At 48.7% G+C, this 89,961-nt stretch carries 97 protein-coding genes and 3 pseudogenes (1 of these 100 cut by a window edge); 85 read left to right on the top strand and 15 right to left on the bottom strand.

The annotated features are described in order from the left end of the window. The first annotated feature begins 118 nt into the window (after positions 1-118). From SD71_RS20750 to SD71_RS20605, 33 genes and pseudogenes are all read left to right on the top strand, one after another. Positions 119-436: an aldehyde dehydrogenase family protein gene (locus SD71_RS20750; protein ID WP_041067563.1), complete on the top strand. Its 318-nt coding sequence runs from the start codon at positions 119-121 to the stop codon at positions 434-436. 26 nt (positions 437-462) lie between these two features. Further along, entirely contained in the window at positions 463-1,317 is an 855-nt protein-coding gene (locus SD71_RS20745; RefSeq protein WP_041067560.1) for a 3-hydroxyacyl-CoA dehydrogenase, read from the top strand. A 14-nt stretch (positions 1,318-1,331) separates the two neighbouring features. Further along, complete coding sequence (locus SD71_RS20740; protein ID WP_041067557.1) at positions 1,332-2,054, top strand: CoA transferase subunit A; 723 nt, start codon at positions 1,332-1,334, stop codon at positions 2,052-2,054. After that, on the top strand, positions 2,029-2,733 hold the full coding sequence (locus SD71_RS20735) for a 3-oxoacid CoA-transferase subunit B (protein ID WP_235427275.1): 705 nt from the start codon (positions 2,029-2,031) through the stop codon (positions 2,731-2,733). Before SD71_RS20740 ends, SD71_RS20735 begins: the two co-directional genes overlap by 26 nt. Continuing rightward, on the top strand, positions 2,730-3,506 hold the full coding sequence (locus tag SD71_RS20730; RefSeq protein WP_041067553.1) for an enoyl-CoA hydratase/isomerase family protein: 777 nt from the start codon (positions 2,730-2,732) through the stop codon (positions 3,504-3,506). The genes SD71_RS20735 and SD71_RS20730 overlap by 4 nt, the downstream gene beginning before the upstream one ends. Before the next feature lie 17 nt (positions 3,507-3,523). Beyond that, positions 3,524-4,675 (top strand): acyl-CoA dehydrogenase family protein, encoded by a 1,152-nt coding sequence (locus SD71_RS20725; RefSeq protein WP_041067550.1) that lies wholly within the window; start codon positions 3,524-3,526, stop codon positions 4,673-4,675. A gap of 29 nt (positions 4,676-4,704) precedes the next feature. Further along, on the top strand, positions 4,705-5,898 hold the full coding sequence (locus SD71_RS20720) for a thiolase family protein (RefSeq protein ID WP_152619531.1): 1,194 nt from the start codon (positions 4,705-4,707) through the stop codon (positions 5,896-5,898). Between the two features lie 88 nt (positions 5,899-5,986). Continuing rightward, the gene (locus SD71_RS20715; protein ID WP_082034387.1) at positions 5,987-6,676 is read left to right on the top strand and encodes a GntR family transcriptional regulator; all 690 of its coding nucleotides are present in this window, start codon (positions 5,987-5,989) and stop codon (positions 6,674-6,676) included. A 143-nt stretch (positions 6,677-6,819) separates the two neighbouring features. Continuing rightward, positions 6,820-8,013, top strand: a complete 1,194-nt coding sequence (locus SD71_RS25235; protein WP_235427273.1) for an oxidoreductase — start codon at positions 6,820-6,822, stop codon at positions 8,011-8,013. Next, the gene (locus tag SD71_RS25230; RefSeq protein ID WP_235427271.1) at positions 8,010-8,771 is read left to right on the top strand and encodes an FAD-dependent oxidoreductase; all 762 of its coding nucleotides are present in this window, start codon (positions 8,010-8,012) and stop codon (positions 8,769-8,771) included. Before SD71_RS25235 ends, SD71_RS25230 begins: the two co-directional genes overlap by 4 nt. A gap of 35 nt (positions 8,772-8,806) precedes the next feature. Further along, positions 8,807-9,820, top strand: coding sequence for an electron transfer flavoprotein subunit alpha/FixB family protein (locus SD71_RS20705; protein ID WP_041067544.1), 1,014 nt, complete (start codon positions 8,807-8,809; stop codon positions 9,818-9,820). Further along, positions 9,817-10,449, top strand: coding sequence for a hypothetical protein (locus SD71_RS20700; protein ID WP_041067541.1), 633 nt, complete (start codon positions 9,817-9,819; stop codon positions 10,447-10,449). The genes SD71_RS20705 and SD71_RS20700 overlap by 4 nt, the downstream gene beginning before the upstream one ends. Continuing rightward, a complete protein-coding gene (locus tag SD71_RS20695; protein ID WP_041067538.1) occupies positions 10,433-10,669 on the top strand; it encodes a hypothetical protein in 237 nt (78 codons plus the stop codon). Before SD71_RS20700 ends, SD71_RS20695 begins: the two co-directional genes overlap by 17 nt. Before the next feature lie 3 nt (positions 10,670-10,672). After that, a complete protein-coding gene (locus SD71_RS20690) occupies positions 10,673-11,923 on the top strand; it encodes a 4Fe-4S dicluster domain-containing protein (protein ID WP_041067535.1) in 1,251 nt (416 codons plus the stop codon). A 4-nt stretch (positions 11,924-11,927) separates the two neighbouring features. Further along, positions 11,928-12,659 (top strand): (Fe-S)-binding protein, encoded by a 732-nt coding sequence (locus tag SD71_RS20685; RefSeq protein WP_041067532.1) that lies wholly within the window; start codon positions 11,928-11,930, stop codon positions 12,657-12,659. A gap of 22 nt (positions 12,660-12,681) precedes the next feature. After that, positions 12,682-13,836 (top strand): M20 metallopeptidase family protein, encoded by a 1,155-nt coding sequence (locus SD71_RS20680; protein WP_041067529.1) that lies wholly within the window; start codon positions 12,682-12,684, stop codon positions 13,834-13,836. Between the two features lie 153 nt (positions 13,837-13,989). Next, positions 13,990-14,730: pseudogene (locus SD71_RS20675) on the top strand (ABC transporter ATP-binding protein); the annotation flags it as partial. Between the two features lie 26 nt (positions 14,731-14,756). After that, entirely contained in the window at positions 14,757-15,431 is a 675-nt protein-coding gene (locus SD71_RS20670; RefSeq protein WP_052476473.1) for an ABC transporter permease, read from the top strand. Next, positions 15,428-16,318: a glycine betaine ABC transporter substrate-binding protein gene (locus tag SD71_RS20665; protein WP_041067526.1), complete on the top strand. Its 891-nt coding sequence runs from the start codon at positions 15,428-15,430 to the stop codon at positions 16,316-16,318. The genes SD71_RS20670 and SD71_RS20665 overlap by 4 nt, the downstream gene beginning before the upstream one ends. 28 nt (positions 16,319-16,346) lie before the next feature. Then, the gene (locus tag SD71_RS20660; RefSeq protein WP_082034386.1) at positions 16,347-16,997 is read left to right on the top strand and encodes an ABC transporter permease; all 651 of its coding nucleotides are present in this window, start codon (positions 16,347-16,349) and stop codon (positions 16,995-16,997) included. Next, a complete protein-coding gene (locus SD71_RS20655; protein WP_235427270.1) occupies positions 16,994-18,076 on the top strand; it encodes an aromatic ring-hydroxylating oxygenase subunit alpha in 1,083 nt (360 codons plus the stop codon). The genes SD71_RS20660 and SD71_RS20655 overlap by 4 nt, the downstream gene beginning before the upstream one ends. Before the next feature lie 30 nt (positions 18,077-18,106). After that, entirely contained in the window at positions 18,107-19,060 is a 954-nt protein-coding gene (locus SD71_RS20650) for an NAD(P)-dependent oxidoreductase (protein WP_052476472.1), read from the top strand. 21 nt (positions 19,061-19,081) lie between these two features. Beyond that, complete coding sequence (locus SD71_RS20645; protein ID WP_041067523.1) at positions 19,082-20,326, top strand: MFS transporter; 1,245 nt, start codon at positions 19,082-19,084, stop codon at positions 20,324-20,326. A 23-nt stretch (positions 20,327-20,349) separates the two neighbouring features. Then, on the top strand, positions 20,350-21,495 hold the full coding sequence (locus SD71_RS20640; protein WP_041067520.1) for a Glu/Leu/Phe/Val family dehydrogenase: 1,146 nt from the start codon (positions 20,350-20,352) through the stop codon (positions 21,493-21,495). Positions 21,496-21,618: 123 nt separating this feature from the next. Beyond that, positions 21,619-23,013, top strand: a complete 1,395-nt coding sequence (locus SD71_RS20635) for an amino acid permease (protein ID WP_052476477.1) — start codon at positions 21,619-21,621, stop codon at positions 23,011-23,013. 146 nt (positions 23,014-23,159) lie between these two features. After that, positions 23,160-23,378, top strand: a complete 219-nt coding sequence (locus tag SD71_RS23355) for a potassium channel family protein (protein ID WP_082034385.1) — start codon at positions 23,160-23,162, stop codon at positions 23,376-23,378. Positions 23,379-23,549: 171 nt separating this feature from the next. Beyond that, positions 23,550-23,915, top strand: a complete 366-nt coding sequence (locus SD71_RS26340) for a GNAT family N-acetyltransferase (protein WP_041067514.1) — start codon at positions 23,550-23,552, stop codon at positions 23,913-23,915. After that, positions 23,893-23,991: pseudogene (locus SD71_RS25225) on the top strand (glyoxalase); the annotation flags it as partial. The gene SD71_RS26340 and the pseudogene SD71_RS25225, both read left to right, overlap by 23 nt. A gap of 142 nt (positions 23,992-24,133) precedes the next feature. Next, positions 24,134-24,409, top strand: coding sequence for a hypothetical protein (locus tag SD71_RS20625; RefSeq protein WP_041067511.1), 276 nt, complete (start codon positions 24,134-24,136; stop codon positions 24,407-24,409). Between the two features lie 60 nt (positions 24,410-24,469). Further along, complete coding sequence (locus SD71_RS20620; protein WP_152619530.1) at positions 24,470-24,874, top strand: hypothetical protein; 405 nt, start codon at positions 24,470-24,472, stop codon at positions 24,872-24,874. Between the two features lie 42 nt (positions 24,875-24,916). Continuing rightward, on the top strand, positions 24,917-25,396 hold the full coding sequence (locus SD71_RS20615) for an SRPBCC family protein (RefSeq protein WP_041067505.1): 480 nt from the start codon (positions 24,917-24,919) through the stop codon (positions 25,394-25,396). A 55-nt stretch (positions 25,397-25,451) separates the two neighbouring features. Further along, positions 25,452-26,069 (top strand): alpha/beta hydrolase, encoded by a 618-nt coding sequence (locus tag SD71_RS20610; protein ID WP_041067503.1) that lies wholly within the window; start codon positions 25,452-25,454, stop codon positions 26,067-26,069. A gap of 210 nt (positions 26,070-26,279) precedes the next feature. Then, positions 26,280-27,920, top strand: coding sequence for a 5'-nucleotidase C-terminal domain-containing protein (locus SD71_RS20605; protein WP_082034384.1), 1,641 nt, complete (start codon positions 26,280-26,282; stop codon positions 27,918-27,920). A 124-nt stretch (positions 27,921-28,044) separates the two neighbouring features. On the opposite strand, the gene SD71_RS20600 is transcribed toward SD71_RS20605, so the two are convergent. After that, entirely contained in the window at positions 28,045-28,650 is a 606-nt protein-coding gene (locus SD71_RS20600; protein ID WP_041067501.1) for an SGNH/GDSL hydrolase family protein, read from the bottom strand. After that, positions 28,650-29,594 carry a metal-dependent hydrolase gene (locus tag SD71_RS20595; RefSeq protein ID WP_041067499.1) on the bottom strand — a complete coding sequence of 315 codons (945 nt, stop codon included), beginning with the start codon at positions 29,592-29,594 and terminating at the stop codon, positions 28,650-28,652. Before SD71_RS20595 ends, SD71_RS20600 begins: the two co-directional genes overlap by 1 nt. 165 nt (positions 29,595-29,759) lie before the next feature. Here SD71_RS20595 and shc point away from each other — a divergent pair, with 165 nt between their 5' ends. The 3 genes from shc to SD71_RS20580 all read left to right on the top strand — a co-directional run bounded on the left by shc (position 29,760) and on the right by SD71_RS20580 (position 33,423). Further along, complete coding sequence (shc, locus tag SD71_RS20590; protein WP_052476471.1) at positions 29,760-31,616, top strand: squalene--hopene cyclase; 1,857 nt, start codon at positions 29,760-29,762, stop codon at positions 31,614-31,616. Between the two features lie 441 nt (positions 31,617-32,057). Further along, complete coding sequence (locus SD71_RS20585; RefSeq protein ID WP_041067496.1) at positions 32,058-32,879, top strand: GNAT family N-acetyltransferase; 822 nt, start codon at positions 32,058-32,060, stop codon at positions 32,877-32,879. Between the two features lie 16 nt (positions 32,880-32,895). Next, positions 32,896-33,423, top strand: coding sequence for a GNAT family N-acetyltransferase (locus tag SD71_RS20580; RefSeq protein ID WP_041067493.1), 528 nt, complete (start codon positions 32,896-32,898; stop codon positions 33,421-33,423). Between the two features lie 141 nt (positions 33,424-33,564). On the opposite strand, the gene SD71_RS20575 is transcribed toward SD71_RS20580, so the two are convergent. From SD71_RS20575 to SD71_RS20565, 3 genes are read right to left on the bottom strand one after another with little or no spacing between them, the layout of a single operon-like run. Continuing rightward, positions 33,565-34,293 carry a fumarate reductase iron-sulfur subunit gene (locus tag SD71_RS20575; protein WP_041067490.1) on the bottom strand — a complete coding sequence of 243 codons (729 nt, stop codon included), beginning with the start codon at positions 34,291-34,293 and terminating at the stop codon, positions 33,565-33,567. Positions 34,294-34,315: 22 nt separating this feature from the next. Beyond that, positions 34,316-36,139 (bottom strand): fumarate reductase flavoprotein subunit, encoded by a 1,824-nt coding sequence (locus SD71_RS20570; protein WP_041067487.1) that lies wholly within the window; start codon positions 36,137-36,139, stop codon positions 34,316-34,318. Next, positions 36,136-36,771, bottom strand: a complete 636-nt coding sequence (locus tag SD71_RS20565) for a hypothetical protein (protein ID WP_041067485.1) — start codon at positions 36,769-36,771, stop codon at positions 36,136-36,138. Before SD71_RS20565 ends, SD71_RS20570 begins: the two co-directional genes overlap by 4 nt. Before the next feature lie 372 nt (positions 36,772-37,143). On the opposite strand from SD71_RS20565, the pseudogene SD71_RS20560 reads away from it, so the two are divergent. The 9 genes and pseudogenes from SD71_RS20560 (at position 37,144) to SD71_RS22675 (ending at position 45,053) form a co-directional block, all read left to right on the top strand. Next, a pseudogene (locus SD71_RS20560) lies at positions 37,144-40,340 on the top strand (DEAD/DEAH box helicase). 82 nt (positions 40,341-40,422) lie between these two features. Next, complete coding sequence (locus SD71_RS20555) at positions 40,423-40,860, top strand: GntR family transcriptional regulator (protein ID WP_041067482.1); 438 nt, start codon at positions 40,423-40,425, stop codon at positions 40,858-40,860. Beyond that, positions 40,853-41,542, top strand: a complete 690-nt coding sequence (locus SD71_RS20550) for an ATP-binding cassette domain-containing protein (protein ID WP_041067479.1) — start codon at positions 40,853-40,855, stop codon at positions 41,540-41,542. The genes SD71_RS20555 and SD71_RS20550 overlap by 8 nt, the downstream gene beginning before the upstream one ends. Further along, on the top strand, positions 41,539-42,387 hold the full coding sequence (locus tag SD71_RS20545) for a hypothetical protein (protein WP_041067476.1): 849 nt from the start codon (positions 41,539-41,541) through the stop codon (positions 42,385-42,387). Before SD71_RS20550 ends, SD71_RS20545 begins: the two co-directional genes overlap by 4 nt. Positions 42,388-42,399: 12 nt before the next feature. Further along, positions 42,400-43,650: a hypothetical protein gene (locus SD71_RS20540; RefSeq protein WP_041067474.1), complete on the top strand. Its 1,251-nt coding sequence runs from the start codon at positions 42,400-42,402 to the stop codon at positions 43,648-43,650. A 44-nt stretch (positions 43,651-43,694) separates the two neighbouring features. After that, positions 43,695-43,871, top strand: a complete 177-nt coding sequence (locus SD71_RS24100; RefSeq protein WP_161793427.1) for a hypothetical protein — start codon at positions 43,695-43,697, stop codon at positions 43,869-43,871. Between the two features lie 166 nt (positions 43,872-44,037). Then, positions 44,038-44,190 carry a PAS domain-containing protein gene (locus SD71_RS26335; protein ID WP_082034381.1) on the top strand — a complete coding sequence of 51 codons (153 nt, stop codon included), beginning with the start codon at positions 44,038-44,040 and terminating at the stop codon, positions 44,188-44,190. Next, positions 44,153-44,713 (top strand): ATP-binding protein, encoded by a 561-nt coding sequence (locus SD71_RS22680; protein WP_052476470.1) that lies wholly within the window; start codon positions 44,153-44,155, stop codon positions 44,711-44,713. The genes SD71_RS26335 and SD71_RS22680 overlap by 38 nt, the downstream gene beginning before the upstream one ends. Next, positions 44,673-45,053 (top strand): response regulator, encoded by a 381-nt coding sequence (locus SD71_RS22675; RefSeq protein WP_052476469.1) that lies wholly within the window; start codon positions 44,673-44,675, stop codon positions 45,051-45,053. The genes SD71_RS22680 and SD71_RS22675 overlap by 41 nt, the downstream gene beginning before the upstream one ends. Before the next feature lie 44 nt (positions 45,054-45,097). Here the strand turns inward: SD71_RS22675 and SD71_RS22670 are convergent, their stop codons facing one another. Both SD71_RS22670 and SD71_RS20520 read right to left on the bottom strand, forming a co-directional pair. After that, positions 45,098-45,505 carry a hypothetical protein gene (locus tag SD71_RS22670; protein ID WP_052476468.1) on the bottom strand — a complete coding sequence of 136 codons (408 nt, stop codon included), beginning with the start codon at positions 45,503-45,505 and terminating at the stop codon, positions 45,098-45,100. A gap of 82 nt (positions 45,506-45,587) precedes the next feature. After that, positions 45,588-46,316, bottom strand: coding sequence for an endonuclease/exonuclease/phosphatase family protein (locus tag SD71_RS20520; protein ID WP_041067468.1), 729 nt, complete (start codon positions 46,314-46,316; stop codon positions 45,588-45,590). 166 nt (positions 46,317-46,482) lie between these two features. On the opposite strand from SD71_RS20520, the gene SD71_RS20515 reads away from it, so the two are divergent. From SD71_RS20515 to SD71_RS20490, 6 genes are all read left to right on the top strand, one after another. Continuing rightward, the gene (locus SD71_RS20515; RefSeq protein ID WP_326998799.1) at positions 46,483-47,490 is read left to right on the top strand and encodes a potassium channel protein; all 1,008 of its coding nucleotides are present in this window, start codon (positions 46,483-46,485) and stop codon (positions 47,488-47,490) included. 125 nt (positions 47,491-47,615) lie between these two features. Next, positions 47,616-49,496, top strand: coding sequence for a molecular chaperone HtpG (htpG, locus tag SD71_RS20510; protein ID WP_041067462.1), 1,881 nt, complete (start codon positions 47,616-47,618; stop codon positions 49,494-49,496). A gap of 2 nt (positions 49,497-49,498) precedes the next feature. After that, positions 49,499-50,074: a GNAT family N-acetyltransferase gene (locus SD71_RS20505; RefSeq protein WP_041067460.1), complete on the top strand. Its 576-nt coding sequence runs from the start codon at positions 49,499-49,501 to the stop codon at positions 50,072-50,074. A gap of 111 nt (positions 50,075-50,185) precedes the next feature. Then, positions 50,186-51,115, top strand: coding sequence for a M23 family metallopeptidase (locus tag SD71_RS20500; protein ID WP_052476467.1), 930 nt, complete (start codon positions 50,186-50,188; stop codon positions 51,113-51,115). A 7-nt stretch (positions 51,116-51,122) separates the two neighbouring features. Continuing rightward, on the top strand, positions 51,123-51,368 hold the full coding sequence (locus SD71_RS20495; protein ID WP_052476466.1) for a GNAT family N-acetyltransferase: 246 nt from the start codon (positions 51,123-51,125) through the stop codon (positions 51,366-51,368). Positions 51,369-51,502: 134 nt separating this feature from the next. Continuing rightward, positions 51,503-51,829, top strand: a complete 327-nt coding sequence (locus tag SD71_RS20490; RefSeq protein ID WP_041067458.1) for an SCP2 sterol-binding domain-containing protein — start codon at positions 51,503-51,505, stop codon at positions 51,827-51,829. Positions 51,830-51,850: 21 nt separating this feature from the next. Here SD71_RS20490 and SD71_RS20485 read toward each other — a convergent pair whose 3' ends face one another. Further along, a complete protein-coding gene (locus SD71_RS20485; protein WP_052476465.1) occupies positions 51,851-52,360 on the bottom strand; it encodes a PIG-L family deacetylase in 510 nt (169 codons plus the stop codon). Between the two features lie 117 nt (positions 52,361-52,477). On the opposite strand from SD71_RS20485, the gene SD71_RS20480 reads away from it, so the two are divergent. From SD71_RS20480 to SD71_RS20465, 4 genes are all read left to right on the top strand, one after another. Beyond that, positions 52,478-53,497, top strand: a complete 1,020-nt coding sequence (locus SD71_RS20480) for a phosphotransferase enzyme family protein (protein WP_041067456.1) — start codon at positions 52,478-52,480, stop codon at positions 53,495-53,497. 8 nt (positions 53,498-53,505) lie between these two features. Next, positions 53,506-55,200, top strand: a complete 1,695-nt coding sequence (locus SD71_RS20475) for a M3 family oligoendopeptidase (protein ID WP_041067454.1) — start codon at positions 53,506-53,508, stop codon at positions 55,198-55,200. 20 nt (positions 55,201-55,220) lie between these two features. Beyond that, complete coding sequence (locus SD71_RS20470; protein ID WP_235427266.1) at positions 55,221-55,691, top strand: DinB family protein; 471 nt, start codon at positions 55,221-55,223, stop codon at positions 55,689-55,691. A 108-nt stretch (positions 55,692-55,799) separates the two neighbouring features. Then, positions 55,800-56,693 (top strand): proline iminopeptidase-family hydrolase, encoded by an 894-nt coding sequence (locus SD71_RS20465; RefSeq protein ID WP_041067448.1) that lies wholly within the window; start codon positions 55,800-55,802, stop codon positions 56,691-56,693. Here the strand turns inward: SD71_RS20465 and SD71_RS20460 are convergent. After that, a complete protein-coding gene (locus tag SD71_RS20460) occupies positions 56,688-57,545 on the bottom strand; it encodes a DUF2334 domain-containing protein (RefSeq protein ID WP_041067445.1) in 858 nt (285 codons plus the stop codon). The genes SD71_RS20465 and SD71_RS20460 overlap by 6 nt on opposite strands. 118 nt (positions 57,546-57,663) lie before the next feature. Between SD71_RS20460 and SD71_RS20455 the strand changes: the two genes are divergently transcribed. After that, positions 57,664-58,248 carry a M15 family metallopeptidase gene (locus tag SD71_RS20455; protein WP_052476464.1) on the top strand — a complete coding sequence of 195 codons (585 nt, stop codon included), beginning with the start codon at positions 57,664-57,666 and terminating at the stop codon, positions 58,246-58,248. Positions 58,249-58,295: 47 nt separating this feature from the next. On the opposite strand, the gene SD71_RS20450 is transcribed toward SD71_RS20455, so the two are convergent. Continuing rightward, complete coding sequence (locus tag SD71_RS20450) at positions 58,296-59,042, bottom strand: hypothetical protein (RefSeq protein WP_041067441.1); 747 nt, start codon at positions 59,040-59,042, stop codon at positions 58,296-58,298. A 172-nt stretch (positions 59,043-59,214) separates the two neighbouring features. On the opposite strand from SD71_RS20450, the gene rlmN reads away from it, so the two are divergent. The 7 genes from rlmN (at position 59,215) to SD71_RS23340 (ending at position 64,162) form a co-directional block, all read left to right on the top strand. Then, entirely contained in the window at positions 59,215-60,276 is a 1,062-nt protein-coding gene (gene rlmN / locus SD71_RS20445; RefSeq protein WP_041067438.1) for a 23S rRNA (adenine(2503)-C(2))-methyltransferase RlmN, read from the top strand. 85 nt (positions 60,277-60,361) lie between these two features. Then, positions 60,362-61,078 carry a class I SAM-dependent methyltransferase gene (locus SD71_RS20440; RefSeq protein WP_041067436.1) on the top strand — a complete coding sequence of 239 codons (717 nt, stop codon included), beginning with the start codon at positions 60,362-60,364 and terminating at the stop codon, positions 61,076-61,078. Beyond that, positions 61,075-61,497: an NUDIX domain-containing protein gene (locus SD71_RS20435; RefSeq protein WP_041067433.1), complete on the top strand. Its 423-nt coding sequence runs from the start codon at positions 61,075-61,077 to the stop codon at positions 61,495-61,497. Before SD71_RS20440 ends, SD71_RS20435 begins: the two co-directional genes overlap by 4 nt. Positions 61,498-61,802: 305 nt before the next feature. Further along, positions 61,803-62,471, top strand: coding sequence for a hypothetical protein (locus SD71_RS20430; RefSeq protein WP_041067431.1), 669 nt, complete (start codon positions 61,803-61,805; stop codon positions 62,469-62,471). Positions 62,472-62,483: 12 nt separating this feature from the next. Beyond that, positions 62,484-63,398 carry an alpha/beta hydrolase gene (locus SD71_RS20425; RefSeq protein ID WP_052476463.1) on the top strand — a complete coding sequence of 305 codons (915 nt, stop codon included), beginning with the start codon at positions 62,484-62,486 and terminating at the stop codon, positions 63,396-63,398. Between the two features lie 6 nt (positions 63,399-63,404). Then, positions 63,405-63,899, top strand: coding sequence for a YcxB family protein (locus SD71_RS20420; protein WP_041067428.1), 495 nt, complete (start codon positions 63,405-63,407; stop codon positions 63,897-63,899). A gap of 95 nt (positions 63,900-63,994) precedes the next feature. After that, the gene (locus tag SD71_RS23340) at positions 63,995-64,162 is read left to right on the top strand and encodes a DUF1427 family protein (RefSeq protein ID WP_082034380.1); all 168 of its coding nucleotides are present in this window, start codon (positions 63,995-63,997) and stop codon (positions 64,160-64,162) included. Positions 64,163-64,220: 58 nt separating this feature from the next. On the opposite strand, the gene SD71_RS20415 is transcribed toward SD71_RS23340, so the two are convergent. After that, a complete protein-coding gene (locus tag SD71_RS20415; RefSeq protein WP_041067425.1) occupies positions 64,221-64,544 on the bottom strand; it encodes a hypothetical protein in 324 nt (107 codons plus the stop codon). Between the two features lie 100 nt (positions 64,545-64,644). On the opposite strand from SD71_RS20415, the gene SD71_RS20410 reads away from it, so the two are divergent. The 5 genes from SD71_RS20410 to SD71_RS25220 are packed head-to-tail and all read left to right on the top strand — an operon-like array spanning position 64,645 to position 71,420. Beyond that, positions 64,645-65,004 carry a MerR family transcriptional regulator gene (locus SD71_RS20410; RefSeq protein ID WP_041067422.1) on the top strand — a complete coding sequence of 120 codons (360 nt, stop codon included), beginning with the start codon at positions 64,645-64,647 and terminating at the stop codon, positions 65,002-65,004. A gap of 28 nt (positions 65,005-65,032) precedes the next feature. Beyond that, positions 65,033-66,184: a copper amine oxidase N-terminal domain-containing protein gene (locus SD71_RS22665; protein ID WP_052476462.1), complete on the top strand. Its 1,152-nt coding sequence runs from the start codon at positions 65,033-65,035 to the stop codon at positions 66,182-66,184. A 13-nt stretch (positions 66,185-66,197) separates the two neighbouring features. After that, the gene (locus SD71_RS20400; protein WP_041067419.1) at positions 66,198-67,013 is read left to right on the top strand and encodes a GNAT family N-acetyltransferase; all 816 of its coding nucleotides are present in this window, start codon (positions 66,198-66,200) and stop codon (positions 67,011-67,013) included. Between the two features lie 13 nt (positions 67,014-67,026). Then, positions 67,027-70,350 carry a DEAD/DEAH box helicase gene (locus SD71_RS20395; RefSeq protein WP_235427265.1) on the top strand — a complete coding sequence of 1,108 codons (3,324 nt, stop codon included), beginning with the start codon at positions 67,027-67,029 and terminating at the stop codon, positions 70,348-70,350. Then, on the top strand, positions 70,347-71,420 hold the full coding sequence (locus SD71_RS25220) for an Lhr family helicase (protein ID WP_235427264.1): 1,074 nt from the start codon (positions 70,347-70,349) through the stop codon (positions 71,418-71,420). The genes SD71_RS20395 and SD71_RS25220 overlap by 4 nt, the downstream gene beginning before the upstream one ends. A 2-nt stretch (positions 71,421-71,422) precedes the next feature. On the opposite strand, the gene SD71_RS20390 is transcribed toward SD71_RS25220, so the two are convergent. Continuing rightward, positions 71,423-72,061: a LysE family translocator gene (locus SD71_RS20390; RefSeq protein ID WP_041067416.1), complete on the bottom strand. Its 639-nt coding sequence runs from the start codon at positions 72,059-72,061 to the stop codon at positions 71,423-71,425. 92 nt (positions 72,062-72,153) lie between these two features. Here SD71_RS20390 and SD71_RS20385 point away from each other — a divergent pair, with 92 nt between their 5' ends. Continuing rightward, the gene (locus tag SD71_RS20385) at positions 72,154-73,116 is read left to right on the top strand and encodes a phosphotransferase enzyme family protein (RefSeq protein ID WP_052476460.1); all 963 of its coding nucleotides are present in this window, start codon (positions 72,154-72,156) and stop codon (positions 73,114-73,116) included. Between the two features lie 8 nt (positions 73,117-73,124). After that, positions 73,125-73,715: a nucleotidyltransferase family protein gene (locus tag SD71_RS20380; protein WP_200889632.1), complete on the top strand. Its 591-nt coding sequence runs from the start codon at positions 73,125-73,127 to the stop codon at positions 73,713-73,715. A gap of 14 nt (positions 73,716-73,729) precedes the next feature. On the opposite strand, the gene SD71_RS20375 is transcribed toward SD71_RS20380, so the two are convergent. From SD71_RS20375 to SD71_RS20365, 3 genes are all read right to left on the bottom strand, one after another. Then, complete coding sequence (locus SD71_RS20375) at positions 73,730-75,025, bottom strand: serine hydrolase domain-containing protein (protein WP_052476458.1); 1,296 nt, start codon at positions 75,023-75,025, stop codon at positions 73,730-73,732. Between the two features lie 85 nt (positions 75,026-75,110). Beyond that, a complete protein-coding gene (locus SD71_RS20370; RefSeq protein ID WP_041067413.1) occupies positions 75,111-75,656 on the bottom strand; it encodes a hypothetical protein in 546 nt (181 codons plus the stop codon). Beyond that, positions 75,653-76,468: a hypothetical protein gene (locus SD71_RS20365; protein WP_041067410.1), complete on the bottom strand. Its 816-nt coding sequence runs from the start codon at positions 76,466-76,468 to the stop codon at positions 75,653-75,655. Before SD71_RS20365 ends, SD71_RS20370 begins: the two co-directional genes overlap by 4 nt. Before the next feature lie 189 nt (positions 76,469-76,657). Between SD71_RS20365 and SD71_RS20360 the strand changes: the two genes are divergently transcribed. From SD71_RS20360 to SD71_RS20295, 15 genes are all read left to right on the top strand, one after another. After that, positions 76,658-77,488, top strand: coding sequence for an MBL fold metallo-hydrolase (locus tag SD71_RS20360; protein WP_041067407.1), 831 nt, complete (start codon positions 76,658-76,660; stop codon positions 77,486-77,488). Beyond that, a complete protein-coding gene (locus SD71_RS20355) occupies positions 77,488-78,492 on the top strand; it encodes an AAA family ATPase (protein ID WP_052476457.1) in 1,005 nt (334 codons plus the stop codon). Before SD71_RS20360 ends, SD71_RS20355 begins: the two co-directional genes overlap by 1 nt. Next, positions 78,465-79,601, top strand: a complete 1,137-nt coding sequence (locus tag SD71_RS20350) for a DUF58 domain-containing protein (RefSeq protein ID WP_041067404.1) — start codon at positions 78,465-78,467, stop codon at positions 79,599-79,601. Before SD71_RS20355 ends, SD71_RS20350 begins: the two co-directional genes overlap by 28 nt. Next, the gene (locus tag SD71_RS20345; RefSeq protein WP_041067401.1) at positions 79,598-80,833 is read left to right on the top strand and encodes a DUF4129 domain-containing protein; all 1,236 of its coding nucleotides are present in this window, start codon (positions 79,598-79,600) and stop codon (positions 80,831-80,833) included. Before SD71_RS20350 ends, SD71_RS20345 begins: the two co-directional genes overlap by 4 nt. 20 nt (positions 80,834-80,853) lie before the next feature. Continuing rightward, entirely contained in the window at positions 80,854-81,795 is a 942-nt protein-coding gene (locus tag SD71_RS20340; RefSeq protein ID WP_041067398.1) for a hypothetical protein, read from the top strand. 117 nt (positions 81,796-81,912) lie between these two features. After that, positions 81,913-82,695, top strand: coding sequence for an SDR family NAD(P)-dependent oxidoreductase (locus SD71_RS20335; protein WP_041067395.1), 783 nt, complete (start codon positions 81,913-81,915; stop codon positions 82,693-82,695). 299 nt (positions 82,696-82,994) lie between these two features. Continuing rightward, a complete protein-coding gene (gene hexR, locus SD71_RS20330; protein ID WP_041067391.1) occupies positions 82,995-83,861 on the top strand; it encodes a transcriptional regulator HexR in 867 nt (288 codons plus the stop codon). Continuing rightward, positions 83,862-84,383, top strand: coding sequence for a TRAP transporter small permease (locus SD71_RS20325; protein ID WP_041067388.1), 522 nt, complete (start codon positions 83,862-83,864; stop codon positions 84,381-84,383). Further along, positions 84,376-85,665, top strand: a complete 1,290-nt coding sequence (locus SD71_RS20320) for a TRAP transporter large permease (protein WP_052476456.1) — start codon at positions 84,376-84,378, stop codon at positions 85,663-85,665. Before SD71_RS20325 ends, SD71_RS20320 begins: the two co-directional genes overlap by 8 nt. A gap of 101 nt (positions 85,666-85,766) precedes the next feature. Further along, complete coding sequence (locus SD71_RS20315; RefSeq protein WP_052476455.1) at positions 85,767-86,849, top strand: DctP family TRAP transporter solute-binding subunit; 1,083 nt, start codon at positions 85,767-85,769, stop codon at positions 86,847-86,849. 39 nt (positions 86,850-86,888) lie between these two features. Beyond that, entirely contained in the window at positions 86,889-87,863 is a 975-nt protein-coding gene (locus SD71_RS20310) for a C-terminal binding protein (protein WP_041067382.1), read from the top strand. Positions 87,864-87,865: 2 nt separating this feature from the next. Then, positions 87,866-88,504 (top strand): bifunctional 4-hydroxy-2-oxoglutarate aldolase/2-dehydro-3-deoxy-phosphogluconate aldolase, encoded by a 639-nt coding sequence (locus tag SD71_RS20305; RefSeq protein WP_161793426.1) that lies wholly within the window; start codon positions 87,866-87,868, stop codon positions 88,502-88,504. A 16-nt stretch (positions 88,505-88,520) separates the two neighbouring features. Then, complete coding sequence (locus SD71_RS24490) at positions 88,521-88,697, top strand: hypothetical protein (RefSeq protein WP_200889631.1); 177 nt, start codon at positions 88,521-88,523, stop codon at positions 88,695-88,697. Then, a complete protein-coding gene (locus tag SD71_RS20300) occupies positions 88,678-89,178 on the top strand; it encodes an RraA family protein (RefSeq protein ID WP_200889630.1) in 501 nt (166 codons plus the stop codon). The genes SD71_RS24490 and SD71_RS20300 overlap by 20 nt, the downstream gene beginning before the upstream one ends. Before the next feature lie 10 nt (positions 89,179-89,188). Further along, a protein-coding gene (locus SD71_RS20295; protein ID WP_041067379.1) for a sugar kinase crosses the window boundary here: on the top strand, positions 89,189-89,961 show its 5' portion. 151 nt of this gene lie beyond the right edge of the window; only the first 773 of its 924 coding nucleotides appear in the window; the start codon lies at positions 89,189-89,191; its stop codon lies beyond the right edge, outside the window.

Here is an 89,961-nt window from a genome sequence, read left to right as displayed (position 1 = left end):
TCGATGATGCGGTAAGCAAGGGTGCATCGGTACTTTATGGTGGAAGCCGGTTGGCCGGTGGGGAATACGATCTGGCTGCTTTTATGCGCCGACCTTGCTGACCGATGTCTTGGAGGGCATGAAAATCGCCCACGAGGAAACGTTCGGCCCGGTGGCCCCGTTAATCCGGTTCACCTCTGAAGATGAAGTGATCCGCAGGGCGAACGATATCGAATACGGCTTAGCCTCGTACTTTTATACCAACGATCTGTCACGGATGTATCGGGTTTCTGAGCAGTTGGAATACGGTATGATCGGGATCAACGATCCGGCTCCTTTTGCCGTCCAAGCGCCTTTCGGCGGAATCAAAGAGAGCGGAGTCGGGCGTGAAGGCGGCACCGAAGGAATCGAAGATTATTTGGTCGTGAAGATGACCTCCGTGCAAATTAGGCAATGAACTCGTCGCGGAAAGGGGAACAAAGGATGAGTAATCTATGCGTAACCGGTGCGGGCACCATGGGAAGAGGCATTGCGTATGTCGCAGCTTTGGGCGGGTATAACGTCAGGCTACATGACGTATCCACCGACAACTTGCAGAACGCGGAGAAATTGATTCGCTCGACGATGAATCAAAGCGCCGACAAAGGATTCATCGACCGGCACAAAGCCGATCGCGCGCTGGAACGAGTCACATACACGACCAACCTCGAAGATGCTGTAAATAATACGAAAATCGTAATAGAAGCCGTCTTCGAGCTGATGGAATTGAAAATCGACGTGTTTAAACAGCTTGACCGGTTGTGCGATCCGTCGACGATATTGGCGACGAATACCTCAACGATGAGCCCTACGGAAATCGCCGCCTCCACATCGCGGCCGGACAAATGCATCGCGATGCATTTTTTCAATCCGGTACATAAAATGAAGCTGATTGAAATCGTCCGGGGGCTGGAAACATCGGACGATACGGTACAAAAAGTGAAAGCGGTTGCAGAAAAATTGGGGAAAGAGACAGTCGAAGTGAATGAATTTCCAGGCTTCGTAACGAGCCGTATGAACTGCCTCATCGGCAACGAAGCAATGACGATGCTTATGGAGGGCGTGGCATCCGCTCGCGACATCGACAAGGCCATGAAGCTGGGGTTGAACCATCCGATGGGCCCGCTTGAGTTGGCGGATTTGGTCGGATTGGATACACGCTTGCGAAATATGGAATATCTCAACAAAACGTTGGGAGAAAAATATCGCCCTTGTCCGCTTCTGATCAAATATGTGAAAGCCGGACGGCTGGGCCGCAAATCGGGGGCCGGGTTTTATGATTATAACGACGACAAGTGAACGGAGGTGGGGAAATGATAGAAGTCGTCCATAGCCAGAAACTTAAGACGGCGCAAGAAGCGGTCGAACGTATCCAGGACGGGGACAGCCTGCTCGTCGGCGGATTCGGCCTCACCGGAACGCCTTTCACTTTGATCGATACGATTACAGAACAAGACAGGGCCCGCAATTTGACCATCATAAGCAACAACTTAGGGGAGGCCGGCAAAGGGCTCGGCAAACTGCTCAATTCCGGACATATCCGGAAGGCGGTCGGCTCCTATTTCACGTCCAATCGGGATGCCGTGCAAGCATGGTCCAGAGGCGAGTTGGAAATCGAACTGATTCCTCAAGGCACGCTGGCGGAAGCAATTCGCGCCGGCGGTGCGGGCATCGCCGCGTTTTATACGAAAACGGGGGTCGGAACTTCCTTGGGCGCGGGCAAAGAGGAACGGGTTTTCTGCGGTGAACGTCACTTGCTCGTCGAAGGTATTCGGGCGAAAGTGGCGATAATCCGGGCGTACAAAGCGGACACATTGGGCAACTTGGTATATTTCAAAACCGCCCGCAACTTTAATCCGGTTATGGCCACCGCCGCAGACCTGGTGATCGCGGAAGTGGACGAAATCGTGGAGGCCGGGCAGCTTGAACCGGAACAAATCGTGACTCCTCATTCTTATGTAGACATCCTCGTCATCAATGATCGATATGAAAAAGTGGGAGGTACCTACGTTGAGCGCTCAGTTGAACCCGGATGAAATCCGCAAGCGAATCGCCAGACGAATTGCCTTGGAATTGGAGAGCGGCATGGTCGTCAATCTCGGCGTCGGCATTCCGACGCTGATCCAGGACTTTCTGCAGCCCAATCACGGGGTATTCCTGCAATCGGAGAACGGACTGCTGGGCATGGGGCCGACCCCTCCCGATGATGAGTTCGACATGGATTTGATCAGCGCGAGCAAGCATCCGATCACATTGGAACCGGGCGCCTCCATTTTCTCAAGCTCCGATTCCTTTGCCATGATACGAGGCGGTCATATCGACGTGGCCGTTATGGGCGCTTTGCAAGTGAGCGAGAGAGGCGAAATCGCCAATTGGTCGATACCCGGCCAGGACATTCTGGGCGTCGGAGGGGCGATGGATTTGGTGGCCAGCGCGAAAACGATGATGATCGCCATCAATCACCTCACTAAAGACAGCAAACCGAAGCTCGTCCGGAACCTGTCATATCCGACAAGCGGTATCCGTTTTGCGCAGAAGGTTATTGACGGAGGAGAGCGTATTTTTATCGAAAACAGCCGGATGATTTTGCGGGAAATCGCGCCGGACTGCACGCTCGAAGAGATTTCCGCCACGACGGAGGCTCATTTTGAGGTGGCGGAAGATTTAAAAACGATGCCGGTGACGCCGCACGCGATGGGAAGTGGAATCGCATGAATTTTTCCAACATTCTTGTGCAGATCGAAGACGGGGTGGGCGTAATTACGATCAACCGGCCTGAACTTCGGAATGCGCTGGATTTGCATACTCTTCAGGAAATCGAAACGGCGCTGGAAGGTTGGTCCCTTGCTCCGGAAGTGCGGGTGGTCATTTTCACCGGTGCGGGTGACAAATCGTTTGCGGCAGGAGCGGATATCGCCCAACTAAATAAAAGGGCGATGCTCGAAGCGCTGTTGCCGAATATGACGGCGACTTACCGGAAAATCGAGCTGTACGAGAAACCGACTATCGCCGCCATTAACGGGTACGCGCTTGGCGGAGGCTTAGAGCTGGCCTTGGCATGCGATATTCGGATCGCGGCGGCGCATGCGAAATTGGGCTTGCCGGAATTGAATCTGGGCATCATGCCCGGAGCGGGCGGCACGCAGAGGCTTTCGCGGATCGTGGGCAAGGGAAGGGCGCTGGAGATCATTTTGACCGGGGATATGGTGACCGCTGATAAAGCCGAGCGGATCGGCCTTGTCAGCATCGTGGTGCCGGAGGAAGAATTGATGCAGACCGCCAAGCAATATGCCCTCAAAATCGCCGCCAAAGGACCGCTTGCCGCTCGTCTGGCCAAGTCGGTCCTCCACCATGGGACGGAACTGGATATGGATACGGCGCTGTATCTCGAGAAGCTCGCACAAACCATCTTGATGGGCTCGGAGGATAAAGCGGAAGGGACGCAGGCGTTTCTCGATAAACGAACGCCGACATTCAGAGGCAAATAATCAGGGGGAATTCAACGATGGATTTCAGGCTTTCCGAGGATACAAAACTGCTGGTCAAAGCGGTCAGGGACTTTGTGCAAAACGAAGTGGAAAAAGTGGCTATGCAAATCGAGGAAGAAGATGAAATCCCGGAACAAATTGTCGAGATGTCCAAGGACATGGGCTTGTTCGGATTAAGCATACCGGAAGAGTATGGCGGTTTGGGTCTTGATATGGTCGGCAAATGCGCTATTTACGAAGAATTGGGGAAAACGCACAACGGATATACGACGCTGATCGGTGCGCATACGGGGATCGGTTCGGTTGGCATCGTGGAGCTCGGAACGGAGCAGCAAAAAACGAAGTATTTGCCCAAAATGGCCAGTGGAGAATGGATCGGTGCCTTCGCCTTGACCGAACCGAGTGCAGGATCTAATGCAGCCAACCTGAAAACGACGGCTGTCCGAAAAGGTAGCAAATACGTCATTAACGGGTCTAAACACTACATCACCAACGCTGTTTGCGGCCATGTGTTTACCGTCATGGCGGTGACCGATCCAGCCAAAGGCGCGAAGGGTATAACCTCCTTCATCGTCGAGAAAGATTTTCCAGGTTTTAAGCTGGGCTCCGTGGAGAAGAAAATGGGCTTGCGCGGCTCCCACTCAGCGGAGTTGTTTTTCGAGGACCTGGAAGTGCCGTCCGAGAATGTTCTCGGCGAAGAAGGCAGAGGGTACGTGAACGCGCTGAAAATTTTGGCCAACGGCCGTGCCGGCCTGGCTGCCAGAAACTTGGGCTCCTGCGAAAAGCTTTTGGAGATGAGCATGGAGTACTCGATGCAGCGGGAGCAGTTCGGCAAACCGATTTTCGAGCAGCAGGCGGTTCAACATATGCTTGCCGACATGTCCATGGAAATTGAAGTTCTGCGCTCGATGACGTACCGCGTCGCCTGGATGAGCGATCAAGGGATGCGCGTCGTCAAGGAAGCGGCGATCGCCAAGCTGTACGGCTCCGAGGTTTACAATCGAATTGCGGATTTGGCGGTGCAAATTCACGGCGGTATCGGCTACATGAGAGATTATCCGATTGAACGATTCTATCGAGATGCGCGCATCACCAAAATTTACGAAGGCACCTCGCAAATTCAGAAAAACATCATCGCTGCGGAATTGAAGCGGGAGTTTCTGAAATAGACCGAAAAGCGGGAGGGAGAGAGAAACTCATGCGCAACGTTGTCATTGTGGAAGGCGTCAGAACGGCTATCGGCCGGATGGGCGGCGCCCTGAAAGACGTGGATCCCGATTTCCTGTCGGAAAAAGTGATGCGTGAAGTGTTGTTCAGAACCGGAGTGCCGGGCGGCGATATCGATCAAGTCATCTGGGGCCATGCCAAACAAAGTTCGGATCAACCGAACATCGCACGGGTGGCGGCACTGCGTGCCGGCTTGCCCATCGAAGTGCCGGGATATACGGTTCATCGGCAATGCGCCTCCGGTTTGCAGGCGATCAATAACGCAGCTCAGGAAATCATGTGCGGGTTATCCGACATCGTGCTGGCCGGAGGCGCGGAAAGTATGAGCAACGCTCCCTATTACTTGCGGAAAGCGCGATATGGTTACGAGGCAGGAAACGCGGAGCTGGTCGATTCGAATACGGAAAGCCAGCCGAGAGCGCAGCCGATTGAAGTGTTCGGCAATTTGACCATGGGTATGACAGCTGAAAATTTGGCCGTGAAATACAATATTAGCCGGGAAGCCCAGGACGAGTTTTCGCTTCAAAGCCAGGAGCGGGCAACGGCCGCGATCCGCGTCGGGAAGTTCAAGAGAGAGATTGTTCCGTACGAGCTGAGAAAGAAAAAAGAAACAATCGTGTTCGACATTGACGAACATCCCCGGGAGACTTCCATGGAGAAGCTGGCGGAATTGAAGCCGGTATTCAAGCAAGGAGGAACCGTCACGGCGGGAAACTCCAGCGGACGGAACGACGGAGCTTCCGCCCTGCTGTTGATGTCGGACGAGAAAGCGGCCGAGCGAGGCTTGAAGCCCCGACTGCGCATAATCGCCCAGGCGTCTGCCGGTGTATCTCCGGAGATCATGGGTATCGGGCCTGTGCCGTCCACATATAAAGCGTTGAAGCAGGCAGGGCTGAGCATGACAGACATCGACCTGATCGAGCTGAACGAGGCTTTCGCCGCGCAGGCTCTGGCCGTCGTCCAGGAGCTCGGCATCGATCGCAGCAAGCTCAACGTCAACGGCGGGGCAATCGCGCTCGGCCATCCGCTAGGCGGAACCGGGGCGATTCTGATGACCAAATTGATGCACGAAATGGAACGGCGTGGAAGCCGCTACGGCTTAGTAACGCTGTGCATCGGCGGTGGACAAGGGACGACGACGATCGTCGAGAATTTGCGGGTTTAATACGCTGCAATAAACAATATGGCATTGTGGGCGACCTGTTCGAAGTCATTCCTTTGCTCACGGAGGAGCTCCGGAAAGTCATCTGACCATGCTGTTCAATCTTGATATCTTATACGGAATCATATACTATGATCATATGAAAACGAAAAAAGATAATAGCAAACAACAAATCGCTTATGACTTCATTCGCCAAGGGATCATGGAAGGCACCTTGTTTCCCGGGCAGCGTCTGGTCATCGACCAATTGGCCAAGGAGCTGTCCTCCAGCCCGATTCCGGTTCGGGAAGCCATCCACCGGCTGGAAGCTGAAGGTTTGGTGAAGATCAAGCCTTACAGCGGGGCTGTTGTCTCTTCCATGAACGAGAATGAATACGTGGATATTTTATCCACGCTCGCTGTATTGGACGGATACGCGGCCTCATTAAGTCTGCCTCGTTTTCCGCGCGACCAAATTGCCAAGCTGCATGAATACAACGAGCAAATGAAGCAGAAGCTCGGGGATTTCGATTTCTACAGCTTCATTAATCTCAACCGCGAATTCCACATTTTTTACAACAGTTTCTGCGGGAACCAATACCTGATCAGCCAACTCGAGCTGCTGTGGGAGAAGTTGGACGCAATCCGCCGTATGAGCATGAAATATTTTTCGACCCGGGCGCATGAAGTCATCAAAGAGCATGAAATGATGATCGCTTATCTGGAAAGCAGTGATACGGCCGAGGACATCGAATTGTTCGTTCGGAGCCATCACATCAACGCGATGCCGCGTGATTTATAACGCCAAATCACTGGCCGGTTCCGCCGACACGGAACGCGGCCATTTTTATGTCAATATTAGAATAATATATTGAATCATATATGAACTGATGATATTCTATAATTTGTAACCGCTAACAATTAGCGATGAACGGAGTGGCCGTGATGTCCCAGTTTCAACATCTGTTTGCACCCAAGCAGATCGGCAACGTGTGGATCAAAAACCGGATTTTAAGCACTGGTCACATGACCACCTTCGTTGAGGATAACTTGCCGACCGAACAATTCATTCTATACCACAAGGAACGGGCGAAGGGCGGAGCTGGATTAATCATCATCGAAGCCAATGCGGTTCATGCGAGTGCGCTGATGACACCGAAGACGATCGCCGCCACCACCGACAAGATCATCCCTTACTATCAAAGATTGGCGGCAGCCGTACACCCGTTCGGAACCCGGATGTTTGCGCAATTGTTTCATCCCGGCCGGGAGGTATCCCCCTCGAGCACGGCGATTCCCGTAGCTCCTTCGGCGGTGCCATCCGACCGTTTTCGGATCATGCCCAGGGAATTAGATGTTAAAGAAATCCGGGAAATCGTGCAGGGATACGGCGAAACCGCCAGACGTGTCCGGCAGGGCGGATTGGACGGCGTGGAGATCGTTTCGTCCCACGGGTACTTGATCAGCCAATTTTGGTCTCCCCGCACCAATTTGCGAAACGATGAATACGGAGGTCCGTTCGAGAATCGGATGCGGTTTTTCCGTGAAATCGTTTTATCGGTCCGTTCACAGGTCGGCAGCGACTTTCCCGTAGGGCTCCGGTTAAGCGTCGACGATTTCGTCAAGGAAGGCTTGACGTTCGACGAAGTGCTGGAGATTTTGATTCATATCGACCGGCAGATCGGCGGCATCAGTTATTTCAACCTCATCGGCGGAGGTTCCGCGACCTACGCGAGCGCGGTGTTTATCGTCCCGCCCGCTCCGATTCCCCCGGCGCATTTTGCCTCCCATGCGGGAATCATCCGGGAGGCCGTTTCCGTTCCGATTTTTGTTGCATCGCGCATTAACGATCCGGCCATCGCGGAAAAGGTGCTGGCGAACGGTCAAGCGGATATGGTCGGCATGACGAGGGCGATGATTTGCGATCCTCACATGCCCAACAAAGCGTTACGGGGTGAGTTGAACCGGATCCGGCTCTGTATCGCTTGCAACCAAGCTTGCATCGGCCATATGCAGAATGACGAACCGATCAGCTGTATTCAAAATCCGGTGACAGGCAGGGAATCGTCATACGCGGAAATGCTGCGGGCGAAGTTGCGCAAACGAATCGTAATCGTCGGGGGCGGACCTCGGGTATGAAAGCGGCGGTAATTGCCGCGGAACGCGGACACGACGTCACGCTGCTGGAAAGATCGGATGAATTGGGAGGACAAGTCAAATTAGCGAGAAAAATTCCGGGCCGTGAGGAGTTCGGGGAGCTCATCCCCAATTTGAAACGGGAGCTGGAATTTTACCGGGTCAATGTCCAGTTGAGTACGGAAGCGACCAAAGAGTCGGTTCTATCCATGCAACCGGATGAAATCATTCTAGCCACCGGATCCACCCCTTATATTCCGAATGTGACAGGAACCGATCTTCCGCATGTTGCGACCACTTGGGACATCCTGGAGCAGCGCAAAACCGCCGGCAAACGTGTTGTCATCGCCGACTGGAAAGGCGATATGCCGGGCGTAGGCACGGCGCTGTATCTGCAGAATCAAGGCTGCCAGGTGGAACTGGTGACAAGCTGCCTATTCATCGGCTTCGGCCTGCAGTCGTATGTGCGATCCATGATGTTTTCGCAGCTTTATTCCAAAGAGGTCGGTATGATTTGTAACTACAAATTGGCCAAAATTGAGCCGAATTCAGTGACGTTCGAAAACATCTACACAGGCGATCCGTTGGTCCGGGAAAACGTCGATACGGTCATTTTGGCGTGCGGAAATATTCAGCAAATCGATCTTTTTCGCCAATTGAAAGATACCGTGCCGAACGTACATTTGATCGGAGACGGGATGATGCCGAGGACGGTGGAAGAGGCAATCCTGGAAGGATTCGAACTGGCCGCGAGCCTCTGAGACGGCGATTTCCATAGAAACGTGGTGGAGCTTGCATGCGAAAAGTGTTTTGTTACGTGCCGGTCGTTGACGGCACTGTTTTGAACGAACATGCGTGGGGTTTAATGAAGATCGCAAACAAGATTAATACGGAGCGCCTTCCGTTGGCCGGCATTGTCGTTCACAGCGGTTTGGAGAAGGAGCAATGGGGCGAATTGCCGTTTGATGAGGTCTACCATGTACGGTTGGAAGCTGAGCAATGGAAAGTTGCCGACGCACACGTTCAAGCTTTTGAACATGTGCATCATGAGATCGGCGCCGCACAAGGTATATATTTGTTTGCTTCCAACCCTTTATATCACGAAACCGCCGTCCGATTATCGGTTCGTTATGGAGGTGCCGTCATCACCCATGCGGTGGACATCCACACGCCGAATTCAGATGCCGCAGCGTCTTCATTCACGGTGAAACGGGAAATTTATCGCGGCAAAGCTCATGAATATGTGACGTTTCGATCCTCGAATCCGACTTCGCATCAATTTGTCACGATGAGTCCCGCCGTCCTATACGGCGAGCGCATGCAAGGACAACCATCCGTCGTGCGTGAGATCCATTACGACAATCCCACGGCAGGCAAAGTCCGGTTCGTCTCCGAATCGGTCATCGGTTGGGAAGAGCTCAAAATCACGGAAGCCCGCTGCGTCATTGGAGTCGGCAGAGGATTGAGCGGCGCCGGGTCGATGGCGGACATTGTCCGGCTAGCGGAATTGCTGAATGCGCCAATCGGCGGAAGCAAGGTGGCCGATGAGCTCGGATTGATCCCCCGTGATCGACGAATAGGGTCTAGCGGAAGCGCCATTGACGCCGACATCTATATCGCCATCGGCATTTCCGGATCGTCCCAGCACTTGGAGGGAATCAAAGGGGTCAAACGCGTCATAGCCGTTAATTCGGACCCGTCGGCGCCTATTTTTCAACGGTGCGATATCGGCATTGTAGGCAAGTTTCAAGACGTCATTCCCGCACTTGTGGCGGCAGTTCAATCCGAAAGCAGCGTGAGCGCGACTTGAATATCTGCGTCTTGATCAAGCCGGTTGCGGATCCGGCTTCGATCCGATGGGACTACCGGGAACAACGTTTGGACTTTATGACGCCGGGGTTTAATCGGCCCGATTTGCATGCGCTGCAATGGGCGTGCGATTACAAGCAAACACATGCCGCCCGCATCACGATTGTGACGGTTGTCGATCCGGATCAGGAAATCGATGTCAAGCCTTTGCTCAAATATCCGGTCGATGATTGTATCATAATCAAGTGCGCCAACTTGTCCAGATACCGACATCAAACGGCCCTGCCGCTCGTTCAAGCCCTGAAAGATCAGGCGTTCGATTTAATCCTTAGCGGATCGCAAAGCGAAGATACACATTCAGGCGTCACACCGGCGGTGCTGGCGGAATTTCTGGGTATCCCTTATTTTTCCGAGGTCTATCAGATCGATCCGGCTTCGGATCACATTTGGCAAGTCAAACGGAAGTCTGGCCGGGACCGGGTTCAAACATTTCGAATCGATCTGCCCGCTGTCATCGGCGGTGACTGGGTCGATCGCACGGAGACGGTATGTTCCCCGGTATTCCGCGGGCTCCCACCTGGAAAAGGTATCGGTCAGATTTATGGAAGGATGTTTGGAGAAGGAACCTGAACCTGAAATTGAGGTGCTTCGCGTTACCGAACCGCGGCCGAACATTCGTTATTTCACGGTTCCTTCATCCGGCATGATAGCAGAAAAGCGGTTGCAGGAAATCATGGGATTCAGCCGGGGAACGCGCTCGGAGACAGCGGGGAAGATTGCACCGGAAGTATCGGAACCCGCTGTCCAATACATCAAGGAGAAGCTGCTTCTTTGGCTGAAGGGGGACTGAAGGATGATTGAAAGAAACACATTCTGGATGATCCCTCCGATGAGCCGGATTTATTTTTATGTATTGGCTGTTATCGCAACCTTGATTTTTGTCTACGGCTTCTATCGGCGCTTCCGTTTATGGCGGAGGGGAAGAAAGGAACGAGTCCGCTGGAGCGATGTCAGAACCAACTTCCGATATTTCTGGCATATGGCCGTCGAACAAAGGAAAATCCGGCGGGACAAGCTTTATGGCCTCATGCATCGCTTCACAAGCTACGGCTTCGTGGTGTTGTTCATTGGCACGGTACTGGTCGTAGTGGATTACGACTTAAAAGTGCCTCTTCTGCGAGGCGGTTTTTATTTGATTTACAAAGCCGTGCTGGATGTTTTTGGCGTCCTGTTTTTAATCGGTTTGCTCATCGCGATTCGAATCCGAGTGCAAAAGAAGCGAAGCCGCTTGTGGTATAGCCTCAAAGACAATCTGCTGCTGTGGCTTTTATTTGTGATCGGCTTAGGGGGCTACGTTCTGGAAGGAATCCGTCTGGCGGTTACGCAAGTGAGCTACGCCGTCTGGTCGCCGATCGGCTACGGCCTCTCTTTGCTGTTTAATGGCGTTCCCCTATTCAGTGCAGACGCGTATCCGTTGTGGTGGTTCAGTCACGCAGTGTTCGTGTTTATTCTGATTGCAGTCATTCCTTATACGAAATTGTTTCATTTGTTCACCGCGCCTCTGAATATGCTGTTCCAGCCGGTAAAGCGGACGGGAAAGGTGTCGTTGCCTTATCGCTTGGACGAAGTTGTTCAGGAGACCCCGGTGCAAGGCGTAAACAAGATCACGGATTTCACCGGCTGGCAATTGCTCAGCACCGACGCTTGCACCGAATGTGGCCGATGCGACAGTCAATGTCCGGCACATCTGAGCGCCAAACCATTGTCGCCCCGTTCCATCGTCACCAAAATTCGCGACAATATGGCCAAGGATCGGGAGATCTCTTTCTTTATATCGCCGGAAGAATTGCAATCCTGCACGACTTGCGGCGCTTGCGTGGAAGCATGCCCGGTGTCGATCAATCATATCGATCTCATTCTATCCATGAGACGGGGACTGATTCACCGCGGCGTGATGCATACGGAAGAGGAGAACACTCTGCTGCGGGTGGAAGAACAGCATAACGTGTGGGGCAAACCATGGTCGGAGCGCGCGGATTGGAGCAGAGGATTGAATATCCCCAATTTGCAACGGGGCCAGGAGAAGAAAAAACAGGGGGTTTAACGCAATGGAAGTGTTATTTTGGGTAGGCTGCGCCGCCTCCTTCGATCCGAGGCTGCAGAGCATTGCCAGGGCGTTCGCGGAAATCATGCAAAAGGCGGAAGTGGATTTCGCCATACTCGGCACCGAGGAACGCTGCACTGGAGACATTGCCCGGCGGATGGGCGATGAAGCCCTGTTCCAACAATTGGCGAGCCACAACATCCAGGTACTAGATCACCACCAGGTGCGGTCGATTGTCACGACGTGTCCCCATTGCTTTAACATGTTTAAAAACGAATACCCAGCTTTGGGCGGCAATTATGAAGTGATGCATTATACCACCTATATTTACAAGCTGATTGAAGACGGACGTCTCAAGATCCCGGAGAGACAACAACGGGAAATCGTCACTTATCATGATCCGTGTTATTTGGGACGCCAAAATGGCGTTTACGCCGCTCCGCGCGATATTTTGGAAATGCTCGGTTACACCATCGAGGAAATGGAACGAAACAAAAGCCAATCGTTCTGCTGTGGAGCCGGCGGAGGTACGATGTTTGAAACCGTGCAGCGGGGCGACAAAATCAACACCATTCGAGCGGAAGAGGCGAGAAGCACCGGCGCCTCGATGACGATGACAGCTTGTCCGTTCTGCCTGCTTATGATGGAGGAAGCCATCGGTTCCCTCAATCAAATCAAAGGCGGCAATATGGCGGCGAAAGATATCGCGGAAGTGGTCAACGACATCACGAAGTAAAGTTGAACGGAGGGTGTTATTTATGGCAGCTGTTTCTTCTTCTCTCACGCAGTGGGCGATTCAAGTCCGCCGTCATTTACACGAAAATCCTGAATTATCTGGGCAGGAGTACGAAACCGCGGCACTGGTGAAGACACATCTTTTGCAAATGGGGATAGAACTGATCGATTGCACAGCCCCTAGCGTGGTCGGGCTCCTGAAGGGAGGCGACGGCTCCCTTACTCGAACGGTTGCCCTGCGTGCCGATATGGATGCTTTGCCGATCATGGAGGAGGGGGACAAACCCTATATTTCCAAAAAACCGGGCATTACCCATGCCTGCGGCCACGACGGACATACCGCCGTCCTTCTCACTGCAGCCAAGCAGCTGTCGACAATCAAGCAAGAGCTGCCGGTTAACGTGCTGTTACTGTTTCAATCCTCGGAGGAGGCCTTTCCAAGTGGCGCGGAGCAGTTGATCCGCGATGGTGTCGTCGATCGAGCGGATGCCATATTTGGCATTCATTTGTGGCAAGGCCTGCCGAAGGGGAAAATCGGCTTGCATCATGGAGCCATGATGGCTTCGGCCGACGAGTTCGTCATCACGATCGAAGGCAAAGGCGGGCATGGATCCATGCCGCACCAGACGATTGATCCTATCTATATTGCCAGTCATTTGATTCAAGCGCTGCAATCCATCGTCAGCCGCCAAGTGAATCCGTTGCAGCCAGCGGTCATCTCGGTCGGCAAAGTCGAAGCCGGAACAACTTATAATATATTGCCTTCCCGGGCGATATTGAACGGAACGGTGCGAACCATGAACCAAGAAGTGCGCGACTCCATTTACGGTAAGATGCAGCGGGTATCGGAAGGAATATGTGCCGGCTTCGGAGCCAGGTGCACGTTGGAGTACAGTTGGGGAAATCCTCCATTGGTTAACGACAAGGAGATGAGCGCATATGCGCAGGCGGTGGTTTCGGAGACGTTCGGAGCGGAGACGTATACCGATGTCGAGCCGGTGATGGGCGGGGAAGATTTTGCTTCCTACCTTGTCATAAAGCCCGGTGCTTTCCTGTTTGTCGGCATGGCCGGGGATAAGAGTGCTTGGCCTCATCACCATCCACGATTCGATATCAACGAGGACGTACTGCCCGACGCAATTGCCCTGATGACGAATCTGATTCGGATGTTCCCTTAGTTCCCGACCCGCTTATTAATAATAAGATAATATATTTACAAATATATGATTTTAAAATATACTTTCCGTAGAGCCACTAAACGAAAACGAAATGTTCCATTGAAAGCGGTTACAAATGTTATACATTCTGCTCATTCTGAAGGTGGGGGTTGCATGATTGTTTTCGACAAAGTTTCGAAGTCTTATGGCGACTCCGTAGTCATCAAAGAGTTGAGCTTCATGATAGGCAAGGGCGAGCTCTTTGTCCTGATCGGCGCCAGCGGATGCGGCAAAACCACAACGATGAAAATGATTAACCGGCTGATCGAACCCTCGTCGGGCAAAATTTCCATCGATAGTCAGGATATATCCTTCACGGATCCTGTTATGCTTCGCCGGGATATCGGATATGTCATTCAACAAATAGGCCTCTTCCCCCACATGACCATCGAACAGAATGTAGCGCTTGTGCCCAAACTCAAAAACATGAATCCGGCTGCCTACATGAAACGAGTGGACGAACTGCTAAACATGGTGGGCTTGGACCCCACGCTCTTTAAGCGAAGATATCCGAGCGAATTGAGCGGCGGACAGCAGCAAAGGGTTGGGGTCATTCGCGCATTGGCCGCTGATCCGCCGATCATTTTGATGGATGAACCGTTCAGCGCGCTGGATCCGATCAGCCGGGAGCAGCTGCAGGACGAACTCACGGGATTACAGAAACAAATCCATAAAACGATCGTTTTCGTCACTCACGATATGGATGAAGCGCTGAAAATCGCCGATCGCATCTGCATGCTCAAAGATGGCAAAATCATTCAAATAGGCACCCCACATGAATTGGTCAATCAACCGCAAAACGAATCCGTGATCGATTTTATCGGACGCAAACGGCTCCAAAGAAACCATTCGGCTTATTCGGGTCATACGGGAGGTTGAACATGAACGAGCTGATTTCCTTCTTGCAGGAAAGATATCCGCAGCTGCTGGTTCTGGTTATCGACCACTTGTACATTTCCGGAGTCGCCGTTCTCGCAGGATTTCTTGTGGCTTGCCCTCTAGGGGTCCTGTTGACCAAAATGGAGTCGCTCAGCAAATACGTCATGACTGCCGTGAACGCGATCCAGACGATTCCCAGCCTGGCGCTGCTGGGGTTAATGATCCCCTTGTTTGGAATCGGGAAATTGCCGGCCATCGCCGCTTTGTTTTTATATTCCTTGCTGCCGATCGTACGCAATACCTACACGGGACTCAAACAAGTGGACGTATCCTTACTCGAAGCCGCCAGAGGCATGGGCATGAATCAGTATCAGATCTTGTTTAAAGTGCAGGCTCCTCTTGCGACGCCAGTCATCATTGCAGGCTTGCGGACAGCGGCCATCTACACCATCAGTTGGGCTACCTTGGCGGCATTTATCGGCGGGGGAGGTATTGGCTATTATGTCGTGATGGGCCTGACGACCTCCAATAATACAATGCTGCTCGTCGGCGCGATTGCGACTGCGCTGCTCGCCACTGTCGCGAACATTCTGACCAATGTCCTACAAATGTTAGCAACGCCCAAAGGTCTTCGAAATTACATGCAAAACAACAAATCGGGGGGTAGACAAAAATGAAAATGATGAAATGGCTGGCTGTATTGGCCTGTTCGGTGATAATCCTTGCAGGCTGTTCAAAGAAAGAGACGGTGAAAATAGGAGCACAAACTTTTTCGGAGCAACTGATCCTGGCCCATATGGTTGGTTTGCTGGTTAAAGAGAAGGCTGGCCTGGATGTGAAAGTTGTTTCGGACCTCAGCTCCACTTCGTTTAATCATCAGTCCATGTTGAATAACGACGTGCAAATTTCGTTCCGGTATGTCGGAACCGACTACACAGGCACGCTGAAAATCGAAGAGCAGCCGAAGGATATGGAATCCGCGCTTAAAACGCTGCAGGAGCGGTTCAAATCCGATTTTCAACAGACATGGTTTCCGCCCCTCGGATTCGAAAATACATACGGATTTACCGTCCGTCAGGAATTGGCGGATGAGCTGAAGTTGGAAACTGTATCGGATCTGAAAGACGCCGCGAAAGATTTGTCTTTGGGCACTGATCAAGTGTGGTTGGAGCGGCCGTTCGACGGATACCCGGCTTTTATAGAGAAGTACGGCTTTGAATTCGCCAAGACATTTCCGATGGAAGTCGGTCTCGTGTACAAAGCGGTTCAAAGCAAGGACGTCGATGTTGTCATCGCCTACACGACGGATGCCCGTTTGAAAGAATATAATTTAAAGGTTTTGGCGGACGACAAAAAATTGTTTCCTCCTTACCAAGCCTCGGTTGTGGCACGCGACGACTTGCTGAAAAAACATCCGGCAGTGAAAGAAGTGATTGATTCGCTGGAAGGCAAAATCGACACCGAGACGATGACGGCTTTGAATTATCAAGTGGACGTCAAGCTGGAAGAGCCGGAGCAAGTTGCCAAACAGTTCCTGATCGAAAAAGGGCTTCTCAATGGCTAATGTTTTTTCCAAAGGAGAGTGAAGCACGTTGGATACGATCTTGGGCATGTTCGAGATTTTCGTAGATGATTGGAACAACGTGCTCATGCTGCTCTTAGAGCATATTTACATGAGTTTCACGGGGGTTTTGTTTGCCATCCTGATCGGTGTTCCTCTTGCCGTTGCGATGACGAAAAGCAAAGTTCTCGCTCAATCGATCCAGGTATTGATCAACCTCGTCCAGACCATACCCTCATTGGCGTTGCTGCTGATTGTCCTCATTTTTTTAGGATTAGGTTATCAGACGGTGATCGTCGCTCTGTTCTGTTACTCGCTGATGCCGATCATCCAAAATTCGTTCGTCGGATTGTCTAATGTAGACCGTAATTTAATCGAGGCCGGCATCGGAATGGGCATGACTTCCAGACAATTGCTATTCCAGGTCAAAATCCCGTTAAGCATGCCTGTTATTTTGGCGGGGATTCGGGTTGCGCTCGTTATTGCGGTCGGAATCGCCACCATTGGAACATTGGTCGGCGCAGGCGGATTAGGCAAACTGATTTACCGTGGAATTGCCACCAGCAATGACGCCAAATTGCTGGCCGGCGCGATTCCGGCCGCGCTGCTGGCGATCTTGCTGGATTCCGTCGTCGGAAGACTGGAGAAAAAATTGAACCGATCAAGGAGGCATGCCGCTTGATTAAAGAGATGCTTCAAACGTTCAAGGAAAGTGATCAATTTACACTTCCCTATGCGTTTTATCGAAACGCCGATGTGCTCGTGGAAGAGAACCGTAAAGTCTTTGCCCGCGCGTGGCAGTTTGTCGGCCATGTCAGCCAACTGCAGCAAGCTGGGCAATTCATCACCTGCGAAGTGGCTGGTGAACCTATTATTGTGGTCAGAGGAGACGACGGAGAGCTCCGCGCCTTTTACAATGTATGTCCTCATCGGGCCACGCAGTTGGAGTCGCAGGAGGACGGGAAAAAGAAAATCCTGCAATGTACGTATCACGGATGGACGTTTAAACTGAACGGCCAACTACATCAAGCCCCGAATTTCAAGCAATCTCCGGAAAGCTTCTGCGAAGGCGACACCTGTTTGCGCGGTATTCGGGTCGAGACGGAAGCTTCCCTCGTGTTCGTCAATCTGGACGAAAACGCCCAGTCGCTCAAAGAGGCCAACGGCGAGTTTTTTGACGACCTGTCACAGTTCGCGTTTTTGAGCAGATTGCAAAAATACAGCTCGGAAAAACGCACGATCAAGGCAAACTGGAAGGCTTATATCGACAATTATTTGGAATGCGATCATTGTGCGATCGCGCATCCGGTATTCGCTAGTACGTTCGATTTGAAAAATTACCTGTTCATTGACAAGCAAAACTGCATCATTCAGACCGCCTCCGTCAAACCGTCGGCTAAACTGGGCGACGTCCCATTGGATGAGGTCGAAGTACAGAAAGGCCGTTATTATTGGCTGTGGCCGAACATGATTTTCAGCGTGTCGCCGGGTCCCGGGAATATCGCTCTCACCGTACTCACTCCGCTCGATGAAAATACGACCATAGCGAACTACTTCTATTATTTTGTGAACCAGGAGCCGACTCCCGAACAGCAGGAGAATATCAATTTTGTGGAGCAGCTTCGGAGAGAAGACATTAAATTGGTGGAAAAAGCGCAGATTGGATTTCGTTCGCAAGCATTCGAGCGCGGCCGCTATTCTCCGACCGAGCATGCGCTTCGCCGGTTCCACCGCATGATTCAGGGGGCTTTGGAGGCTTAGCCCTGAAATGACGACTGTCGGAGGTTTCTTATGCTAATCGTATTGCCAAATGCGGATGATCAATGCGAACAACTGCTCTTGGACCGGCATTTAAGCGAACTCAAGCAGCTGGCGGACTTCCGGCTGTATAAAGGAAATCCCGGAAGCGATCGCGAGTATCTCGACAGGATCCTGGACGCCGACGCCCTTCTGCTGTGGGGAGATATTTCAAACCAAGTTTTGATGAACTGTTCGAAACTGAAATTCATCTCTTTCGCAGGAACCGGATACAAAAATTACGTTGACGTGGATTATGCCGCCAAGCAAGGTATTAAGGTCGCCAACGCGCCGAGTTACGGTGCGAATGCGGTCGCCGAACACGCGCTTGCCTTGCTTGTATCGGTCGCCAAAAACATTCCGCAAAATCATGCGAATATGCAAAAAGGGCGATGGGCGCCGTTGAACCTGAACATGGAGCTGGATGGGAAAACGGTCGGCTTGATCGGGCTCGGCACCATCGGAACCAAAATGTCTCAATTATGCCGGGCGCTTGGTATGAAAGTCGTCTGCTGGACGCGAACTCCGAGTCACGAACGTGCGGAGGAACTGGGCATTACATTCGTTTCTCTGGATGAGCTGCTCTCCCGCTCGGATATCATCTCGCTGCATCTGCCTTACACGGACCAAACGCGGAAATTTCTCGGAGCACCGCAGTTTGCTGCGATGAAGAACGGGGCGGTGTTCATCAACACGGCCCGGGCGGAAATCGTAGATTCGTCAGCGTTGCAGAACGCACTATCTTCCGGAAAGCTCGCCGCCGCAGGAATCGACGTCTTTGATGAGGAACCCCTTTCACATGACGATCCATTAATCCGAATGAATAACGTTGTGTTATCGCCGCACGTCGGATACTACACCCGCGAGTCGATTGAAAGCATCTTGCACGTATCGATCCGGAATCTTGTTGCATTCGCGAGAGGAAGTCCTGTGAATCTCGTCAACTAGCAGAGACAAGAAGGTAGCGCCTTGGGAACCTATAAAAAGTATCTGATTTTGTTTTCGCTCGCATTCGGTTCCGCTTCGGCCTACGCGGTGCCCTACATCAAGTTCATCTTTTATGACGCACTCAAAACGGGGTTGCATGCGACTAACGAGCAGATCGGCTTGCTGCTGACTTTTTATGCGCTGGTCCATATGGTTTTGTTTATTCCCGGGGGTTGGATGGCCGACCGTTTCAGCACTAGATGGATTTTGATCGTCTCTTTTATCGCAACGGGTGTGCTGAATATTTGGTTTGCATTCACCATGGTTTATTCCACCTCCATTATCATTTGGCTGCTGCTCGGGGTATCCACAGGCTTCGCCTATTGGGCAGCGACTGTGAAAGCGATCCGGTTAACCGGCAGCAAGGATGAACAAGGAAAAATGTACGGATTTTTCGAGTCATTCATCGGGCTCGTAGGTACATTGCTTTCATTTGCTGCTCTAGCACTGTTTGCACATTTTGATTCGACGACGACAGGGTTGAAAACGATTGTTATCCTTTACGCGATTTCCAGTTTTGTTGCCGCTGCCCTTGTATACGCATTATTCCGTGAAAATCAGGCGGGAGAGGAACAGGCGCAATTGGCGAAGGTTACTGGAAATCAGTTAGCCGCCATGTTCAGAATGCCGCGTATTTGGCTGATCTCCGCCATAATCTTCGCTGGATATGGCCTGTATATCGGGCAAACGTATTTGACTCCTTATTTATCTGACGTGCTGGGTCTGACGGCCACTGCCTCGGGACTCATCGCCGTACTGAGAACGAATTTTATGCGTTTGGTGAGCGCTCCGATAGGTGGCATGATATCCGATAAAATCGGTTCCGCATCCAAAGTATTGAATTTTTGCTTCTTGTTCACCGCCGTACTTCTACTTGCTTTCTTCTTGTCAGGTTCCATGAATCTGTTCTTGGTCACCGCGATCTTCCTGTTGACCGCAGCGGCCGCCTACACCACCATCGGCATCATGTGGGCGACCGTAGAAGAGGCGGGCATCCCCAGACATGTGGCTGGTACGGCGGTCGGAATCGCGTCGGTGTTCGGTTACTTGCCGGATACGTTTGTTCACGCGCTGTTCGGGATTTGGTTGGATCGCTTCGGTAGCGCGGGATATGACCGGATCTTCCTTTTTCTGATTGGGCTATGCATGCTGGGCTCGATCTCGAGTTATTACTTGCAATCTTTGAAAGTAAGCAAGGAGAAAGAAGTGGCGGTTGCCCAATCCTAAAGTGCCAAAGGAGTACAAAACAGATGAAGAGGCCTTATCTGGTCGTCGAGTGGAATGATACGGAAACCGAAGCAAAAGGATGGCTCGTAATACATAACCTTGTAAGCGGTTACGCCGGCGGGGGCATTCGGATGCATCCATCAGTTACCCGAGAAGAGGTGGAACGGCTGGCGAAGGCGATGGCCTACAAGTACACGGCCGGCGAATCCAGTACCACTGGCGGTTGCAAAGGAGGAATTTCGTACAATTACAAAGCTGCGGACGCCTTTGACGTGTTAAGGAGATTTTTAATTGCCATGATGCCTTATATCGATGCAGGCGTATCGTTGGGCAGCGATTTGGGCACACGTTATGACGATGTGTTGAAGGTGCTCAATGAATTTGGGGTGGGCATCCCGCTCACGAAATCGATGAAAAAAAATCCGAAAGTGCTCAAAGGGATTCAAGAATTCGACAGGCTGCTCGGTACCCAAATCGATGACTTCTTTCTCAATGATGCCGTCACAGGTTACGGCTGTGCGTTCGCTGCCGATGAAGCGTGGAAATTCAAAAGCGGACGCCACGGGGCCACGGTGGTCATTCAGGGGTTTGGCTGCGTCGGCGCGAGCTGTGCGTTCAAAATGCACCAGATGGGTTACAAAATCGTCGGTATTTCAGACGCGAACCTGCTCGTCACTTGTGAAGACGGATTGGACATCGCCAAGTTGATCGCGCACAAAAACGGGCACGGGGAGATGAATCCGGCGTTCTTCGAATCCAGCTATACGATGCGGCCAAACACGGACTGGCTGGATGTGGATTGCAATATTTTGATTCCCGCTGCGTTGGAAGACGTGATCAACGGAACGAATGCGCACAAAGTACGAGCGGAATTGGTCGTCGAAGCCGCGAATATCCCTATTTCGACGGAAGGGGATGACATCCTGAAGCAGCGGGGTATCGACATTGTCAACGATTTTGTCGCCAACTTGGGAGCTATCCGCTTTTATGACGCTGTGATTTTCGGGTTGATCGAGCCGACTCCGCAAGCCGTTATCGACGATATCGAGAAGCTGTGCAGAAAAAATACATACAACCTTTTAGACCACGCCAGAAAACAAAACCGGTACCAAAGAGAAACGGGATTCGAGATGTTCGCGCCAACGGTCAGCGATTTGCTTGAAGTGTAAGGTTGTTGCCGTCCTTTTCGGGCGTGAAACAATAAATGATTGCGTAGCAAACAAGCAAACAATCCTAAGAAGAGGTGAAGTCGTTTGAGCACGCAAGAGAATGGAGAGCAATTGAAACGTTCAATGAAAAGCCGGCACTTGTTTATGCTTTCGCTAGGCGGTGTCATTGGAACCGGGCTTTTCATGGGAGCGGGTTATACGATTAATGAGGCAGGGCCAGGAGGCGCTGTTGTCGCTTACCTGATTTCCGGTTTGCTAATGTACATGGTAATGGCCTGTTTGGGCGAACTGTCGGTCGTGATGCCGGTTTCCGGCTCCTTTCAGTCCCATGCGAGAAAATTCGTAGGACCGGGCACCGGCTTTATGGTGGGATGGCTGTATTGGATGAGCTGGGTAACCACCGTAGGGCTGGAGTTCACGGCGGCAGGCATCTTGATGCAGCGATGGTTCCCTGACGTATCGGTATGGGTTTGGTCTGCTGTGTTTGTGGTGCTGCTTTTCTTATTAAATGCCTTGACGACCCGAGGTTTCGCAGAATCCGAATACTGGTTTGCCGGCATCAAAGTATTCGCCGTCATCCTGTTTATTATTATCGGCGGCGCCGCGATGTTCGGGATCACAAGCTTACAAGACCGGGCAACGCCATTCTTCAGCAACTTCACTGATTTCGGCCTGTTTCCGACCGGATTTTCCAGCGTGCTTGTAGTCATGATGACGGTGGTGTATGCGTTCCAGGGGTCGGAAATTATGGGCGTGGCCGCTGGGGAAACGGAGAATCCGGGCCGCAATATCCCGAGAGCGATCCGGAATATCGTATTTCGTGTTTTGATCTTTTATGTGCTGGCCATCATCGTCGTTTCAGCCATCATTCCTTACTCAGACGCAGGACTGCTTGAAAGTCCCTTCGTAACCGTCTTCGATATGGTGGGCATTCCGTATGCCGCCGACATTATGAACTTTGTCATCTTGACGGCGATTCTATCTGTCGGCAATACCGGACTGTACGCGAGCACACGGCTCTTGTGGGCGCTTTCCAAAGACAAAATGGCACCTGCCGTGTTCGGAAAATTATCGTCCCGCGGCGTTCCTATGTATGCGTTACTTGTTACGCTCGCCTTTTCGTTGATCTCTCTGCTTACGAGCGTGGTGGCGGCGGAGACTGTCTTCGTCGTGCTGCTGTCAGTCAGCGGACTGGGAGGTACGATGACCTGGTTGGTCATCGCTCTGACACAGTATAAGTTCCGCAAGCAATATCTCCGTGAAGGCAATGAACTGAAAGATCTGAAGTTTAAGGTTCCGTTCTTCCCATACCTGCCGATTTTATGCATTCTCCTCTGCATCGCCATCTTCGTGTTTACAGCCATTGATCCGACCCAGCGCACTTCCTTGTATTACGGCTTCGGTTTTATCGCCTTGTGTTATTTGTTCTACTATTTCAAATTTGGCAAGAAGAAGGCCGACTCTCCGGTGCTGGCTGCGCCACTGCCGATAGAAACTGCAGAAAAGCTGGTTCCCTAAATCGAGTTACCTACGAATCCGCCTTTAGTGGTGTACTCCAAGGTAACTGGAGCAGATAAATTGAATAAACGACTTAACAAGCCGGCTTAGAGCAAGCCGGCTCTTTTCTGTTTTTTACTTGCTTTAAAAGCGAAAATACGGCATGAATGTCGATAGACCTACCATTAAAGGAAAAGGATTTTCAGGTTGTTTTTACGTTAGTGCTGCTTTTGTTAATATCTGATACTTTTTATCATGCAACGGAAAGTCTCGCTTTACTCGATGCATTGTATTTTTGCGTTACAACTCTAACAACGGTCGGTAACTCTGGATTTGTTCCAAAAACGAATATAGTGGGAATTTATGCCTCCAAACAAAAGCAATAAATATAACTAACGGCTTGTATCGATGTCTTTACATATGTGTTATGTTTCAATCAAGACTGTTTTGGGGGGCGATTCAATGGTAACCATGAATCAACGGACAGATTTTAGAAGGATAGCGGCTACTCGTCCATAAACTGCGTATTTCCTTCATTTTGAGGGGAACAAATCAATATGCACAACTATCCAATTGTTAAAATGAATGACTTTTCTGCATCTCAGATTACAGCGATCCGAGAGTTGGAACAACTGTGCAAGCATTATGACAGATCAAGTTTGAGAGAGGGAATAGAAAGTCTCAAAGAAGAACATGGTGATCACGCATTCCTATGTCATTCCGATAAACAACTGATTGGTTTTATCAGTTGGTATACTTCAGATGGCATAGAAGCTAATCTTAACGGAATGGTGCACCCGGACTACCGTCGCCAAGGAGTTTTCAGACACTTATTGGAAAAGGCTGCAGCAGAGATGCATGTAAAGGGGATACAAACTTGCCGGTTTAGGATCCCTTCAAATAGAGTATGGCCCTGTAAATGAGCCTTGGGGCGTTCGGCGATTCTATGTCCGAGATCCATTTGGCAAGCTTATCAACATTCTTGCTCACGAACATTGATACACTAACGATTTGCACGACGGATCACTTCGCAGCTGCGGTGTGATCTTTTTTTACGCAACCAACATTTACTGAAAGTCGTCTAACCTATGTGGAAGAGGTATTGCCCTGTGATCGTGAAAAGGTAATGGGAGATGATCTAATGTCGAGGAAAAAGCAATTCTGGAGAATCGTCATTGTATTCGTTCTCGTAATCTACGTATTTTTCTTTCCATCAGCTACACCGGAACTTGCGATCCGTAAGCACATGCTCCTTAGTTTCCATCCGATCATAGCCTTTACAGCAGAGGTACATAACAACACAAGCACATCAACTTATGGACATCTCTACACAGTTGAGAGCTTATCCAAGTCATTCATTTACGTTAAAAGTAATTGGTTAGGCTGGAAGGTTACAAGCACAGGTACGGGACCATAAGATAAGCAAACAGGTACAATAAGTATCGGGGGTGCTATATTGAGGATTTGGATAATCTCAATGTTTACTGTGCTGTTGATTTCAACGCAAACAATTGCATGCGAGAAACAGCAAATAGTTACTGAACAGATTCAAGAGAACATCACACAGTCACTTACCGCTCCTCAACAAATCGTTATTCATTTCGGTGATGGTAATACAATACAGCTGGATGATAAGCTGATTATAGAAAAGATAATAAACGACTTAAAAGCAATGCCCTATAAAAAGGTCAGCGGTCCTGATGAAGTTGGGCAGAGTTTCACATTCGAGTTCTCGAGTGATAAGCAATATTCCAGTACAGGTTATTTTGTAATTAACAAGAAATATTACAAAGTGACTGACCAAGAACTTGTGTCAGAGTTAAATAAGTACGTCGTTGATTACGGAAGAACCTTCGTGCCACAGTTGTTACCCGGAGTCTAAGCATTCTAGAAAGCGTTGAAGTTAAAAAGGAGGTTTGAAGTCATGACCAATGCATCGAGCAAAAAGAGAACCGACTCTGCTTCGAGAGTCATCAAGGCATCACCGGAAACGATCTATAAGGCATTCGTGGACCCGGGGTCTCTGATTTCGTGGCTTCCACCGAAGGGTATGAAGGGCCATATCAACGAGTTCGACGCTCGCGCCGGTGGAGCCTATCAAATGTCCTTAACTTATGTCGGAACGGACCATTCAACGCAAGGCAAGACCTCGGAACATGCTGATGTCGTCAAAGGGAGATTCTTGGAGTTCGCCCCCAACGAACGAATTGTGCAGTTAGTAGAATTCGAGTCCGAGGACCCCGTTTTCCTGGGGGAGATGATCATGACATGGACCTTAGCAGCGGTTCCGGAAGGCACCATGGTCACCATCGTTTGTGAGAATGTACCCGAAGGAATTCGGAAGGAAGATCACGACGTTGGTTTGAGGTCCACTCTGGAGAATCTCGCCGCCTACACCGAATGATCTGTATAGAAATGCATGCGAAGATTAAAAAATGTATCGTAAAGAGGTGTGGTTGATGCAAGTTAACAAGATCATATTGCCTTCGGCTTGGGGCAGAGATATTACTCATAAACACGTCACTAATAGTAACACCTCTGTTGCTGTCTTTTTCCCTGGACAGAATTACTCGTGCGAGCTGCCGCTTCTGTACTATACCAGCAGATCAGCCTTTGCGACAGGATACGATCTCTTGATGCTTGAATACGGTTATCAAAGTGCAAGAACAACATTGGACCAGTCACAGGTGGATAATGTCATACAAGAATGCTACAACTCGATACAACAGATCATAAACAAATACGACAATGTTGTTTTTGTCAGCAAGAGTCTTGGAACTTATATAGCGGGGAAAACTGCTGAATTATTCTCGGACAGATCGATAAGACATGTGTTTTTGACACCACTCCAATCATCAATTCCTTTGATCGAAAAGTTCGGTGGATTGGTTGTTTGCGGAACAAAGGATCAACTTTTTGCGGAGAAGGAGATTCAACAAGTGGCAGGATTTCCAAATACACAATTGTTAAAAGTAGAAGATGCCGACCATGGATTAGAGGTTGAGGATTTACATCATTCGTTAGATATCTTGAAATCAATAGTGGAAGCGTCTAACCGTTTCTTAAGTACCAAATAGCTGGCAGTTGTGTCAAAAGGAGACTAGATTCATCGAAGCCCGCTCTCTCATATGTTGATGCCACTCTGGGGAGTGGCTTTTTTGTTTTGCAAGAATTAACAAACTTTTTACACTACTCAAACACTTATTCAAATCTATATCTGTATAATACGGTGGGAGTCTTAATGGATTGCTTATTGAGTCTGCTAAACTAATTAGAAGGGTGATACTATGAACAAAGGAATTGTCTCCTCTACAAAAAAGACATTAACCGCTATTCTTGCTGCAAGTCTTCTTTCTATCCCCATGTTTTCTAGTCCTATCCATGCAACAAAGCCTAAGGAAAATATAAAAGTGCAATTACTAGGATTAAACGATTTACACGGTCAGCTTGATACAGTCACAAAGTTGAAGCTTAATGGTCAAGACGTACTGGCTGGGAGCATGGAATATACGGCAGCTGCTATGAGACAACGTGAATCACAGAATCCGAATACGCTTCTTGTACATGCCGGTGATATGATAGGCGGCAGTCCCTTGATCTCCGCACTATTTCAGGACGAGCCTACGGTAGAGGTTATGGAATCTATGGGCTTCGATGTAGGCGGTCTAGGAAATCACGAGTTTGATGAAGGCATTGCTGAACTTCGCCGTATGATCAAAGGCGGGGAGCATCCAAAAGGTACACCGGATTATGATGGAATGAATTTCCCGATCGTTGCGGCTAATGCGTTCGACACGGCAACAGGTAAATTAATTACGAAACCATATGTTATTAAAGAAGTTGGAGATGCAGAGATTGGATTCATCGGTGTTGTGACACAGGAAACGCCGAATATGATTGTCAGAAAAGGAAACGAAACGCTTAAAATTACGGATGAAGTGGAAGCAATTAATAAATACGCGAAAAAGTTAAAGGATGACGGTGTCGAAGCGATCGTTGTGCTTGCTCACAACCCGGCTATTCAGTATGGCAAAACAGATCTATACGATGCAACGGATATTGCGGAGAGGGTAGATGACGAAGTGGATGTCATCTTCTCGGCCCATAACCATGTGAAAGTAAATAAAGTGGTGGACAACAAGCTCATCGTTCAAGCCTACTCCTATGGCTCGGCTTTCTCTGATGTAGATCTTGAACTGGATCCTAAAACAGGTGAAATTGTAAGTAAACAAGCTGAAATCGTAACTGTGTATCAAAAAGATTACACGCCTGACCCTGCAGTTTCATCCATCATGAAAAAGTATATAGACTTAATAGCGCCGATCAAAGCGGAAGTTGTCGGTGAGTCCGCTTCTGAACTGGTTAAAGGATATCCTTCTGCAGCAGCACAGCTCGGTGATGTGGCGCTCGGTAATTTGATTGCAGACGGCATGAAGAAGGCGATGGATGCTGACTTTGCCCTTATGAACGGCGGCGGAGTACGGGCAGATCTTCCGGCGGGGACGGTTACATTCGGCGATTTGTTTGCGATTCAGCCGTTCGGCAACGTGCTAAATAAAGTAACGTTAACCGGTGCTGATTTAGAAACTGTGCTGAACAACCAGATTACAGACAGAGGCCTTGATTTTCACATCTCCGGCTTTAAATACACATTCACCTATGACGGCACTGCCAAAACAGGCCAAGTCGTAGACGTCTTTTTACCGGATGGAAGCAAGATTGATAAAACGAAAGATTATAACGTTGTTGTGAATAATTATATGTATGGTAATTTAAAGTATGGTATCGGCACGCTGGGTAAAAATCTAGAAGTAGGTCCGGAAGATTTAACGGCAACTGTTGATTATGTAAGAACGCTGCCGAAACCATTTGATTATAAAGTGGAAGGCCGCATAGAAAAAGTTGCTGCTCCGGTCGCAATACAGTAAATGAACTTGGTTAGCATTAATTAACTGCTACTCCCCTAATGGCGGCAAAAAGGCATCGTAAGATAAGCCTAACTTGTCGACAGGAGGGGAGTTTTCTTATGAGGACGAACCTTATTTTTTAAAATTACCGGCGAATCAACGGATAAATAGAGGAGAACAGCCTAGTCGCAATAAGTTCATGTCCTTGATCATTAGGATGTACCGGTGCGAAACCGCGTAAAGCATCCTCGGCATGCCCGCCCTTGTATCCGTCTATTAAACGGTGTTCGTTACCTGAAACCCACCGATCCACTTGGGCGACTAGACATCGATTCGTAGTCGCGGACGCAATAATCACTTGATTCATGCTGCCAATGGTATTCACCGCAATTGCGCTATTTGGGAATGGATTGTATTGGGTGCAGCAGACGATATGTTTAACTCCCATTATACGGGCCATTCCAAGTATCATATCGAGCCTTCTTTTGAACCGGTTCATCATCCCTTGAATCAGATCATTTCCGCCGATCCATACCGTAATTACATTAGCAGAACTAAGAAGCGAAGGATCGGTATAGATCTCTTCCGCGAGGTCAGAACTAGTCCAGCTGGGTTGAGCAAGCACGCGTAGTTTTGCCTGAATTCCCTTTAATCTTAGCATTGCGGTAACTCTCGAAGGATACGCTCTTGAGCTGGAACTTGCATTCTGACCATAAGTGATCGAATCGCCTAAAGCTAAATAATTAAGCATCACTGCGCCTCCGGCTTGAACCAGCCGATGTAAGACCGCCGGACGGTGAAATCTTGATTCATGAGAACACAAGCCATGAGACAGTAGTTCGCTCTTTCAAGGTAACGCAGATCAAACCATGTGACTTTCACGCCGTCAGGATGGGTTATTTTTAGAGCCACTAAAAACGGACTGAAATTCTTCAATATCTTTACGGTATCTGTTTGCTCCGAACACTTGATATGGCGGTCGCCGACATCGCCCAAGTGGATAGGAGACTGCCAAATGAGGTTCCCGAAACGCCAAACTCCCGCATGAACGGCATTCGCTCGAACAATGACAATCGACCATCTGAATAGGGAAAATGTCGGAAAAATAAGTACCTGACCGGACGAATGCGTCGATTCCAGCTGTTTTTTGATTTTTGTCCGGAGATAGAATCGTATCCCAATGTAGACTGCGCTTCCTGCATAAAGAAACAGAAACGGATAACCGCTTCCCAGCCCTTGTTGCAGCCAGATTAAAGCACACACCACATGAGCCGTCCACAGTACGGGATCGAACAACGGTAAAATATGATATCCCTTCCTGTCCGGTCGAAAGGGGTAGGCGATCTGCGTGCCGTAACTGTTCAACAAATCAAGCGCGATGTGAATACAATAGCCCACGGATACCGAAAGCCATAATAAGAGAAAAGGGATATTCGTCCAGCATGCACTCAGCAAACCGGTCACGAGCAGGCTCCATAAAGGAAAAAGAAAAATCGAATGGCTTGCTCCCCTGTGGTATCGCAAATAGAGCTCAGGCTTAAGCCTTGTCATCACATCCAAATCCGGTGCCATTGATCCGACGATGCACGATACCGTGATAGGTAAGATGAATTCATGATGGCTGGAAATCTCCGGAATATTGGTTAAAAGCCCGGCTAATGTGCTTCCTATCGTCAGATGACTGATGCTGTCCAATTCTCCACCTCCGGCAATACGATGTTGATTACGTACATCATATTAGCGAAGCGGTTCCGGAGTATGGACAATTTAACCGATATGACAAAAGTTCATCAGCCGGCAATATATTGATAAGAATAGAGCGGATTTTCTCATCGCGAAGCAGGAAGGGGATGACGGCGATTGAACGTTTGCGGCGACCGACTGGGTGAGGAGATCGGACGATTGGCGGATCAATTGTCAGGCTTGCAGGCGGAGGACGGGACTTGGAGATTCTGTTTCGAAAACGCAGTATCGACCGATGCGTACATGATTATTGTGCTTAGAACGTTGGAAATCGCGGACGAACCTCTGATTCGGCGGTTGCGCGACCGGCTGCTCGCAGCCCAGCACGCCGATGGTTCTTGGAGAGTTTATCCGGATGAGGATGAGGGGAACTTGTCCGCTACCGTGGAATGTTACTATTCTCTTCTATATTCCGGCTATAACCGTGAATCGGATCCTCCTCTGGCCAAAGCCAAAAAGTTCATTCTTTCCAAAGGCGGCCTTCAAAACATAAGCGGCGTACTTACCAGAGTGATACTAGCTGCGACAGGTCAGTATCCCTGGCATCCATCTCACATGATCCCTCTCGAATTTATACTGCTCCCCTCATCTTTTCCCATCAGTATTTTCGATTTCTCCGGATTTGCACGCGTGCATATCGTTCCTATTCTTGTGCTCGCGGATCGCCAATTCTCCATCCGAACAAACCTCACACCCGATTTGTCCGAACTGAAGGTGAACCGCTCAGGGAATGCTGTCGGATTCTTCGATGATCGTATTGGCAATTTTGCCGGCATCCCCCGACAACTGCATGCGGACGCGATAAAGAGAGCGGAGAGATTCATGCTGGAAAGGATTGAGCCTGACGGAACCTTTTACAGCTATGCCACTTGTACGATCTTGATGATATTTGCCTTGCTCTCGATCGGCTATGACAAGCGCCATCCCACTATCAGTAATGCTGTTCAAGGTCTGAGATCGATGCTGTGCAGAAGCGGACAACAGATTTTCCTGCAGAATTCGCCATCCACCGTATGGGACACGGCGCTGCTGAGCCACGCTTTGCAGGAAGCGGGAGTGCCGGTCGATGGTCAAGTGATTCGCGCTTCCACATCCTATATTTTATCCAAGCAGCACCGCAAGTTCGGCGATTGGAAGATCCGTAATCCGAAGACGATTCCCGGCGGCTGGGGATTTTCGGATTCCAACACGCTCAATCCGGATGTTGACGATACGACCGCGGCCTTGAGAGCAATCAAGAATAGAACGGCGGCGGATACATCGTATCGGCAAGCTTGGAACCGGGGATTAAATTGGGTGTTGTCGATGCAGAACGATGATGGCGGCTGGCCGGCTTTCGAGAAAAATACGGATCAAGAGCTGCTCACCTTGCTGCCCATGAAGGAAGCCAAGTCAGCGGCAATCGACCCTTCAACGGCGGATTTGACAGGCAGAACGTTGGAATTCTTGGGAAACTCCGCTGGACTTGGAAGTCGCCACTCTTTCATTCGTAAGGGTACCGACTGGCTGACCAACCGGCAAGAAAAGGATGGATCATGGTATGGGCGCTGGGGAGTATGCTACATCTACGGCACTTGGGCCGCATTGACGGGTTTGACATCAGTAGGAGTTAACGGGGACAATTCAGCCGTACGCAAGGGTACAAGATGGCTTTTAACCGTCCAAAATGCCGACGGAGGATGGGGAGAATCCTGCAAAAGCGATCGCATGATGCACTATACACCACTTGGAGAGAGCACACCTTCACAGACGGCTTGGGCGCTTGACGCGCTTATAGCCGTACATGCTTCACCGGTCCCCGAAATGAACAAAGGCGTGCAGAGATTAATAAGCCTTTTGCACGAAGAGAATTGGCGCACCGCATATCCTACGGGCGCAGGGCTTCCGGGTATTTTTTATTCGCATTATCATAGCTATCGTTACATTTGGCCGCTTCTTGCGCTGAGTCATTATAAAAACAAGTATTGTGTGTGACTCTTATGGATTGCTATTTTTCCGCCTGGGATCTTTCTTGATTGACACATATATTCTCAAGGAATACCATAGATGTGTAAGAGGCATTAAAGGTCAATATTTTCCGGTTGAGAGGAGTTTTGGCAATGAAAACAAATGTACAGGTGACTGAGGACTAGAACTGAATATGGGTATTTATCGATAACCTTTCATAGTGGAATGCTTATTAAGGGACGTAACACGACACTAAGCTCGTGTTTTTGATGTTGTCCGTAGATAGCAACCTAGAGGGTTGTTGGTCTACGGTATTTTTATGCCCATTTTTCCTTGTACGGTCAGACAACTCTCAGCTTTTCCAGAGAATATTGCTTAAGGACGTGAAAATTGATGAATTGATGGCATTCAATGGTACCTATGCGCGATTGTATAATATGCAGTTTAAAAATGATAAGGGGGATTACTATGTTAACGACAAAGCAATTGCAAGATATTGAACAACTGCAAAAAGAGTGCGAAACTCATGATCATTTACAACTGAAACTGAACTGGGAAATGCTAAGAAAACGCGAAACGAATCAGCTGGATTTTCTTCATTATGAAAATGAAGAACTTGTAGCGTTTTTAGGTTTGTATGCTTTCGGTTCGACAGTTGAAGTATGCGGCATGGTGAAACCAAGTGCACGACGGAAGGGACGTTTCCAGCGATTGTTCCAGCAAGGAATGGAAGCAGTCAAACAAAACGGATACAAGAAAATCTTATTGAACGCACCTGCGGGATCGGATCCAGCAAAGGCTTTTTTGAAGAAACAAGGTGCTGAATATGGTTTTTCAGAGCATCAAATGAAGTGGCAGGAAAGGTCTCTTGAAGAAGTAGAAGGCATTGTTCTGCGTCAAGCAAACGCGGATGATTTTGACTTGCGTGTACTTTTAAATGTTACAGCGTTCGGTCTGGACGAAGATGATGCCCAAGCGATAGAAAGCATGATCGACGGAGATGAAGACACCGATATGTTTATGATTGATGTGAGCGAAGAAACGGTAGGGAAGATTCGTGTGGATCAAGAAGACGGGCAAGCGTGGATATATGGATTTTCCATTTTGCCGGAGCACAGAGGCAAAGGAATCGGCAGAAAAGTGCTGCGCCGAGTCATAAAAGAGCAAAGCGCAGCCGGTCATTCGGTGCATTTGGAAGTCGAAACGAAAAATGACCATGCTTTAGGGTTATATGAATCAGTTGGATTCAAAGTTGTACATGCACAAGATTACTATACGTATCATCTGTAAAGGCGGGAGAAAATCATTGATTCCAACATTAGAAACTGAACGACTTATTTTAAGAGAAATCCACAGAGAAGATGCAGATAGTATCTTTTCTTACTTTTCAAATGACAATGTAACACGACATTACGGTATGAAAACTTTTGAAAAGTTAGAACAAGCTGAGAATTTGATAGATGCTTTTTCAAAGAATTTTACGGAAAAAAGAGGTATACGTTGGGGTATCGAAAAAAAAGACAGTAAAGGCTTAGTAGGAACAATTGGTTTTAATCTTTGGTCGCCAGCTCATAAGCGTGCAGAAATTGGTTATGATATTCATCCAAACGTTTGGAGAATGGGTTATACATCTGAAGCATTACAAAGAATTTTAGAATATGGATTTGATAAGTTAGGACTTACTCGAATAGGGGCTGTAGTATTTATAGAGAACGAAGCTTCTAATCAATTATTATTGAAACAAGGATTTGAAAAAGAAGGTATTTTGAGAAACTATATGTATCAAAATGACAAAGTTTATGATGTTAATATATATTCTAAGATGAAAAAGTAATTCATTTATGGGGGCGATTATTGATTATTAGTCGCTCGAAAAAAAGCGTACTCGAGAAATTCCGAATACGCTTCTTAATTTGATGAAAAACAACAATTAAGTTAAACAGAGCCAATCGAAAAAAAAGAGAGAGTGGAGGTGTTACCGTTTCCAACCGGCGACCGCCATTTTCCTGCGGACATAAGCCAGTTGGCCTTGCAAGGGGATGCCGATCGGGCAATTATCGTCACAGGCCATCAGGCCGACGCAGCCGAAAATTCCATCCTCAGAACCTACGACTTCGAAGTATTCCTGTTCATCTCTTTCATCACGGGGATCGATCATGAATCTGGATACGCGGTTGACACCCGCCGCGCCGATAAAATCGGGTTTGATGTTGGCGGTCGCGCACCCTCCGATACAACAACCGCATTCGATGCACCTTTCCACTTCGTATATGTTTAATGCGGTTTCATTGTCCATTCTTTCTTCTTGCTCATTCGGGTTAAAGGTTTTCCCCGTATGTACCCAAGCTTCCGTTCGCAGAGACACATCCCGGAACCACATGCCGGTATCTACCGACAAATCTCCAAGAAGCTTAAATACAGGGAGCGGCATAAGAGAAATTTCCGCCGGCAAATCTCTGGTCAATGTCTTGCATGCAAGTGTAGGCCGTCCATTGATCAGCATGCCGCAAGAGCCGCATATGCCTGCCCGGCAAACAAAATCGAATTTCAATGAGGGATCCTGTTCTTCCCGGATTTTATTCAGTACGATGAACAGTGTCATTCCCGTTTCTTCTTGCAGCTCGTAGGATTGAATCGAAGGCGGATGTTTAGGAGTGTCCGGATTATAACGGAAGATACGAAAAGTCAAATGACGTGGACTCATCTATGTTCCTCGCTTTCCAAGCTTAAGATTTAACCGTTGCCGATTGCGTGCTCGCTTCGCCATATCCTCGATCGCCGGGCGGAGATTCGGTAATCTTCACGGGTTCATATTCCAGGACGGGCTCAGCCGCTCCAACCGGCCAATAGGCCAAGGTTCGTTTCAACCATTGCTCATCGTTCCGTTTGGGGTAGTCCTCGCGGAAGTGGCTGCCGCGGCTTTCTTGCCGGGCAAGCGCTCCAGCTGCGATGCAGTAAGCGAGCCGGATCATTCCTGTAATTCTGAGCGCCGAAGCCAGCTCGGGGTCTCCGCCGAGTCCGCCGCTGCGCAGGCCCACTTGATACGAACGTTGATGCAGCTCGTGCAGCCGGCCCACCGCTTTCGTTAAGGCCTCCTCTGAACGGAAAATGCCGACGTGCTCGCTTAAGATTTGTTCCATCTCACGGCGAAGCTGATAGACGTTTTCGCTGCCATTGCGGTGATGAATCAAAGCGTCGATACGGTCTTCCTGAAATCTTACATGATCTTCAATGAGAGCAGAGGATACATGGACGGAGGCTTCTTTTGTGTATTTGGCAATTTTCTCTCCAATGATCATTCCGGCGACGACCGTTTCAGCCAGGGAATTGCCGCCCAAGCGATTGAAACCGTGCAGATCCCAACAAGCTGATTCACCCAGCGCGAATAATCCGTCCAGCCCGTACGCCATACCGTCAATATTGGTGCGGATGCCGCCCATGCTGTAGTGCTGAGTCGGACGAACGGGAATCAAATCATGGATCGGATCGATTCCGGCAAAATTTCGGCTTATATTGGCGATTTCACGCAAATTCGTATTAATGTGCTTGGCGCCGAGATGCCGGATATCCAGCCAGACATGTGCCCCGTAAGGACTTTCAACACCATACCCTTTGCGGATATGCTGAATGATACGGCGTGAAACCACGTCCCTGGACGCCAGCTCTTTCTTATTCGGTTCGTAATCGGGCATAAACCGGTGGTGATCTTTGTCCAGCAAGTATCCGCCGTCACCGCGCGCACCCTCGGTAATCAGAATCCAGGTGGGGACGATACTCGTCGGATGGAATTGGACGGCCTCCATATTACCTAGAGGAACAATTCCTGTTTCCAATGCTACGAACATTCCGCTGCCTTCATTGATGATTGCGTTGGTGGAAGCTCCGTAAAGACGACCATATCCGCCGGTTGCGATTACGGTAGTTTTCGCCGTATACACCCGCAGTTTACCGGTTCTTAAACATCTGGCAACCACACCGCTGCACCTGGTGCCGTCATGGATCAACGATAGAACTTCGGTTCGATCATGGACGGTAATCCCGAGCTTAATGACAACGCTGTCCATGGTATAGAGCAAGGTATGACCGGTTCCATCCGCCGTATAGCATGTACGCCATTTTGCCGTTCCGCCGAAGTTCCGGGCCGCAATCAACCCTTCCTTTTCGGCATCTTCCTGGATTTCCTTGCCGTCATACATGCGTTTGCCCTCAACAACTCGATTCCAGGGCACTCCCCAAAAAGCCATCTGTCGCACGGCAACCGGTGCGGAATTTACAAAGAGCCGGGCCACATCCTGGTCGCAGCCCCAATCGGAGCCTTTGACCGTATCGGCAAAATGAACATCGGTGCTGTCTCCTTTACCCATGGCGCTGTTCCCGAGCGACGCCTGCATCCCGCCTTGTGCCGCCGAACTATGTGAACGCCTCGGTGGAACTAAACTTAATAGGATGACATTCAGTCCTTGAGAAGCCGCCTCAATCGCCGCGCGCTCACCTGCTAACCCGGCTCCGACAATGATTACATCTGAAGCGAAGCTATCATATCGGCTCATAGAGAATCCCCCAGCGATAAAAATAACCACAGACTCACGAGCCCCAGAGCTATCGTACAAACCGTGATGACGGACAACACTTTTTTAAGGCTTCTTCTTTTCACATATCCCCATTTCACTAAAGCCCTATAAAGCCCGACGCTGGCATGATACTCAGCCAACAATAGAAGCACGATATAAAATCCGAGCATCCACGATTGAACGCGATCGGCGCTTAATTTCGCATTGATTCCTGCATACACGACAATGAATACATGGATGATGACCAGAATCAGCATCGCGCTGCCTGTTACTGCTTGGAAGAGCCAGGACCAGGTGTCCGAGTGTTTGATTGTTCTCGCATGCTTCCATACAATCTTCTGCTCCTGCCATCGGCTGGGGATGCGACGAAAAACAGCCCCGACATGAGCTCCCACCGTCAGGATGACGAACACCACAGCCACATCCAACAGTCGAAACTGTTCCATGAAGCCGGCAAGCCGGTTAAAAGCTTCCACCCCCAGAAGAATGGAACCGACGAAAAGCATGTGAGTCCACAAAAATCCGACCAACAACAAGCCGCTGACCGTCTGGACCATTTCCGTAATGAAGTCGGCTTTGCTGGTTCGGGTCAAGGCCTTCTGCAATTGCATAACCATTCTCCTTTGCAACTGGAATCATTATTGTGACGGTTCCTCAGGGGCCTTGTCAGCATCCAGCCCAAGGGCCTTTCCGCATTCGGTGCATACCAACACCGGAACGATTAGTTCATAGGAGTCGTCATAAACGAAAGGATGATCCGACCGATATACAACCTTCGTCGCGGCGCCACAGCAATCGGAAATCGTCATTCGCGTTCCGTCCTCTCTAATCGGTATTTGCTGTGCGAGGGTCACAATAAACCTTATTCCAAATCTATGGCTAACATGCAGTAGGGCATGGCGATTCTGCGGTTTTATGTTACCATGTGAAAATAAAACCTTTCCGGGACAACTCATGTTAATGAACAGAAAGGAACTCATGTCATGAGCTTTGAGCTGAATGAAGAGGTCATTAGATTGTTGTGCGGACGATTCTCTTATGAAGACGGCGAAGCGATATATCACGCCGGTAAAGTAACATTTACGAGGGAAGATCTAGAAACATCAATCTTTGAAGCAACGATCGAAGGAGAAGGCACACTCATTCGAGTGTCCGTCGATGGCTCGCGGGGGGAACTCGATGCCGAGTGTTCCTGCCCCGTGTTTCATCCTGACGACCAATACTGCAAACATATCGCCGCCGTCCTTTTGAATATCAATGATATTCGACCTGCCAGGTCGTCGGCAGACAGGGAACTGACGAGCAGGATGCTGCAGTTATTTGACGACAAACCGCTGCGTCCAACTCGCGCACGACCTCTCTTCGACGCAAGGGAGGTCGTCAATGTGGAATTCATCTGCAAACCCGTTGATGACAATAATGGGAATAACATGTTCGGCATTGAGATGAAGATTGGGAGTAAACGATTATATATCGTGCAGAATGTAAGGGAGCTCCTCAGTCACATCAATAAAAGAGAATGCTGTGTCATCTCCAAACCTTTCACTTACGATCCGGAGCTCCACAGCTTTCAAATAGAAAACGATGCGATTATTCAATCGTTAATTCAAATTGCTCACAATCAACCTTTTTACAATGACGCAGTAAGCCCTCATTCCCACCGGCTGCTTAGGATCCCCCCTGCCTCATGGGAAGGACTTCTATCATTGCTTACAGATGCCTCATCGGTAAAGCTTGTGCACAATGAAAGTACATATGATGGAATCTTATTATCGGACGAACCCATGCCGCTCGTCTTTGCGTTCGACCAATCAAACGGTCTGGCAGAAGGCTATCAATTGAAGGTACAAGGGTTAGATAAGATTACCATTATGGAGGCATATGGAGTTATCATAGCCGAGGGTAAACTGCTGAAACCAGCGCCGTTTCACCTCAAACGTCTGAACGAACTAAAGAAAATATTCGAGGGCTCACGTAAACGCCAAATGTACATCATGCCGGAGCAAGCAGGACCTTTTATGGACAAGGTAATCCCAGGTCTGATGAAGCTGGGCAGCGTGAGCATCGCCCAAGAAGTGTCGGATCGAATGGTGCAAACACCGCTAAAGGCCACGCTTTTCTTGGACCGGGTGAAGGATCGCCTGCTCGCCGGATTGGAATTTCAATATGGTGATATTGTCATCAACCCTTTAGAAGCAAACGGACAACAGCGCGGAGAGGATCAAATACTGTTACGGGACGTGGATCAAGAGCGGCAAATTCTCGAGCTTATAGAGCAAAGCGCCTTCATTAAGACGGAAGGCGGATATTTTTTGTCTGATGAAGCCGAGGAATACCATTTTCTGTACCGTGTCGTTCCACAGCTGGAGAGGCTGGTACAGGTATATGCCACATCTGCAGTGAAATTGAGACTCCACAGGGGTCATGTCCATCCTAAGGTAATGGTCGATGTTGATGAACGAACCGATTGGTTGGAACTGAAGTTTGAGATTGAAGGAATTCCCGAATCCGAGATACGGAATGTCATTAAATCACTTGAAGAGAAACGTAAGTACCACCGGCTGCCAAACGGTGCACTGTTACCGCTGGAAAGCTCCGAGTTCCAGGAAATAATCCGTTTTCTTAACGATGTTGGTATGCACAAGAGTGATATGAACGGATCGGCAACTCGCCTGCCTGTCGTTCATGGGCTTCATTTGATAGATACCGTGCAGATGGGGAACGCCGTAAATTTGGGTAAATCGTTTCGCCGGCTCTTGGAAAGCATGCGGAATCCGGACCATCTCGAGTTTCCCATTCCTGACGATCTCTCCGGTACTCTCCGGGATTACCAGAAATACGGTTACCAGTGGCTGAAGACGCTTCCTGCTATCGCTTCGGCGGTATTTTGGCAGATGAGATGGGTTTGGGCAAAACCGTACAAAGCATCGCTTTTCTCGTTTCTGTGCTGCCTGAAATTCGGAATGCGGGAATGCCGGCCATGATCGTCTCGCCTGCCTCGCTCATGTATAACTGGCTCAATGAGCTTAAGCGATTCGCACCTCAAATTCGAGTCGTCATAGCCGATGGCAGTAAAGAGGAGCGAAGCGGCGCTCTGGGTGATTTATCACAAGTGGACGTGATCATCACCTCTTATCCGCTATTGCGCAGAGACTATGCCCGATATGGCCGTTTATCCTTCCATACACTCATTTTGGATGAGGCTCAAGCGTTCAAGAACTATTACACGCAAACGGCCCAAGCGGTAAAAGCAATGACTGCCCGGCACCGCTTCGCCTTAACGGGAACTCCTGTGGAGAATTCACTAGACGAAATTTGGTCTATTTTCGATATCATACTGCCCGGGCTCTTTCCCGGCAGGAGCGATTTTGCTGAAATGACCAGGGAAGCTGTGGCCAAAAGGATCCGTCCGTTCTTGCTGCGCCGACTCAAGTCCGATGTATTGAAGGAACTGCCGGAGAAGATCGAGACGCTGCAAGCTTCCCGGCTGCTGCCGGATCAGAAGAAGCTGTATGCGGCCTACTTGGCTAAGCTGCAGCAAGAAACACTGAAACATTTGGACTCGGACGATTTTAACAAAAACCGGATCAAAATATTAGCCGGTTTAACCCGGCTTCGCCAGCTGTGCTGCCACCCTGCTTTGTTCGTGAAAGATTATGCAGGAAGCTCGGCCAAATTCGATCAGTTGATGGAGATGGTGGAGGAGTACCGCAGCACAGGGAAGCGAATACTCGTTTTCTCGCAATTCACTGAAATGCTTGGCCTTATCGGTCGTGAGCTTGGTTATCGGGGTGTGCCGTTTTTCTATTTGGATGGGCAAACCCCTGCTGCCGAACGTGTTGAGTTGTGTAACAAATTTAATGAAGGTGAACGAGATTTATTTCTTCTATCGTTAAAAGCCGGAGGCACCGGACTGAACCTGACCGGGGCGGATACCGTGATCTTGTACGATCTTTGGTGGAATCCGGCGGTGGAACAACAGGCGGCGGACCGAGCGCATCGGATTGGGCAGAAGAAAGTTGTCCAAGTGATCCGTCTGGTCACCCAGGGCACTGTGGAAGACAAGATGTATGAACTCCAGCTGAAGAAAAAGAACTTGATCGATGAAGTGATCCAGCCGGGCCAAGAAGGTCTGTCTGCCTTGTCTGAGGATGAAATTCGCGAGCTTCTGATGATTTAATAGACATGTGAGTGTATGAATGGCATAATACGCTCATAGTGTATGAACTACTTAATACATACACTTGAATGAGAGGAATCGTATGCACACGAATGATGGCGGGACGGAAGTTTTTTTCAACAATCGTGATCCGGTCTATCTTCAGGTTGTTCGGCATTTCAAAGAACAGATTGCAACCGGAAGGATGGAAGCCGGTCAGGTTATTCCGTCAAGAAGGGAATTGGCGGCCTTGTTCAAAATTAATCCCAACACTGCTCAGCGGGCCTATAAGGAAATGGAGGAACAACAATTGATCGTGACCGAGGGCAACTCCCCTAGCCGCATTACGAATCAGATGGAGATCCTCCAAAGTATACGCACGGAGCTGCTTCATGACACTGTCGCAGCGTTTATCGCATCCATTCGAAAGATTGAGGTGCCGATCGAAGAGTTGCTAGATTTGGTGGAGAGAGAATTTAATGAGGCAAGACTACATGAGAGCACGAAGATTTCCGATTCAGGCGGTGATAGAAATGATTGAGGTCGTAAACATGCATAAGCGTTACCGATTGCGCAATGTATTGAATGGAGTTTCCTTCACTGCCGAAAAGGGACAAGTCACCTGCCTGATCGGGGTGAATGGGGCGGGAAAATCCACTGTTCTCAAGGCGATTATGGGGTTGACGCCAATGAGTAAGGGAACCGTTCGCATCGATGGCCGAGCCAGGGAACGGGAGACGTACGAGAAGGTGGCTTTCATTCCGGATCATCTCACGATGCCGTCTTATATGAAGCTGTCGGAAGGACTGCGGTTCATGGCGGACTTCTATCAGAGCTGGAATCAGGCACGTGCCGGAGAGCTCATGAAATTCTTTCGATTGGATACAAGTGAAAGAGTAGGTAATCTTTCCAAAGGCACTGCCGCCAAATATAATCTGGTCATCGGTCTCGCCCAGGACACAGATTATGTGCTGATGGATGAACCATTCTCGGGCATTGATCTGTTCAGCCGCGAGTCGATTGCGGAGGTATTTTCCACTGATTTGATAGACGGGCGCGGTGTCCTTCTGACCACACACGAAGTAGGGGAAATAGAGCATTTGCTCGATAAAGCCGTTCTTCTGAGTCACGGCACAGTCGCAAAAGAATTCCAATGTGAGCAAGTTCGCAGTGAGGAAGGGAAATCGGTGGTGGACGTGATGAGGGAGGTGTTGTGGGTATGAATCGATATTTGAAACTATTACATATGGAAATTCACCGGTTTCGATATATTTTAGCCGGTTTGATGGCGATTACTGCGGCAGTGCAGATCGGGGTCATTATCAGAACCCTTGTCAGAGAAGTAGCTAAAAGAAAAGAAGACATATTGAACCATCAATCAATAGACGTCGGGAGCGCTTTATTTCCAAGCGGTAAGCTTTCATTCGCATCCACCATGTTCGGGATTCAGTTTTGGTTCGCTCTTCCGATCCTGCTAAGCATTGCGGTGCTTGGACTGTATATTTTCTTGATTTGGTATCGCGATTGGTTTGGGCGTCACACGTTTGTTTACAGGTTGTTGCTGCTGCCGACCGCAAGGCGAAATATTTATCTTGCGAAAGCCACAGCAATTCTGGCGTTCATACTCGGAATGCTTGCCTTTCAATTGCTGTTGCTGCCCGTTGAAAATGTGATCTTTAACCTCATCGTTCCTGCTGAAATGAGGGAGGCTTCTTATTTTGCGGATGTGATTGCAGCGAATCAGGCACTTCCCTTTCTGCTGCCGCAAAATTTCGATCAATTTGTTTTCTCATACGGACTGGGATTCAGCGCCGTACTGGCTGTCTTCACGGCCATATTGCTCGAAAGAAGTTACCGGCGGCTGGGCATTCTGTACGCTATCCTCTATCTAATTGCTTGTGCCGCTGCAGTTATCATATTGCCGGTGTCGAATCAGACCTATTTTAATCCTAGCGCTTATTTATATCCGGAAGAGTTTTTCATGATTGAGATGGTAATTTTCGCACTTGTTGTGGCATCATCAGTGTGGCTTGGATTTCGGCTTCTGGCCAAGAAGATTACGGTGTAAGGGAGGGTTATCATGAAACGCTATTATTCGTCTGTTATTCTAGTCCTCCTCATTATCGTCTCTATTGGCACTTACTATTTTTACCGCAGCACGGATCGTCTTCCGGAGTTTAAGCTTGTTGCGGTAAAAGGGGATCAGAAAGAGGCCGACGGAATTGAATTGTCCGGCAATTACGGAGCGCGAATGCGTTCCGAGATCGTGAATGTAACGACCGAAGGGAGCGAATATAGCAGTCGTCAATCGATGTACGAACAAGAAATTAAGAATGCCCGCTCGTGGTTTTACCAGCACAGCGACATGAGAAAATTGGTTAAAGAACACCGAGATTTCATGAGAGGGAAAACCGATCCGGACAGTTTTTATATGGATAAAGAATGGATTATCTACGCAGCCGTTTCCCAAAGCCCGGCAAATATAGAAAAGCCGGAGACAGAGATTCGCGTACAAGTTCTTAACGTGAAGACAGGGCGAGAAGATCAGTTTGCAACGATTATTAGTGAACAAACACCCTATCACAACGCGCAAGTGGTGGATGTGCAGCGGTACGATAATGAACTTCAAATTCTCACGAGTGCTATGTCGGGTACAGAGTTTTCGACTAAATTTCGCAAGTATGTATTGGACTTGTCGAACGGACATCTCATTCGAAACGAAGAGCTGCCTTACAAGTTTATCGATCGTGAGGGTGTTAGATATAGTCACAACGTCATCTCGCATGAAGTCAGCTCTGCGCCGGGTAATTATGTGCTGCTTGCCGTCCGTGAAGAGAAAGTCACCGTGGACCGGAATCAGTCTTACAGCAGCCAACCGATTGCCGATCATTTTTTCGCTTACTCTTACAAGACAGGGAAACTTATAGAAATACCTGAAAGTTGGACGGCAGCAAGTCTGAATAGCCATCAGCAGTATAATTTAAACGGTAACCGGCTGTCTGTATTGACCTATGGCAGCGCGAATATTTCCGTTTCCGGCTACGATTTGGACACCCTGCAGGAAGCATATAAAAGAACATCATATACAGCCGCGCAGCTCGGAGCCGTCTCTATAGGCAGTGCCTACATGTCAGGTAATCGGGTGATCATTCTTCTCCATCAAAATGATAAGCCGATGATGGCCGTCAATGATAAGCCGATGATCGCTGTCATTGATGCAACCAAGGGGGCGCTGTTGTATCAAGGGGAAGTCGTTGTCGACGGCCCGGCCTCTGAGGCGGAAGAGCACATGAAGCACCTTAGGCTTTACAATCTGACTCCTCGAATATGAGAAACGCAGCATCGTTACGGAGACTGGAAATTGATGCTTATCAGATGGCGTTTTATGTCCTTCAAAATGAAGATCTTGCACATGAAGCCGCCAAGACAGCGTTGTTGGCACTGGGTAAGAACAATGAATTTCATACAATGCCGGATGTGGATCAGAATGTGATGATGAAAAAAACGATTATATCAGCAACCATTCGGGTGAAGCAGAAAGTGTTGTCATAAATGAAATATATTAAAAAATCTTTTTAGTACCTGGTTCAATAAATTAGAAAACGGGTAAATAACTTTGAAAGTTATGATTACTTTGCATTTCTGAACGATAAGACCTTCAAAGTAGGGGGTCTTTTTTCTTCTTGTAAACATTATCTTACACATATGGAGGCAAGCCATGCATCGCGTAAACTTGAACCAACAATCCTTCAACCAACAGGTGTTTGAGCATGCTCCCTTTGGGATCGCCCTTATTAGTCCAGATGGTTTGATTTTAACGGTGAACCCCGCCATTGAACAGATGTTTGGCTATTACCATCGATCTGCGTAAATGCATCAAGGACAGCTTCAGCGTCATTTCAGCGAGAGCCGAAGAAAAGAATCTGGAGCTCTGCAGCACCATCAATCACGATGTTCCTGACTATATTTACGGCGACTACGAGCGGTTGAAACAGGTGCTCCTGAACCTGCTCGGCAATGCCGTCAAATTTACGCCAAAGGGCAGCATATCGGTAAGGGTGAGACTAGCGAAGGAAGACGCGTCCCTGTTGGCCATTACCGTAACGGATACGGGCATTGGGATTGACCCCGACCAGCTCACCAACATTTTTGAACCGTTTGTACAGATTGACAGCTTTACGACGCGCAAGTACGAAGGCACTGGCCTTGGCCTTGCCATCAGCAGTAAAATTGTCGGCATGATGGGCGGCGAGATTTACGCGGAGAGTGACGGCAAGAGCGGCTCGTCTTTTACCTTCACCATCAGGCTGCAGAAAATATCGCCCCCCCCACAGCGAAGAGGCTCGCGTGCAGATGCCGCATACGGAACGCAAGGCGAGCATATTGCTCGCTGAAGACAATTCCATCAACCAGCTAGTGCTGACCAAAATGCTTGAAAAAATGGGGCACAGGGTTGCCTCCGTCACAAACGGCAAAGAGGCGGTCGAAGCGGCGCTCAAAGAGCAGTATGATCTCATCTTCATGGATCTGCACATGCCGATTGTGAACGGCCTCGATGCGGCGAAGGCGATAAAACAAGATCTCAAGGAGAAAAGCCCCTGCATTGTCGCGGTCACGGCCAACGCCTTAAAGGGCGATCGGGAAAAGTGCCTAGCCGCAGGGATGAATGCGTATGTCAGCAAGCCTGTAAAGCGGGACGTCATCCTAAGGCTTTTAAATGAGTACGTGAAATAGCACTAAAAGGCCGAACGCCTTAGACGTTCGGCCTTTTGTGTCGCTCACATGATTGGGTCAATGATGATGTGAACTGCCTGCAGCCGTCTGATTTGGTGGAACTCGAGACCGTATAGATGATTTGGTACCGTAGAAATATATTCGACAGCGACTAGCTTTAAGCCGCCTTTATCATCCGGCACATAAATGACCACTTCCGGCATCAGTGCATCAACCTGGTCATCGATTAACCGGAAATTAATATAATGGTACCCCATATTGGGCACGAACTCATCGGTAGGTGTATAGCCATCGGCAATGGCTTTATTCACGTCACGATACTTTTCTGTTGCTTTTTCTAATTTTTTCAGTGCCCAGTCGACGCGGTCAGGGTAGTTGAAACGATCGGTGTGAGGGTTCTTAGCGGCAACTAACGAAGCTAGCAAAAACACGGAGATGATAATGGAGAGCAAAATGCTAAAACTTCTTCAATATAAATACCTCCCATATGTAAGATCCATTTAACTTATTCGTTACCTCCAGACAATATGATTTTCAAACACTGACCTTCGTCAGTAAAGGCAAATGATCGGAGGCACGTCGATCTCGGTCAATTGTCTCAGCGTTCCGGATTACGATCTGCGGGCTGGTAAAAATATAGTCTTTCTGCGTGACCGGATGAACAGAGGGGAATGTGCTTAAAGGACGACCGTGTAACTGATGAGTCACATCGTTCAACACACGGGTGATTTTGTTCCATGAACCTGAGCCGGGAATCATGTTGAAGTCGCCCATGAGAACGGAGGGACCGGACTCGGCCTCAAGTCGCTGAACGACCAGCTCGGTCTGTATTCTGCGGAGGATCGGAATAAAGCTCAGGTGGGACAGAAAAACCTTCAGGAGTTGCTTGCCGCCCAAATCGATTCCGGCTTCCAGCACTGACCGCGGTTCGCTGATCGTTAAACGCCGCGCCCTGAGTCCATGATTGGTGTGAGACACAATAGGAAAACGGGAAAACAGGGCATTGCCGTATTCACGTATGGTGTCGCCCTTTTTTCTTGTAATCGCGGCACCGAAGGCACAATTCAAACCGAGCTCCCCGCAGAACCAGGAGAATTGATCTTTGAAGCCGCTTCTTTTATGAAAGAACCGGTCGACTTCATTAAAACCGATGATATCCGGATCAATTTCTTTCACCAGCTTCGCAATCCGCTCGAGGTTAGGCTGCCCGTCCATTCCTTTTCCGTGGTGCATGTTATAGATCATGATTTTGAGTTCGGTCATCGTGAACGAACACCACCCTCAGGAGAATGTAATCTATTGTAACGTTCCATTGTTTGGAAAATCAAATTCAGCTCATACAAGGAGTATGATATGATTCTCATGTATTTAGAATGGGACGAATGAGAGGTGACGCACGCTGTTTATCATACGCAAGCTTTCGCTGAAGTTGTTTCGGCTTAAGAGCGTCTTTCTTTTAATCGGAACGGTTATGTTCGTATTATCCAGTGCAACTCTCATTTATCTGCTCGAGCCTGCGACATTCAAGGAACGATGGTTCAACGCACTATATTGGGTCATGACAACAATAGCGACCGTCGGTTATGGGGATTTTTATCCGACGACCGTTCCGGGCAAAACATTCGCTATGTTTCTGTTCGTATTCGGAATCGGGCTTCTGAGCTTGGTTATCGGGAAAATAATCGATTATTTTGTGCAAATCCACCGTAAAAGGGGAGCCGGCCAATTGAAATACCAAGGCGATAACCACATTATATTGATCAACTGGAGCAGGAAGGCCAAATTAGCTGTGGAAGAGATTTTATCTACCGACGAAGACATCGAGATCGTCATCATAGACGACTCAGATAAACATCCTTACGATCACAATAAAGTACATTTCGTCAGCGGCGACCCAACATCGGTTGAAACCCTGGAGAACGCCGCCGTCCGGCATGCTCGCGCTGCCATCGTTTTCTCGGATTCCCGCATCGACGATTCCTCTCTGGTTGACGGCAAATCCCTGCTGATTGCCTCCAGTATTGAAAGGTATGCGCCGGAGGTTCATACGACCGTCGAAATCGTAATGGAAAAGCACATTCAGAATTTCCGACATGTGAAGGTGAACGAGTTCGTGCTCTCCCATGATGCCGTTTCACGCTTGGCCGTGAGGGCTGCATTGCATGAGGGGAATATCGACATTTATACGCAGCTTCTGAGTCGGAAGGACGGAGCCGATCTATACGAAATCCCCGTGAATCCGGCTTGGGCAACGTATGGCGAAGCCTTCCAGGATCTGATTCGAAAGGGAGCTACCTTAATTGCGGACCGGAGCGACATGGGAATCAACCGCCGCTTGAACGATCCTGTTCCTCCTGACGCGAAGCTCTATGTGATCACCGACAAAGAGACGATCATAACGCTTCGGCGCGAAGGAGAAGGAAGGCTGCAGAGATAACTCGGCGGCCTTTTGAATTTTAAGCGCAGGGGCTTGCCACATTTTCTCGACAGAGTGTAAAATAACACTAGCATTAGCACTCCTGATATCAGAGTGCTAACCCGACTTGAAAGGAGTTTCAACACATGGCCAAAAAACAATTCAAAGCCGAATCGAAACGACTGCTGGAAATGATGATCAACTCGATCTATACGCAAAGGGAAATTTTCCTCAGAGAGCTTATTTCCAATGCCAGCGATGCCATCGATAAGATCTATTACAAAGCCTTGACCGACGATAAGCTGGTGTTTAACAAGGACAGCTATTACATCAAAATAGCGGCCGACAAAGATAGCAGAACCTTGACCATCACGGACACGGGAATCGGGATGAGCAAGGAAGAGCTGGAGAATAACCTGGGTATAATCGCCAAGAGCGGCTCGTTCGCTTTTAAGAAGGACAACGAAGCGAAGGACGGTCATAACATTATCGGCCAGTTCGGCGTCGGCTTCTATTCGGCGTTCATGGTAGCCGATGTGGTCACGGTCATCAGTAAGGCGCTCGGCAGTGATGAAGCTTACAAGTGGGAGTCACAAGGGGCGGACGGCTACACCATTGTGCCAAGCGACAACGACGAAGTAGGTACGACGGTGATTCTCAAGATCAAAAACAACACCGAAGACGAGAATTACGACGAGTTCTTGGAAGAGTACCGTCTGCGGTCCATCATTAAGAAATACTCCGACTTCATCCGTTACCCGATCAAGATGGATGTGATGAGCCAAAGGCCTAAGGAAGGCAGCGACGACAATGAGCTCGAGGACTATACCGAAGAACAGACCGTTAACAGCATGGTGCCTATTTGGCGTAAAAATAAAAGCGAGCTGACGGCGGAAGATTACGAGCGGTTTTATTTTGACAAACATTACGGGTTCGACAAGCCTCTCAAACATATCCACATCAGCGCCGATGGAGCCGTCGTGTACCGGGCCATTCTGTTCATACCGGAAAAAACGCCGTTCGATTATTATACGAAGGAGTATGAGAAGGGGCTGGAGCTGTACTCCAACGGCGTACTCATCATGAATAAATGCGCGGACCTGCTTCCCGACTATTTCAGCTTCGTGAAAGGCATGGTAGATTCGGAGGATCTGTCGCTGAACATTTCGCGGGAGATGCTGCAGCACGACCGGCAATTGCAGCTGATCGCCAAGAATATCAAGAGCAAGATCAAGAGCCAATTGCAAAATATGATGAAGGACGAAAGAGAAAAATACGAGCAATTTTTCAAATCGTTCGGCAGACAGCTGAAGTTCGGCGTTTACAACGATTATGGAATCGACAAAGACGTGCTGCAGGACCTGTTGATGTTCTATTCGTCTAAAGAGAAGAAGCCGGTTACTTTGGATGAATACGTCTCGAGAATGCCGGAAGACCAGAAGTACATCTACTATGCGTCGGGGGAATCAATCGACCGCATAGAGAAGCTTCCGCAGACGGAAGTGGTGGCCGACGCAGGCTATGAGATTCTCTACTTCACCGATGACGTGGACGAGTTCGCCGTCAAGATGATGATGCAATATAAAGATAAAGAGTTCAAATCGGTATCCAGCGGCGACTTGGGCATTGAATCGAATTCGAGCGAGGAAGAAGCCGACGCTGCGAGCGAGCACAAAGACCTGTTCGAAGCGATGAAGGGAATATTGTCGGACAAAGTAAAAACCGTCAAAGCCTCCAAGCGGCTGAAATCTCACCCGGTCTGCCTATCCAACGAGGGCGAATTGACGATCGAGATGGAAAAAGTGCTTCGATCGATGCCGAACGGCCAGGACGTGAAGGCGGACAAGGTGCTGGAGATTAACGTGAACCACGAAGTATTCCGCTACTTGCAGGATGCTTATCAGCAGGATAAAGAGAAGTTGAGCCTGTACACTCACCTGCTGTACAACCAGGCGCTTCTGATTGAAGGCCTGCCGATTCAGGATCCGGTAGCGTTCACCAACGATATTTGCAAGGTTATGGTTTAGTGATGGAAGTCAAACCCGTTGTGCTGACCGGCAGCAGGGTCGAGCTTGTACCTATGCGGAACGAGCATATCCAAGGTTTATATGAGGCAGGCAACTATCCGGACATATGGACAGTTACACAAGGCCGAATCTTTTCGCTTGATGAAGCTGAGCTGTATGTGCGAAAGGCGCTTGATCAAAAGGGCGCTGTACCGTTTGTGATCACTGAGCAGGCATCCGGTACGATCATCGGAAGCACGAGATTCTTCGACATATCCGCTTCCGACAGGCATTTGGAGATTGGATCCACTTGGCTCACGCCTGCAATGTGGAGGACGGCAGTGAATACCGAATGCAAATACCTGCTTTTGAAGCATTGCTTCGAAACCTTGGGAACTATTCGGGTTCAATTGAAGACCGATTCCCGCAATTTTCGATCTCAACAGGCAATCGAGCGGTTAGGTGCGGTAAAAGAGGGCATTCTCCGCAATCATATGATTCTTCCGGACGGGTATATCCGTGATTCGGTTTATTACAGCATTCTTGACAGAGAGTGGCCGGACGTTAAATTACGTCTTGAACAATTTCTGCATCAATAACAAGCACGCTTCCTCGAGGCTGATATGTTTTCATATCGGCAAGTCTGGTTTACTAAATAGAGTTAAGGAAATTTGGTAAATCATGCTAACCGAATGAGGAGGTTGCAACTGATGCTGAAATGGGCACGAATCGGATGGACATCAGTCCTCGGTGCCGCATTGTTGACTGTCGGCATGGGAGGAGTCGCTTCAGGAGCATCCGGGGAATTGAGCGAAATACAGAAGAGGGCCGGCGGCGAAGCGTCATTGTATCTGAACCGGGCCAGCGCTGAGAAAGCCATGTATGCGGAGTGGACCCTGATTCCGCAAACGGTGTCGATCGGCGATGTGGTGATGGTCAGGAGCGCCAATCCGGGTGAAGTCAGCTGGCAGGGAAAAACCTATAAGCTTCAATCTTTTGGAGTCGGCTATTACACGTATCTGCCGGTTCCCAGACAGGTTAAGCCGGGGAATTACCAGATCGGTGGCAAGCCGCTCACCGTACTGGATAAGAAATTCAAAACGCAATATCTCACGGTTTCGAAACAGATGGAGAGCATGCGCCAAAATACGAAGCGAATAGCCGAGGATCAGAAGAAAATCGATGCGGCGAGGAGCAAATCCAAGGCGGAATTTCTGTTCACATCCTCATTCATCCAGCCCGTTCAAGGGAGGTTGTCCACTCCCTACGGACATACCCGGTACGTAAACGGCAAGTTTGACAAATCCCATATGGCCATCGACCTGGCAGCCAAGGCGGGAACCCCGGTGAAGGCGACCAATGATGGGATCGTCGTGTTGGCGGATTCGCTCTATCTGACGGGCAATTCGATTTACATCGATCACGGTATGGAACTGTTTTCGCAATACGTTCATCTATCGAAAATGTACGTCAAACCAGGGAAGCGGGTGAAGCGCGGCGACGTCATCGGTGCGGTCGGCTCAACCGGATTTTCGACCGGACCGCATCTGCATTTTGCTTTCTGGGCCCATAATGTGCAAGTGAATCCGAATATGTTCTTCGGCACGACGCCTTTTAAATGGTTAAAGGTTTCAGGCTGAATAGGAAATGACCAAACCAAAGCAGGCTGCCATCGGCAGTCTGTTTTTATTCATGGTAAAATCAACAAAGGAAGTACATTGTAACGAAGCCTGCAATGGCCGGGGATATATGACGCAAGCGGTGAAGCTCGCGTTTGATTATGCATTCGAGAAAGCGGAGTTACACCGTGTTCAGGCCTCTGTCATGCCGTGCAATTTGCCATCCATTCGAGTGGTTGAAAAAGCGGGATTCAACTATGAAGCCTGCGCGTAATATTATTTAAAGATCAATGGACAATGGGAAGACCATAAGATTTATAGTGTGACAAATGAAGATTGGAAATAAAGAGGAAATTTGACGTTTGTCGCGAATAGTTGGCTTAATACGAGTCCATGGGGGAAAGTGCAATGTCCGTGAAAGAGCAGCTTGAAAGTCTGGTGACCAAAATCAATGCCAACCCGGAACACATTCAGAATGAAAAAGAAAGAGTATTTCAACTGAACCTGTCAGATACCGGAATACTGCAAATCCACGTTAAAAATGGAATGATTGCTGTGATCGAAGGCAATGCGCTTGTTCCCGACGTCACATTAATGCTTTCCGATGCAAACTTCCTAAAATTACTTAGAGATGATTTAAATACAACGATGGCATTCATGACCGGCAGTTTGAAGGTGGAGGGAAGCATAGGATTGGCGCTAAAGCTTCAGGAGATTGTGAAAAGATACATATGAGACTGCTCATTTCCGGATTCATTATTTTACTCTTTGCAGCCCTTCGCGATAAATATAATCTTTCAGCCTTTTCATAATGTATGTCTGGCTTCTATAGATCCGCAGCACGTTTAATTTTTCTCTCAATATATAAGGGTGGAGCATTTCTTTAGACTTGTAAAAGGTAAATAAGTTTTTTGGCGCCAAATGCATCATCAATCTTGATAAAGCCTTATGCTGCGGATGGCCATACTCACCTGATCTGTTATGAGTCACGATCAATCTGTATGGTCGTTCCTGCAGTTTCGGCTTCAGTGTTCGCGCCAATAATCTCATATTAAAATTGCCGTAGCGTTTATCCGGGAAGTTCCAGATCTCATACTTGGCTTGCACGGCCTGCATCGCTTGTCTAAATTCTTTCACCCTGACCGGGTTACCGCCGTTAGTGACGCAAATCACTTTCCAGCCCTTTTCCAATATGAGGCTTGCACCCCCAAATATAACTTCGTCATCCGGATGCGCAACGATCATCAACTTATCGTAATCGAACATAGGAAGGCACCTCAGTTCAATAAGTAATTGACACAGGATTTGTAAAAAGGTAGGCTATGTGATATAGACTGACTAGTCGGTTTTTGGTAAAAATGTTGCGGCAAAGGAGTGGAACTCATGGAAGCGGCAGTGGCCGAGATCTTTGGCGAGCATATTATTGAAGAGGCCGCTAAACGCTTCGGGCTGAGATTCGGCAGTCAACGGAAGCTGGGAGATTTCGAGAATTATGTTTTTGAAATGGAACGTAACGGTGAGTTGTCTATTCTCAGGTTGACGCACAGCAGCCATCGTTCGGAAGCGCAAATTGCGGCGGAATTGTCATGGATCTCTTATCTGGTTTCCCAAGGGCTGAAGATCCCGCAATGTTACCGTTCGCAGAATGGACGAACAACGGAGTTGATCGAAGCAGGCGGATCTTACTTCACAGCCAGTCTTTTCGAGAAAGCTCGCGGTCATCTGCCTGATTACACAAATCCCGCCCAATGGAATGTGGATCTGTTCCGGCAATGGGGCGAGCTAACCGGCCGGATGCATGCAGCGACTACCCGTTACGTGGTGAGGGATGACGAGCTCCGCCGTTCATCTTGGGATGATGACGATCTCATCAAGAATGCGAATGATTACATCCTGCCTGGAGACGAGTATGTTCTAGAGCGGCTGAACGAAGTGCTTGCACACTTGCACGGATTACGCTCCAGCAATGATGTGTATGGGCTTATTCATACTGATATCCATCCGCGTAATTTTTTTGTGAGCGACGGTGAGATCAGCGTTTTTGACTTCGACGACTGCGCATATAATTGGTTCATCCACGATGTTGCCATCCCGCTCTATTATTCCTTGACCTGGGTACCTTTCGAAAATAGCAGCAGCAAGACTCAGTTTGCGCAGGATTTCTTCCAGGCCTTTTGGTCGGGTTACCGATGCGCTTATGAACTGCCGTTGGAATGGCTTGAACATCTGCCTTATTTTCTGAAGCTGCGTGATATTTGCTTATACCTTGTATTGAACAAAAAAACCGAGCTCATAGATCGATCGGCTCGTCTTCAGCAATGGATGGAAGAAATGAGAGACCGGATCAAGAGAAATGTGCCCATCGTACAACTGGACTATCATTCATTATCTGAGAGAGGATGAAACCGAGTATGAAATTTAACGATATGCCTTACCAACGTCCGGATGTTAAGGAAGTGGAGAAACAGTTCAAGGAAATGATTGCTGTCTTTAACACGGCAGAGAATGCGGAAGAACAAAGTGAAGTTATAGTGAGAATCAATCGTCTTCGCAGTGATTTCGATACGCAGGGCCAATTGGTATTTGTACGTCATTCTATCGATACGACCGACGAATTCTACAAAGCTGAACAGGATTACATGGATGAGATGGGCCCGATCATACAAGAATACATAACGGACTACTACCGCGCGCTGGTAAATAGCAAATTTAGGGCGGATCTTGAGGCCAAATGGGGCGCCCAGCTTTTCCGTTTAGCCGATCTGTCGCTGAAAGTTTTCAAGCCTGAAATTATTGAAGATCTGCAGCATGAAAATAAGCTCTCGACAGAATATGCCGCACTCATTGCTTCCGCTAAGATTCCCTTTGAGGGAGAAGAAAGAACGATTGCGCAATTGCTTCCCTTCGAACAATCAACCGACCGGCTGATGAGAAAGAAGGCTTCCGAAGCCAGATTCGGATTTTTCGCCGAGCACGAAGCAACTTTGGACAGAATCTATGATGATCTTGTCAAAGTGCGAACCCAAATCGCCAAAAAACTCGGCTATGCGAATTTCGTACAGCTTGGCTATGACCGGATGAGCCGCACCGACTATAACGAGGCGATGGTGGAGAACTTCCGCAGACAAGTGCTGGAACACATCGTACCTGCGGCCACAGAGTTGAGAGAGCGGCAGCGCCGCCGGATTTCCGTAGACAAATTGCAATATTATGATGAAGCGTTCAGCTTCAAGACAGGGAACGCAACGCCAAAAGGTGATCCGGCGTGGATCGTTCAGAATGGCGCCGACATGTACCGCGAGCTCTCTCCGGAAACGGATGAATTTTTCACACTTATGATCGACAAAGGTCTGATGGATCTCGAAAGCAAGAAGGGCAAGCAAATCACCGGCTATTGCACCTATTTTAGTAAATATGGCATGCCGTTTATCTTTGCAAACTTCAACGGGACATCGGGCGATATAGATGTGTTGACCCATGAAGTTGGTCATGCGTTTCAGGTTTATCACAGCAGAGGCTTTAATGTACCGGAATATGAATTTGCTACTTCCGAATCCAGCGAAATTCACTCGATGAGTATGGAGTTTTTCACTTGGAAATGGATGAACCTCTTTTTCCAGGAGGACGCGGACAAATACCGCTTCGACCATCTGGCGAGCTCTTTGCAGATCGTTCCCTATATCGTCGCTGTGGATGAATTCCAACACTATGTTTATGCGAATCCGGAAGCGACCCCGGCGGAGCGCAAAAATGCATGGCGCAGCATCGAACGCAAATACATGCCGCACCGCAATTACGATCAGAACGAATACTTGGAGCGCGGCGGATTTTGGCAGAGACAGCTCCACATTTACCAATTGCCGTTCTATTATATCGACTACTCATTGGCGCAAATTTGTGCGTTCCAGTTCTGGAAGCGGATGAATGAAGATTGGGGAAGCGCTTGGGCAAATTATTTGAAATTATGCCAAGTGGGCGGGAGCCGCTCTTTTACGGAATTGGTGGAGTATGCAGGACTCATCTCGCCGTTCGAAGACGGTTGTGTAGAGTCGGTAATCAGTGAAATTAACAATTGGCTGAATTCAGTAGATGATACTCAATTGTAAGAAGGAGAATGTATGTTCGTGTGAAGCATGAAAGTGCGTCCACCCAAAAGCTGCTCGATGTTTTGACCGATGAATCCTTAGCGCAAGAAGTTACCCCGCAGGATCGGACGCTGGGCCGTATCGCTTGGCACATCACGACTTCCCTGCACGAGATGATGTCCCGTACTGGGCTCGATTTCGAAGCCCCGCATCACGATACGTCTTTACCTTCATCCGCTCAAGTCATAGCGGACAGTTACCGAAATGCGAGCGAGGCTTTGCTGGAAGCGATTCATAAGCAATGGACGGATGAATCTTTGCTGGAAGTACGGGAGATGTACGGTGAACAATGGCCGGTCGGGCTGACACTGTCCATTCTGATCAGCCACCAAACCCACCACCGCGGGCAAATGACGGTGTTGATGCGGCAAGCGGGTCTTCCTGTGACTGGAGTTTACGGACCTTCACGCGATGAATGGACGCAAATGAATATAGAACCTCCCGCTGTCTAATGTGTTCATGCAAGCTCCCGCCAGGTATCCACACCTGCGGGAGCTTTTTGGTACAATAAAGCAAATATGCGAATTGAATTTTTTAAAATGTGAACGGAGGCAGCGAACTTGAAAAGCGATGAGGGCTATATTGACGTCCCTGGAGGCAGGGTGTGGTACATACGCGTAGGTGAAGGCGGTAAGACGCCTTTGCTTGTACTCCACGGCGGCCCAGGTAATACTCACGATCCGCTAAGATCGGTGCTCGACGTGTTGGCGGATGAACGGCCGGTTATTTTCTATGATCAGCTTGGCTCGGGAAATTCGGACAGACCGGATGATCCGTCACTGTGGAGAACGGAGCGTTTTGTAGACGAACTGGTTCGCGTACGGGAAGCGCTGGATTTAAAAGAAGTACACCTCTTGGGGCATTCCTGGGGCACGATGTTCGCCGCATCCTATCTGATCAATAGGGAACATTCGGGCGTTCGAAGTGTTATTTTTTCAAGTCCATGTCTAAGTGCCGAACGCTGGAAGCAAGACGCGGACCGTTTCCTGACACAATTGCCCGAAGACGTCCAGCAAACCATTGCCCGTCATGAGGAGCAAGGAACAACAAGCTCCGAAGAGTATCAAGTTGCCATGACAGATTACTACAAAAGGCATGTTTGCAGAGCTGATCCGTGGCCGGCTATTCTGACTGAAAGTCGTGCTAAAGGGAATAAGGAAATCTATATGACGATGTGGGGACCTTCAGAGTTCTTCCCGACAGGAAACCTAAAAACTTTCGACGTAACACCCGAGCTTCATAAAATGGATATCCCATCACTGTTTGTATGCGGCCGGTATGACGAAGCGGCTCCTGAATCGACAGCATACTATCAGTCTCTCGTGCCGGATTCCGAGATCCATATTTTTGAACACAGCGCCCACATCAGCTACTTGGAAGAAACCGAGGAGTATGTGAAGACGATACGAGGATTTTTGAGCGAAGTCGAGGGCAACGAATGCCGAAACTCATAAGTCCAAAATGTGGACAAAGCGCCGGCCATGAGACAGCATGTGTTGAATAAGAGTTTTCAGGGGAGAACCTTCGTCATAATAGGGTGAAGCATTGCTGCGGATGTGAATATAGGGAAATTCGAGAAACGGATGATAAAAGAAAGAAGCCAGATCATCGTCACCGAATTCGTTCACTAGGTTTATTATTCTTTTCACATCTTGCTCCACGGTTGCGCCGCCTACATAACCGAGAGGCGTCGGTACGTAAAAACTCTTTCCGAGAATCGATTTGGACTTACGATAAGTCACTTGCCGGCTGTGAGGGACGTCCGGATTGTCTTCGTAAATCAGCAAACTGCAAGCCTCCAGAATTTTTCGCTGAACTTCGGATGCCGCGTAATGAGGGGTTTCCCACCAATCCGGCCGCAATCCTGCCGCTTGAAATGCAGACAATGCCATGGAATATCGGCTGTAGGCGTATGAACGCTGAAACCGTTCGGCCGCCGATAAAGAATCCGGTGAATCGTCCGGCGGACAGTCTTTGCTGCAGCCCGAATAAGCAAATTCATAACCCTCAGCGCTGACAGACCGGCCGTACTGGTGAGTATAGCCATGCATGCCGAGGGACGCTCCGCGTGCGGTTAATGCATGTAGAGTTTGAGAGAATCTTGAGGCAAAGGAATCGTATGGATTGCCGATGGAGTGATCGATTCCGCGCCCTGGATCAATGAAACGAGAAATGACCGCAACGTGAAAAGGCACTTTGCAAGAATATAGATAATCTGCAATAACGAGTAACTTTATTTGATTTTCCGCCGTCTCGTAATAACCTCCGGGACCGATATCCTCGAGTCGTATTAATGCTTTCGGCATTTGAATATCCCTCCAAAGCGATACGCTATCTTAGTTGTCATCCTTATGACGATCGATTGCGTTTCATCACTTGTTCAACTGGCAGAGAGTAAACGAGTATAAGAAGGGATCAAGCCTAATGAATCTAGTGAAAACTTGCAGGCAGCTTACTTTAATTGCCGTATCCTTTCTCTATATGTTTGTTTACGTTTCTACAGTGGCAGCTGCAAATACAGGCAGTGAGAAAGCGGTGAAGCAACGCCATTTGCCCAAGGGTTTTGTGTACTTAGACGAAGTCATTCCAACCGCTCAATATGACATTCGTTATTACAGCGAATACAATTTTATCGGCAGACGTGTAGTGGGCTACAAAGCTCCACTGGCGATCATGTCCAGTCAGGCAGCTAAGGCTTTAAAGGCTGTCAACAATGATCTGGAAGTTAAGGGTTATAGGCTGAAGATCTTTGACGCTTACCGTCCACAAAAGTCCGTTAATGATTTTAAAACATGGTCTAAAGACATTAACGATACAAAAATGAAAAAAACCTTTTATCCGAATGTAGATAAAAGGAAATTGTTCAAACTCGGATACCTCGCAAGCAGGTCAGGACATTCGAGAGGCAGCACCGTTGATTTAACGATCGTGGACAAAATAACGGGCAAAGAAGTGGATATGGGTAGTAATTTCGACTATTTAGGCCAGATCTCGGCTCACGGAACTTGATTTCGATGTTGAATGAAATTGAAGAAGGCTGTGGAGCAGCCTTCTTTTCATGATTGTTCTTTTGCTATTTTCGATGGATTGTTAATTTTATAAGGTACGGGGTGTCTAGTGAGTTTTTTGGTTATAATTTTTGCTTCAAATGTGATCTTATCCCCGATTTCCAATTCCATCTTTTTAAGTGTGGCGCTGTGGCTGGACCAGGCGACCCCAAGATCTGTTTGCGGCTCGTCAATGGACACGTTTTCGTAAATGACCACTTCATCGTCGTTATCGGAGAAGTTGTTGGGCACAGTCGTGAATTCCTTAACCGTTGCGGTCATTTTCACTTTTTCATCAGGAAGCTGCAGCTTTGCTGCTTTTTCTTTTTTGGCTTTACCTTTCGGTTGCTCTGCCTGAGGCACGTCAGCTTTGGCTTCTGCGTCAACAGGGGGTTCAGGAGCTGCATGGATTTCATCTATGGATGCGGCTTGTTCAAGGGGGATCTCCTCGGGACTGACCGATTCTTCCGCTGAGGTTGTAAGTTTCTGATTGAAATTAGAGGCCTGCATCTCTTTCAGGTACGAAGGGTGGATACAGTGCTTTTGTCTGTTGTCGAATTCGATTACAGCGGTCATTCTGTCCACATATCCGATGATGCTGCAAGGCAGGCTCATATTGTTTCGCTTATAGTAAAATGTTTTGATTTTTGAAGCTTTCTCTGAGAGCAGAACCCATTCCTTGCATTTTTCAATCTGTTCCCCCTCATTATCGAATGCGTTGTATCCTGAGGGCTCAATGAGAAAATTGTACGCCATAGCTTGTTAACGACCTCCGTTATTGAAAGATCCGATCGATTAATTGTTCAAAATAATATTACAGATACGCCGTTTGCAATGCAACAAGCCAATTAAGCGACATAGTTGAATAGTGGTACGGGGAATCGTATCATAGATAAATGAGGATTTGCATTTGAAATGAGGTCAACGAATGAATAAACCATCCATTTATGGATTGACATTAGATCAGCTGACGGCGTGGCTGCAGGAACATGGGCATACGAAGTTTCGTGCGAACCAGGTTTGGGAATGGCTTTATCGGAAGCGGGTGACGAGCTTTGCCGAGATGGCTGATGTAAATAAAGAATGTACTCAGTTATTGGCGGATCATTTTGTCATTGAGACTTTGGAAGAGCATTTAAAGCAAGAATCGTCCGACGGAACGATTAAGTTTTTGTTTCGATTGCAGGACGGCAACTTGATTGAGACGGTGCTGATGAGCCACAAGTTCGGTTTATCGGTTTGTGTCACGACGCAAGTCGGCTGTAACATCGGATGCAGCTTTTGTGCCAGCGGATTATTAGCCAAAAGCCGTGATTTGTCCAGCGGCGAGATTGTGGGACAAATTATGAAGGTCCAGCGTCATCTGGATCAAACAAAGCAGGGTGAACGTGTAAGTCACATTGTAGTGATGGGGATCGGCGAGCCGTTCGATAACTATGACAACATGGCGAACTTCATCAGGACTGTGAAAGATCACAAAGGACTTGCAATCGGTCCAAGACATATCACGGTCTCAACAAGCGGCCTGGCCGAGAAAATTTATGAATTCGCCGACAGCGATTTGCAGGTGAACCTTGCTATCTCGTTGCATGCGCCGAATAACGAACTGCGAACACGAATCATGAAAATAAACCGCGCCATTCCAATAGAGAAACTGATGAAGGCTATTGATTACTATTTAGAAAAAACAAACCGGAGAATTACGCTGGAATATATCCTGCTGAAGGATGTTAATGACCGCAGAGAACATGCTGTTGAGCTGGCTGAGCTGATTGGAGATCGACGCGATCTCGCTAATGTTAACCTAATCCCATATAATCCTGTGGATGAACACAGTCAATATCAAAGAAGCGAGCAGGAATCGGTTCGCGCTTTCTATGATACGTTGAAGAAGCAAGGCATTAGCTGCAGTGTTCGCATGGAACACGGGGCAGATATTGATGCCGCTTGCGGGCAATTAAGAAGCAAACAAATCCGGGCAGCCACATAAAACAAAGAATCCGTCCTCTGGGCGGATTTTTTCGTTATTGGGTATATTTAGACAGAAGAAGCGTTTGTATGGAGGGGGCGTTGTAATGAGTCAAGCAAATTTCGACGAGGCGCGCAGGGCTGAAGCGAATTATCATAAAGAGCTCTACGAAGATAACGAAATTTTAGAGCCCGGCACGTGGATGTCCAAGCCCATTCCACTTGTAATGGAGCTGCTGGACCGGTTGTTGCTGCACAAAACCGATGTGAATGTGCTCGATCTCGGCTGTGGCGCCGGGCGCAATACCATTCCGATTGCGATTGCCCTTAAGAATACAAGCAGTAAAGTGGTCGGGCTGGACTTGCTTGATGAAGCGGTAGCTAAGCTGCGTGAAAATGCTCAAGAATATGGAGTTTCCGATCTGATTGAAGCTGATAAAAGCGATGCTGAACGTGCGGAAATAAGAGAAGATGCTTACGACTATATTATCGCATGCGGCTGTCTTGAGCATGTCTCATCGGAGGAGGCGCTGGTACAGGTGCTTGAGCGAATGAAGCGCGGCACAAAGCTTGGCGGCATCCACTGCATAGAGATGAATACGAATGTGCAGGAGATTGAAACAGATACCGGCCGTGAGCTGCAACCACTGATCGAGCTTAATCTGCCGACGGAAAGAGCTTTTTCCATTTTAGAAGAGACCTATAGAGGTTGGAATGTACTTGAGTATAGAACGAAATTGCAGTCGATTGACGAAGAGAAATACGATAAACCGTCGCAGTTTCGCGCTCAATCGATTATTTTTGCTGTACAGAAAAATCAATGAAAAACACTTCAGTGGGCATCTTCATCACAGATGGCAGCAGCAAATATTTAGCTTGTCATTCCACAGGGAATTCTTTTTATGATCTGCCCAAGGGGCTTAAAGAAGAAGGAGAATTACCGATCGATGTTTGCTGTCGGGAAACAAAAGAAGAAACGGGCATCGTGCTTAATCCGAATGAACTGCAGGATTTGGGCGTCTTTCAGTATATGCAGAATAAGGATTTACATCTTTTTATGTGGAAGACAGCTGCACTACCCGATGTGAATGATTTAGTTTGCTCTTCCTATTTTGAACATCCGAAGAGTAAGAAATTATTGCCGGAGGTCGATGGATATCGATATCTCTTCTTCCATGAAGCCGAGGAGCGAATGACGAGAAGTATGGCGCGAATCATTGACCAGATCGTGAAATCTTTATAGTGGGCGCATTAGGCTGAAAAATTAATTTGACAATCCGAATCGACACTCCGATCCCAATCAAGACCTAATAAGCGTCCAAATCCCGCACACGGCTGCTAACAGAAAGCCGAGCAATCCAGTCCTCATCAGCCATTTTTCCTGTTGTAAAAATGTCCGGGCATTCCTCAGTTGAGCCCGATGTTCCTGTCCCATATTGATTTCCTCCATTTTATGGGGCTCGCCTCGACGCGGCAACCTTCAAGAGAGTTTAGGCGTCAATAGAGGAAAGAACATAGAGAGCAGCGGCACCATAGGAGGCAAAAAAAATGAGAAAAGTTATTTCTTTAATGGTAATATTTATAATTATTGCAGGCTGTCAATCGCCAAACACGATAACTCCAGCAACACAGCCATCCGAGCAGTCAGCGAAACCCATGCCCGGATCCAATGAAAAACTTGCTGTTTACCAGATGAAAGCCGCCGCTAGTCCAGGATCCGATGCAGTCGTTTCCCTCCTGCACACGATAACTGATAAAGATAGAATTAATGTATTTCTTGATGCGTTTGAAACGGCAGAGCCAATGCCTGGAGCAGTGAAAATGATATTTCCACCCTATAAAGTAGTACTCGGTACCGCGGAATACTATCTTTGGATCGACGAAAAGAAGCATGGCGGTTCTATGATGAATTTGGAAAATACGATGAAAATGTATACTCTGTCCGAGTCCGCAGCGTACAAGATAAAAGAGATTTTGTCATGGACTGAACCACAGAAACCAATGGATGGAATTGTTGTGGATAAAAGAACAAATGGAAAATATTCCGAACTTTTAGTGGTTTCTGAAACAAACGACAGCGATTCGGCATGGTATATCGTTGATAAAGATGTCTTTGACAAAACAGACCAGGGACAAAAATTGGCGATCACATCCGGGAGAACACAGATGGAGTCAAATCCGCCGATTCGAGTCGCCATAACGGTAAGCACTCAATGAGCGAGGGAAAGCATGTATAAGAAAGTTAGTAAAAGCATTATTTCAGTAATTTCCTTACTGCTTCTAGTCGTATTGGTGATGAACGGCTTTAACTTCGGCGCAATCATCTGTGAATTCTATCATCCGCGTATTATTGAAACTGAGATATATAGTAATTCCTTAATGAAAAATCAAAACGTAAATATCTATTTGCCGCATGGGTACAATGAAGCGCAGAAATACCCGGTGCTTTATTTGCTGCATGGAAAAGACGGTAATGAAAACAGTTGGTTTAACGGATTTTTTGGAATAAGTGCAGCTCATATCGACCGAACCGCCGACCGTCTAATCAAAGAACAGAAGATAAAGCCTATGATCATTGTGAGCCCAATGATTGACAATAGTTATGGGGTAAACACATCTTCGACTAATAAAAAGGTTGGAGACCACAATGAAGGATTATATGAAGACTTTATTGTTAAAGAGTTGATTCCCTATGTGGATTCAAACTACAGCACCATTCAAAGCAGGGACGGACGCTATGTCGGCGGCCTTTCGATGGGCGGCTTCAGCGCACTGTATTTGGCATTTGCTCATCCTGATCTATTTAGCAAGGTTGGGGGTCACAGCGCAGCGCTAAGGCTTGACGTAAACGCAGGTTCAGGCATTGGATGGTTATTCCAGAACGGACGTGACAGAGAGAATATTGACCCGGTCTACTTAGCAGATCATGTCGTTAATAATGGGCTATCGGTGTATTTAGATCATGGTGATATGGATCATTCTTGGTTAATTGAGGGCAACAAAACGTTGTTTACCATGCTGACAGCGAACAAAATGAATGTCCAGTATGTAATCCAACCTGGTGGTCATGATTATAAATATTGGTCTCGCCAAATTGCCCAATACTTAATGTTTTATTCTGATCCGATGGAAAAGGAGAAATAACGCCCAATGAAGAATAGCATCATAGACCTTAAGTTTAAATACAGTGAACAAGAGTTTAAATCGGCGATGATCCAATCCCATGGGGATACGAAACGAATTGCGTTCGATTTGCTCATAGTAACGCTGCTATTTGCATACGGCATATATTTATTAGCGAATGATCAATACGGTTTCTTCAGTTCATTCATGATCCTCGTTTCCTTGCTATACGTATTCGTTATTATTGCTAGAAACTATATCGTTCCAGTGATGTTGTTCAGAAAAGAGCCCAAGTATAGGAAAGAGTACTTTTTATCCTTTTCAGATGATGGAATTGTATTTAATGCAGGGAGTATCAACGCGAACCTTGATTGGGATTACTACAACGGGATGAAAGAAACAAAAGATTTCGTTATGCTAACCTACGGTAAAAGGGGTCAGACGATCATACCCAAGCGAGTTTTTACAGATGAACAATTAAAACAATTTAAACAGCTGGTCCGAGAGAAAGTGATAAAATAACAGACGTAAAACGAATACGGTTGACGGTAGTCAACGAAGGATAAAATAATGATGTTCAACATTTACTTATCGTTGAAGTTGGAGGGCAGTAACGAATGAAAGAATTGATCCTGGCACTGGTAACGGGACTCATCGTGGGATGCATTTTTAAATTACTTAAGCTGCCGTTGCCTGCCCCGCCGGTTCTATCAGGGATTATCGGCATCGTGGGAATTTTCTTGGGCGGCGTGCTCACCGAACGGGTGCTTGACTGGTTGAGATAAAGGGCACAGAGCCGTGGGTGAACTTGTTCATCCACGGCTTTTTGCTGTGCAAAAAACTCTATACCAATAATAATATTGCTATAATGGAAGACAGAACCAGTCGAATTATGTGATGGCTTAAGTTTATTCGGCCGTGCATATGAAACCCGTTGACAACGGCCAACACATGAAGTAGTACGAGACCCGGAAGCATCAAAATCTCCGCCAGCGGGTTCGCAATAATAAGTACTCCAACGGCAAGCAAATACATACCGCCGATCAACATTCCGGAAGCCGACCACAGAGGTATCATTTTTCGACTGATCTGCATTACACTGCCCGATGCTGTGATCACTCCATACAAGCATGCTGTGCAGACCGCAATCCATTCGTTAATCGTCATCTCACCACTCCCTTTATCATTCGACCAAAGCCGATGACATCATTAAAAGGAGTGTGGTTAACCACATGTCAACCCTCAATCCACAAAGGAGCTGGCCGCTATGAAAATCAGCGAGTTTATCGCACTGCTGAACACCACCAAAGAAACGGTCCGGCACTATGAAGATTTGAATCTTGTAACACCCAAACGTGTTAAGAGCCGGAGGGAATATGGGCAAAAGGAAGTTCTGGATTTTCAGGTCATTCTGGAATTGAAAGGGATGGGTTTGTCCTTAAAAGATATTCAATTGCTGTTTGACTTGAAAAGGGCGATCGGATGCGGGGAACAAGGATTGGTGCGAGAGGTGATTCTACATTTGACCAACCACCTGGAGATGCTTCGCAATGAGGAAGATTTGTTGCGTGAAAGAAGAATGAAGCTGGAGAAGCAGCTCGAAGAAGTAAAACTGTTATTGGTGTAAAAAAGAACAGAAGGGATGATGATTTTCTATGAAATCAACGCTACCGAGGTTAAAGCTTTCCGCCATTTCCGCTTGTCTGGCAGCAGGGCTGCTTGCCGGAAGTGTAATTTCGTCCTATCATTCGGTGTCCGCTGCTGCTACTGCCAGTCAAGCGATAACGATTATGATGAATGGCGCATTATATACACCGGAATCGAACCCTTACGTGTCAAAGGGCACTGTATATCTACCGCTGCGGGAGATTTCCAGCGCATTGAAAGCGGTTGTAGTGTGGCAAAGTCATACGAAGAAGGTGATCATTACACGGCCGGATCAGACCATTGTTCTTACTCTAGGAAAAGCGACCGTGACTAGGAATGGAGCTGAAGTCAAGCTCTCTGCCACGCCGATCGTGAAAGAAAGCCATGTGTATGTTCCTTTCCGCGCAGCAGCGGAAATACTGGGGGCTTCGGTAAATTGGAATAGTAAAAGTCAGACAGTCGATATAACCCATAAGCTTGATTTCGATACAGTGATAGGCGTGAATTCATTCTATTGGCTGAATCGAAAAAACGGTCAGGTGTTTCTAGCGAAGCCTTACGACAGCCAACCGAATCTGCTTGGAGCTATGAATATTGATTTGCAAAGGTTCAGCACAATGAAGCTTGCTTCATCCGGGGGCGTAGACCAGCTGATTGTAGAGGATTACTACGGAGAGCCGCTGCTCAATACGGATGTGTATACCGCATTAATCGTTAAGGGGGCCATTGTGAAACAAACCAAGGTTCATTACTGGCAGCGGTATACGCCGAATGTGACTTTCGACGGCCGCCATCAGGTCATGACTGATGGAAAAGCGATATTTCTGCTTGATGCGACCGGTAAATTAACGAAAGAGTATGATCTGGTCGCAATGACCGGGAACGACGAAACGTTCTCAGTCGAGGGAATCGGGCAAACATATGCGCTAGTCAGGCCGAACACAACGGGTCTTTTGACGCTTATTGACTTGGAAACCGGCGATACGACGCAGATCTACAAACAATTGAACGCCCAAGAACAAGAATATGCTGAGACGAACGATGTACCCTATCATGGTGACCATATTAAATTCGAAAGTGAAAAAGACGGACAGCTCCATTTTTCCTATCACAGTATTTTTGATAATAAGGACCACATGTTTAGCTTTAAGCTGAAATGAAACGAGGAAACGTATGTTACAAAAACTATCGGCAAACGACCCCCTGTTGAGTGAAGAACTCTTTATGAAAGATGAAGTTCAGTACAATTTAATTCACAGAATTACGGAGTCAGAAGACGCAACATGTCTAAAATACAATGACGGAACAATGGTTTTTGCTCAAACACCCGGTAACAATGGTTGGTTATGGATTGCAGATCAAGTGGCGGACGAGCAAAGAAAAGTAATGATCAAACAATTAATTGATTATTTGGGAGGAACACCGTCGCCCGGAATTACGGGAGAACCCCGAGCAGCGGAGATGTTTGCATGGGCTTTTTCTGAGGTACACAATGTTGAATACCATTCCTATAAGCTGCTGCAAGCCTACTGCTGTCCACAAATAGTGAAAGCCAATATTCCCGGTAGAATTCAAGCTGCTGCTGAACAACATGTGGAGACGATAGCGGAGTTTCTGGCAGGCTTTTTGCAGGCAGCCTATGAGGAGACAGTTGATCCCGTAAGCCAACTTGCTGTGGCAGAGGGGATGATCAAAAGCGGTAACTTGCACCTCTGGATTGTGGATGAGCGTCCGGTATCGATGGCTAATATCGCGCATCGTGCTCCGAGACAAGCAAGGATCAATGCTGTTTATACCCCGGCTTCTTATCGCAAGAACGGATATGCAACTGCTATCGTTACCGGATTGTGTGCAATACTAGAAAGCGAGTCTTTAGTACCGATGTTATACGCAGATTCACAGAATCCGGACGCCAATAAAATCTATAAGAAGATTGGTTTCGTGGAGAGTGGGCAAGTACTGGATATAAGGTTTACAACGACAAGCTGAGGAGGCGACCGGAGTGTCCGAGGAGAGAGCAATCCCTTTTCATCCTGTGCTTTCCGCCTGGTTCTCGGAATCATTCGGACTGCCTACCGATGTCCAAAAGCAGGCCTGGCAAGCCATTAATGAAGGCAGCCATACTTTAATTGCGGCTCCCACAGGATCAGGCAAAACGTTGGCGGCATTGCTGCCGTGTCTGGACAATGTAGTCCGATCAAAAAACTCAAGCCCGAATAAAGGCGTCAAAATCTTATATATCACTCCGCTGAAAGCTCTGAACAATGACATTCATCATCATGTGCTCCAGTTCGTCGAACAGTTGGAAGGCCGCGCGGCTGAGAGCGATGTCGAATGGCCGGGGATCCGATGCGAAGTCCGGACAGGTGATACGAGCCAAAGCAAACGGGCAGCCATCATGCGTAATCCTCCGGATGTGCTGATCACCACGCCGGAATCACTCTTTATCATGCTGACCTCGGACAAAGGACGCAAGATCTTGCAGACGGTTGAACAAGTGATTGTGGATGAGATTCACGATCTGGCGGCCGATAAGCGAGGCGCACATTTGTCGCTGTCCCTTGAACGGCTGGCACATGGATGCATGCAAGCGCCTCAGCGCATCGGGGTGTCGGCAACGCAGAAGCCGCTGGATCGTGTTGCGCGTTTTCTAGCGGGATGGCAGGAAACGGAGGAATCTACGGATTCGGACGTGATCGGAATGAGCCCCCGCCCGGTGACAATCGTAGAGAGCACGATGAGCAAAGACATCCGCGTCTTGGTCACCATGCCGGATAATAGCAAGCCGATCACGACGAGGGAAGAAGTGTGGCAGCCGCTGTTGGAACGTATTATGCATGCGATGGAAGGCTGCTGCTCGGTATTGCTGTTTGTGAACAGTCGTCGATTGTGCGAAAGATTATGTTTACGCCTTAATGATCATGTAGGCTACGAAATGGCACGTTCCCACCACGGCAGCATATCCCGGGAGCGGCGTCTTGAAGTGGAACGGATGCTCAAGGAGGGGACGCTTCGCTGTATTGTGGCGACCTCATCGCTTGAGCTGGGTATCGATGTCGGTCATATCGATCTGGTTATACAAGTCGATTCTCCGCAGGAAGCCGCAAGAGGCATTCAGCGGATCGGCCGGGCCGGCCATGCCGTCGGGGAAGCCAGCTGCGGACTCCTGTTGGCACGGCAGAAAGCTGTCTTACCGGAGCTTGCAGTGCTAAGTCGACAGATTGCCCATCGTGAAATAGAAGATATTCGTATCCCGCAAGGTCCGATGGACGTGCTTTCCCAGCACGTGACCGCAATGGCGGCCATGGGCGATTGGAAGGTGGCCAGTCTGCACCGCCTTATCATGCATAGTGACAGTTATCACCATTATCCTCTGCAACGGTTGGAACAAATGCTGCAGGTGTTGGCCGGATTCTACCCGTTCGCCCGCCCGCTTCTCGACTGGGATCGCGACACAAACATGATACGCAAAAGAAAAAACACATCGATGGCCGCTTTAACCGGTGCGGGAACCATCCCGCAGAGCGGCAACTATCCGGTGCATCATCTGGACAGCCGGGCCCATCTCGGCGAGCTCGATGAAGAATTCATTCTCGAGACCCGCGTCGGCGACGTATTTCAACTTGGGACAAGCTCGTGGATGGTTCGCGAGATCCGTAATGATCGGGTTTATGTGTCGGAGGCGGGTAACCGGTTCAGCCAGATTCCTTTTTGGCGCAACGAAGCGGGCGCCCGCAGTTATGAAGTCGGTGTGGAAATCGGCGCTTTTCTGCGTGCAGTTGAAGCACGGCTGCAACTCTCGGACGAAACGGCGTCGACCAACGAAGCGGAGCTGAATAAGCAAGCGGTCGATTGGTTGCAAGAGGTTTACGGAATGGACAGGTTGACCTCGGAAGAGCTGCTTACCCTTGTGCGTTCGCAACATCATGCCTGCGCATTGCCTACGGATCGGCAGATCGTCATTGAGTATTATCGCGATGTGATGAACCAGACACATGTGATTCTGCATAACCACTTCGGCCGCAAGGTGAATCGCGCCTGGCTGCTCGCCATTGAGCGGCAGTTCGAGAGGCTGCTTCCGTACCGCTTATATGGTAACGCCAAGGACAACGGCATTGAATTCGTGCTGCCCGAGTGGGATTCGTCATGGCTTCAGGCGATCTATCATGTGACACCTGCGAATCTGGAGGAACTGCTAACGGAAGGCATTAGCGGTTCACCGCTGCTGGGAATCGCTTTCCGCAGAATCGCGGAGACTTCGCTGCTGCTTTCTCGCAGCTTCAGCCGCACTCCAATGTGGCAGAAACGGCTTCGCAGCGAAGCGCTCCTCCGCGATGCGATGCCCTATGCGGAACATTTTCCTTACCTAAGGGAAGCCATGTCCGAATGCCTCCACGATTATTTGGGCTATGACGACCTCAAACGTGTGCTGGGACAATTAGCGGCAAATGAGATGGAGTTTGTCGTGCGGGAGACGCCGTTTCCCTCTCCTTTCGCCTCACAGTTTCTAATGGATTATGTGAACATGAAAATATACGAAGGCGACGGAATGGACGAAACCATCCGTCTCCAGTTGATGAACGTAAGCAAGGAAATGGCCGGTCAGCTTTTCGGATCGGAGACGCTCGGCAATGCGATAAGCGAGGAAGTCATACAACAGGAGAGCCGTCGGATGAGCGAGCCTGAGCGCCGTCCGACCAATGCGGACGAGCTCGCTGCTCTGCTTAAAACCCGCGGTGACTTGACCGCCCAAGAATTAACGAAGCTGGCAGGGGAACTGGCGCTGGAATGGCTGCAGCTGCTGCAGGATCAGGAACGTGCGCTGCCGTTGGATCTAGAGGGTGACGGAGAATATCGTTGGATCAGTTCCGATGAACAGGAAATGTACGCGGAATTTCCGGAGACGGAGAAATCCGTTAATTTCGTGCTCGGGCGCTACGTCGACCATCTGCTTTCCTTCACTGAAGCCGATCTATGCGACAGATACCCCGCACTTACTTTAGAACGAGCGACAAAAGCGGTGGAGCAACTGCTTGCGAACGGGTTAATTGAGCAAGCGCCGCACGCTGCCGATGAAGAGGAGCGGCTATGGACAAGCTCCAAAGTCGCCTCTCGGCTGGTGCGGCTGTCGATCCGCCATGCGCGCAATCAGGCAGAGCCGGTAGAACCGGCACGCTGGTGCGGCCAAATCGCCATGATGCAGCACGCGCTTCAAGGAACACAACAGCAAGGCAGCAATGGGCTTCGCACTGTGATCGAACGGCTGCAAGGACTGTTCTTTCCGCTGTCTCACTGGGAGTCGATTTTTTTCCGACCCGGCTGGTGAATTACCGGAAGGAAGAGCTTGATCTGCTTTGCGCATCGGGCGAAGTCATATGGATCGGCTGCAAAGACGAAGGGGACAAAGAAGGCAAAATCGCCTTTTTCCTTGCGAGCTCCAAGTCTTTATACGAGCCTTTCTTGAACGGTACGACACAGGAGCCGACCAAACATCCGAAGCTTCTGAAACTTTTGGAGGAGGGGGGCGCCAGCTTCCTCACCCGGCTTAGCCGGGAAACGGACAAGCCGCCTTCGGAGCTGATTCCGGACTTACTGGAGCTCGTATGGGAAGGCCGCGTCTCCAATGATCAGTTCGCTCCTCTTCGGCTTCATGCCAACGTCAAAAGCTCCAGATGGGCGAAAACGGGATCCGGTCTGGGCCGTTGGTACGCAACAAGCATGCTGTCCGAGGAGGACGCATATTCTGCGCAAGGAGAGGAAGCCGCAGCAACAGAGTCGCCGGTTTTGACCTGGGTGAACCATTTGCTGAAGGGATACGGAATGATCAACAAGGAGCTGACTGCGAAAGCTGCTCCATTCTCTTGGGATACTTTCTATCCGATGTTAAAACGTTTGGAAGAGTGGGGCGCACTGACAAGGGGCACGTTCATTAAAGGAATGTCGACGCTGCAGTTCACGACACGGGAGCTCAGCGACACGGTGCGTAAGCCGCTGCCTGTGTCTTCGGACACATCGTCCACTGTACTCTCTTCCGCAGATCCGGCCAACCCGTTCGGGTTAATCATCGACTGGCCTCAATCGGTTGAAGGTGCGTCCTTCGCCCGTAAGCCGGGGAATTATTTGGTGCTGAAAGGTGATCGGTGGTTGTACTGGATTGAGAACAATGGCAAGCGGATATTTAGTCTGCCTGGTTCCCATGCGGAGGTCACTCCTGTGGAAGAACAAGCGGCGCTGCTTAAAGCGGCCTTCCAATCTATCATCCGCAGGCAAGGTTTAGTAAAAATTTCAGTGGATCTATGGGATGGAGAGACAGTAACAGACACGGACGCCGGCAAGCGGCTTCTGCAGCTTGGGGCGGAACGTGACCTCAAATCCCTCGTATTCTGGTCGAATTGAGATTATTTTTGCCCGCCATGCGTAAAGGCAGCAACCATACTCATTGCGATATAGGCTCCGCCGGTAAACCAGTCTTGGATTTTGGATTTCAGGGGGCTCCCTGTCACCCATTTTCGAAGACTGGATGCAAGAATCGCGTAAGTTCCGTCACTGATAAAAGCAATGACAAGAAAAATACACCCTAAGGTTAAAAACTGAAGTGGAGTTGATCCGGCAGAGGGTGAGATGAATTGCGGCAAAAAGGCGAGAAAGAATAGTGCTGTTTTCGGATTGAAAATGGCAACGATAACCGCTTCGAAAAACACTTTCTTAAGCTTTTTGGCCTCGAATTTTGGCATTTCCGCTGGCGTCGCAGCAGGTGAGAAGAACAACTTCTTGCAGCCTAGATATAAAAGATACACGGCTCCCAAATATTTGACGATATTGAAGGCCAATGAGGACGCCATAAGGAATGCGGAGATTCCGACAGCTGCTGCGATCACGTGAACGAATCCGCCGACGGCTATCCCCATCACCGACAATAGACCGGCCGTTCTTCCCTGATCGATGCTTCTCGCAATGATGTAAAGAACAGCCGGGCCTGGAGTAACGACGAGAACAACGACTGCGGCCAAAAACAACCAAATATGAGGAAACTCCATTTTTATTCATTCCTTTGTGTATGTTATAGAGTGCATTATTCAGACATTGTACCGAATTGCTGCATGCTCGTAAATATATGGGGGTAGATCTCTTGTCGCAAAATGATTACAGCATCGCACATCATGCTCTGGATCATTATCAGATGTCCGACTGCAGGATCGAATTTCTCGGACAGAGTGACAACGTCACTTTTCGTGTGGTGCCGAAGTCGAGCTCTGGTTCATTCCTATTGAAAATTCTCAATCCATCCTATTCGCTGACAATGATAGAATCCGAGCTTTTATGGCTTGAAGCGATCAGTAAGGACACAGAGCTGGTTACTCCTTTGCCTATGAGAAATAAAACCGGCCATTTAGTGACCAAGCTAGTAACGGCAGATGAACATAAATCTGTCTATGTTACGATGCAGTATTGGGTGGAAGGAGAAGTTCTGGACAGACAGCCTGAACCCGCTGAAATCCTTTCGCTAGGCTCTCTAATGTCCACTCTTCATACGCATGCTCAAAGCTGGACAGTTCCTGCCGGCTTCAATCGCCCGTTGTACGGAACGGATCACATGCACACTTCGTGTAAGCAGATCAAGCTCTTGGTTGACAACGGAATAATCGACTCCGCCACATATGAGGTTATTCTCCAGACCGAGGCAGTGATCGACCGCGAATTTACACGACTGCCCGCGACGAAAGAGTCATGGGGGCTCATTCATTCGGATCTCCATGAAAGCAACTATGTTTTCCATAACGGGCAAGCGCGGCCGATTGATTTTTCGGCATGCGGCTTTGGATATTTCCTGTTTGATGTCGCGGAAACTCTTCTGCATTTAACGCCGGATCGTCGCCAATTGTTTGTTGAAGCATATGGAAAGTATCATGCGCTGCCGGATAACTATGAGCGGCAAATAGAGGCTTTTTTTCTGTGGGCAGTATTTAGAGGGTATGCTTTCCATTCGGTAAATCCGGATGAATACGAATATTTGTCTGAAAGTGTGCCCGCCATAGCAAACCGCTTCTGCAAAAAGTACTTGTGTGGAGAACCGTTTTTATTGAGAGGATGACAGGCTTGTTGAAAATAGAAAATGAACGGGACATCATCCGGTTGGTCGAGGAAGACGAGTGGATGATGCATATATTGAAAACCGTTCATCGTTTAAATTTGCCGGATTGGTGGGTATGTGCAGGATTTGTACGCTCTAAAATCTGGGATGTGCTGCACGGCTTTAGTGAAAGAGCGCATTTGCCCGATGTGGATGTCATCTATTTCGATGAGCTTCACATCGATGAAGCGGAAGAAAAGAGACTCGAAGAAAAGCTGCGCAGGATCGATCCTGAAATTCCTTGGTCGGTCAAAAATGAGGCAAGAATGCATAGGGTGAGCGGCATACCGCCGTATACATCCTCGGTAGATGCCATTTCCAAGTTTCCGGAAACAGCGACGGCTTTGGGGCTGACATTAAACAATGATCATAAGGTTATTTTAACTGCTCCTTGCGGGATAGAAGATGTTGTTCAATTGGCGGTGAAACCGACGCCCTATTTTGATGAAACGAAAGAAGGGGCAGTAATCTATGAAGAGCGCATCGTAAAGAAGAACTGGAAGGGGATCTGGAGTAAGATTACGGTGATACATAGCAAAAAGTCAGCGGATTTCCGCTGACTTTTTATTAATCATTAAGACGCTTCCGGAAACAACATAGATGATAATTGCAATAACTTGCCCGCTTCGCCTGAGAATCCTCTCTCCTTAAGCGTATCTGCAATGAAGTTGAATTCACCTTGCAGAACAAGATAGCGATCCGGATTATTCTGCTGAATGTCTGCGTACTCCTTCATGGCAGCATCAACGCCGCTGGAATCCGTTATTTGCGCCAGGTGATGGGCGATGGACCTCTTGATACGAGAGATATCTTCGCCCAGCAGGACATCTAGAATAGTGGTGTACACAATTTTCAGTCCTACATAATCGGAATTCGTCATGACGCTCACAGCAATTCCTTCATCAGGCAGCAGTATGAGGTTGCTGCGGAAGCCTGTGTCCCTGCCGGCATGCGACACCATTCGGATGCCTTTATATTCTCCCAAGAACCAAGATAGCCCGATCCCTTCCATCTCCGCACCATAATCTGTTGAGGCATACTTCTTCCACAATTCGTTATAGCTTACCTGCTGCAGAATCCTCTGACCGCCGGGCACATCGCCTTGATGCAATTGGGCAATCGCATAACGGCACATCTCTTCCGCGCTTGCGTATAACGTGGAGCTTGGAGCATGAGCACGGTTATAAGGGAAAATCTCACTAACTTCCGCACCGTAACCCTTTGTCAGCCCCAAAATATGAGGCGTCGCCAATTGACCGTCATCAGCCTCCGTTTTTAAGAAGGAGCTGGAATCCATACCTGTCGGTCGCAAGACGTTCTCCTTTATGTACTGCTCGAAGGAAACACCCGACACTTTGGCGATGATGTCGCCGAGTATTTCATAACCGATATTGCTGTAAAAGAATTGCTCGCCCGGATGCCACATGAGCTGTCTGTCGTCAATACTTTTGACGTATCGCTCCAGACTCTCTTTATCGTACTGCGGGCGATCCCATTCATAATCGTCTTCATCCGGCATCCCCGACGTATGGTTCAACAGCTGTCTGACGGTAATGAGCCGAAATCTGTCGTCCGAGAGCGTAAAATAGGGCAGATACTCCGTAACATAACCGTCCAAATTCATCTTTCCGCGCTCAGCCAACTGCATGATCCCGGTCGCGACCAGCGTTTTTGACACGGAAGCCATATGGAATAACGTCTTTTCGTCGACCGGTTCGCCCTTTGTTACATTACTCACACCGAAACCTTTGGCGTATATCGTCCGATAGTCTTTCACGATACCGACGGCTAGGCCTGGAATGGGGTGGTCCTGAACAAATTGTGAGAGTGCCTGATCCAGGCGTTCTCTGATGCGCTGAATATCGCTCATTGTATCCTCCGATTAATAGAATATGAAGCTATAAGAAATCGGGATACGATACTTTATACCAACGGTCCCACCTCTTTCACGGTTTTCATGCTATTAATTTTGCTGCACCCCGACATGAGAAGAAGAGCAAGAGCTGTGCAATGATATAAAGGATGCCCATCACGAAGGTCCATTCCACTATGGATTCTGTCCAGTTTAACGAGAATGGTAGTGCAAGAAGCCAGACTGCGGATATAAGGACGAAAAATTTACGGCGCGCATTGACCGTTGCCGCGAATTCCTTTGCGGAAGCTTCGGCTGCGTGACGTGAAACTGTGTACATGAAATGATTGATGAAGATCATCGTAAGGAATAGCATTATGCCGCTGTATACGAGCAGAGGGATGGAGGCGGTCGCCGGCCCTCCCGGGACACCCCAGACCGGGAAGATTTCCGCTAATGACAGCAGCATTAGAATTGCGGCAATCGGTTCCATCTTCAGGTAGACATTACGCCAATGTCCAAGATTTCTTACTGCGCTCCACATGAGACCGTATCCCACAATATCGGGTAGAACGTCGAAAAACCCGAATCGGAAGTCAATCAGCGTGAACAGCACACCCCAACCGAATCGGACAAAGGCTGCATTCATGGCTGTGCCTCCCCTTTGCGGAATCGAACGTAATTGGCTAGATCATCCTCATAAAGCTCAGGCTGCGAGTTGACGAACGCTGTGCCGGCCGTTTCGCCTTTCGAGTTTTCATAAGTAATTAAGAGCTGATAAGCATTGAAGCGGCGAATATCGTCTTCCGGTAATTGAAAGCGATAGTACATAGCAACTGACGCACCTGCGCGCAGTTCCATAGGAAATGCACTTATGTCGTTTGCCTTCCTTCCGTTAAACTCAATATCTATCGTTCCGTCCAGCACTTCCGGAAAACTATGAGAAACCTTGATGATCTGCACATCATGCCGAACGGTATAACGCGAGAGGCCGGTTCCGTCGTTAGAACCGCTTGTCAAGTGCGATGCCAACGTAATCTCTTTCTGTTCGTCAGGATGAACGATGACTTTTCCGATTGGCACAGTTTCTACCAGACCGTCATTATAGCGTACACTCACTTGCTCAAAGGCCAATTGCTCTTTTATTTGCTGAAGCATTTCAGGATAGGCGGTAACAATCGCTTCCCGGAGCTGTAAGCGTCCGCGTTCACTGAACGTACTCGTAGCCGCGACATTAAGAAGAATCCCGTTCGGCAGCTCGAATTGATAGGGCTCCCGTTTCGAGTCACTGTTCGCAATATAATAAAGCCGCATGTGACCTAGCAGGGAAGCAGGCAATTCGTAGTAGTGATTGAGAAACAACGGTTTCTCAAGCTTTTGCGATTCGTAAACCCACAAGTTTCCGCCCCATGACAGAGCCATCGCCAAGGTGAGCAGCCACCATTTCCAGTATTTCTTCACAGAGCCCCTCCACTCCAGAACATTTTCCATACATCTTAGACGTTTCATCAGTCATATTGGTCGCGTTGCCAAACTAAAATCTTCACATCTGCTCGAGGCGATTGGCTAATTGAACTCGAAACACAAGGAATCGGCGGAGAATATGACGAATTATTATCAAGAGATAAAGCCATAAATGAGGTGCCAACTGTGATTCAATTTTCTAATGAGCGTGTGACGATTTTCCAAAGTGATTTGTACCAAACAACTTCAACTGTGATTGAAACCGACGATTTTATTTTAATAGTGGATCCTGCGTGGCTGCCGGGCGAAATCCAACAAATCCGGAATCATGTGACCTCGCTTCCACAGCACAAACAGCGTTTTCTCTTGTTCACGCATGGCGATTTTGATCACATTATAGGCTGCAAAGCGTTCCCTGAAGCGAGGACCATTGCCAGTATCGAACTGCGAGATCATCCGGAGAAAGAGGCAAGAGTCAAGTCTATCCATGATTTTGATACAAGCCGCTATATTACACGGGATTATCCGGTGGAATACCCCCAAATCGATATCGTCATTGAAAGAGACACCCAGCAGATTCAGATCGGCTCGAGTCAATTAACTTTCTACAAAGCGCCGGGGCATACCAATGACGGCTTGTTCACCATTGTCGAATCGCTCGGGATATTTTTGTGTGGAGATTACCTATCGGATTTTGAGCTGCCTTTCATTTATCATAGCGCCCGTGAATATGAACGCACGATGATTAAAGCGAAGAAGATGCTGGAGAGTCACCCAACCAAGCTGTTGATCCCGGGACACGGTAAGCACACTGAGCAGACTTCTGAGATGGAGCGGCGGATAGCCGTGTCCATCAACTACATAGAGCGGTTAAAGCAAGCAGTAATTGCCGGCGATGAGGAAGCGATGAATACACTTAGACAAGAACATGGCTTTCTCTCATCCTTCACGGACGGCTGTCATAGAGAAAATGTAAACATTATTCAAAGTGAGTATGTAGAAAAAGGGGAGAAGTGATGAAAGTGCATGATTATAACGACTTTAAGTCCCGCGTATTCTCAGAGGTACATAAGCAGGTGATCGGTCAGGACGATGCATTGCAATTGATTGTCGCCGCTCTTCTTGCCGAAGGGCATGTTCTGCTTGAGGATGTTCCGGGCACGGGAAAAACGACGTTGGCTAAAGCGCTTGCTCAAACTTTCAAAGCGGAATTCAATCGGGTTCAAGCAACTCCCGATCTGCTGCCTCAGGATTTGCTGGGCGGCATGATCTACCGTCCGCAGACGGGCGAATTCCAATTGCGCAAGGGACCGATATTCACCCAGTTCCTGTTGTTCGATGAAATCAACAGATCCACACCGCGCACCGCTTCGGCGCTGCTTGAAAGCATGGCGGAAGGTCAAGTCAGCATAGACGGTCGGACGGAAAAGCTATCTACTCCGTTTTTCGTCATCGCGACGCAAAATCCGTTGGAATCTCAAGGTGTATTCCCCCTTCCCGAAGCTCAGCTGGACCGGTTTCTCGTCAAAGTAAAGCTGGGCTATCCGAACCTGGAGGAAGAGGGGCGAATCCTTCAAAGGTTTCGCTCCGGCATTCAGCCGGAACAACCGAATCCCGTCATTACCCCCGAGCAGCTTTGCGAGATCCAGCAGCAGTGCAAGACGGTGCGCTTATCGAAAGATGTGGAAACCTATCTTTTACAGATTGCTCGCCGAACAAGAGAGGACAAGGCGTTCATCACAGGCGCCAGCCCTCGCGCAAGCCTTGCTCTTATGGCGTTGTCGCAAGCACTGGCATGGATGGACGGCAGGGATTATGTCACACCGGATGATATCAAACGCGGTGTGGTTCCTGTTTTTTCTCATCGTGTGCAATTGACGCCTGAATATAGAGCAAGAGGCGATAGCGAAGAGTCGGCGCTGCTCGGCATCCTTGAACGGACTCCGGTGCCGGCGGAGCTACGGTCACTCCATAAAGGAAGCGGGAAAAAGCGATGTGGCTGTTGTTATGGTTTATTTTGATTCTGGTAGTCTTTTCGCTGTGGGCGGCTCCTGAATATTGGGGAGCTAAGGTATATCCCCGCATCCGCGTCGAGACGGAGCCCGTGGATACGATCGTCGACATCGGTGACCCTGTAACGTTTCGCTGCCGTTTTATTAACCCGACTCGATTGCCTTGTCCTCGCATAAGGCTTTCTTGGGTGCTGCCGGAACATCTTAGAAGCGGATCCGATACAGATACGGGACAAGTCGACATTGATTTCTATTTGATGCCCCGTCAAAGCGCCGAAGTGACTTTCACGGTCTATGCGGCACGCCGGGGTGTCGCCGAATGGAATGAAGCATACTTACAATTTACGGATCTGCTAGGGCTGCGCAAAGAGTACCGAACCGTCTATGTGCATGCAAGAATGGTCATTCGGCCAAACCGCAAGAAACCGATCGAAGTCACGAAAGCGTTAACCGAGTTAATCGGAGAGATGCGCACAAGACGTTACTATAGTGAAGACCCGAGTCTGTTCATGGGGTTGCGTCCTTATCAGGCAGGGGACCCGCTTCGCGGTATAAGCTGGCTCGCTACCGCAAGGAGCGGTGAGTTAATGGTGAAGCAATTCGGTCATACGACGGCTTCCAAAGTGCTTATTCTCTTTAACGGGCAAACGGTGTATCCATTTTGGAAGACGTTTTACAAGCATCGTATTGATGTGATGTGCGAGAGACTTATCCAAATTGCCGACAAGCTCATCGATAATGGAACATCCGTCGGCTTGCTGACGAATCTCAATGACAACATTATGCGGAGCTGCTATGAACCTGCCGCATCGGGTGCTTATCAATCGGCGCGTCTGGCTAACCGGATGGGCTCAATCACTCCCTATGCGACATCTTCTATGGCTGACTTGATCCATTCTGCATCCGATTACGCTGCACAAGACGATACCATTCTTCTGCTTACATCTTATTGGGATGCAGAAGGCATTCGGGCTTTAGCCGGAATGAGCCGCAGATTCAAGAGTGTCTTAGTTTATAACCTGAATTGGGGCGAGCAGACAGGTACTTTGCCGGGCGTACCGACATTCACCGAACAGTTATCAGAAGATGAACCCGGGGAAAAGGGGGAAGTCTCTTGACTCAACGGGAAATTTCACCGCCATGGTTTGGCTTTCTCGAAGGCTGTATCGTAATGAGCTGGCTTCTGCTGCTGTCCGGCCTCATGGTCGATTCGGATGAGATGTCGGTGCTGATTGGCTTTCCGATCCTTCTCTTTGTAAGCGGATGGTTAATGAATGTTTTGAATAGATCGGCAGGTTCAACTGTTGTGGCCGCTGCCGGAGCAATCGCCATCATCTTAGGCAGTCTGTCTTTTTTCATTCCATTCGGAACTACGCGTTTTCTGATAGTGGTGCCGGTGATCGGATTCATTTTCGTGAGTCGCTTCAGCCGTATATTATCGCAAGATCAAACGATGGAGTATATGTCACGCCGATACTTTTTACAGGAGTCGTTCGTTATTCCGTTCTTATGTCTTTTCTGTTTCCAATATGGACTTAAAAGTTCACTCGTTTCACCCGTATTACTGGTCGCCGGCGTAGCTGCTTACCTGTTCTTGCGCTGCTTCCAATTGGTGCTGATACAGAGAACTCTTCGCGGGAAGTGGCAACTTCAAATATGGAACACGATGCTTCCGGTCGGTTTCTTTGTGGCGGCGCTTCTTATACTGGCAGCTTTTCCATATATCCTTTATGTGACTGCGTGGATTTTTGTGCCGATTATGGATCTTCTAGCTTCTTTCCTCGGACGGTTCAAAAGAACACCGCTGGAATCTCAAGAGGACAATCCACCTGCCGACGAGGAACAAATGGCTCAGATGTTAGAGGAAATGAGGCAGGCAGCATCTCACCCTGTACATATACCGGATTGGGCATTGATTCTGACCATCATGCTTATTGCGGGGGCCATTTTGGTTATTTTCCAAAAAAAGAAAGGGATCCGGCGAACAATATCACCAACCGTCCCCGCTGTGCAAATCATTCGAAACAAATGGTCGGAAAGCCGTGGACTGCAATATGTGCAATCCGATTCACCCGTTCGGCGAATCTATCAACAAATGCTGCAATGGTTTGAGCGACAAGGAAAGCCCATCCGAATTCATGAAACGCCAAGGGAATTTGCGGCAAGACTCCGGCAGGAGCAATGTTTGGATAGCGTGCAGGAACGCGATGTGGAGGAACTGTCAATGAACTACGAGCGCGTGCGCTATGGTGCGGCCGCTTCATCGGAGGACAACGAGCTGATGATTCGGAAAGCCCGGCAAGCATTAGAACGTCTAAAGTCAAAGCCGGATGCCGGAAGCGGTGATTGATATTCGATAGGGGGGTTAAAATGGCAGTATGGCGCAAGATGTGGGTGGCTGCTGCGATCGGCATTTTGTCACTCATGCAGCCGTCAACGGTACTGGCCAACGGGGGGCCTCTTATGGAGCCTGCTGACGGCAACGGAAATCTGCAATTTGACCCTAATTCCAATATCAGGCTGGTTGCAGAGAAAGTAATATATTCGATTAGAGGTCCCGATGGCGCCGACGATACCGAAGTATTGGTGGAATACGAGTTACATAATAGAAACGGTCATATTAAGACAGCCGATATCTTGTTCCTCACTCCTGCGAGCGGCGATTTCACTGTCACTGAAGGGAGTCACAAGCTGACGACTGCTCCCGCAACGAGAGGCATCCCCATCGATTGGCACACTGACATCAAATACAATGTTGTTGATCCTATAAGCAGTAAAATATTAGAGATACCCGATGGATACGGAATTAAGGCAACAGGAACACGCTTCAGTTTGACGTTCAAACCGAATGAAAGGAAGCACATCCACATCCGATATCGAGACAGCGGAGGCATGTATGATAAAGGCGTTATCAACACGGTATTTACACATTTGTATTATTTAACGCCGGCAGAGTTTTGGGATGGGGATCCCCGTGTGGAGCTTGAGGTAAAATTTGCGCAACCTGGCAGCCGGCTGAACAGCAACTTACCGCTGCAGAAAAGCGGCCCATTGAGCTACAAAGCCGCGTTCGATCGTCTGCCGGATAACGATTGGTATTTTTCATATACCTATCCGAAGAGGCTGCTCTTTCCAACGAATGTGGAGCGTGACCATAATCTGCTGGTGCTGGCAGCTGCGGCCGTGTTGACGGCGATTGCGGCATGGCTGGCGCTTAAGCTGCGGAACACGCTCATATTTTTTTTTCAGCGCAATTGGGATCTTCGTGTTTATCTGTTACTACATTACGAAAATGGGCGGCTATCCGTTTAATCCTGTGTTTGTAGGGTTCACCGATATCGCAGCGGGCTTGATATTGCTGCTGTGTTTTGTGAGAATCAGGAAAAGAGTAAAAGCCGCGGCTTAGAGAAGCAAATGGAGGAGATCAGTATGAATCTTGGATTACAAGGGAAAACGGCGATCGTCACAGGCGGCAGCAAAGGCATCGGGCTTGCTGCGGCACTGACGCTGGCTGCCGAAGGGGCTCAAGTGTCAATCGTTGCTCGGAACATCGAAGCTCTGGAGAAAGCTGCACGGTTGATCGTTGAGCAGACAGGAACAGAGCCGCTTATTATTTCGGCAGACGTCTCTCTGGAGCATGAAGCTCGCCTCGCTGTGGAGATGACTGTCGAACGGTTCGGCGGCGTCGAAATTCTGATTAATAATGCCGGAACGATGGCTGCCATGCCTTTTGAAGACGTATCAACTGAAATGTGGAACACGGACTTGGATTTGAAGCTTCTCGGTGCGGTTCATTTCGCTCGGGCTGTCGTTCCTTACATGCGTAAGCGTGGAGGCGGCGCAATCCTGAATGTTACTGCAATCGGAGGAAAAACACCGACCGAATCATCTTTGCCGACGTCCGTCAGCCGTGCTGCGGGATTGGCTCTCACCAAGGCGATGAGCAAAGATTTGGCCGGCGATAACATTCGGGTAAACGCGGTTTCCATCGGGTTTGTCCGCAGCGATCAAATCGAGCGCATGTGGCAAGCGACGGCGCCGGAGCTGACTTGGGAGCAGTTTGCAGCCGATCCTCGTCATCAGATACCTCTCGGACGCATCGGACGAACGGAAGAAGCCGCTAACGTGATCACTTTCCTTGTGTCGGAAGCGGCGTCTTATGTGACTGGAACCGCGGTTAACATTGATGGAGGAAAAGCCGCGGTGTTATAATGGACGAATTGTATATCGACCAAATTTGGCTGTCCCCCTCCAACATTCGACATTTTTTTTGAATCACGAGCAATGGGTAGATAAGAACGCAAAATGGCCGTTCCTAATTGGAACGGCCATTGTTTTGTATTGAGACAAAGAAGTAATCAAAGTATTCCGGATTAGCCATCACTGAATTACCCATATCATTTTGAGCCATTTTGTAGGTAAATTACTTACATGAAAGGGCTTGCATAAAGAAAAATATGGTGTTAATATGTGATTAATAAAGTAAGTTTACTACATAAATGAGGATGATCATGGGAAATAATTCTATTATTCTAGAGCAAATCACAAATAATCTAGATCAGTACAGCAAGGCGGATCGTCGGATCGGTGAAATCATTCTGGAGCGGCCCCATGAGGTCGTAAACATGAGTATTGGCAAGTTTTCAAATATTGCCGGCGTGAGCGACCCGTCGATCGTCAGGTTTTGCCGTTCGTTGGGAATTGAGGGATTTCGCGAATTCAAACTCAGACTTGTGAAAGAGCTGGCAGTGGGCACTTACTATGTACATCGGGAGGTGAGTCCGGATGATAGCGCTTCGGAGTACATAAACAAAATCGGCCGATCAACAATTAATGTTTTATCGAATGTTGTAAATAAGTTGGATCATAAACAAGTCGAACTCGCGGTTACCGCATTATCGAATGTCGATTGGATCGAGTTTTGGGGTTTTGGGGCTTCGGCTGTCGTTGCAGCAGATGCGTATCACAAGTTTTTCCGATTAGGTGTTCCTTGCGCTCATTATTCAGATTCGCACATGCAGAGCATGTCGGCCAGCGTCATGACCCGCCGTTCCGCAGTCGTGGTCATATCGCACACAGGCCGGTCGAGAGAACTGATCGAGAATGTTCAGATCGCGCGCGAGTCAGGAGCGGTTGTCATCGGCATCACTACTCCGGATTCTCCTTTAGCTCAGCAATGCTCTCAAGTTGTCGCCGTTGATTTGGACGAGGATACGAATGTTTACACGCCCATGAACTCAAGGTTTTCCCATCTGCTTGTGTTGGACATTCTCGTCGTCGGGGTCTCCTTGCAGTACGGACAACAGCTAACAGACCGGCTGAAGAGAATGAAACGAGGACTGACATCCAAAAAAAACCGGGAAACGGGTGACAGATAAATGCTGGCTCGGATCGAAAAGTGGTTTGTCGGCTTGAACAGGCTGGTTATTGGCATTTTGATCATTATCATGTTTCTGCTCGTGATGGGGAACGTGACCGCCAGATATTTCTTTGAATCCTCGTTCAACTGGGCAGAGGAACTGGCGAGTACGATCATGATTTGGATAACTTTTCTCGGTATCGGATTGGCCATGCGGGAAGGGCAGATCGTCGCGATTGAAACTTTGTACGATTATATTCCGAAACGCATCGCACAGTATGTCCGTGCACTTGTTGTGCTAGTTGTAATCGCTTTTATGGGGTTTCTCGTTTATCTTGGATTTTCCTATTCAAAGGTAACAATGAGCCAGCTCAGCGCTTCGCTTCGTTGGCCGCTTGGATTGATTTACATGGCGGTCCCCATTGGTTCAATCTTGTTTATCCTGCATGTTATCGCGATTTTCCGAAGCATGGTTAACGGTTCCTTGGTGAGCAGCACATTGACCTATCAAGATGAAATCGGAGGAGAATCGCGTGATTAGCATATTGTTGATCGTCTTCTTTGTCGCATTGGCCATCGGCGTACCTGTTGCATTGGCCATTGGAGTATCCTCGTTCATTGCCTTGATTTTAATCGGCGACGTGCCGCTGGAAGTTCTTCCTCAATCTCTTTACAGCGGTATCAACTCTTTCCCCATGATGACCATCCCGTTTTTTATACTCGCCTCCGACTTGATGAGCGGCGGAAGATTAACGCAAATCTTAATTAATTTTGCCCGCGACTTGGTCGGACATATCCGCGGCGGGTTGGGATACGGCAATGTTATCGTCGGCTTAATGTTCTCGGGAATGAGCGGTTCTGCTCTTGCAGACGCTGCCGGCCCGGGTTCGATTTTCACGAGAATGATGCGCAAGTCGGGATATGACCCTTATTACGCCGGATCGCTGAGCGCCGCGGTTGCCGTACTGGGTCCGATCATTCCTCCCAGTGTCATGATGGTCATTTACGCTTTGACCGACGGCAAAACTTCCGTATCAGGCTTGTTTCTTGCGGGCATCGTCCCCGGCATTTTGTTAGCGCTTTCGCTCATGGTTCTGAATTTTTTCGTATCGAGAAAGCACAATTACCGGTCACACAGTGAAAGAGTACCGTTCATCACGTTGCTCAAAAGCTTTATTCATTCGCTGCCTGCGATTCTGATGCCGGTTCTGATTATCGTAGGTATTCGCGGAGGAGTCGTTACGCCTACGGAAGCTTCTGCGGTTGCGGTTTTCTATGCGCTGGTCGTAGGCTTCTTTGTCACCAAAGGTCTTACCTTAAAAAATATTTTCGGCATCATCGTGAACAGTACGATCGTTTCTTGCTCCCTTCTTCTCATGATTGCCATGGGTTCCGCGTTTTCCTGGGTGCTGACGTATGCGCAAGTGCCGCAGCGTGTGGCCGAGTGGATGACTGGATTGACCGACAACACCTTAGTCATTCTGCTGCTCATCGCATTCATCTCCCTGATCGCAGGTATATTTCTCGATACGCTTCCATCACTTGTCATTCTTGTGCCTGTCTTGGCACCTGCAGCTTATATGTATGGAGCCGAACCGCTGCAAGTCGCCATGGTTATTATTTTGACTCTCGCAATCGGGATGCTCACACCTCCCATCGCGCCGTTGCTATTTATCATCAGCGCAAGCGGCGGACTCCGGATTGAGCGGCTCAGTATCGCCATCATCCCGATGATCATCGCAGAGATGGTGGTTGTTTTGCTTGTCGTGTTCATACCGGAAATTTCAACAGGATTGCCGAACTTATTCGGTTTCAAAAACTGACCTTTCACTCTTGAAGGAGGTGAAGTTCCACCAGCCCTAACGGAACTTAGCATTCATCTGAATCATTTGGAATCAATTACGAAACTTTCAGGAGGGTTACCATGGTAAACAAGAAGGTTTGGGCTTCTGTTTTGTCCACGATCGTATTGGCTGCAATCGTAATATCCGGATGTTCGAGCAAGAGTGCATCCAATTCCAATTCCAGCTCGCCTGCCGGTACACCAAGCAACGCCGGCGGTAAGACCGTGACCCTGAAAATCACGCACTTTCAACCTGGTACTGAGGATCAACCGGCTCATGCAGCTTCGCTGCAGTTTAAAGAATATGTTGAAAAACAGACCAACGGCTCCATTAAGGTAGAAATTTATCCGGCTAGCCAATTGGGTGACGCGAATGTTGTGCTCGAAGGCATGAAACTGGGATCGATCCAGATGGGGATTGTTCATGACGGACCTGTTGCATCGGTATACGCGCCGGTTGGTGTATTCAACCTTCCTTACTTATTTAAGGATCAGAATGAAGCCTGGTCCGTGTTCGACAGCGATTTTACGAAAAAATTGAGCGAAGACATGGCGTCCAAGACGGGACTCCGCTTCCTGGCTCTAGCGGATAACGGCATCCGGCATTTTACCAACAGTAAGCATGAGATCAAGAGCATCGCTGATCTAAAAGGATTAAAAATGCGCATTCAGCCGGGCAAATTATATGAGGAATTTATGAAAGCTACCGGTGCAAGTCCATCAACGATCGGTTGGACGGAGCTCCCGGCTGCGCTGGAACAAAAAGTAGTGGACGGGCAGGAAAACGGAGTCACAAACATTTTGGCGGCAAGTATGTATCAGACTCAGAAATACGTTACGTTAGACGGCCACATTTATAGTTTCCACGCCTATTTGATCAGCGATAAGTTTTTCCAAAGTCTTACGCCGGCACAGCAAAAAGCCATCGTCGAAGGTGTAAATCAGGTGAAAGCCACGCACCGGAATATGACGTCGGATCAAGATAAGAACGCGGCGAAAATCCTTTCGGATAAAGGTATGACCGTTACTGAGCTTTCCGCTGAGGAAATCGATAAATTCCGTCAAGCTACCCAACCGGCCGTAGTAGAGTGGATGAAAAAAGAGATGGGCAGCGAGTGGGTTGACGGTATTCTCAAAGAAGTGGATTCCGTTCGCAAAGGTTAATCACAGACGTTTACTCTCATCATGAAGGATGAATGACGGATGGCCGAAACTTCAATCATGCGTGTCGTGATCGTGAATGCCTTTTACCCGCATTATGAAATGGAAAAGGAAATTTTGGCCCCATTTCATTCAACAGTGGAGCACGTGCACGTCAGTGGAGACCTGGTTTTATTGCTGGATGCCGTAAGATCAGCGGACGCAGTCATGGTTCGTGAAACGCCAATCACCGCGCAAACGATTGGTGCAATGGAGAAATGTAAAGTTATTGTCCGGTATGGTGTCGGTGTCGACAATATCGATTTGATAGCTGCACGCGCAAAAGGTATCTATGTTGCGAACGTTCCCGATTATGGCAGCGATGAAGTGGCGGAGCATGCGCTTGCGCTGCTGATGGCGGTATCTCGTCGGATCGTATCTCGGGATCATGCGGTGCGCGGCGGGTCGTGGAACATCGGACCCAGAGAGCCTATGTATTCTTTAAAGGGACGCACGGTTGGCATTATCGGATTTGGGAGAATCGGGCAGGCCTTTCATCAGAAGGTTTCCGGACTGGGATTCGGAAAAACATTAGTATACGATCCGTCTGCTAAACATCCGGTCCCTGAAGTCGAGTATGTAACTTTGGAACAGCTTTGTGCCGAATCCGATGTGATCTCACTTCATTTGCCGCTCACAACCGAAAGCTATCATCTTTTGGACAGATCCAAATTAACTTTAATGAAACCGAATGCGATTCTTGTGAATACGGCAAGAGGCGGTCTTGTTGACGAAGAAGCCTTGGCCCAAGTGCTGCAGGACAGAAAGATATTAGGTGCGGGACTTGATGTATTTGAGATGGAACCGCCTAACCTGAATCAACCTCTTTTTCAACAGCATAACGTCATTGCCACCGATCATACGGGATGGTATTCGGAAGAATCGCTGCGCGATTTGCAGGGAAAGGCGGCTTTGGAAATCGCCAAAGTTTTTTCCGGTTCCCCCCCAGGGGCATGGGTTAACAGATGGGAGGATTAAGGTTGCAAGGAAACGTGGTTTCAGACATGTTAACTCAGCTCTCTACTTGTCGAATCGTTCCCGTAATCAGAACAAGCTCCACCGAGCTGGCTTACAACGCAGTCCGTCTACTCCTGAATGCCGGCTTTCATACAGCAGAAATCACATTGTCCGTGCCGGGAGCGGTAGAGCTCATCAAGCAATTTTCCGCGCAAGAAAATGTTCTGGTCGGCGCAGGCACGGTATTGAATGCCAAGGAAGCGCAAGCATGCATTGAGGCGGGCGCGAAATACATCATTTCGCCTGTTCTGGCGGATCATGTGCCCGAGTTGTGCAAAGAAGCGAATGTGCTGTGTATTTTAAGCGGACTGACACCTTCCGAAATTTATACGGCATGGAATCGAGGGAGCGCGGCCATTAAAGTTTTTCCGGCGCATTCCATGGGCGGCCCCGGTTATTTGAAGTCACTGAGGTCTGTGTTTCCTTCCATTCCGCTCGTTCCGACAGGCGGAGTAAATCTGCATAATATAGGCGACTACTTCCAGGCAGGCGCATCCTTCGTCGGCGTAGGCAGCGATCTGGTAAACACGGCTTTGATAGAAAATGATCCCGCGAGCTTTATCGAACTGGGGAGGAAGTATTTACAATCAATAGAAACGTAATTGAGGGAGGTACATCATGGTTTATTCCAAAAATGTGATCGAGAAGTTCAGTCTGGTTACCACAGCTTCTGTAGCGGATGCCGTTGATCAGATTGTAGGCAAAACAGGCTATATGGATTTTGAAATTAAGCCTCAAATCAATAATAAAAAAATTCGTCGGACCGGCGGTTACCGTGAAAGAAGTGCCTACTAACGAAGTATTGCCTCCGGTACTTGCACTCGATGCGATTGATGAGTCTGAAGAGGGCAGCGTAATCGTCATCGGCGTGGAAGGCAGCGACCGCAATGTTGCCGTATGGGGAGGCTTGATGACGGCCGGCGCATACGTAAACAATCTTGCAGGAGCCGTGCTTGATGCCGGCGTTCGCGATGTAACCGAGATCAGACGCGACTATGGTTTCCCTGTCTACGCCCGAAGCGTATCTCCTGGAACGACGCTGGGACGGTATAAGACGGAAGCCATGAATGTTCCTGTTGAATGCGGCGGCGTGACTGTAAATCCAGGCGATCTGATTGTCGCGGACATCGATGGGGTTGTCGTCGTACCTCAAAAGCATGTCGATCAAGTATTGGAAAGAGCTCTTGAAATCGAACAAAGAGAAGCGGAACAAGCGAAGTACATCAGAGAAACAAAATCGCTGCGCGAAGGCATCAAGAAGTATAACCGAATTTAGGAGTGACCGTATGGATATTCTCGCCATTGGGGAACCGATGATGGAGTTCAGCGAGATTCGCGATCCTCATCGCGGCAATATTTACTTGCCCGGTTTGGGAGGTGATACGTCGAATTTTGCGGTTGCCGCATCCAGGCAAGGGGCGAAAGTAGGTTATTTTACGCGACTGGGACAGGATGTTTTCGGAGACCGGTTTATGGAACTATGGCAGCATGAAGGCATTGACACAAAACTGGTGATTCGAGATCCCAAGGCTCCGACAGGCATTTATTTTGTTACCCATACCGACCAAGGGCACCAGTTTACGTATTATCGCAAAGGATCCGCCGCCAGTTTGCTGAATGCCTATGAAATAAGCGAGAGCATGATAAAGGGAACCAAGCTTCTGCATGTTTCTGGAATCAGCCAAGCGATAAGCGAGAGCAGCTGCGACGCGATTAATCGAGCCATTCATATTGCCCGTTCGAACGGCGTCATGGTTTCATATGATGCCAATCTTCGGCTGAAGCTCTGGCCGCTTGCTCAAGCGAAGGCCGTTATTGAAAATTCGGCGGTATTGTCCGATGTTTTTATGCCGAGCTATGAAGATGCCGAACAGCTTACCGGACTTCAGGATGAAGATCAGATTGTGGATCATTATTTGCAGATGGGAGTTAAGCGCATAGCTCTAAAGCTGGGAAAACGGGGCGTACTGGTCGCCACCTTCGATGAACGTCACCGGATCGACGGATTTCAAGTGAATTCCGTGGATGCAACCGGTGCGGGAGATACGTTCGACGGCGC

Source organism: Cohnella kolymensis (assembly GCF_000829465.1).
Classification (GTDB): domain Bacteria; phylum Bacillota; class Bacilli; order Paenibacillales; family Paenibacillaceae; genus Cohnella; species Cohnella kolymensis.
The sequence above is the reverse complement of the archived record's forward strand: the minus strand, read 5'-3'. Positions and strand labels throughout refer to the sequence as shown.

Excerpts from the sequence above, each read along its gene's own strand:
- SD71_RS20750 (WP_041067563.1), top strand. The coding sequence starts at position 119 with ATGAAAATCGCCCACGAGGAAACGTTCGGCCCGGTGGCCCCGTTAATC.
- SD71_RS20745 (WP_041067560.1), top strand. The coding sequence starts at position 463 with ATGAGTAATCTATGCGTAACCGGTGCGGGCACCATGGGAAGAGGCATT.
- SD71_RS20740 (WP_041067557.1), top strand. The coding sequence starts at position 1,332 with ATGATAGAAGTCGTCCATAGCCAGAAACTTAAGACGGCGCAAGAAGCG.
- SD71_RS20730 (WP_041067553.1), top strand. The coding sequence starts at position 2,730 with ATGAATTTTTCCAACATTCTTGTGCAGATCGAAGACGGGGTGGGCGTA.
- SD71_RS20725 (WP_041067550.1), top strand. The coding sequence starts at position 3,524 with ATGGATTTCAGGCTTTCCGAGGATACAAAACTGCTGGTCAAAGCGGTC.
- SD71_RS20720 (WP_152619531.1), top strand. The coding sequence starts at position 4,705 with ATGCGCAACGTTGTCATTGTGGAAGGCGTCAGAACGGCTATCGGCCGG.
- SD71_RS20715 (WP_082034387.1), top strand. The coding sequence starts at position 5,987 with ATGCTGTTCAATCTTGATATCTTATACGGAATCATATACTATGATCAT.
- SD71_RS25235 (WP_235427273.1), top strand. The coding sequence starts at position 6,820 with ATGTCCCAGTTTCAACATCTGTTTGCACCCAAGCAGATCGGCAACGTG.
- SD71_RS25230 (WP_235427271.1), top strand. The coding sequence starts at position 8,010 with ATGAAAGCGGCGGTAATTGCCGCGGAACGCGGACACGACGTCACGCTG.
- SD71_RS20705 (WP_041067544.1), top strand. The coding sequence starts at position 8,807 with ATGCGAAAAGTGTTTTGTTACGTGCCGGTCGTTGACGGCACTGTTTTG.
- SD71_RS20690 (WP_041067535.1), top strand. The coding sequence starts at position 10,673 with ATGATTGAAAGAAACACATTCTGGATGATCCCTCCGATGAGCCGGATT.
- SD71_RS20685 (WP_041067532.1), top strand. The coding sequence starts at position 11,928 with ATGGAAGTGTTATTTTGGGTAGGCTGCGCCGCCTCCTTCGATCCGAGG.
- SD71_RS20680 (WP_041067529.1), top strand. The coding sequence starts at position 12,682 with ATGGCAGCTGTTTCTTCTTCTCTCACGCAGTGGGCGATTCAAGTCCGC.
- SD71_RS20670 (WP_052476473.1), top strand. The coding sequence starts at position 14,757 with ATGAACGAGCTGATTTCCTTCTTGCAGGAAAGATATCCGCAGCTGCTG.
- SD71_RS20665 (WP_041067526.1), top strand. The coding sequence starts at position 15,428 with ATGAAAATGATGAAATGGCTGGCTGTATTGGCCTGTTCGGTGATAATC.
- SD71_RS20650 (WP_052476472.1), top strand. The coding sequence starts at position 18,107 with ATGCTAATCGTATTGCCAAATGCGGATGATCAATGCGAACAACTGCTC.
- SD71_RS20640 (WP_041067520.1), top strand. The coding sequence starts at position 20,350 with ATGAAGAGGCCTTATCTGGTCGTCGAGTGGAATGATACGGAAACCGAA.
- SD71_RS20635 (WP_052476477.1), top strand. The coding sequence starts at position 21,619 with ATGAAAAGCCGGCACTTGTTTATGCTTTCGCTAGGCGGTGTCATTGGA.
- SD71_RS23355 (WP_082034385.1), top strand. The coding sequence starts at position 23,160 with ATGTCGATAGACCTACCATTAAAGGAAAAGGATTTTCAGGTTGTTTTT.
- SD71_RS26340 (WP_041067514.1), top strand. The coding sequence starts at position 23,550 with ATGCACAACTATCCAATTGTTAAAATGAATGACTTTTCTGCATCTCAG.
- SD71_RS20625 (WP_041067511.1), top strand. The coding sequence starts at position 24,134 with ATGTCGAGGAAAAAGCAATTCTGGAGAATCGTCATTGTATTCGTTCTC.
- SD71_RS20620 (WP_152619530.1), top strand. The coding sequence starts at position 24,470 with ATGTTTACTGTGCTGTTGATTTCAACGCAAACAATTGCATGCGAGAAA.
- SD71_RS20615 (WP_041067505.1), top strand. The coding sequence starts at position 24,917 with ATGACCAATGCATCGAGCAAAAAGAGAACCGACTCTGCTTCGAGAGTC.
- SD71_RS20610 (WP_041067503.1), top strand. The coding sequence starts at position 25,452 with ATGCAAGTTAACAAGATCATATTGCCTTCGGCTTGGGGCAGAGATATT.
- SD71_RS20605 (WP_082034384.1), top strand. The coding sequence starts at position 26,280 with ATGAACAAAGGAATTGTCTCCTCTACAAAAAAGACATTAACCGCTATT.
- SD71_RS20600 (WP_041067501.1), bottom strand. The coding sequence starts at position 28,650 with ATGCTTAATTATTTAGCTTTAGGCGATTCGATCACTTATGGTCAGAAT.
- SD71_RS20585 (WP_041067496.1), top strand. The coding sequence starts at position 32,058 with ATGTTAACGACAAAGCAATTGCAAGATATTGAACAACTGCAAAAAGAG.
- SD71_RS20575 (WP_041067490.1), bottom strand. The coding sequence starts at position 34,293 with ATGAGTCCACGTCATTTGACTTTTCGTATCTTCCGTTATAATCCGGAC.
- SD71_RS20570 (WP_041067487.1), bottom strand. The coding sequence starts at position 36,139 with ATGAGCCGATATGATAGCTTCGCTTCAGATGTAATCATTGTCGGAGCC.
- SD71_RS20565 (WP_041067485.1), bottom strand. The coding sequence starts at position 36,771 with ATGCAATTGCAGAAGGCCTTGACCCGAACCAGCAAAGCCGACTTCATT.
- SD71_RS20555 (WP_041067482.1), top strand. The coding sequence starts at position 40,423 with ATGCACACGAATGATGGCGGGACGGAAGTTTTTTTCAACAATCGTGAT.
- SD71_RS20550 (WP_041067479.1), top strand. The coding sequence starts at position 40,853 with ATGATTGAGGTCGTAAACATGCATAAGCGTTACCGATTGCGCAATGTA.
- SD71_RS20545 (WP_041067476.1), top strand. The coding sequence starts at position 41,539 with ATGAATCGATATTTGAAACTATTACATATGGAAATTCACCGGTTTCGA.
- SD71_RS20540 (WP_041067474.1), top strand. The coding sequence starts at position 42,400 with ATGAAACGCTATTATTCGTCTGTTATTCTAGTCCTCCTCATTATCGTC.
- SD71_RS24100 (WP_161793427.1), top strand. The coding sequence starts at position 43,695 with ATGGCGTTTTATGTCCTTCAAAATGAAGATCTTGCACATGAAGCCGCC.
- SD71_RS26335 (WP_082034381.1), top strand. The coding sequence starts at position 44,038 with ATGCATCGCGTAAACTTGAACCAACAATCCTTCAACCAACAGGTGTTT.
- SD71_RS22675 (WP_052476469.1), top strand. The coding sequence starts at position 44,673 with ATGCCGCATACGGAACGCAAGGCGAGCATATTGCTCGCTGAAGACAAT.
- SD71_RS20520 (WP_041067468.1), bottom strand. The coding sequence starts at position 46,316 with ATGACCGAACTCAAAATCATGATCTATAACATGCACCACGGAAAAGGA.
- htpG (WP_041067462.1), top strand. The coding sequence starts at position 47,616 with ATGGCCAAAAAACAATTCAAAGCCGAATCGAAACGACTGCTGGAAATG.
- SD71_RS20505 (WP_041067460.1), top strand. The coding sequence starts at position 49,499 with ATGGAAGTCAAACCCGTTGTGCTGACCGGCAGCAGGGTCGAGCTTGTA.
- SD71_RS20500 (WP_052476467.1), top strand. The coding sequence starts at position 50,186 with ATGCTGAAATGGGCACGAATCGGATGGACATCAGTCCTCGGTGCCGCA.
- SD71_RS20495 (WP_052476466.1), top strand. The coding sequence starts at position 51,123 with ATGACCAAACCAAAGCAGGCTGCCATCGGCAGTCTGTTTTTATTCATG.
- SD71_RS20490 (WP_041067458.1), top strand. The coding sequence starts at position 51,503 with ATGTCCGTGAAAGAGCAGCTTGAAAGTCTGGTGACCAAAATCAATGCC.
- SD71_RS20485 (WP_052476465.1), bottom strand. The coding sequence starts at position 52,360 with ATGTTCGATTACGATAAGTTGATGATCGTTGCGCATCCGGATGACGAA.
- SD71_RS20480 (WP_041067456.1), top strand. The coding sequence starts at position 52,478 with ATGGAAGCGGCAGTGGCCGAGATCTTTGGCGAGCATATTATTGAAGAG.
- SD71_RS20475 (WP_041067454.1), top strand. The coding sequence starts at position 53,506 with ATGAAATTTAACGATATGCCTTACCAACGTCCGGATGTTAAGGAAGTG.
- SD71_RS20460 (WP_041067445.1), bottom strand. The coding sequence starts at position 57,545 with ATGCCGAAAGCATTAATACGACTCGAGGATATCGGTCCCGGAGGTTAT.
- SD71_RS20455 (WP_052476464.1), top strand. The coding sequence starts at position 57,664 with ATGAATCTAGTGAAAACTTGCAGGCAGCTTACTTTAATTGCCGTATCC.
- SD71_RS20450 (WP_041067441.1), bottom strand. The coding sequence starts at position 59,042 with ATGGCGTACAATTTTCTCATTGAGCCCTCAGGATACAACGCATTCGAT.
- rlmN (WP_041067438.1), top strand. The coding sequence starts at position 59,215 with ATGAATAAACCATCCATTTATGGATTGACATTAGATCAGCTGACGGCG.
- SD71_RS20440 (WP_041067436.1), top strand. The coding sequence starts at position 60,362 with ATGAGTCAAGCAAATTTCGACGAGGCGCGCAGGGCTGAAGCGAATTAT.
- SD71_RS20435 (WP_041067433.1), top strand. The coding sequence starts at position 61,075 with ATGAAAAACACTTCAGTGGGCATCTTCATCACAGATGGCAGCAGCAAA.
- SD71_RS20430 (WP_041067431.1), top strand. The coding sequence starts at position 61,803 with ATGAGAAAAGTTATTTCTTTAATGGTAATATTTATAATTATTGCAGGC.
- SD71_RS20425 (WP_052476463.1), top strand. The coding sequence starts at position 62,484 with ATGTATAAGAAAGTTAGTAAAAGCATTATTTCAGTAATTTCCTTACTG.
- SD71_RS20420 (WP_041067428.1), top strand. The coding sequence starts at position 63,405 with ATGAAGAATAGCATCATAGACCTTAAGTTTAAATACAGTGAACAAGAG.
- SD71_RS23340 (WP_082034380.1), top strand. The coding sequence starts at position 63,995 with ATGAAAGAATTGATCCTGGCACTGGTAACGGGACTCATCGTGGGATGC.
- SD71_RS20415 (WP_041067425.1), bottom strand. The coding sequence starts at position 64,544 with ATGACGATTAACGAATGGATTGCGGTCTGCACAGCATGCTTGTATGGA.
- SD71_RS20410 (WP_041067422.1), top strand. The coding sequence starts at position 64,645 with ATGAAAATCAGCGAGTTTATCGCACTGCTGAACACCACCAAAGAAACG.
- SD71_RS22665 (WP_052476462.1), top strand. The coding sequence starts at position 65,033 with ATGAAATCAACGCTACCGAGGTTAAAGCTTTCCGCCATTTCCGCTTGT.
- SD71_RS20400 (WP_041067419.1), top strand. The coding sequence starts at position 66,198 with ATGTTACAAAAACTATCGGCAAACGACCCCCTGTTGAGTGAAGAACTC.
- SD71_RS20390 (WP_041067416.1), bottom strand. The coding sequence starts at position 72,061 with ATGGAGTTTCCTCATATTTGGTTGTTTTTGGCCGCAGTCGTTGTTCTC.
- SD71_RS20375 (WP_052476458.1), bottom strand. The coding sequence starts at position 75,025 with ATGAGCGATATTCAGCGCATCAGAGAACGCCTGGATCAGGCACTCTCA.
- SD71_RS20370 (WP_041067413.1), bottom strand. The coding sequence starts at position 75,656 with ATGAATGCAGCCTTTGTCCGATTCGGTTGGGGTGTGCTGTTCACGCTG.
- SD71_RS20355 (WP_052476457.1), top strand. The coding sequence starts at position 77,488 with ATGAAAGTGCATGATTATAACGACTTTAAGTCCCGCGTATTCTCAGAG.
- SD71_RS20350 (WP_041067404.1), top strand. The coding sequence starts at position 78,465 with ATGTGGCTGTTGTTATGGTTTATTTTGATTCTGGTAGTCTTTTCGCTG.
- SD71_RS20340 (WP_041067398.1), top strand. The coding sequence starts at position 80,854 with ATGGCAGTATGGCGCAAGATGTGGGTGGCTGCTGCGATCGGCATTTTG.
- SD71_RS20335 (WP_041067395.1), top strand. The coding sequence starts at position 81,913 with ATGAATCTTGGATTACAAGGGAAAACGGCGATCGTCACAGGCGGCAGC.
- hexR (WP_041067391.1), top strand. The coding sequence starts at position 82,995 with ATGGGAAATAATTCTATTATTCTAGAGCAAATCACAAATAATCTAGAT.
- SD71_RS20325 (WP_041067388.1), top strand. The coding sequence starts at position 83,862 with ATGCTGGCTCGGATCGAAAAGTGGTTTGTCGGCTTGAACAGGCTGGTT.
- SD71_RS20315 (WP_052476455.1), top strand. The coding sequence starts at position 85,767 with ATGGTAAACAAGAAGGTTTGGGCTTCTGTTTTGTCCACGATCGTATTG.
- SD71_RS20310 (WP_041067382.1), top strand. The coding sequence starts at position 86,889 with ATGGCCGAAACTTCAATCATGCGTGTCGTGATCGTGAATGCCTTTTAC.
- SD71_RS24490 (WP_200889631.1), top strand. The coding sequence starts at position 88,521 with ATGGTTTATTCCAAAAATGTGATCGAGAAGTTCAGTCTGGTTACCACA.